The organism is Palleniella muris (genome assembly GCF_004792655.1).
GTDB classification, from domain to species: Bacteria; Bacteroidota; Bacteroidia; order Bacteroidales; family Bacteroidaceae; genus Prevotella; species Prevotella muris_A.
On the sequence record NZ_SRZC01000004.1, the window covers coordinates 1 to 115,343 of the forward strand.

92 protein-coding genes and 2 pseudogenes (1 of these 94 running past the window's edge) are annotated in these 115,343 nt (G+C 47.1%); 31 read left to right on the plus strand and 63 right to left on the minus strand.

Translation table 11 applies throughout. The features are described from left to right. Positions 1–215: 215 nt before the first annotated feature. From E5358_RS03245 to E5358_RS03255, 3 genes are all read right to left on the minus strand, one after another. Positions 216–434, minus strand: coding sequence for a hypothetical protein (locus E5358_RS03245; RefSeq protein WP_135938853.1), 219 nt, complete (start codon positions 432–434; stop codon positions 216–218). Positions 435–812: 378 nt separating this feature from the next. After that, complete coding sequence (locus tag E5358_RS03250; RefSeq protein WP_135938854.1) at positions 813–1,673, minus strand: hypothetical protein; 861 nt, start codon at positions 1,671–1,673, stop codon at positions 813–815. 210 nt (positions 1,674–1,883) lie between these two features. Continuing rightward, on the minus strand, positions 1,884–3,581 hold the full coding sequence (locus E5358_RS03255) for an AMP-binding protein (protein WP_277821144.1): 1,698 nt from the start codon (positions 3,579–3,581) through the stop codon (positions 1,884–1,886). A 485-nt stretch (positions 3,582–4,066) separates the two neighbouring features. Here E5358_RS03255 and E5358_RS03260 point away from each other — a divergent pair, with 485 nt between their 5' ends. Continuing rightward, the gene (locus E5358_RS03260) at positions 4,067–4,483 is read left to right on the plus strand and encodes a transglycosylase SLT domain-containing protein (protein ID WP_135938855.1); all 417 of its coding nucleotides are present in this window, start codon (positions 4,067–4,069) and stop codon (positions 4,481–4,483) included. Positions 4,484–4,680: 197 nt separating this feature from the next. Here the strand turns inward: E5358_RS03260 and E5358_RS03265 are convergent, their stop codons facing one another. Next, positions 4,681–5,646: a hypothetical protein gene (locus tag E5358_RS03265; protein WP_135938856.1), complete on the minus strand. Its 966-nt coding sequence runs from the start codon at positions 5,644–5,646 to the stop codon at positions 4,681–4,683. A 498-nt stretch (positions 5,647–6,144) separates the two neighbouring features. Here E5358_RS03265 and E5358_RS03270 point away from each other — a divergent pair, with 498 nt between their 5' ends. Together E5358_RS03270 and E5358_RS03275 are read left to right on the plus strand one after the other, a co-directional pair. Continuing rightward, a complete protein-coding gene (locus E5358_RS03270; RefSeq protein ID WP_135938857.1) occupies positions 6,145–6,708 on the plus strand; it encodes a LemA family protein in 564 nt (187 codons plus the stop codon). A 25-nt stretch (positions 6,709–6,733) separates the two neighbouring features. After that, entirely contained in the window at positions 6,734–7,741 is a 1,008-nt protein-coding gene (locus E5358_RS03275) for a M48 family metallopeptidase (protein WP_135938858.1), read from the plus strand. A gap of 130 nt (positions 7,742–7,871) precedes the next feature. Here the strand turns inward: E5358_RS03275 and E5358_RS15255 are convergent, their stop codons facing one another. The 4 genes and pseudogenes from E5358_RS15255 to E5358_RS03285 all read right to left on the minus strand — a co-directional run bounded on the left by E5358_RS15255 (position 7,872) and on the right by E5358_RS03285 (position 9,715). Beyond that, entirely contained in the window at positions 7,872–8,294 is a 423-nt protein-coding gene (locus tag E5358_RS15255) for a PDDEXK nuclease domain-containing protein (RefSeq protein WP_277821145.1), read from the minus strand. After that, on the minus strand, positions 8,295–8,681 hold the full coding sequence (locus E5358_RS15260; RefSeq protein WP_422121051.1) for a hypothetical protein: 387 nt from the start codon (positions 8,679–8,681) through the stop codon (positions 8,295–8,297). A gap of 30 nt (positions 8,682–8,711) precedes the next feature. Further along, positions 8,712–8,843, minus strand: a pseudogene (locus tag E5358_RS15530) (DUF1016 N-terminal domain-containing protein); the annotation flags it as partial. A gap of 404 nt (positions 8,844–9,247) precedes the next feature. Then, positions 9,248–9,715, minus strand: a complete 468-nt coding sequence (locus tag E5358_RS03285; RefSeq protein ID WP_135938859.1) for a MaoC family dehydratase — start codon at positions 9,713–9,715, stop codon at positions 9,248–9,250. 204 nt (positions 9,716–9,919) lie between these two features. Between E5358_RS03285 and ligA the strand changes: the two genes are divergently transcribed. The 3 genes from ligA to E5358_RS03300 are packed head-to-tail and all read left to right on the plus strand — an operon-like array spanning position 9,920 to position 13,097. Then, the gene (gene ligA, locus E5358_RS03290; RefSeq protein ID WP_135938860.1) at positions 9,920–12,055 is read left to right on the plus strand and encodes an NAD-dependent DNA ligase LigA; all 2,136 of its coding nucleotides are present in this window, start codon (positions 9,920–9,922) and stop codon (positions 12,053–12,055) included. A gap of 21 nt (positions 12,056–12,076) precedes the next feature. After that, positions 12,077–12,613, plus strand: a complete 537-nt coding sequence (locus E5358_RS03295; protein ID WP_135938861.1) for a metallophosphoesterase family protein — start codon at positions 12,077–12,079, stop codon at positions 12,611–12,613. 46 nt (positions 12,614–12,659) lie between these two features. Next, the gene (locus E5358_RS03300; RefSeq protein WP_135938862.1) at positions 12,660–13,097 is read left to right on the plus strand and encodes a DKNYY domain-containing protein; all 438 of its coding nucleotides are present in this window, start codon (positions 12,660–12,662) and stop codon (positions 13,095–13,097) included. A gap of 45 nt (positions 13,098–13,142) precedes the next feature. Here the strand turns inward: E5358_RS03300 and E5358_RS03305 are convergent, their stop codons facing one another. From E5358_RS03305 to E5358_RS03315, 3 genes are all read right to left on the minus strand, one after another. After that, the gene (locus E5358_RS03305; RefSeq protein WP_135938863.1) at positions 13,143–14,480 is read right to left on the minus strand and encodes an ATP-binding protein; all 1,338 of its coding nucleotides are present in this window, start codon (positions 14,478–14,480) and stop codon (positions 13,143–13,145) included. A gap of 152 nt (positions 14,481–14,632) precedes the next feature. Then, entirely contained in the window at positions 14,633–15,796 is a 1,164-nt protein-coding gene (locus tag E5358_RS03310) for a DUF4861 family protein (RefSeq protein WP_135938864.1), read from the minus strand. A gap of 38 nt (positions 15,797–15,834) precedes the next feature. Beyond that, complete coding sequence (locus E5358_RS03315) at positions 15,835–18,150, minus strand: DUF2264 domain-containing protein (RefSeq protein ID WP_135938865.1); 2,316 nt, start codon at positions 18,148–18,150, stop codon at positions 15,835–15,837. A gap of 188 nt (positions 18,151–18,338) precedes the next feature. Here E5358_RS03315 and E5358_RS03320 point away from each other — a divergent pair, with 188 nt between their 5' ends. Continuing rightward, a complete protein-coding gene (locus tag E5358_RS03320) occupies positions 18,339–19,646 on the plus strand; it encodes an alpha-l-rhamnosidase (protein ID WP_135938866.1) in 1,308 nt (435 codons plus the stop codon). 164 nt (positions 19,647–19,810) lie between these two features. Here the strand turns inward: E5358_RS03320 and E5358_RS03325 are convergent, their stop codons facing one another. Both E5358_RS03325 and E5358_RS15265 read right to left on the minus strand, forming a co-directional pair. After that, on the minus strand, positions 19,811–20,191 hold the full coding sequence (locus tag E5358_RS03325; RefSeq protein WP_135938867.1) for a DUF6946 family protein: 381 nt from the start codon (positions 20,189–20,191) through the stop codon (positions 19,811–19,813). Next, positions 20,164–20,460, minus strand: a complete 297-nt coding sequence (locus tag E5358_RS15265) for a WYL domain-containing protein (protein ID WP_277821146.1) — start codon at positions 20,458–20,460, stop codon at positions 20,164–20,166. Before E5358_RS15265 ends, E5358_RS03325 begins: the two co-directional genes overlap by 28 nt. Before the next feature lie 495 nt (positions 20,461–20,955). Here E5358_RS15265 and E5358_RS03335 point away from each other — a divergent pair, with 495 nt between their 5' ends. After that, positions 20,956–21,459 carry a hypothetical protein gene (locus tag E5358_RS03335; protein WP_135938869.1) on the plus strand — a complete coding sequence of 168 codons (504 nt, stop codon included), beginning with the start codon at positions 20,956–20,958 and terminating at the stop codon, positions 21,457–21,459. A 165-nt stretch (positions 21,460–21,624) separates the two neighbouring features. Here E5358_RS03335 and E5358_RS03340 read toward each other — a convergent pair whose 3' ends face one another. The 6 genes from E5358_RS03340 to E5358_RS03360 form a co-directional block, all read right to left on the minus strand. After that, positions 21,625–22,482, minus strand: coding sequence for an inositol monophosphatase family protein (locus E5358_RS03340; protein ID WP_338400488.1), 858 nt, complete (start codon positions 22,480–22,482; stop codon positions 21,625–21,627). 125 nt (positions 22,483–22,607) lie between these two features. Beyond that, the gene (locus E5358_RS15040) at positions 22,608–22,772 is read right to left on the minus strand and encodes a hypothetical protein (protein WP_168354567.1); all 165 of its coding nucleotides are present in this window, start codon (positions 22,770–22,772) and stop codon (positions 22,608–22,610) included. A 240-nt stretch (positions 22,773–23,012) separates the two neighbouring features. After that, positions 23,013–23,669: a hypothetical protein gene (locus tag E5358_RS03345; RefSeq protein WP_135938871.1), complete on the minus strand. Its 657-nt coding sequence runs from the start codon at positions 23,667–23,669 to the stop codon at positions 23,013–23,015. After that, a complete protein-coding gene (locus E5358_RS03350) occupies positions 23,666–24,931 on the minus strand; it encodes a Na+/H+ antiporter NhaC family protein (RefSeq protein WP_135938872.1) in 1,266 nt (421 codons plus the stop codon). The genes E5358_RS03345 and E5358_RS03350 overlap by 4 nt, the downstream gene beginning before the upstream one ends. 124 nt (positions 24,932–25,055) lie before the next feature. Next, positions 25,056–26,552: a UxaA family hydrolase gene (locus E5358_RS03355; protein ID WP_135938873.1), complete on the minus strand. Its 1,497-nt coding sequence runs from the start codon at positions 26,550–26,552 to the stop codon at positions 25,056–25,058. A gap of 124 nt (positions 26,553–26,676) precedes the next feature. Continuing rightward, a complete protein-coding gene (locus E5358_RS03360; RefSeq protein ID WP_135938874.1) occupies positions 26,677–27,741 on the minus strand; it encodes a LacI family DNA-binding transcriptional regulator in 1,065 nt (354 codons plus the stop codon). A gap of 238 nt (positions 27,742–27,979) precedes the next feature. On the opposite strand from E5358_RS03360, the gene E5358_RS03365 reads away from it, so the two are divergent. The 3 genes from E5358_RS03365 (at position 27,980) to E5358_RS03375 (ending at position 33,047) form a co-directional block, all read left to right on the plus strand. After that, positions 27,980–29,002: a sugar kinase gene (locus E5358_RS03365; protein ID WP_135938875.1), complete on the plus strand. Its 1,023-nt coding sequence runs from the start codon at positions 27,980–27,982 to the stop codon at positions 29,000–29,002. A 68-nt stretch (positions 29,003–29,070) separates the two neighbouring features. Beyond that, the gene (locus E5358_RS03370) at positions 29,071–29,730 is read left to right on the plus strand and encodes a bifunctional 4-hydroxy-2-oxoglutarate aldolase/2-dehydro-3-deoxy-phosphogluconate aldolase (protein ID WP_135938876.1); all 660 of its coding nucleotides are present in this window, start codon (positions 29,071–29,073) and stop codon (positions 29,728–29,730) included. Positions 29,731–29,822: 92 nt separating this feature from the next. Beyond that, the gene (locus tag E5358_RS03375; RefSeq protein WP_135938877.1) at positions 29,823–33,047 is read left to right on the plus strand and encodes an ATP-binding protein; all 3,225 of its coding nucleotides are present in this window, start codon (positions 29,823–29,825) and stop codon (positions 33,045–33,047) included. A 654-nt stretch (positions 33,048–33,701) separates the two neighbouring features. Here E5358_RS03375 and E5358_RS03380 read toward each other — a convergent pair. The 3 genes from E5358_RS03380 to E5358_RS03390 all read right to left on the minus strand — a co-directional run bounded on the left by E5358_RS03380 (position 33,702) and on the right by E5358_RS03390 (position 41,843). After that, the gene (locus E5358_RS03380) at positions 33,702–35,036 is read right to left on the minus strand and encodes a DEAD/DEAH box helicase (protein ID WP_135938878.1); all 1,335 of its coding nucleotides are present in this window, start codon (positions 35,034–35,036) and stop codon (positions 33,702–33,704) included. A gap of 46 nt (positions 35,037–35,082) precedes the next feature. Further along, a complete protein-coding gene (locus E5358_RS03385) occupies positions 35,083–40,002 on the minus strand; it encodes an alpha-2-macroglobulin family protein (protein WP_135938879.1) in 4,920 nt (1,639 codons plus the stop codon). A 65-nt stretch (positions 40,003–40,067) separates the two neighbouring features. Further along, positions 40,068–41,843: a M6 family metalloprotease domain-containing protein gene (locus E5358_RS03390; protein WP_135938880.1), complete on the minus strand. Its 1,776-nt coding sequence runs from the start codon at positions 41,841–41,843 to the stop codon at positions 40,068–40,070. A gap of 233 nt (positions 41,844–42,076) precedes the next feature. On the opposite strand from E5358_RS03390, the gene E5358_RS03395 reads away from it, so the two are divergent. After that, complete coding sequence (locus tag E5358_RS03395; RefSeq protein ID WP_135938881.1) at positions 42,077–42,589, plus strand: dihydrofolate reductase; 513 nt, start codon at positions 42,077–42,079, stop codon at positions 42,587–42,589. A gap of 21 nt (positions 42,590–42,610) precedes the next feature. On the opposite strand, the gene E5358_RS03400 is transcribed toward E5358_RS03395, so the two are convergent. After that, positions 42,611–44,128 (minus strand): hybrid sensor histidine kinase/response regulator transcription factor, encoded by a 1,518-nt coding sequence (locus tag E5358_RS03400; protein ID WP_135938882.1) that lies wholly within the window; start codon positions 44,126–44,128, stop codon positions 42,611–42,613. Positions 44,129–44,352: 224 nt separating this feature from the next. Between E5358_RS03400 and E5358_RS03405 the strand changes: the two genes are divergently transcribed. From E5358_RS03405 to E5358_RS03425, 5 genes are all read left to right on the plus strand, one after another. Continuing rightward, on the plus strand, positions 44,353–45,462 hold the full coding sequence (locus E5358_RS03405) for a family 43 glycosylhydrolase (RefSeq protein ID WP_135938883.1): 1,110 nt from the start codon (positions 44,353–44,355) through the stop codon (positions 45,460–45,462). A gap of 136 nt (positions 45,463–45,598) precedes the next feature. After that, positions 45,599–48,682: a sugar-binding domain-containing protein gene (locus E5358_RS03410; protein WP_135938884.1), complete on the plus strand. Its 3,084-nt coding sequence runs from the start codon at positions 45,599–45,601 to the stop codon at positions 48,680–48,682. 134 nt (positions 48,683–48,816) lie between these two features. Then, positions 48,817–50,268 carry a right-handed parallel beta-helix repeat-containing protein gene (locus E5358_RS03415; protein WP_135938885.1) on the plus strand — a complete coding sequence of 484 codons (1,452 nt, stop codon included), beginning with the start codon at positions 48,817–48,819 and terminating at the stop codon, positions 50,266–50,268. Positions 50,269–50,699: 431 nt separating this feature from the next. Then, positions 50,700–54,617, plus strand: coding sequence for a rhamnogalacturonan lyase family protein (locus E5358_RS03420; protein ID WP_135938886.1), 3,918 nt, complete (start codon positions 50,700–50,702; stop codon positions 54,615–54,617). Between the two features lie 15 nt (positions 54,618–54,632). After that, positions 54,633–55,928 carry a right-handed parallel beta-helix repeat-containing protein gene (locus tag E5358_RS03425; RefSeq protein WP_135938887.1) on the plus strand — a complete coding sequence of 432 codons (1,296 nt, stop codon included), beginning with the start codon at positions 54,633–54,635 and terminating at the stop codon, positions 55,926–55,928. Positions 55,929–56,084: 156 nt separating this feature from the next. On the opposite strand, the gene E5358_RS03430 is transcribed toward E5358_RS03425, so the two are convergent. From E5358_RS03430 to E5358_RS03475, 10 genes are all read right to left on the minus strand, one after another. After that, positions 56,085–56,444 (minus strand): BamJ family beta-barrel-assembly machinery protein, encoded by a 360-nt coding sequence (locus tag E5358_RS03430; protein WP_277821149.1) that lies wholly within the window; start codon positions 56,442–56,444, stop codon positions 56,085–56,087. Positions 56,445–56,500: 56 nt separating this feature from the next. Further along, positions 56,501–58,186 (minus strand): alpha-amylase family glycosyl hydrolase, encoded by a 1,686-nt coding sequence (locus E5358_RS03435; RefSeq protein ID WP_135938888.1) that lies wholly within the window; start codon positions 58,184–58,186, stop codon positions 56,501–56,503. Positions 58,187–58,246: 60 nt separating this feature from the next. Beyond that, on the minus strand, positions 58,247–59,143 hold the full coding sequence (gene fabD, locus E5358_RS03440; RefSeq protein ID WP_135938889.1) for an ACP S-malonyltransferase: 897 nt from the start codon (positions 59,141–59,143) through the stop codon (positions 58,247–58,249). Between the two features lie 102 nt (positions 59,144–59,245). Continuing rightward, the gene (rplI, locus tag E5358_RS03445; protein ID WP_135938890.1) at positions 59,246–59,773 is read right to left on the minus strand and encodes a 50S ribosomal protein L9; all 528 of its coding nucleotides are present in this window, start codon (positions 59,771–59,773) and stop codon (positions 59,246–59,248) included. 22 nt (positions 59,774–59,795) lie between these two features. Beyond that, the gene (gene rpsR / locus E5358_RS03450; protein WP_135938891.1) at positions 59,796–60,062 is read right to left on the minus strand and encodes a 30S ribosomal protein S18; all 267 of its coding nucleotides are present in this window, start codon (positions 60,060–60,062) and stop codon (positions 59,796–59,798) included. A gap of 2 nt (positions 60,063–60,064) precedes the next feature. Further along, positions 60,065–60,406 (minus strand): 30S ribosomal protein S6, encoded by a 342-nt coding sequence (rpsF, locus tag E5358_RS03455; protein WP_135938983.1) that lies wholly within the window; start codon positions 60,404–60,406, stop codon positions 60,065–60,067. 277 nt (positions 60,407–60,683) lie between these two features. Then, on the minus strand, positions 60,684–61,139 hold the full coding sequence (locus E5358_RS03460) for a hypothetical protein (protein ID WP_135938892.1): 456 nt from the start codon (positions 61,137–61,139) through the stop codon (positions 60,684–60,686). 38 nt (positions 61,140–61,177) lie between these two features. Then, positions 61,178–61,540, minus strand: a complete 363-nt coding sequence (locus E5358_RS03465; protein WP_135938893.1) for a hypothetical protein — start codon at positions 61,538–61,540, stop codon at positions 61,178–61,180. Between the two features lie 59 nt (positions 61,541–61,599). Further along, positions 61,600–62,109, minus strand: coding sequence for an RNA polymerase sigma factor (locus E5358_RS03470; RefSeq protein ID WP_135938894.1), 510 nt, complete (start codon positions 62,107–62,109; stop codon positions 61,600–61,602). 84 nt (positions 62,110–62,193) lie between these two features. Then, entirely contained in the window at positions 62,194–62,496 is a 303-nt protein-coding gene (locus E5358_RS03475) for a T9SS type A sorting domain-containing protein (RefSeq protein WP_135938895.1), read from the minus strand. A 694-nt stretch (positions 62,497–63,190) separates the two neighbouring features. On the opposite strand from E5358_RS03475, the gene E5358_RS15535 reads away from it, so the two are divergent. The 4 genes from E5358_RS15535 (at position 63,191) to E5358_RS03495 (ending at position 69,150) form a co-directional block, all read left to right on the plus strand. Then, positions 63,191–63,469: a DUF4992 family lipoprotein gene (locus E5358_RS15535; RefSeq protein WP_422121057.1), complete on the plus strand. Its 279-nt coding sequence runs from the start codon at positions 63,191–63,193 to the stop codon at positions 63,467–63,469. Further along, positions 63,456–64,112 carry a hypothetical protein gene (locus E5358_RS03485; protein WP_479682765.1) on the plus strand — a complete coding sequence of 219 codons (657 nt, stop codon included), beginning with the start codon at positions 63,456–63,458 and terminating at the stop codon, positions 64,110–64,112. The genes E5358_RS15535 and E5358_RS03485 overlap by 14 nt, the downstream gene beginning before the upstream one ends. A gap of 48 nt (positions 64,113–64,160) precedes the next feature. After that, positions 64,161–66,872: a SusC/RagA family TonB-linked outer membrane protein gene (locus E5358_RS03490; RefSeq protein WP_135938897.1), complete on the plus strand. Its 2,712-nt coding sequence runs from the start codon at positions 64,161–64,163 to the stop codon at positions 66,870–66,872. Between the two features lie 151 nt (positions 66,873–67,023). Beyond that, positions 67,024–69,150, plus strand: a complete 2,127-nt coding sequence (locus E5358_RS03495) for a RagB/SusD family nutrient uptake outer membrane protein (protein ID WP_277821147.1) — start codon at positions 67,024–67,026, stop codon at positions 69,148–69,150. 102 nt (positions 69,151–69,252) lie between these two features. On the opposite strand, the gene E5358_RS03500 is transcribed toward E5358_RS03495, so the two are convergent. From E5358_RS03500 to E5358_RS03515, 4 genes are all read right to left on the minus strand, one after another. Next, entirely contained in the window at positions 69,253–69,918 is a 666-nt protein-coding gene (locus E5358_RS03500; protein WP_135938898.1) for a YggS family pyridoxal phosphate-dependent enzyme, read from the minus strand. 71 nt (positions 69,919–69,989) lie between these two features. Further along, positions 69,990–70,478 carry a DUF4494 domain-containing protein gene (locus tag E5358_RS03505; protein WP_135938899.1) on the minus strand — a complete coding sequence of 163 codons (489 nt, stop codon included), beginning with the start codon at positions 70,476–70,478 and terminating at the stop codon, positions 69,990–69,992. Positions 70,479–70,637: 159 nt separating this feature from the next. Then, positions 70,638–73,169 carry a TonB-dependent receptor gene (locus E5358_RS03510; protein WP_135938900.1) on the minus strand — a complete coding sequence of 844 codons (2,532 nt, stop codon included), beginning with the start codon at positions 73,167–73,169 and terminating at the stop codon, positions 70,638–70,640. 267 nt (positions 73,170–73,436) lie between these two features. Further along, the gene (locus E5358_RS03515; protein ID WP_135938901.1) at positions 73,437–74,243 is read right to left on the minus strand and encodes a M48 family metallopeptidase; all 807 of its coding nucleotides are present in this window, start codon (positions 74,241–74,243) and stop codon (positions 73,437–73,439) included. 307 nt (positions 74,244–74,550) lie between these two features. On the opposite strand from E5358_RS03515, the gene E5358_RS03520 reads away from it, so the two are divergent. The 3 genes from E5358_RS03520 (at position 74,551) to E5358_RS03525 (ending at position 77,382) form a co-directional block, all read left to right on the plus strand. Continuing rightward, positions 74,551–75,078 (plus strand): hypothetical protein, encoded by a 528-nt coding sequence (locus E5358_RS03520; protein WP_168354568.1) that lies wholly within the window; start codon positions 74,551–74,553, stop codon positions 75,076–75,078. Between the two features lie 139 nt (positions 75,079–75,217). Then, on the plus strand, positions 75,218–75,382 hold the full coding sequence (locus E5358_RS15045) for a hypothetical protein (RefSeq protein ID WP_168354569.1): 165 nt from the start codon (positions 75,218–75,220) through the stop codon (positions 75,380–75,382). A 920-nt stretch (positions 75,383–76,302) separates the two neighbouring features. Further along, entirely contained in the window at positions 76,303–77,382 is a 1,080-nt protein-coding gene (locus tag E5358_RS03525; protein WP_422121053.1) for a family 43 glycosylhydrolase, read from the plus strand. A 569-nt stretch (positions 77,383–77,951) separates the two neighbouring features. On the opposite strand, the gene E5358_RS03530 is transcribed toward E5358_RS03525, so the two are convergent. The 5 genes from E5358_RS03530 to E5358_RS15050 all read right to left on the minus strand — a co-directional run bounded on the left by E5358_RS03530 (position 77,952) and on the right by E5358_RS15050 (position 85,332). Further along, positions 77,952–79,874, minus strand: coding sequence for a CocE/NonD family hydrolase (locus E5358_RS03530; protein WP_135938903.1), 1,923 nt, complete (start codon positions 79,872–79,874; stop codon positions 77,952–77,954). Between the two features lie 173 nt (positions 79,875–80,047). After that, positions 80,048–80,428 carry a fluoride efflux transporter CrcB gene (gene crcB / locus E5358_RS03535; protein WP_135938904.1) on the minus strand — a complete coding sequence of 127 codons (381 nt, stop codon included), beginning with the start codon at positions 80,426–80,428 and terminating at the stop codon, positions 80,048–80,050. Positions 80,429–80,851: 423 nt separating this feature from the next. After that, entirely contained in the window at positions 80,852–83,659 is a 2,808-nt protein-coding gene (uvrA, locus tag E5358_RS03540; RefSeq protein ID WP_135938905.1) for an excinuclease ABC subunit UvrA, read from the minus strand. Positions 83,660–83,726: 67 nt separating this feature from the next. Further along, on the minus strand, positions 83,727–84,872 hold the full coding sequence (gene hisB, locus E5358_RS03545) for an imidazoleglycerol-phosphate dehydratase HisB (RefSeq protein WP_135938906.1): 1,146 nt from the start codon (positions 84,870–84,872) through the stop codon (positions 83,727–83,729). Between the two features lie 295 nt (positions 84,873–85,167). Then, a complete protein-coding gene (locus E5358_RS15050) occupies positions 85,168–85,332 on the minus strand; it encodes a hypothetical protein (RefSeq protein ID WP_168354570.1) in 165 nt (54 codons plus the stop codon). A 160-nt stretch (positions 85,333–85,492) separates the two neighbouring features. On the opposite strand from E5358_RS15050, the pseudogene E5358_RS03550 reads away from it, so the two are divergent. After that, positions 85,493–85,867 (plus strand): annotated as a pseudogene (locus tag E5358_RS03550) (TolC family protein); the annotation flags it as partial. Between the two features lie 171 nt (positions 85,868–86,038). On the opposite strand, the gene dapA reads toward E5358_RS03550, so the two are convergent. From dapA to E5358_RS03575, 5 genes are all read right to left on the minus strand, one after another. Further along, positions 86,039–86,926 carry a 4-hydroxy-tetrahydrodipicolinate synthase gene (gene dapA / locus E5358_RS03555; RefSeq protein WP_135938907.1) on the minus strand — a complete coding sequence of 296 codons (888 nt, stop codon included), beginning with the start codon at positions 86,924–86,926 and terminating at the stop codon, positions 86,039–86,041. 151 nt (positions 86,927–87,077) lie between these two features. Continuing rightward, the gene (locus tag E5358_RS03560; protein WP_135938908.1) at positions 87,078–88,238 is read right to left on the minus strand and encodes a sodium ion-translocating decarboxylase subunit beta; all 1,161 of its coding nucleotides are present in this window, start codon (positions 88,236–88,238) and stop codon (positions 87,078–87,080) included. Between the two features lie 25 nt (positions 88,239–88,263). Next, positions 88,264–88,701 carry a biotin/lipoyl-containing protein gene (locus E5358_RS03565; RefSeq protein ID WP_135938909.1) on the minus strand — a complete coding sequence of 146 codons (438 nt, stop codon included), beginning with the start codon at positions 88,699–88,701 and terminating at the stop codon, positions 88,264–88,266. A gap of 41 nt (positions 88,702–88,742) precedes the next feature. Further along, positions 88,743–89,720, minus strand: coding sequence for an OadG family transporter subunit (locus E5358_RS03570; protein ID WP_135938910.1), 978 nt, complete (start codon positions 89,718–89,720; stop codon positions 88,743–88,745). A gap of 107 nt (positions 89,721–89,827) precedes the next feature. Then, positions 89,828–91,522 carry a putative transporter gene (locus E5358_RS03575; protein ID WP_135938911.1) on the minus strand — a complete coding sequence of 565 codons (1,695 nt, stop codon included), beginning with the start codon at positions 91,520–91,522 and terminating at the stop codon, positions 89,828–89,830. Between the two features lie 283 nt (positions 91,523–91,805). Here E5358_RS03575 and mazG point away from each other — a divergent pair, with 283 nt between their 5' ends. The 3 genes from mazG to E5358_RS03590 all read left to right on the plus strand — a co-directional run bounded on the left by mazG (position 91,806) and on the right by E5358_RS03590 (position 94,173). Further along, positions 91,806–92,588, plus strand: a complete 783-nt coding sequence (gene mazG / locus E5358_RS03580; RefSeq protein ID WP_135938912.1) for a nucleoside triphosphate pyrophosphohydrolase — start codon at positions 91,806–91,808, stop codon at positions 92,586–92,588. A gap of 79 nt (positions 92,589–92,667) precedes the next feature. Continuing rightward, entirely contained in the window at positions 92,668–93,252 is a 585-nt protein-coding gene (locus tag E5358_RS03585; protein WP_135938913.1) for a lipocalin-like domain-containing protein, read from the plus strand. Positions 93,253–93,255: 3 nt separating this feature from the next. After that, complete coding sequence (locus E5358_RS03590) at positions 93,256–94,173, plus strand: ribonuclease Z (protein ID WP_135938914.1); 918 nt, start codon at positions 93,256–93,258, stop codon at positions 94,171–94,173. Positions 94,174–94,479: 306 nt separating this feature from the next. On the opposite strand, the gene E5358_RS03595 is transcribed toward E5358_RS03590, so the two are convergent. Further along, entirely contained in the window at positions 94,480–94,914 is a 435-nt protein-coding gene (locus E5358_RS03595) for a hypothetical protein (RefSeq protein WP_135938915.1), read from the minus strand. Positions 94,915–95,433: 519 nt separating this feature from the next. On the opposite strand from E5358_RS03595, the gene E5358_RS03600 reads away from it, so the two are divergent. Beyond that, positions 95,434–95,811, plus strand: a complete 378-nt coding sequence (locus tag E5358_RS03600) for a CidA/LrgA family protein (RefSeq protein ID WP_135938986.1) — start codon at positions 95,434–95,436, stop codon at positions 95,809–95,811. Beyond that, positions 95,792–96,490 carry an LrgB family protein gene (locus tag E5358_RS03605; RefSeq protein WP_135938916.1) on the plus strand — a complete coding sequence of 233 codons (699 nt, stop codon included), beginning with the start codon at positions 95,792–95,794 and terminating at the stop codon, positions 96,488–96,490. The genes E5358_RS03600 and E5358_RS03605 overlap by 20 nt, the downstream gene beginning before the upstream one ends. A 151-nt stretch (positions 96,491–96,641) precedes the next feature. On the opposite strand, the gene E5358_RS03610 is transcribed toward E5358_RS03605, so the two are convergent. The 15 genes from E5358_RS03610 to E5358_RS03680 form a co-directional block, all read right to left on the minus strand. Further along, positions 96,642–98,066, minus strand: a complete 1,425-nt coding sequence (locus E5358_RS03610) for an aldo/keto reductase (RefSeq protein WP_135938917.1) — start codon at positions 98,064–98,066, stop codon at positions 96,642–96,644. 252 nt (positions 98,067–98,318) lie between these two features. Continuing rightward, positions 98,319–99,851, minus strand: coding sequence for a 4Fe-4S binding protein (locus E5358_RS03615; RefSeq protein ID WP_135938918.1), 1,533 nt, complete (start codon positions 99,849–99,851; stop codon positions 98,319–98,321). Between the two features lie 27 nt (positions 99,852–99,878). After that, entirely contained in the window at positions 99,879–100,640 is a 762-nt protein-coding gene (tatC, locus tag E5358_RS03620) for a twin-arginine translocase subunit TatC (protein WP_135938919.1), read from the minus strand. Position 100,641: 1 nt separating this feature from the next. Continuing rightward, positions 100,642–100,833, minus strand: coding sequence for a Sec-independent protein translocase subunit TatA/TatB (locus tag E5358_RS03625; protein ID WP_135938920.1), 192 nt, complete (start codon positions 100,831–100,833; stop codon positions 100,642–100,644). A 154-nt stretch (positions 100,834–100,987) separates the two neighbouring features. After that, positions 100,988–102,289: an acetylxylan esterase gene (locus tag E5358_RS03630; protein WP_135938921.1), complete on the minus strand. Its 1,302-nt coding sequence runs from the start codon at positions 102,287–102,289 to the stop codon at positions 100,988–100,990. Positions 102,290–102,329: 40 nt separating this feature from the next. Continuing rightward, entirely contained in the window at positions 102,330–103,193 is an 864-nt protein-coding gene (locus E5358_RS03635; RefSeq protein ID WP_422121058.1) for a 4-hydroxy-3-methylbut-2-enyl diphosphate reductase, read from the minus strand. A 44-nt stretch (positions 103,194–103,237) separates the two neighbouring features. After that, the gene (gene meaB, locus E5358_RS03640; RefSeq protein ID WP_135938923.1) at positions 103,238–104,335 is read right to left on the minus strand and encodes a methylmalonyl Co-A mutase-associated GTPase MeaB; all 1,098 of its coding nucleotides are present in this window, start codon (positions 104,333–104,335) and stop codon (positions 103,238–103,240) included. Between the two features lie 65 nt (positions 104,336–104,400). After that, entirely contained in the window at positions 104,401–105,462 is a 1,062-nt protein-coding gene (locus E5358_RS03645) for a DUF1573 domain-containing protein (protein ID WP_135938924.1), read from the minus strand. A gap of 54 nt (positions 105,463–105,516) precedes the next feature. Further along, positions 105,517–106,461: a ribose-phosphate pyrophosphokinase gene (locus E5358_RS03650; protein ID WP_135938925.1), complete on the minus strand. Its 945-nt coding sequence runs from the start codon at positions 106,459–106,461 to the stop codon at positions 105,517–105,519. Between the two features lie 120 nt (positions 106,462–106,581). Further along, positions 106,582–107,190 (minus strand): thiamine phosphate synthase, encoded by a 609-nt coding sequence (locus E5358_RS03655; protein ID WP_135938926.1) that lies wholly within the window; start codon positions 107,188–107,190, stop codon positions 106,582–106,584. Positions 107,191–107,354: 164 nt separating this feature from the next. Then, on the minus strand, positions 107,355–109,226 hold the full coding sequence (locus E5358_RS03660) for a YgiQ family radical SAM protein (protein WP_135938927.1): 1,872 nt from the start codon (positions 109,224–109,226) through the stop codon (positions 107,355–107,357). Then, positions 109,174–109,497, minus strand: a complete 324-nt coding sequence (locus tag E5358_RS03665; protein WP_135938928.1) for a hypothetical protein — start codon at positions 109,495–109,497, stop codon at positions 109,174–109,176. The genes E5358_RS03660 and E5358_RS03665 overlap by 53 nt, the downstream gene beginning before the upstream one ends. A gap of 465 nt (positions 109,498–109,962) precedes the next feature. After that, positions 109,963–110,205 (minus strand): hypothetical protein, encoded by a 243-nt coding sequence (locus E5358_RS03670; protein ID WP_135938929.1) that lies wholly within the window; start codon positions 110,203–110,205, stop codon positions 109,963–109,965. 159 nt (positions 110,206–110,364) lie between these two features. Then, positions 110,365–113,178 carry a golvesin C-terminal-like domain-containing protein gene (locus E5358_RS03675; RefSeq protein ID WP_135938930.1) on the minus strand — a complete coding sequence of 938 codons (2,814 nt, stop codon included), beginning with the start codon at positions 113,176–113,178 and terminating at the stop codon, positions 110,365–110,367. 130 nt (positions 113,179–113,308) lie between these two features. After that, positions 113,309–113,854, minus strand: coding sequence for a 1-acyl-sn-glycerol-3-phosphate acyltransferase (locus E5358_RS03680; RefSeq protein WP_135938931.1), 546 nt, complete (start codon positions 113,852–113,854; stop codon positions 113,309–113,311). Between the two features lie 295 nt (positions 113,855–114,149). On the opposite strand from E5358_RS03680, the gene E5358_RS03685 reads away from it, so the two are divergent. Beyond that, positions 114,150–115,343: the 5' portion of a diphosphate--fructose-6-phosphate 1-phosphotransferase gene (locus E5358_RS03685; RefSeq protein WP_135938932.1), read on the plus strand. It continues 450 nt past the right edge of the window; the window shows 1,194 of its 1,644 coding nt (coding positions 1–1,194); the start codon lies at positions 114,150–114,152; the stop codon falls past the right edge of the window.

Sequence of the window (115,343 nt, forward strand, 5' to 3'; positions counted from 1 at the left end):
TTCATAGTCATGTTTGTTAAAAAATGTCTTAAATACAATTAGTTTAAACAACTTCAATAATAAAACGGTTCTTCTGCTTTTCGTATTAGTTGTTAAATCAGAAAGGTGAATCTCGTTTTGCAGGAACAGTCTTTCTATGTTGGCGTACCGTCTCACTGTGTATAATTGCTTGATTTCTATGTATGTAGCTCCGTAATACTTTGCATGGAAATGTATTACAGTTCCCTTTTCAATTCTTCATACAAGTCCACAGGTCCCAGATGCCAGTATTTTGTGTTTTCGGTTGACAGTTTTTTGTAGAGTTTTGAATGATAAATACGGTTGATGGCATCCTTCAGACTGATGCCTTTATCTTCCACGAGCCATTCGGCAAGCCAACCTATTTTAATCGGCAAAATCAGATACAGATTATCTTGTGTTATTTTAGCGTTCATAATTTCATTTCGATTGATTCAACGAATTTAATGGCAGTTAATGACCTCTCCGTATGGAACAGATATTGATCCACAAGTTTATAGGTCTTCAATTCTTGAATGAGAGTAGGCATACTGATGATGCCTCTTTTCTTTGTTTTATGATTTGAAAACCGTACTGTAATCGTTTGATTTACCAATCCTATTGATTTACATTCTGAAAGGTAACGGTTTGCGGGGTAAAAGGTAACGATTTGTCACACAAATCGTTACCTTTTGTTGAGGTGTTAGTATGGGGCTGATTTAGAGGTTGTTATGTGTAGGTATCATGATGATTGGGAATTGCAGTGTTTCTCATGTACAAGAGCACAGCAATTGGTTTGTTAGGGATGGTGAAATTTATAAGATGATCTCCGCAATATAGTTGCGCTTCTTGCCGTCCTTGCCACGTTTGAGGAAGAGGATGAGGTGGATTTCTCGGTTCTCGGTAAGGGTGTATGCGTTGGCGAGCGAGAGTTTGCCGTAGCCTTCCTTGGTTATCTCGCCTTCGGGAGTAGGGGTGATAGGCGAGAGAAGCTCATAGGCGAAATACTCTTTTTCAGTGTTGATGTATTTGATTTTTGCTTTCATTATGCCGAAAGCACGCCGGCCGTCGTGGTGGTTCTCAGGGGATAGGGCGACAGCGGTCTTGAAATTCCCCTTTTCCGGTATGACGGGAGCGAAGCGGACATAGCTGCCTACGGCGGGAGGGGTAGGCGGGTCGATTGCCACAAAATGGCGCGAGAGAGGGTCGAAGATGTGGTAATGCTTGTGCTTCGGGTCGTAGCGGTCGACATAGCCTATTGTTTTTTGCGATATGTCGATATGTTTCTGGCGGTATTCCCTGACTGCTCTTTCTGCCCTTTCCCTGAGTGGAGCCACTGTCCTGCCGTTGGCGAGTGTGCGCCATTGCATGTCCTCCGTGCGCAGGTTTGCAGGGAATCCCCACATTTTGAGGAATGCCGGCAGGTTGAATGTCTCGTGTACGGTAGACATTTTGAGTGCTGTGCCCAACACGCACGAATGGAGTAGTGAGGGATTGGCGAGTGGGATTTTCATGTACGATGCCAGCAGTGTGCGTGCTTCTTCGGAACTCATCTCCTTATAGTAGGCGTTTAGGTATCGGTAGATGTTCCATGCGGTGTCTGCCGGGTGCTGCACCGATGTGGACATTGATGCTATAAGTTCGTCCCAAGTAGGTATCTTGTTTTCGTTTTTCATGTTAGGTGTAAGGTTTTTCTACGAGTAAGTAATCAAGATGTTCTTGCATCCGAGCAGTATTTCTCAAAGCAGAGGTCTCTCTAAGAATCCAAAGAACCCAAAGAATTTTGCCTTCTGAACACAATTATACTTATGTAGTTTGTTGTAATATGTCGGAAACAATCAGGGCGCATTCCATGCCGGAACGCGCCCTAATAGCATTAAAAAGAATCAGTTGTAGAGATACCTCTTTATTGATTTCTTAGGAGTCTTCTTGAATTCTGTCTCCATTAGTTCTATGGCGGAGAGCTTCTGGTAAGCAGGCTGTGTGGCGTTGAGCGTCTCACGGTTTTGCTCCATTATGCCTTTCAAAGCCTCATTGTCAATACCTTGCTTCTTTGCCTCGTCATAGTCAGGATAGACAAGACCCACGAGTTTCTCTCCTCGCTGCACGACAAGGCATTCGCTGACCATGCAGAGGCTTGACAGTGCATCCTCAATCTCCTCAGGATAAATGTTCTGTCCGTTGGCTCCGAGGAGCATGTTCTTTGAGCGTCCTTTGATGAAGATCTGTCCTTCGTCGTTCATGACGCCAAGGTCGCCGGTGTGATACCAGCCGTCGGTGAGTACTTCCTTTGTCGCTTCCTCGTTCTTGTAGTAGCCAAGCATGGTGTTGCATCCACGTGTGAGAATCTCGCCCGGAACGTTCTGAGGGTCGGTGGAGTCAATCATCACTTCCATGTGGTATGCCGCACGTCCGCACGAGCCTATCGCACGGTCCTGCCAATCATCGTATGATATGATTGGCGCGCACTCTGTTGCACCGTAGCCCACTGTAATAGGGAAACCGATGTCAGAGAGGAATTTCTCCACTTCCTGATTGAGAGCTGCGCCACCGACGATGATTTCGTAGAGATTTCCTCCGAAAGCCTCATAGACCTGCTCACGGATGCGTGCCTTGAGCTTTGTTCCTACGACGGGAGTCTTGAGGAGAGCTTTGACATGTGGTGCGGAAACTTTCGGCAGAACCTTCTTTTTGATGATTTTCTCTATGATGAGCGGCACGGCGATGATTATGCACGGCTTGATGTCGGCGAATGCCTGAGCCACGATGGCAGGTGAAGGCACGCGTGTCAAGTAATGGATATGGCATCCTGCCGTGAACTCATAGATAAACTCGAACGCCATGCCGTACATGTGCGCCATAGGCAGTATGGAGATAGTCTTATAGCCCGGGCTGACATATTTGCCAAGCGCATTGTTGGCAAAGTCAAGGTTTCCCCACAGTGCACGGTAAGGAATCATGACGCCTTTTGAGAATCCTGTCGTTCCGGATGTGTAGTTTATCATTGCAAGATCCTCGGAATCCGCCTCACGGAAATAAGAGACATGCTCTTTGCGGAAATATTTCGGGAATTTCTTTCCGAACAGTTCGTTGAGATGTTCTCGGGCGTAAGTCAGTTTTTCCGTGCGTGACTCCATTATGGAGAAGTCAGGAATGTTGATGATACCTGCCAGAGCCGGCATTTCCGAAGGTGTGATGCTCTTTGCCACAACGTCACCTACGAAGAGCAGTTTTGCATCAGAGTGGTTGACGATGTTGTGGATTTGCTCCGGTGTGAACTCATGCAGTATAGGCACCACAATAGCCCCATAGGTCATTGTCGCGAGGAATGCCACAGCCCAATGGCTCATGTTCCTGCCACAGATTGCCACCTTGTCGCCGGGTTTCACTCCGCTGTTTTCGAAGAGGATATGCATTTTCTCTATCTTTCTTGCCACATCCTTGTATTGGAGTGTTGCACCCTGATAGTCTGTGAGCGCATTAAGGTCCCAATGGTCTATTATGGACTTCTCTATGTATGCATTGAAACTTGGAATCTCAGCAGGGATGCTGAGTCTTTCCATGGTTGTTTTATCTAATTTCATAACTGTGTGTTTTTTGCACAAAATGCATGTTCAGTGTGCAAAATTAGCTCTTTTTCTGCATATTAGCAAGAAAAATCAATGTAAAATTGTATAATGATGCAAAATAACGTTGATTATTGCTCATTGTATTTGTTTTGTGCAGCAGAAAATTTGATGTATAATAAAAAAACAGATGTAAAACATTAGAAATCAGCGTTGAAGTTTTCACATGTTGGAAGAATGTGCTACCTTTGCCGAACGAAAAGGTGGGATGTCCGGGATTCTTCTGCCGGTCAATGACTGAAAGAAGAGGATGTCCCTCAGTATTAATTGATGCTTAGAGTTGTTAACTTCCGTACTAAACACCTTATTCTATATTATAATAGAGTGGATGAGAATTCAAGGGTAAAAGTAATATAGTCAATATACGGATGCTCATATCCCAGAGTATAACGGTTCGCGGATGGACGTGATGTCGTTTCCAAAGCATCAGAAACCGATAAATAATGAAATTCAATTTTGTAAAGAGTGTATTATTATCAGTAGTATTATTATTTACAACAGTGCCAACATCCGCCAATGAGGCATTTGACTGGGAACCGGTCATGGATGCAATCATTCATGTGGAGAGTGAAGGAAACCCAAAGGCGGTGAACGGTTTGTCTTGTGGTGCGATGCAGATTAATCCGATATTGGTGAAAGACTGCAACAAGATTCTCAAGGCACGCAACTCCAAGAAGCGTTACACCCTTAAAGACCGCTTCTCCGTGGAGAAGTCAAAGGAGATGTTCCTGCTCATACAGAGCCATTACAACAAGGACAACAACGTGGAGAAAGCCATCAGGGCATGGAACGGAGGAGTGAACTACCGAGTGAAGAGTACCAACAGGTACTACAAGAAAGTCCTCGCTGCAATGAAGTGACATGTGGGATTATTCCGGCTTCCATGATGTCTCGTGGAGGCAAGACAGAAAGCATTTGTTGACAGAAACTTGCATTCTGAAGCACAAGAAACGGTTCTTATTGAAATAAAAGATGCGCCAAATTTGCACAATGCTGCAAGTTTGGCGCGTCTTTTATTATGCAGTGACAGACAGGAAAGTTTGAGTCTAAGTGGAAATTAAAAGTAATATCTCAGTCCTGCCATGACACTTATGCGCTGAATGCCGTAGGCCTCGTTCTTATCCATGTAATAATCTGCCTCGTCCGGATTGCTGAACCTTGATGTGACAGCATTCACATTCAAACCGATGCCAAAGTGCTTGGAGATGCAGTAATCAACTCCTATGCGCCCCATCACGCCAAAGCCATTATGGATATAGTCACCGTTCTCACTGTATCGCGCATATCCAAGACCAAGTGAATACTCGAAACGCCATTTGTCAGAAGGCTTCTGCATAAAAACAAAACTTGGACCTATATAAGCCAATGTGATGTCATAATTCCCTGAATATGAGTCTCCCATATCATCAAAAGATGTCTGATAATATGCGAAATCTATGCCGAATCCTATGCCTTTCTTCCAGAAATGCTCATAGTTTATCATTCCCTCAATGCCCGATTTGCTTTTGTAAGTACGGTTAGGCGTATAAAGATTGGATGTAATCCACGAAGGTCCGAAATTCACCATAAGAACGTTTCCTGACATGTCAATGTTCGTTCGGGACTGCAACGCCTTTCTGTTGTAATCATCCACCCTTGCCTTTGTCTCTGCCACATGACCGGCGGCAGCGGTGGTGTCATCGGTTTTAAGAATTGTACCCCATAGACGGTGGCAGGTGCTCCTCATGTCCGGATACCTGTGTTCTGTGAGTTTCAGGATGTTTCCGCCCGCTTCTGCCGTCTTGCTCTTTGCGATGCCAAGCATCCTGTCCAGCCCGCAGTCAGTGGTAAATCCTCTGTCCTTCACTTGAATGGTGCCCAGTTCTTCCGCTTTGACGTTTACACTGTCATAGACTTCATACACAACCACATCCTCGGCATTGGTAGCCGGATATGTCTTTGCGATGTCTGTGACAACTTTTGGTGAGCATGATGAAAGGAGTGCAATACTCATCATCATGTAGACGCATTTTCTTATATTCATAGTTCTTTAGCAAATAAACGATGCAAAGATAATGCAAACCGAATGCAGTAGAGCTTGCTCTGAATTGCTGAGGTGCAGCTTATCTTATGCAAAGATAATGCAAACCGAATGCAGTAGAGCTTGCTCTGAATTGCTGAGGTGCAGCTTATCTTATGCAAAGGTACTAAAATTTTAATAAAATTGACAACAAAACAAAAAAATATATTGCATCCTCCCACATATTTTTTTATTTATAAAGTGCGATATGAGTCGTTGATGGTTCCGGCAGGATTCTTAGACTGTGATTATGATACACAGCAACTTTGTATTGTAAATCAAACGCTTTATCCACAATTTCTTTTGAAAATCTGTAATAAAGCATAAAAAGGCCATGTCAATTTGTCTGTTTCGGTAATTGGCGTTATTTTTGCATGTTAGATAGTGTGCGCACCTTCCAGCATGTCATATTTTAGTGTTGGGAGGGCAAAACAAACATGAACTAACAAAAAACAAGAAAATATGGTTACAACAATCGTTATTATCGCCGTCGTGGTACTGATAGTACTTTGGGTGATTTCTATCTACAACAACCTCGTGCGCTTGCGCAACAACCGTGAAAACGCTTTCGGCAACATCGATGTCCAGCTGAAACAGCGTTATGACCTCGTGCCACAGCTTGTGGCGACAGTCAAAGGCTATGCCAAGCATGAGAAGGAACTCCTTGAGGCTGTGACAGCAGCACGTTCGGCTTGCATGACAGCTGCAAGCATGAACGACAAGATTGCTGCGGACAATCTGCTCTCCAGTGCTCTTTCCGGTCTTAAGGTTTCTGTTGAGGCTTATCCAGAGTTGAAAGCTAATCAGAACTTCCTGCAGCTGCAGACAGAGTTGTCTGACATAGAGAACAAGCTCGCTGCGACACGCCGCTTCTTCAATTCTACGACACGTGAGTTGAACAATGCCGTACAGACATTCCCGGGAAATATCCTTGCCGGCATGTTCGGATTCCGGAAAGAGCCGATGTTTGAAGTGGTACCGGCAGAGCGTGCAGCAGTGGAGAAGGCACCGGAGATAAACTTTTAAGTAGAACCGCCGTACTGTAAAATATATGAAATATGTCGGGATGCATACCCAGCAGTCGAGGAACAACATGATGAGCATAATCCTTCTCATCATGTTTCCTGTCATCCTGCTTGGCATGGTGTGGGTGTTCCTTGCTCTGGTGAATTATTTTGGAGGCGGATATTACAATCAGTATGGTGAACTTGTGCACACTCTTGACGCTGATGCGGTAAATCATTATTTCCTCCGGACTCTCCCATGGGTGGTTGGTGGAGTGGGAATTTGGTTTGCCATAGCCTATTTCGGTAACACCGCCATGATTCGTTCCGCTATGGGGGCACGTCCTTTGGAGCGCCGTGAGAATCCTCGTGTGTATAACATTGTGGAGAATCTCACCATGGCTTGCGGTATGGAGATGCCGAAGGTGAATGTCATTGATGACCCTCAGCTCAATGCTTTCGCATCAGGAATAGACAGCAAGTCCTACACAGTCACGGTGACGACGGGACTTCTTGACCTGCTTGACGATGATGAGCTTGCCGGAGTGATTGGTCACGAACTGACCCATATCCGCAACCACGACACTCGCCTGCTTGTCATCAGCATTGTCTTTGTGGGCATCATCTCCACAGTCATGGGCATGGTCTACAACATGTTCTACCACATGCTGTGGTTCGGTGGTGGCAGTCGCAGCAGCCGCGATGACGAGAAAGGCAACGGACTGTCGATGATGGCAGTGATGCTGATAGGTCTTTTCTGCTGTGCGATAGCTTATTTGTTCACAATGATGACACGTTTTGCCATTTCCAGAAAGCGTGAATACATGGCAGACGCCGGTGGTGCAGAGCTTTGCGGCAATCCGCTTGCCCTCGCTTCCGCACTCAGGAAAATCTCCGGTGACCCGGGTTTGGGAGAGACCGGACGTGACGATGTGGCACAGATGTTCATAATTCGTCCTGAGATGGCTTTGTCAGGTTTCAGTTCATTCATGGGAAATTTATTCTCCACACACCCTGACACAGCGAAGAGAATAAAGATTCTGGAACAATTCTGATAAGGTATTTTGTCTTTTAAGCATAATATACGGCTTATATGTAATAGCCTGTGGTGTAATTACAATACAGACAATTATATGTAAGCCGTATGTTTTTATAAGCAGTTCTGTGAGAGAGTTTGTTTCTTAATCATTTTTTCAGTTCTTTTTCCAGAAGCCTGACTCGTTCAACAAGCTGGTTATAGGTTGGTAGTTGTTTCTTTATTTCCTCCAACTGCACATTGTTATAGGTTGCCACTCCTAAAGGGGTTGTTATGCCTTTAAACGAAAGTTGTACATCTGTATCCCTCATGTCACTGCATATCAAGATGCCTATAGTCGGGTTGTCTTCATCCGTTTTAAGCAATTCGTCAACAGCATTAACATAGAAGTTGATTTGTCCAGTGAAACCGGGTTCAAATGGTTTGACTTTGATTTCCAAAACAATATACGAACGTAGCCTTATGTGGTAGAATAGTAAATCGATGCGTCTGCTTACTCCACTGACCACTAATTCCTTTTGTCGTCCAACGAATGCGAAACCGCTTCCAAGTTCAAGGAGAAAGCGTGTCATCTATTTGCATAGCGCATCTTCCAAATCACGTTCGCAATATTCCGGTGGCAGCTGAATGAAACTAAAATCGTAATTTCCACGTGTTATTTCTTGTGCTAATTGAGCATGTGGCAGGGGAAGATGTTCCTTGTAATTAGAGATGGCTCCGCCTTTTTCAATAAATAAATTAGCCTTTAAGCAATTAACAAGCCCTTGTCGTGAAAGTGATTCCTTTACCGTTAACTTAAGGTAAAAGACCGCTTCTTCGACAGTCTTACACTTTGTTATGATTTCTACATGGTGCTTCCATGGCACATACGAGAAAAGTTTAGGAAATGCGGTTTGTGCAGAGTGTTGTATGGATTCTCCACCAGCTTGGTGGAGAAAGTCTTCGGAAATTATGCCCAATTCTCCAACAAGTTGGTGGAGTTTTTCTTCTTAGAAGAGATACCATTTCTTCATATACCATAGATTGCTTGACCCGAATCCCTTTTCATTAGGGAAAGCTGCCTGCAAATCAAGGCTGAGTTGTTCCACGATTCCTGTTCCCCATTTTTCTTCTGCCTTACGTAGTGCAAGGTCACGTCCGGTCTGTCAATTCCATAAAAGCTTTTGAGCGTTAACCTTTACGGCAGCTTTGATTTGTGCATGTCTGTAGCGCCCAATTAGTTCTGTGAGCCATTGGGCGTATTCATTATCAAGACGCACATTGTGCGAATGTGTGATATATAGTTCGCTTTCAGACATAGTGGCACATTAATTTATAGAGAAATGACGGTTGAAGAAAATAATGGTGATAGTTTTTTGATATGTTGAGGTGTTTTCTACATATCATGTATAAAAGCGAAATACTTGTAAGAGCAGTGCTGCACTCAATCTATAGTCGCTATTAAGAGCAAACTATTGAAGAGGAGTCCACTTGACCTTTTTTAGGTATTTCGCTTTTATATTGTTATAGGTTGGATATGTCCCCCTTACTTGTTAAAATAGTAAAGGAACGTCGCGATACCCTCAAGAGCAGGCTTGCGCTGGTCTTGGATTTCGATGGTGAACTTGATTTCCGCCTTGCAGACGCCACGGAGGTTCTGGATGTTGTGCAGGACTGTCTTCATGCGGATTGAACTTCCTGTGATGACAGGCATTCCGAACTTCATCTTGTCGAGACCGTAGTTCACGAGCTGTGCCACATTGTTCACCTCGATTGTGTCGTACCACAGTTTCGGGAGCAGTGACATTGTCAGATAACCATGTGCGATGGTTGACTTGAACGGACTGTCTGTCTTTGCGCGTTCCACGTCGACATGAATCCATTGGTAGTCGAGTGTCGCATCTGCGAACAGGTTGATACGGTCCTGATCGATTTGAAACCAATCGGTTGTACCTATCTCTTTGCCGAGATATTCTGCAAACTCATCGTAGGAGTTGATAATAACTTTTGCCATTCTATTATTGTTTTGTTTGTTTTTGCTTCACCTTTTTGTGCCAATGACATGAACCGATGCTTCCTGTCATATAAGCAAGTTGATTTTCAGTATGCAAAGATAACAATTTTTTCATTCTTATTGCATATATTGTTGTAAAAAAAGCGAAAAATTATCATAAAGCATTGTATTATTACGGAAAATATCCGTAACTTTGCCATTACTATGACAGAAACAGAACGCATATTACAACTACGCCGTGAGCTTCATGAGCACAACCACCGTTACTATGTGCTCAACCAGCCGACAATCTCCGACCAGGATTTCGACTTCCTTCTCCGTGAATTGCAGGACTTGGAGGCGAAGCATCCTGAGCTTTATGATGAGAACTCGCCGACGCAGAGGGTGGGTAATGACATCAATCAGCAGTTCACTCAGGTGGAGCATCGTTACCCGATGCTCTCCCTTGCCAACACGTACAGCCGTGAGGAGGTGCAGGCATGGTATGAGCAGGTGAGCAAAGGTCTTGAAGGGCAGGAGTTTGAGGTTTGCTGTGAGATGAAGTATGACGGTCTGTCAATATCGCTGACTTACGAGAATGGCAGGCTTGTGCGTGCCGTCACACGCGGTGACGGTGTACGTGGTGATGATGTGACGCAGAATGTGCGTACCATCAGGTGCATACCTTTGCAACTTTCTGAAGAGCTTTCGGCAGAGAAAATGCCTGGCGGTTATCCCGAAAATTTTGAGATTCGCGGAGAAATCCTGCTTCCTTGGGAATCGTTTCGCCGACTTAATGCCGAGCGTGAGGAGGCAGGAGAGAGGTTGTTTGCCAACCCTCGAAACGCTGCTTCGGGGACTTTGAAGTCGCAGAATTCGCGTGTTGTGGCAGAGCGTGGTCTTGATGCGTACCTTTATTATCTGCTTGGCGAGGAGTTGCCCTCCGACGGTCATTATGAGAATCTTATGCAGTGCGCGCGCTGGGGATTCAAGATGTCGGAAGGAATGAGGAAATGCAGGACGCTGCAGGAGGTCATGGACTGCATAGCCTATTGGGATGAGGAACGCAAAAACCTGCCTGTAGCTACGGATGGCGTGGTGCTTAAAGTCAATTCCCTGCGTCAGCAGCAGCATTTGGGCTATACCGCCAAAAGTCCGCGCTGGGCGATTGCCTACAAGTTTAAGGCAGAACGTGTCAGCACACCGTTGCTGGAAGTGACCTATCAGGTGGGGCGCACCGGTGCGATAACGCCTGTTGCCAATATGGCTCCGGTATGGCTGGCGGGAACGACTGTAAAGCGTGCAACGCTGAACAATGAGGATTTCATACGTTCTTTCGATTTGCACATCGGTGATTACGTGTATGTAGAGAAAGGCGGCGAGATTATCCCGAAGATTGTCGGTGTGGAAACATCACGCCGTAGTGCTGATGCTGAGCCGGTGAAGTTCGCCACCCATTGTCCTGAATGCGGCGCGGAACTTGTGCGTTATGAGGGTGAGGCTGCCCATTATTGCCCTAATGATGCCGGATGTCCTCCTCAGATAAAGGGGCGCATAGAGCATTTCATCGCGCGAAAGGCAATGAATATCATGACGCTTGGCCCGGAAACTGTCGATGATTACTACAACCGCGGGCTGATACATAACATTGCCGACCTCTATGAGCTTACTCCTCAGCAGATTACATCAGGCAATGATAACCGATTGGTGTCTGCGAAAAAGGTGGTGAAGAGCATCAGCGACAGCAAGGAAGTGCCTTTCGAGCGTGTCGTTTTCGCGCTTGGCATCCGTTTCGTTGGTGAGACAACGGCGCGCCTTCTTGCACGCCATTTCAAGGATATGGACACACTTGCCTCTGCTTCTCTTGAGGAACTGCTGGAAGTTGATGGAGTAGGCGAGGTGATAGCAGAGAGCGTCATCAGATATTTCCATGACGAAACGAACATCGAAATCCTTAACCGTCTGCGTGAATATGGCTTGCAGATGAGGCTTTCGGAGGAGCAGACGGCAGGGCAAAAGGAAACTTTCGCAGGTATGTCGGTGGTCATCAGTGGTGTTTTCACTCACCATAGCCGTGACGAGTATAAGGCGATAATCGAGCGGCATGGAGGAAAGAATGTTGGTTCCATATCGGGCAAGACATCATTTGTCCTTGCCGGCGAGAACATGGGACCGTCAAAGCTGCAGAAAGCGGAACGCCTTGGCGTGAAGATTGTCAGTGAGGACGAGTTCCTTGCCATGATTTCGGACGACAATTCTGTCGCAGAAATGACAGAGAACACCACCAAAGAAAATGAAGTCACACAGTCTTCCACTGCCAATTTTGCTGCTGCTCCGCAGGAATTGAATCTTTTTGACTGAAACTAAAAACAATGATTGGCAATGAAAAGGATAGGCATAATCAGCGATACACATTCATGGTGGGATGACAAATACTTGCAGTACTTTGAGGAGTGCGACGAAATTTGGCATGCTGGGGACATCTGTGATATGAGCATAACAGACCGTCTTGCTGCACCGTTCGGCACGGACAGTGAAGGCAACCCCAAGGTCAGGACAGTCAGGGCTGTATGCGGAAACTGCGACGGCGGTATACTTCGCCTTGCGTTTCCTGAGGTTTTGCGCTGGAAATGTGAGGGTGTTGAGGTGCTGATGAAGCATATCGGCGGCTATCCGGGCAAGTATGACCATTCCATTGCACGGCAGATATACAGCAATCCGCCACAACTTTTTATCTCAGGACATTCACATATACTGAAAGTTATGCCGGACAAGGCTCTCGGTCTGTTGCACATCAATCCCGGTGCGGCAGGCATACAGGGGTGGCATGTTGAAAGAACACTGGTGCGTCTGACCATTGACGGTGACCGGATGAAGGAACTTGATGTCGTGACTTTAGGCGACAGGGGCTGTGAGTGAATACTGCAAACGAAACATTGTGTTACAAAATATAAAACCGAATCTTATGAAAAGTCTGATTATTACATTGGTTTTGGCAATTATGTTTGGGGCAATGCCTTGCATGGCGCAGAACGATTGCGGTGGGCATGGTGAGAGAAAACATGAAAAACGACACCACCGCCCACATTATTATATAGGTGCTGATGCAGTGTTCTTTGGCGACAGGAAGGTGGAAGGTGCGTCGGTGGCAAGTTTCAAGGTGCTGAATGACGGTTATGCCAAAGACTCTTGGAGCGTCTACTTTGACGGAACGAAGATAAAGGATGCATCATGCAACAGTTTCACGGTATTGGGTCAGGGCTATGCCAAGGACACTTGGTCTGTCTATTACCATGGCAGAAAGATTGAAAGGGCAAGCAGCGACTCATTCCAATGTGATTCCCACGGTTACGCCCACGACTCTTGGAACACGTATTTCCGTGGTCGCAAGGTTGAGAAATGATAGTGAGAAAAAGGCACAAAAACAGACTTGGTAATATTCGTAGCATTACACATTATTCTTATCTCGGTCCATTGTGAATCTTTTCAGTAGGAATCCAAGAAAATATGGGAATGTGTAAAATCTTCCGTTAAAGCCAATGTTCTTGTTGCAGAGTTTTATGCCGTATCTAATGTCGCCACCTTTGTCAATCAACTTGTTAAGTGATGTTGTTGCTCCATCGTTTGCTTTCACTTCTATGGGGATAAGGCTTTGTCGGTCTCTGATGAAGAAGTCCATTTCGATTGTACTCTTCTCGTTTCGGTAGAAATAGAGACTATATCCTTGTTTGACAAGTGTTTCGGCTATAATGTTTTCGTAGACGGCTCCTTTGTAGGTATTGAAGTTCTTGTTCTCACGCAGGTCTGCTTGAGCTTCTTCATCCAACGCTGCAATGAGCATTCCTGTATCATGGTAATAAATCTTGAAATTGTTGGCAATATAGTTGTCACCCAAAGGCAGCTCCGGTGTGTCCAGGCAATAGCATATATTCACGATTCCTGCATCCGTCAGCCATTCTGTTACACCGACATATTCGCGTGAACGTGCTCCACGAGCTACTTTGGAAATCTGGAATTTCTTGTTTTCTTTTGCCAGAAACACAGGTATATGTTTGTAGACAGCTTTTATTCTGGCTTTATCCATTCCGTCGGCATATTTTGTAATGTCGTCTTCATAGTCACGCATGAGTTGGCGTTGCAGTGCAAGCACTCCGCTGAAATTTTTGTTATTTACATAAGTTGCCACAACTTCCGGCATACCTCCGACCACCATATAGTCACGAAACAGCCCTGTGAACACCTCCATTTCGGTAGAGGAGAGCGGCTGTACAGACGCCATTTTGTTGTATAGCCTGTCAATATGGTGCTCGTTGTAACCGTTTGCCCATAAAAATTCCTCGAAATCTAATGAGAACATTCGATAGTCTTCTTTGTATCCGACACTGTTGGAGTCTATCTCTTTATAGTGTATTCCCATGAGTGAACCGCTGCACACCACATCGTATCTTCCGTCCTGATGGAATGATTTGAGGGATGTTGCGCAGTTACGACAGTCCTGAATCTCATCAAAGAAAATCAGGGTCTTTCCAGGAGTCATTTCAGTAAACGGATCTTTCAATGAGATGTTCTTCAATATTGATTCCGCATCAAAGCCATCATCGAAGATTGTTTTGTACTTTGGCTGGAGCGCAAAATTTATTTCAATGATATTCTGATAGTAATCACGACCAAATTGACGTACAATAAATGTCTTTCCGACTTGTCGCGCACCATTGATAATCAGTGGTTTGTGAGCTTTGCGCTTCTTCCATTCTATAAGGTGCTGTGTAGCTTTTCTTATTAGCATAGTATAGTGTTGTCACATTTTTCCTGTGCAACAATACTGCTTTTATCACATTTTTCCAAATTTTATTGATGATGTTTGGTACTGTGTGTGATGTTCAACCTAATAAAAAAGGGATATGGTACGGAAAATATAAGGCGACTGAATACTGCTATTTATTTTATTTTTGTTTCCAATGGGACTTGCAGTTCTTCGTAAAAATCAGTGAGATACTGCTCCCAATGCTGCATGCCTCGCACTCCGCCTTTGCTCCAACCGGCACCCCAGTAGTATGTGTACGATTGTCCGGGAGCGTACGATGTGTGGTTGATGATTTGTGCAACAGCATCCCCCTGTGCAGGATTCAAGGGCGTGACAGACACGGAGTCAGGACGAGTGGGACTTACTATGCCGATGAAAATCACACCGTTGCCGTTGTCGGGATTGTCGGTAAGGTCGGCATAGGCGATGAATCGGTTGTCTTTGCCTATGGAGTAGCCCCTCTTGTTCTGCTTGTGTATGACAATACCCGTCACGAGTTCGTGGGCAGTTGACAGGTTGGAGTATGTCACTGTTGTTTTGTTCATCCACGAACCTTTGTCAAGACTGACGACACGGCTTTCCACAACGGTGTCCGTACCTATGACTTCCGGAAAGCAAGTGATGTGCGCCGTAGTGCGGAGCGGACCGTTTTCGAGGATTTCACACTTCTCATAGGCGCACGGATAAGCAATGCTGCCATTGTCCACAAGCGCATTCATGCCGGCTCCAAGTGTGCGTCCGACGGTGTAAGCGTCCATTCCCGAACCATGGTCTTTGTGGTAGCTTATGCCTTTTTGACAATGGTCATGGTATCGTTGTGCCAATACTGGATAGCCGACAGACTTTGTCCAGATGTCGTAACCGCTGACATTGCCGCCTCCATTGCGGTATGCCGGACCATAAAGACGATAGCCGCCACGGTCGTTCTCCCATGTGAAATCGTCCTGGAAGTCATATCTTATTTGGCTGACGCATACCGTGTCGAATGCTTGCGCAGTGCTTTTCTTCAGCTTGTAATGCTTTGTCTCTCCTGCACGGATGTCCGTTTCTATCAGCAGTTTGTTGTCGTAAGTCAGTTGGTAGACAACCTTCCTGCCATCATTGTCCAATATCTCAAATCCCGATGCGAACTTCTCTGGCAGAGCGGATGCGTCAATCTCTGCCACACATGCATATCGGTGGTGGGACGACGGATTGTGGACAGACAGCGTGCTGCCCGCAGAACAGCTTCCCAATGTCAGAATAGCGGCTGCGGACAGAACACTGAAAGGTGTGTAATATCGTTTTCTTGAAACCATTTTTGATATTCAATCAGTAAGGCATCTATGCCGAAATCTTAGAACAAATCGCGGACTTTTCCTCCGTCATCCCAATGATGATCCTTTGGGAAAGCCTTGCTATTCCATGCCTTTTTGCTTGTCCAATCGATCGGAGCGTCACTCCAGAAAGGATGAGTTGCAGGGAGACCGAGAGGCAGGAATGACAGTGAGGTCATGTACAATGACCCATTGTTCGTGTACCAGTCAGCAATGTTCGGCTGCCGGCCTGCGAATCCGATGGTCAGGAAGCCACCTTCGTTGAAATTCTCCTTACCATCAAACATCCTGTGCATCACCGCCGTCAATGCCGCCCGTACTTGTCCGTTAGTCAGTCCGGCAGGCAGTTTCTCATGCCATGCCATCATTGCCAACGGCTGCAGTGTCGCCATGCGGTAAGGAATGGAACGCCCGAATACCGGGAACGTGCCTTCCGGCGAAATCATACGTTCGAGTACGATTGCAAACTTCTGTGCACGCTTGAGCGCACGGTCATAGTATTTCGGATAATGTATACGTGTGCGCACCTTCGCATCTATCATTGCCTGAAGCGTTTCAAGATACATAGGGTGGAAAACATAACTGCTGTAATAGTCAAAGGCAAAAGAAGGACCGTCGGCATACCATCCGTCGCCGACATACCACTCCTCGACTTTGCGTATTGCGGAGTTTATGCGGTAGTCATCATGTGGCGCACCCGCTTTAGCAAGCAGGCTTTCAATGGTGGCGGAGAACAGCAGCCAATTGGTGTAAGGTGGGTCGACACGGCGCAATTGTGTGAATTCCTTGATGTAGCGTTGCTTTGTAGTCTCGTCAAGCGGTGTCCACAACGCATCAAATCCGCGCAGGAAACTCTCGGCAATGTATGCCGCATCGACAAGCGGTTGTCCTTCGTTGCGCCACAGGAGATAGTCCGGGCTGTCAGGGTCAACGGCATTCTTGTAGCTTGCGAGTGCCAGTTGGCGCAGCTCCTTGCGCTTTGCTCCCTCGTCAGTGTTGTCGTCCGGTAGTGCCAGCCATGGCGCAATGCCCGCCATAAGTCTGCCGAACGCCTCCATATAAGTCACCTTCTTGTCGCGTCCGTCCCATGTCGGGCTGACTTCCACAAGCATGTTCTTCTGCAATTCGCCCTTTGCCATGTTGCTGAGGACAGGGTAAGCCATTTTATAAAGCAAGTCCACCCAATACTTTCGGTCGGCGTTGCTGCCTGCTTCAAGGTAACGTGTGTACTCGCAGGCTGCAAGCAGGAACGCTCCGACACCAAAGTTTGATGTGGATTTTGCGTCAACCACCTGTCCCGGAATCGCCTTTTCGCCGATAGGTTGCACATAGCCTATTCGTCCGTCCTTCTGCAAAGCCGTGTTTTTGAGATAGTTCCAGCCTTTCAAAGCCGCTTCCTTGTATTTTGCTTCGGTAAGGTAACCATTGTTTATGCCCCACAAAAGACCGTATGTAAAGAATGCCGTGCCGGATGTTTCCGGTCCTGGTGCGTGCGCCTCATCGTACATGGAACGGCTCCAATAACCGCCCGGCTGCTGACATGCCACCACACCATTGGCAAGACGTATGTACTTGTTTTCAAAGAATTTGCGGTGCTTGTAGCCGGCCGGCAAATCCTGAAGCACTTTCGCAAGTCCTGCAAGCACCCAGCCGTCGCCACGTGCCCAAAAGTCTTTCTTGCCGTTCGCGCTCTTGTGCTTTGGGTAAACATACTTCGCATCACGATAGTAAAGCCCCTCGTCGGCGTCATACATGATGCTGTCGGAATAAAGAATGTACTCATACAGCTTTTCAAGATACTTCGGGTTGCCGGTAATCTTATGCAGCTTTGTCATGACCGGCATGACCATATACAGTCCGTCCGACCACCACCAATAGTCGTTTTTCGGTGTAGACATCTCGTACTCCATCACCTGCCGTGCGCGTCGTATGCGCCGGTCGTCGGGAAGAATGTTGTAAAGGTCGGCATAAGTCTGGAAACAAATCTGCCAATCGCCGAACAGCACATGGTTGTCCGTCTCGCCATAGTTGTACTTCCATTTCGACTTGTCGTTGCCTTTCGCACCCTTCCACTCGTTGTGCTCAGCCCATTTCAGTGAGTAGGCAAGCCATTCCTCATTGCCCGTAAGGCGGTAAGCCTCCATGTTTCCTGTGTGATATGCGGCATTATCCCAGAAAGCATTCCTTTCCGGCGTGTTGTTGCGCTGCCAATAGTTGTTGACTTTTGCAATTATAGAGCGTACTTTTGCAGCCTCTTTTGCCTGCAAAACGGTAGGGATACACAATAAAAGACACGCAAACAGTGCAGTGATGATATACTGTTTTCTTGAAATCATAGGATAGATAATAATTAGTCAGATGTGTGAAATTACCTCACAAAGTTAGGAAAAATTCTTGAAATCTGCAAGAATTGCGCACAAAAACGTGGAATAGCGGAAGTTTTTGGCATACGAGGAAATCGTTTTTCAGATATATTGTGTAAATTTGCACCTGAAGACTATGCAATCCATGTAAAACAAACCAAATGAAAATCAATATCTTTCTTATTGCCATATTTGCTTTGACAAGTGTGGCGGCATTTCCCAGAAAACATAAGAAAAAGCCGTTGAAGACCCACCTTTCGATGGTTGGGAACGGCTGGAGCGGCACTTCCGTCAATACAGCGGTGTTCCGTACGAACTCCGTGGCATCGCACGGCAACACGCAATATGTGTCCTATTACGATGCTGACGGTTTCCTTACCCTTGCCAAAAGGCGCATGGGGACGGACAAATGGACTGTGCAGCGCAGCCAATACAAGGGGAATGTCAGGGACGGACATAACGTAATCTGCATAGGCATTGACGGTGACGGCTACCTCCATGTGGCGTTTGACCACCACGGCCATCCGTTGCGCTATGCCCGCAGCATAGCTCCCGGCAGCCTTACGCTTGGTGACCGGGAACCGATGACAGGGATTGACGAGAAGAATGTGACCTATCCTGAGTTCTACACCCTTGCCGACGGTGACCTGCTCTTTGTCTATCGCTCAGGCGCTTCAGGGCGCGGCAACATGGCGATGAACCGTTATGACAGGCGGGCAAAGCGGTGGCTGAGGGTCCGGGATTCGCTGATTGACGGCGAGAACCGGCGCAGTCCGTACTGGCAGGTGTATGTTGACGGCAATGGCATCATCCATGTTTCGTGGGTGTGGCGTGAGACATGGCTTGTGGAGACAAACCATGATTTGTGCTACGCGCGGTCTGCCGACGGAGGAAAGACATGGACTCGCAGTGACGGGACGCCATATTCCCTGCCGATAACAGCCGCGAATGCGGAATACGCCTGGCGCATACCGCAAAACTCAGAGCTGATAAACCAGACTTCCATGACAGCGGATGCCGACTCACGCCCGTACATTGTGACTTATTGGCGCGACAGTGATTCCACTGTTCCGCAGTACAGGCTGGTGTGGTATGACGGCGAGAAGTGGGGCAGTCGTATCATTTCCCGGCGTACCACACCGTTCTCACTGTCCGGCGGCGGCACGAAGATGATTCCCATTTCCCGTCCGAGGATAGTTGCCGACGGCAGGAATGTCGGTGTCATCTATCGTGATGTCGAGCGTGGCAGCCGTGTCTCCTACGCCTATTCCACCACCGGATGCAACGGCGAGTGGCATACTGTTGACCTTACCGACTTTTCCGTTGGCGCATGGGAGCCGAGCCATGACACGGAGTTATGGCGCAGCAAGCAACGCCTTGACCTCTTTGTGCAGCAGACATCGCAGGGCGATGGCGAGCGCGCGGTGGACGCCGCCCCGACTCTGGTGTATGTTCTTGAGGTGCGGTAGGATAGTGTTGTAAACCAATGAGATAACATTGAATCAATCTTGTCGTATTTATATGTAAAACAAAAGGTCACAGTTCGTGTCATGAACTGTGACCTTTTGCGTTATGGAAGGTAACCTTTCGTCATGCGAAGTGTTACCTTTTGTCAGACGAGGGATTACGGTGACTATGATTTGAGTGATATTTCAATTTTCTTGATTGTCAACTCTATGTTTAGTTTGTTAATCGTACCACCATTTTCCGGTAATCCCAAACATTTGCAGAATTCAACATAATCTTTATTGTTTTCGTTTACTGCTTTTTCTTCTTTTGGGGGTATACCGTCAGTAAATACAATGACGAGAAACAATGCTTTGCTTTTTGAGTTCTTAATAGCCTCGAAAAAGGTGCCCATGGTGCTTGTCATCAGTTGATACTTTATGTCTTCTGTATCTTCATTGATTTCGCATCCAAATAATTCTTTGGCTAATGTGTCTATTCTGTACTGCTTGTTTTCTGACGCATTACATAGCTCTTTGGCTATTGATTTGCCAAATGACTCAGACACTTTTGCTTCAATGCCTGCAACAAAGTCTTCGCCAATCTTCTGTCAAGGGCAATGTTTCTGATGCTTTCTGCTTCTTTCATATATCCCAGCACATACCAACGCTGTTGGTAGGCTTTCATGGCGTAAGGTTGAATGTGATAAGTTTCTCTGTGTCCGTTGAATGGTTGATAGTCTATCATCAGTTCCTTGCTCTGCTGCATTGCCTCGATTACCGTTTGGATATACTCAGTCCCATGTGGTATGTTCTCAAAAAGAATCCTATCTTTCATATTATGTCCGGCCTCAATCATGTTTGAGAGTGTGAAAGAGTTAAGCAGCCATTGACGGGTTTTGTCAAGACGAAGGCTCTCCGGTGATGATATGTAATATTTGTATGTGGAGGTATCGCATTTTATTTCCACACCGAATAATTCAAATATAGCATCTCTGTGCACATGAAATGTTCTTAAAGCAAGAGGTTTGCCGTCGCTTAGATAGCTATCCCTCCAACGGTTGCTTATCTCTTCAAAGGTCAGTTTCCTTTGGTGTAGAAGCGTATTTAACAACCAAATATAGCGATTGAATGTTTTGCTAATCATGCACTTCTGTTTTAGGTTTTTGTGTTATTATATTGCAAAGGTAAATAAAATGATGCGCAAAAACTCTGCATAACTCATAATGATTATTAAAAGAATTATATTTTTTTGTCAGTTGCGCAGTGCTACTGCATAGCTAAGTTATAATTTTGCATTCAAAATCAATATTCAATCATAAGTAAAAATATTATGGGAACAATTAATCAACACATGTATCAACAAGAGCTTCTTGTAAGAAAGAACGCTATCGAGGCTATTGAGGCTTTGACAAAATTCGGGCTTAAACGGCTGAATGCCAATGAAATGTTCTATACCTATGCAAAAATGGAGCTAAAATATATTGACGAACTTGGCTTGGTGAATGATTTGTTGGAAATAAAGAGATTTGTTGATGGAGTCAGGTTGCGTTTTAATGTGAATGTTATCGAATCTCAAGGAGATTTCCGAAGTAGTTGTGTATGGGTAGCATTGGGTATCAGCCGTATAAGAGACATTAATGCTCTTACAATTCCTGAGAAAACTTGGGGAGAACTCTTAGAACAAAAGGTACTGTCCATGTACTATCCAAAAGATGTTATGGATGAAATCCTTGAATGGGCAAAGCATGAAGAATTTGATTTTTCCGTTCATCTTGGACAACCGATAATCAAGTTTAGCAACATCTTTGTTTTAATCAAATGTACAGACATGTAGACTGACAAGTTGTGCCGTACTAATCGCATTAGAACTTTTCAAAGATTTCATTTGTACATAAAAAATAGAGAAGGATGTTTTTTGTCCTTCTCTATTTTTTGCGATGGAGCGCTACTGTTTTTTGTGATAGTACGCTTCTTGTTTGTAGGATGTTGTGTTTGCCGATTATTTACGATAGTGCTTGTGCACAATGTCAAGCAACCGGCGGTGGTTGTCAGGAGAGTTGCCCGCAACGAGTCCGCATGGGTCAACGCAGGTGACGGCATTGCCTTCGAGGTCGGTTATTATGCCTCCAGCTTCGGTGAGGATGAGTGATGCAGCGGCATAGTCCCACGGGCTGAGGATGTATTCAAAGTACAGTTCGCAGCGTCCCATGGCGACATAGCACAGTTCGGGTGCGCAAGCACCGAAGCGTCGGAGGTCGTTAATCAGAGGGAAAGTGTCGTTGATGATTGCCGAGCATACGGCAGCGTGCTCCTTATGGTAGACCGGCAGTGCGGTGCACATCAGCGAATTGTTGAAAGAACGCTGTGAGACATTGATGCGTCTGGCAGGTTTCACGGTTGTTTTTGTCTCGCAATCAATCATTTCGAGATATGCCCCTTTGCCTTTTTCGGCAAAGAAGAGTTCGCCTGTGATAGGGATGTAGACCATGCCGAGCTGCATTTCCGAGCCTTTGCGCAGTCCGACGCAGATGGCTGATTGTGCTATTCCGCGGCTGTAGTTTGCCGTGCCGTCGATAGGGTCGATAATCCATGTGCACTCATGTGACATGTCATTCATGTCCTTCTCTTCGCACAAAAAGCCGCTTTCGGGAAGAATGGCAGCGAGATGCTTGCAGAGGAAGTCCTGAACGGCGACATCTGACGAGGTGACAATGTTTGCCATGCCGTCTTTTTCTTCTATTTCAAAAGCATCTGTTGCCATGAGGCGCGATGCTTCAAGTACGATTTCTTTTACTTTTTCTATCATGTGTTGTTGTGTTATGTAGGTTTGATGTTTCTTTCTTCCGGTACTTTTCACAGGCTATGGGCAAAGTGTATGCCAATACAAGATTGTGATAGTCTCTGCTGCCAGGGAAACAAAAAGACCGCCGACTCTGAGAGCCGGCGGTCATTTCTGTCGTACTGTTCGTATTAAGTTGATGATTACTCAGCAACTGTTGTGTCAGCAGCAACTGTGTCAACTGCAACTGTATCAACAGCAACTGTGTCAACAGTGTCAGTAGCCTCAGCCTGAGTTGTCTTGTTACCGTTGCATGATGCAAAAGAGATAGCTGCCATAGCTACGAACATAAATACCAATTTCTTCATTTCTTTTTAAGCTTTTAAATCTGTAAAACAATCAATTGTTATTAAAACGATGCAAAGGTACATACTTTTTTGAATCCTGCAAAGTTTTTTTATGTTTTTTTTTGGAGGTTATATGTAACTTTTTTGCAAAGTGTTGATTATCAATGGGTCTATGAAAGTTAAAATTATGTTAATCTTAATGTGTGTATAAGTCTTCGGCAGATTTATGGTATTTTTCCTGCTGTAAAGTGGTGTTGTTTCTTATTCTTCGATGTTGTCAAGTGCGTTTTTTGTAATTTGGCTCCAATAGCCGACAGCACCGAGAGGGGAATAGCGTAGCAATGATTTTGTCTTTCCTACAAAACCATTCTTTGTCTTGCATTGCAGCTGATTGCAGAGGAGTGCCTTTGTGTTTTTGTATTTCTTGTGCATGAACGGCAGTTCGTCTGCATCGAAATGGAAGATGTCAATCAGCAGTGACCCTATGAGTGACGTCATGCGGCGTATATGGAGCTTGTTTATCCAGTTGTCAAGTTTCACAAAGTCCACACGGTCTCCTTTTTGGCGGAGGTATTGCCCTACGAGGATTATGCCCGGAATGGAGAATCCCTGTCTCTCGATATGGTCTATATTATATATAATAAGGTTGAGGAACTCCAAGGTCTCTGTCGATGTGTCTATCATGTGAGGTTCCTCAGCCCATATCGCTTCCCTTTTCTTTTCTTGGAATTTGTTCACAAAGTGGTAACGTTCTGCGCATGAGTAAGGCTCAATCTCTTCTTCTGCTTTTTTCATGAGCATTTCTGCCTGCTGCCATTTCCATTGGGACATGGGGATTGTCTCTTCATCCGAGTTGAACGCAGTGCGGCGCATGAGGATGAAGATGTTGTCGAAAATGATTTCTTTGGTTTTGTTCATTTGCTTGTAAACCGATATGGACGACCTGTGATTATAGCCATTACGGCGCATATTCCGAGGGCGTAGGGGTAGAACAGATATGGGATTATCTCTATAGGGGCTATTGCGGAGAGGCCTCCTGCCATGAGCAACTGTGCTCCATAGGGTATGATGCCCTGTGCAAAGCATGAAAATGTGTCAAGTAGTGATGCCGAGCGGCGTGGGTCGATGCCAAACTTTTCTGCTATTTGCTTGGCTATAGGTCCAACGGTGATTATAGCCACGGTGTTGTTTGCGGTGCAGAAATTGACAACAGTGACAAGGGCAGCTATCGCTGCCTCTCCTCCACGGCGGCTGTCAATGTGGCGTGTTATGAGATTTATGATAAGGTTTATGCCACCGTTCTCGCGGACTATCTCAAGCATTCCGCCGGCGAGCATGGTGACGATGATGAGTTCGGACATGCCGAGAATACCGGTGTTCATTGACTGCATCCAGCCGAAGACGTCAAATGCTCCGCTCATGATGCCTATCACTCCTGTAAGGGCGGTGCCGATGGTAAGGACTACCAGCACGTTTAGCCCTACGGCAGCAAGGACAAGGACAAAGAGGTAAGGCAGGACTTTAAGGAAATCGACTTCATGGATTCCGGCAGGAGCGCTTGTGTTGTGTCCAAGGATTATGTACAGTATGAATATGCTTATTGCGGCAGGAGCGACTATGAGAAGATTCGCACGAAACTTGTCGCTCATTTTGCAGCCTTGTGTCTGTGTGGCTACAACGGTTGTGTCGGAGATGAATGAGAGGTTGTCGCCGAAGAACGCCCCGCCAACGACTACGGCTGTCATCATGGCGATGCTTGTCCCTGTTGATGCAGCGAGCCCTGAGGCTATGGGGACAAGTGCCACGATGGTGCCGACACTTGTGCCGACGGATATGGAAATGAAGCATGCGGCAAGGAATATTCCTGCCATGAGCATGTCCGGTGGAAGATAGGCGAGTGCAAGGTTTACGGTATTGTCAATGCTTCCCATCTCTTTTGCTGAAGAGGCGAATGCTCCGGCAAGGATGAAGATGAGTATCATGAGAAGCATGTTCTCAGAACTCGCCCCATGGGAGAACACCTTTATTCTCTCTTTCAGCGGTTTGCCTTTCAGTGTGGCTATGGCTACTATGGCAGAAGCCAGAAAAGCCACTGTTATGGGTACTTTGTAGAAATCGCCCATAACGATGGATATGACCAGATACAGTGTTATGAATGTGAGGAGGGGGAGTAATGCCATGTGCTTTCAACTTCCAACTTTTACCGTTATTATGAAAGTGAACAAAATCAGTTTCCTTGTTGTTGCACAACTGGTATCGCTGATTTTGTTCACTATGCTGTATGGCGAGATAGTCGCCTTATGATTACAATGTCACGCCGTTCTTGAAGATAGAAATCTCACGGTAGCCGTTGATTTCGTTGCGTGCCGGTTCGCCGGAAGCGACAGCGAGCACCTTGTCAATGAACTCATTGCGGACTGTGAGCATATCCTTGCCCTCGATAAGCTGACCGGCGTTGAAGTCTATCCAGTTTGACTTGCGGCTTGCAAGGGTAGGGTTGGTAGCGACTTTCATTGTTGGCACGAATGTTCCGAACGGTGTTCCGCGTCCTGTCGTGAAGAGCACGATGTGGCATCCTGCACTTGCCAGAGCGGTGGAAGCCACGAGGTCGTTGCCTGGAGCAGAGAGGAGGTTGAGACCGTTGACCTGCAGACGGTCGCCATAGCCGAGGACTCCGCTGACAGGAGCACGTCCGCACTTCTGTGTGCAGCCGAGAGCTTTGTCCTCAAGTGTTGAGATGCCGCCCTTCTTGTTGCCCGGTGAAGGGTTCTCTCCTACAGGCTCACCATGGGAAAGGAAATACTCTTTGAAGTCGTTGACGAGTTTCACTGTGTCCTCGAAAAGTTCCTTTGTCTCGCAACGGTTCATGAGGATTGTCTCAGCACCGAACATTTCTGGAACTTCTGTGAGGATTGATGTACCACCCTGTGCCACAAGCCAGTCAGAAAGTTCTCCTACAAGAGGGTTGGCTGTGATGCCGGAGAAACCGTCAGAGCCGCCGCATTTCAAGCCGATGCGCAGCTTTGATACAGGCACATCTTCACGCTTGTCCTCTTTGGCAATCTTGTAAAGGTCACGCAGAATCTCCATTCCTGCTTCAACCTCATCACCGTCAACATCCTGTGTGACAAGTAGCTTTATGCGGTCTTTGTCGTAGTCGCCGAGCATTTCCATGAAATCCTTTGGCTGGTTGTTCTCGCAGCCGAGGGAAAGTACGAGCACAGCACCTGCATTTGGATGAAGAACGAGGTCACGGAGCACTTTTCTTGTGTTCTCATGGTCGTCAGACAACTGTGAGCAGCCATAGTTATGGTGCCATGTGTAGACAGCGTCGATGCCCTCACACTTAGTCTCTTCGCGAAGTTTCTCTGCAAGTTTCTCTGCAATGCCGTTTACACAGCCTACGGTAGGTACAATCCACACCTCATTACGCACACCTACATCACCGTTCTTGCGTACATATCCTTTGAATGTGCGGTTCTCGCAAGGAATGTTCAGTTTCTCGTCTACTGGATTGTATGTGTACTCAAGTTTTCCGGAAAGGTTTGTTTTCAGGTTGTCCTCGTTGACCCATTCGCCTGCTTTGAGAGCTGTCATGGCATGTCCGATAGGATAACCGTACTTTATGATGTTCTCGCCCTCTGCCTTGTCCTCGATAAGGACTTTATGTCCTGCAGGAGTATCCTGAAGAAGGATGATGGACTTTCCGTCAACTTCAATCTGTGTGCCTTTTGCAATAGGCTGGAGGCAGACAACTACGGAGTCGGCAGGATTGATTTTTAAAAATGCTTGCTGCTTCATAATTTGTTTAGATTTATTGTTTGTAAGATTTTGATATAATAGTTTCTGTCATGCAGTTAATGGATTCATAAGTGCCTGCTGATAAAGCATTTCACCAAATGCAGCCCACTTTTGTGTGATGGTGTTAAATTTGCTTATGCTGGTAGAAATCGACATTCTCTTTCGTGAGAAGCTCTATGGGCATATAGTTCACAGGGTTCACCTCCTGTTTCAGTATGATGGCACGGAACAGTGCATCCACACAGTTGTACCCCTGCATGTATCCATGTTGTGCTATTAGGAATGAGATGCTGCCCTGGCGGATGCATTCCGCGTTCTTTTTAATCATGTCATACCCCATTATCTGTACATTCCTGCGGTTTGTACGCTGAATGAATTCCGCAACGATGTATGCCTTTGAGGTGAAAGTGATGCAATGGTGTATCTGCGGATGGTTCTCAAAGAACTCTTCAAGCAGTTCGTTGTGCGTCTTCGCATCTTTCTCCAGTAGCAGGTCAAGCTCTATTACCTTTATTTCAGGGTGATGCTCATTGATATAGTGGCGGAATCCGACTTCACGGTTATACTGCTGCTTTGATGCGATATTTCCGTTCCTTGTCTGTTTCATCAGCATTATCTCTTTTTCGTTTCCGGCAACAAGCATCATCATCTTGGCAGCAAACTGCCCTGAGCAGAATGGGTCTTGACCATAGAATGCCAAAGGCTTCAGGTCAGGAAGATATGAGTCAAGGAATATGAAAGGTATGTCGAGTTCGTGGAGCTTGTCTGTGAACGTGCGTGTGTATTCGAGTGATGCCGGTACAACAATCACGCCATCTGGCTTTTCCGTCATACATTGCAGGCATGTGTCATGGAACGAGTCTGCACAGAAACGGTCGTAGCGGATTGTACGGACATTTATCTTGAAGTCCCGATGAGTCTCTACGGCATGCATGGCTCCTTCCTCAACTTCAGTCCAATAGTCTTCGGATTCTTTCTTTGGCAACAGCTGGTAAAATGTGCAATGACGGTTGGTTGCCATTGCTGAAGCGTAGGCGTTTGGCTGGTAGTTTATGGTTTCCAATACATTCTTTACCTTTTCTAAGGCAGATTTCGACACGTTGGGGCGATTGTGCAGCACTCTGTCAACTGTTCCCACCGAGACCCCGGCACGTTTTGCTATATCCTTTATTGTTACCTTTTGACTCATTGATTGAAGATATTGTTCTGGAATTCTTTGCAAAAATAGTAATAAAATTTGAATTGTGCGAACACACAGTCCATAAAAATATTAAAAAAAGTCATTTTTTTCATTATTTTCTTCTTTTATTAGCAAAATTATGTGTAGTTTTGTAGATGATTTTAATCAAGTGTATGGATTGAGAGATATAATTTATAACAAATATAATCTATAACATTATAAACATAACTTAAATCAAAACAAAACTATGGCAAAAGTGGTGACACTCGGCGAGATTATGCTTCGCCTTAGTCCTAATGGACAGGATCGTTTCATTCAGACAGACATTTTCCGCATCATCCCCGGTGGTGGCGAGGCAAATGTGGCAGTAAGCTGTGCCAACTATGGTCACGATGCTTATCTTGTGACAAAGCTCCCTGCTCATGAAATCGGTCAGATTGCTGTCAACTCTCTTCGCCGTTACGGTGTGAACACAGAGTTCATTGCACGTGGCGGTGACCGCGTAGGTCTTTACTATTGCGAGACAGGTGCTTCAATGCGTCCTTCAAAGGTCATTTATGACCGTGCAAACTCTGCCATCGCAGAGGCAAATCCTGAGGATTTCGATTTCGATGCAATCATGGAAGGTGCAGACTGGTTCCACTGGTCAGGCATCACTCCGGCTATCTCCGACAAGGCTGCCGAGCTGACAAAGCTTGCTTGTGAGGCTGCCAAGCGTCACGGTGTGACAGTGTCTGTTGACCTTAACTTCCGCAAGAAGCTCTGGACATCAGAGAAGGCTATCTCTATCATGCGCCCTCTCATGCAGTACGTTGATGTCTGCATCGGCAATGAGGAAGATGCAGAGCTCTGCCTCGGCTTCAAGCCTGACGCAGACGTTGAGGGTGGCGAGACAAATGCTGCCGGCTACGAGGGCATCTTCAAGCAGATGAAGGAAGAGTTCGGCTTCAAGTATGTCGTATCTACTCTCCGCGAGTCTTACTCTGCAACATTCAACGGCTGGAAGGCTCTCATCTATGACGGTAAGGAGTTCTATCAGTCAAAGCGTTACGAAATCAACCCAATCATCGACCGCGTAGGTGGTGGCGACTCATTCTCCGGTGGTCTTATCCACGGTCTTCTCACTAAGGAGACACAGGGCGAGGCTCTTGAGTTCGCTGTTGCTGCTTCTGCTCTCAAGCACACTATCAACGGTGACTACAACCTCGTCAATGCTTCTGAGGTAGAGGCTCTTGCTGGTGGTAACGCTAACGGTCGCGTACAGCGCTAATTGGTTGACAATTTAGGAATTATTTACTACTATTACTAAGGACAAATAAAAAAATAGTAAATAAAGTAATGGCAAAGTTCGATAAGTTTCAGGTGATGGCGAAAATCGCTGCAGCACCTATGGTTCCTGTTTTCTATAACAAGGATGTTGAGGTTTGTAAGAATGTAATAAAGGCTTGCTACGAAGGTGGCGTACGCGCTTTCGAGTTCACTAACCGTGGCGACTTCGCTCACGAGGTGTTCGGTGAGCTCTCTAAGTGGGCTAACACAGAGTGCCCTGAGCTCGCTCTCGGTATCGGTTCTGTTGTTGACGCTCCTACAGCAGCTCTTTACCTCCAGCTTGGTGCAAACTTCGTTGTAGGTCCGCTCTTCAACCCTGACGTTGCTGTTGTCTGCAACCGCCGTTGCGTGACATACTGTCCGGGATGCCTCACACCATCTGAAATCGGCAAGGCTCAGGAAGTGGGATGCGACTTCACAAAGGTGTTCCCGGGCGACGTTGTGGGCACAAACCTCATCAAAGGCCTTATGGCTCCAATGCCTTGGTCAAAGATTATGGTCACAGGCGGTGTTGCTCCTGAGAAGGAGAACCTTGAGAAGTGGTTTGCAGCAGGTGTGTTCTGCGTAGGCATGGGCTCCAAGCTCTTCCCTAAGGACAAGGTTGCAGCAGGCGACTGGCAGTACATCACTGACAAGTGCAAAGAGGCTCTCAGCTACTGCAAGAAGTAAGAACCCTATACACGGCTGTTCACAGACAGGAGAATATCCAAGGACGCATTACAGTGTGTTTCCATGGACAGCCGATAATTGAGGAAAATAAGTTGTCATTTATAAGCAACATAACAGGCAGACTTTCTATCATCATAACGATGATGGGGAGTCTGCTTTCTTTTTACTCCTGTTCGGATAATGACCAAGTGGCACTGCGTCTGAACAGGATAGCCTACTCACAGCACTACCGTTCGCTTGAAAAAACAAAACTGTATGCTGACAGTGTCCTGACGCTTCCTGCTGCATCCGCAGACCAAAGGGCTGAGGCTTTGAACAATCTGGCTTTTCATCATATAGGCAAGATGCAGTATGCTGTCGCAGACTCTCTTTTGAGAAAAGTGCATCAGACGACGGACAACAGCATAGAACTTCTCATTGCCTCTGTCCAGCAGATGCGCATCTGCCAGCGTTGCTCTGCCAATAAGGACTACTACCAGTACCGCCAGAATGCGTTGCAGCACTTGAAGCGCATAAAAACAGAGCAGCCGGCACTGTCGGAACATGAGCAGGAAAGGCTGTTGTACGGCGAGAGTGAGCTGTATCTTGTCTCCTCTGTCTATGACTATTATGTCGGAAACACAGACGCTGCAGTGGCGTCGCACCTGAAGGTTGACAGTCTTGTCGGGCTGCGCCGTGATACGGCACAGTACGTCGCTTTTCTCTACAATATAGGTTCCGGCGGCATACTCCGCCATGGAACAAAGGAAAACATTGCCCACCAAGAGCTGGAATGCCTGATGCTTTGCTACATCATCTCTCGTGAGAACGGCTACATTTATTGGTGTGCCAATGTCTTGCAGGCACTGAGTGAGCAAATGATGGATAACCCGAACATGGAAATGCCTGACGAACGCTTGGCACGAAGGTACATGGGCATTGACAGCATACAAGGCTCTTTCGTGCCGGGAACCCTTGCCGACAAGGCTCTGCGGCTGTTCAAGGACTATGGTGATGTCTACCAACAGGCGGCTGCATGGCGTACCTTGTCACGCTGCTATATCCGTATCGGTGACTATCCCGGTGCCGTCTACTCTCTGCAGCAGGCGGTGAAAGGTGATTCCGCAATAGCCCAGGCTCCTGCTCTCATGGCATCAATCCACGAACAGTTCTCGATAGCTTTCTCGGCAATGGACATGAAGCCGGAGAGCGACCGGCACCGCAACACATATCTTGACCTTTACGAGAACACGCGCCAGGACAAGCAGTTGGAGGCGCGTGCCGAGCAGCTTGGCAGCCAAGTGCAATGGCTCAACATACTTATATATATAATAATATGTGTCGTTGCCGCGCTTTTGTTCCTCCTTCTCTATCTCGTCATGCGCCGCATACGCATGACACGTGCCGGAAAGCCTTTGGCAAAAATGTCGTCAATGCAAGAGGAAAGCCGGCTGGGGATAGCGGATCTTGAAGAGAAATTGGAGGAGTGTGAGGAGCAATGTGCCATGACAGAGCATGAACTCTCCGTACTTCAGGAGACTTATGCAGAGCATCGCGCCAAGATGCACCTGATAAACTCGATGACACCACTCATAGACCGGATGCTGCACGAGACATCATCGCTTTGCGGAAAGGCAGAGTCGGAGGAGGTGCGTGAGGGGCGCAGGCAATACATAGTGGAGCTTGTGGAGCAGATAAACAGCCGGAATGATTTCCTTACAACATGGATAAAACTGAGACAGGGCGAACTGTCCCTCCACATAGAGTCATTCCCTTTGCAGCCATTGTTTGACATCATACGCAAGAATGCCGCAAGCTACACGCATCGAGGCATAAGGCTTGAAGTGGAAGACACTGCCGAGACGGTGAAGGCGGACAGGAGCCTTACACTCTTTATGCTCAACACGTTGTGTGACAATGCGAGGAAATTCGCAGCGCGCGATGGTTATGTAAAGGTCTATGCGCGCAGGGAAGGAAATGGCAGCATGGTGGAAATCTCTGTCGAGGACAATGGTTGTGGCATGACGGAACGGCAGACAGAGCGTATCTTTGATGTGAAACCGATTGCGGACGAGGTGACACGTGGCATGAACACTGCCGGCATGTCCCATGGATTCGGACTTATCAACTGTAAGGGAATCATTGAAAAGTACAAGAAGACCAATGCGCTTTTTGCCGACTGCATGACAGGTGTGGAGAGTGAAGAGGGCAGAGGCTCGCGCTTTTTCTTCCGTTTGCCTGTGGGCGTGAAGCGTCTTTCCATGGCGGTTATGGCATTTGCCTTGTCCTTCAGTGCCGGTGCACAGGACTATGTATCCCTTGCCGACAGCGTCTATGAGTGCAATGTGAAAGGCAGATACTCCGAAGCACTTGGCTTTGCGAAACGTTGCATAGAGGAAATCAACGAGGATTATGTTGCCGGAGGCGGACAGCGCAACGACACACTGATGTTCTTTGACCGTGAGATGGCGTCTTCCGCAGACATGCGCTGGCTGAATGACTCCGTTCCCTTTGACTATCAGCTGCTGATGTCCTTGCGCAATGAGATTGCTGTGTCTGCTCTTGCCCTGCATGAATGGGACATCTATGCGTACAACAACATTATTTACACGCAGATGTACAAGGAATATTATGCCGACACCACGCTTGCCGACTACTGCCGGCGCATGCAGGTCACAGAGACAAACCGCAATGTGGCGATAGTCCTTCTTGTCCTTCTGCTCTTCCTTTTCCTGCCTGTCTACTATTTTGCGTACTACAAATATGTCATCAAGGATGTCCGTTCTGCCATGGATGCCATGCGCAGGGAAAGGAGAAAGCGTGAGAAACAGCTTGCCGAATTGCGTGAACGCAATGACAGAATGGCTTTTGAGCGTGACAGACTGCATGTCCTTGACAATGTGATGGCTAACTCCTTTTCTGCCATAAAGCATGAAACAATGTACTATCCTTCACGTATCCGCCAACTGCTTCTTGATGCGGACGCTGACCGGTCGTATTGCGAACTGGATGAGGTGACACGCTATTATCGTGCGGTTTACGGCATATTGGCGCAGCAGGCTATGGCAAACAGCCGTCAGAAACTTCCGCCTGCCATCCTCATGGATATTCTTCTGCGGAATCTTGCCCGGCTGAGTGGGCAGCGTAAGGCGGACATTTTGCCGGACGAAAGCGATGGGCAGTACATTATCTACCGTATAGATATCACGCGCCATGACGAGGCACGCATAAGAATCTGCACGCAGATAGTCCGTGACCTTGGTGAGATGTTCACGCTCCACAGGTGTGGCACGACATTGGAAGGTTCTGCATTTCAGGTTGTTGCTCCAAAGATGTGAAAATCATTGGTGTATGCGATTCTCGCATTGGTCAGACCGATAAATGAATTGTAAATTATTGGTGTCCGAATGAAAAATAATGACAAGCAGCAAAGCTCTTATATATCCCCATCTTATGAGGTTTTTCTTCAAAAAGGGGATTGTCTTGTAAACCGCGTCAGCGGTTCTCTGCACAGGAATATCCGTACATTACGTACACAATCAGAGATGTATTCTGCGTTTTACCTGATAACACCAATAATCCAATTTAGTTGTTTAAAAAATTGGTTGTGCTCCACACATTATCGTAATTTCGTCGAACTCACGTTAAATAGGGTGTTGATATGCGAGTCCTCGCAAATGAAACTCATTTCAAAGTTAGTGATTTCTTATTAAGTAAGACACCAACAGTTGTTTTGCTAATATGTAAACAAATGGGTTGTTGTAGTTTGCATATTGTTATCAAAATCGCAGTTTTGCAAAACTAATAAAACAAGAAATGTTAAAATAGTATAGATACAATGAAAGGTAACACTTTGCATGGCAAAGTGTTACCTTTCACTAAGTCAAGCGTTACCTTTCATCATGCAAAAGGTAACCGTTCAATGTGTCATTTAATACCGTGTGTTTGTTACACCTGCAAGGGATTCCCGTTTTCAGGTGTCCGACGACTGATCAGCTTTGAGGTTTCTCCTTTTTGCTTTTGTTGACAGGCTTGCGATGCGGACGGTTTTGCTTCTTTTTAGGGGCACCCTCCTTGTTTTGTTTTGCCTTGTTTGTCTTTGGGCGTTGTGAAGGTCGGGCGTTGCGTTTTCCTCCCTGATGTTGGCGTGATAAGTCTTTCTTTGCGGTTTTGTACTCAGGACCGTTTTCGAGACCGTCAGGCATAGGGAGCTTTGTGACCTCGCGTTCAAGGAATTTCTCTATCATCTGGAAATAATAGATGTCATTCTCGCTGACGAGAGTGATGGCGCGTCCGTCCCTCTGTGCACGTGCCGTGCGTCCTATGCGGTGGACATAATCCTCAGCATCATGCGGCACATCGTAGTTGATTACCATAAGGATGTCATCGATATCGATACCCCTTGATACGATGTCCGTGGCGACAAGCACATCAATCTGTCCTGCCTTGAAGCGGAACATGATGTCGTCGCGCTCCGCCTGTGTAAGGTCGGAGTGCATCGCCCCACAGTTGATTTTCATTCGTGTGAGCTTGGTGGCAATGTCCTTGACCTTCGTCTTTTTGCCGGAGAAGATGATTACGCGCTGCAAGTCGCCTTGACGGAATATGCTTTCTATGATGCGCAGCTTCTGCGGCTCGTAGCAGACGTAAGCCGCCTGTTGGATTTTCTCGGCAGGCTTTGACACTGCAATCTTCACTTCCACAGGGTTTTTGAGGATTGTTTTTGCAAGTTCCTCGATTTTCTCCGGCATGGTTGCCGAGAACATTATTGTCTGGCATGTCGGCGGAAGCTCCTTTGCTATCTTCATGATGTCCTCGGAGAATCCCATGTCAAGCATGCGGTCGGCCTCGTCGAGGATGAAGAATGAGCAGCGTGAGAGGTCGAGATTTCCAATCTGCAGGTGTGAGATAAGGCGTCCCGGTGTGGCAATGACAAGGCCTGCACCTTCCTTCATGGCTTTCACTTCCTGGTCGAATCGGTTGCCGTCATTGCCGCCATAGACAGGGATTGAGGATATTCCGTCAAGGTAGTAGCCGAATCCCTGCATCGCTTGGTCAATCTGCTGTGCAAGTTCTCTGGTCGGCGACATGATGACGCAGTTGATTGCATCGCTTGGAAAGTCGTCAGGGTAGTCGTCAATGAGCGAGAGCACCGGCAGGAGGTAAGCCGCTGTCTTACCTGTTCCCGTCTGTGCGATGCCGAGGACATCCTCGCCGTTGAGTATGTGTGGTATGGTCTTTTCCTGTATTGGGGTGCATTCCTCGAACTTCATGTCGTAGAGTGCATCAAGGATATTGTACGAGAGGTCTAATTCTTCAAATTTCATTAAATGTTTTTTCTTGTTTTGTTGTTTTTAAATTGCTGTGTTCTTTTTATTTTACCGTCCCACCTTTGGTTTCCACAACCGCAGGGGCTTCTACGGCGGAGAACTCCGGTGCATAGGCGCAAGATACGGTGCAAGTGCCCTGACGGTATCTTCCTTCGCGGTCGACAAAGTACTCTGTCTCGATTATGTGTGTGCCTTTTGCCATCGAGTCGAAGTAATAGTTTGTCATGTTGTCCTTTGTCTCGCGGTAGTATCCGCTCCATGAGCCGCGTGCTGTGCCATCGGTCTTTGCTGATTGGTAGCCACTGAGCTGCTGAACCGGTTCAAGACATGCCGCACGGTTGTCGGTTACCTTCACGAAATCATAGTCACGGTCGGCGTTGACAGTGATGCGCACAATGACTTTGTCTCCCACAGCAGGGTTCTTGTCACCGACAATCTCGCGTTTGACAGAGAAGCATGTGCCACGTGTCTTTACGGATGAGAGTGGCGCACGCTGTGTGACGAGCAGTCCGCCCCATGCCGTGCCTTTGGAATCCTTGGATGCAGAGAAGGCAGTCTGTCCCGGTTGGATGTCAATGATGTCACCGTCTTTCACCTCTTTTCCACCGATAGTCAGCTTATAGGCTATGTCGCGGTTCATCTCGATGTCATTGTTGCCGCTCATGAATGCCCATACCGCATCGGCAGTGTTTGCAGAATTGTCCCATTGCTGGGTGCGCTTCTCGTGCAAGAGCCACTGCTGCATCTCCTCAACGGTCTGCTTGTCCTCAGGGCAAACGATGCGGAGAGCCTCTATGGCAGCCACCTCGGTAGGAATCTTGTAGTTGCGCCAGGAGTAGTGAGCCTTGCGAGTGTCGTAGTAGCGTCCTGCCTCCGGCGTGTAGACAGAGTACTGGCGCATGCTCTCGATGAACTCCTTCGCTTTGGCGCGCTTGCCGTAGCGTGAGAGAATCACCGCACTCTGAGCCTTACCATAGATAGTGAATTCGGCAGGAATTTTCTCCAACAGGTTGACAAGATACTTGATGTCCGCTTCCGCTTTGCTGCCGAAAGTCTTGCCATTGTCCTTCTGCAAGGCGCAGATGTAAAGGATTTCTGTCGCAAGCTCAGAAGGATGGACTCCCTTTGCAGACTTGAATTTCTTCAGTCTTTCCACCTCTTTGCCGAGACGCTCAAAGAGATAAGGCATCGCTTTCTCCAGCATCTTGTCTGTCTCCGCTGTCGCAATGTATTTTGAACGCAGGCGAGCAAAGTATTTGGCTATGCTTGCCGTAATGTAAGGAGAACCGCACATGCCTTTCCACCATGACCATGAGCCGTCAGAAAGCTGCATTTCGGCAAGCTCTTTTGTCACAGAAGTGAGGAGAGAGTCAGGCGTTTGGGCAGGATACATCGTGCCGACATACACCGCAGTGGCGAGTGACAGTGCATCCTTGTGTGCAGGACGGGTGATGTGAGGGATAGCGTCAAGGACAACACGCTCAGCGTTTGCCGTGTAGCGCACAGTCATCTTGCGGTCGGTGCTGCCGTTGATGAGCAAGTCCTTGATGTTTGTTGTGAAGACGCTGTCACCACGTTGCATGAACGCAATGGTGGAGATAGTCTCCTCAACGGCAGGGAGCACAGGGATGAACTGCTGCTCACCGTCGCTGGAACCGTCAGCATCGGCAGCCACAATGCGATAGACAAGCACACTGTCATTGCGCGTTACGGCTGGAGCATCAAGGCTTACAGCCTCCGAGCCTTTTGCCTTGACAGTGACAACAGTCTTCTTTTCCCAAAGGACTGTCTCTGCATCGGCTGCGAGGAGTTGCATTGTGACATTCGCATTGATGTCCTTGTCGGTGGTGTTGCTTACGGTTGCCATGAACACCGGTTGGTCGGCGTTCTTCTTTTCGCCTTCGCGGAGGAAGCGAGGGATGTTAGGCTTGACGATGATTGCCTTCTGTGCGACGCACGTTGTGTCAATAAACGCATGGCGCATCTTGTCATCATGGACGAATCCCATGAACCTCCACGTCGTCATTGTCTCAGGCATGCGGAACGACATGGTGAGGTTTCCGTCCTTGTCAGCTACGAGTGACGGTGTGAAATAGGCTGTCTCGCCAAGGTCAGTGCGCACGAGCGTTGAAAGATTCTCTGCGTCTTTGACCTCGCCTAATTCTTCTGTGGTATCATATCCGCTGTCTTCGGCACTGCTTTCCGTGACATTAAATGTCCCGACAGCCTTTGGATCGGCAGAGTCATAGGCATTGCGTGCCGCTTGTTTTGCAGCGGCCATCATCAGCGGGCGTGCACCACGGATGCGTATTCCGCCGGCTGCGTTTGGCATTAATGCCATTTCTTCCTCAGCATAGTAGAGCAATTCCGGTTTGAAAGAGCCGTAATTGATATAATTTTCTGTCAGACTCTTGTAGGTTGCAGACTTGCTGCACCACAGTGATGTTGTGTTGTGTGCAGACCAGTTGTTATAAAGGCTGAAAGAGTTTCTTATGACATCAATGCCCCAAGAGTGCTTTGCCACAAGGTCAAGGCTCTTGTCGAAGACAGTGGCAATCAGCGAGGCAGAGCCGGCAGGAGTGTTTTTGTCCTTTCCGCCTGTTATGCGCAAGCTCCATGTCTCCATAGCTCCTGGCTGTGTCCTGTCGCGAAATGTTGTCCAAGTTGGTGTGAGTTTGAGGTCAGGCTGCGGACGTTTGATGCTTTGTGTGTAAGTATAGGTCTTGCCGTCCCTTATTGCCACGCATTTTATTATAAGGTTTTCGCCGTATTCCTTTTTGTAGGTGAATGCCTTCTTGTAAGCCCCTTTCACTGTGAAGCGGTCGTGTAGGAGGCATTTTTTGTCAGCAAACAGTGAATAATAGACATGCAACGGCTCGGTGGAAGCACTGTCACTGACGGTGAAAACGACATTTCCTTTATGTGGAAATTCTTCGCTGCTCACGTTGAATTTTACGAGTTCTTCTTTATCACTGCCATTGTTGGGAGCGTAGAGAGGCACAATCTTGCCGTTTTTGGCAACACTTGCGCGCACACTTGTCCTTGCTTCGCGTGACTCTCCGTCCTTGGAAGTGACCTTTGCGGTGATGTCATAGACATAAGTTCCCCAGCCTTCCTCCGGCAGAGAGATGTTAAGAGGGATGACAATCTTGCCATTGCTGTCGGTTACGGTTTTCACATTGTTAGCCACAATGCGCTGTCTGCCCCAACGATAGAAGCCTGTACGGCGCTGTATCGTGTATTCCACATCGGCATTGGCTACCGGCATTTGCGTGAAAGTCTTGGCCTCAAAAGCCACACTGATGCTGTCGCCGTGACGGTAGGTGCTGTCAGGGTTGGCATAAAGTGACTTGTCGTCAACGGCATTAACCTCGAATGTCGGTCGTTTGTACTCTTCCACAAAGACTGTCGCAGAGGAGTGGACACTGTTGTTCGTCTTTGCAAAGATGGTAAAATGCCCGTTTTTCTCAACAGATTTTGGCAAGGCGAACTCAAAGCCGGCATTGCCATGCGCGTCGGTTATGACAGAGTCGGTGTAGATTTCTTTGTGGTCAGTGTCATTGATAGTGATGTTAACTTGCTTTCCTGCAATGACATGAACAGAGTCGGTGTTATAAGCATTATGTGCCACAATGCTGCCTTTGATGGTCTGTCCCGGTCGGTAGACAGCTCTGTCGGTGAAGACGGTGAGAATGTCTTTATCCTCTTTGTGGGTATAGTAGCTGAAATAATTATGGTAATTCTTTTTCCGGAACGCTTTGTCGGTAGTGGTGTAGGCATAAATTCTGTTCGGTTGGAAATCAGTTTTGCACACAACTTCTCCTTTTGCGTCCGTCACCAAAGAGAGTGTTTTCTCTGTTTTGCTGTTTCTTTCCTTAGTGATGACAATGGAACATGACGGGATAGCCTTGCCCGTTGTTGTCGAAACGGCGACAAATCGCTGCTTTTCTTGGTCAATGGGAAGGGAAAGTACGGTTATGTCGGAGTTGTATAATACATCATAAGTGGTAAGTTTGCCGGAAGAGACTTTTACAAGATACACGCCGATATGTAGTTGCGGACGGTCAAGAGTGTCATTGGCAACCTCCCATGGTTTGTGGGAAGAGTAGTCGCGTGATATGGTGCGAGCGGATGAACCACTTGCAAGTTTAAGGATTTTCGGCAAATCCTCCTTGCGGTTGGTGCTTAGAGAGAGCTTTCCGTCGCAGTTCATTGGCAGGAACTCGATGGTGAGTTTGCCAATGTTGCGTACGTTTTGGAGTGTGAGTTTCTCGCCAAGTTTCATTCCGAACTGCGGATTTGTCAAGTCAGCAAGCCGGTTTTTGAAGAAATTGACGTATTTGTTGCCGGCATATTCCGCAATCTTTTTCTGAAGATAGTCATAGCGCGACTTGTTGGAAATGTCGTCATCACGTAGCATAGTGGCATAGTAAGCCTGCTCGAGGAGTGCCACTTCCTCGACATTCTTGTATTTTGCGATGCCGTCTTTCAGCAGTTTGCGCCTTGTCGACAGTGAGAAATCGTCCTCGAAAGTGTTGATGTTCTGCACCTGGAAATACAGTTCCGCACATGCGGCAGAATGGTTTCCGATGCTGTCATAGTAATGCTTCAGGAACTCATAACGGCCCGCCTGATGCCCGATTATGCTCAGGAGGTCATAGTTCCACAGCTTGTCGTCCTCGCCCTTGTTGATTATTTGGTTCCATGGCGTGGACTTCTCTTTTGCCAAAAGGTCAGGATTGCTGAGTGCTTTGTCGTAATCTTTCCTTATTGTATTATAGACAGCAGCGAGGACTGGGTCGTCCTCTGACAGCTTTTCTATCTTTTTCAGTTGTTCCTGCGCATCCTGATACATGTCTTTCTTGACAGCTTCACAGTACTTTCTCCATATATAATCATAGTTTCCCGCTGACGCTGTGATGGTAAGGAATACAGAAAAAAGTATGGTTGTAATCTTCTTCATCGTTCAAAGTTTTGGGGTTGTGATGGCTTGTTTGTGTCGGGCGACAGTGTGGGCTGTTGCGGACTTTATTTCATCCTTTGCCCTGCAATGTTGTAGTTGCCTATTGTCAGTTGTCCGTTCTTTATAATCTTTTTTGGAGAAACCCTCTTGTTTGTTGTGGTGTTGATGTCACTTATACCGTCAGAAACGCCGCCCATGAATCGGAAACTGATGCTGCCGTCGGTGTTTTCCCTGATGTCAGTGATAGGGAACTTTGCCACCATATCATCTCCGGTATAGTTTTTGTATGCCTCAACCGCTGTGATGCCTTTGCTGCCGGGATAAGGGTCGCCCTTCAGCTCGTCAGTGAACATATCCTTTGTGGCAACTTGCGGTCTGCCTTCGTACCAAATTGTCTCATCGATAGAGTATGAGCCGAAGAGGAAACCGTCGGCAGGGATGAGAGTGAGGTTAGGCTTTCGGTATGTGTTGTTTGGTGACATGCCCTTTGTGCTGATGTCATTGACATGCGTGATGAGCAGGCCTGTGTTCCTCTGTGTGCCTTGAAAACTGTTCCAGTTGTCTTTACCGAAATTCTCGATGACATAGTATTCGTTTCTGTTTTCCGGGTTTGTGATGCGGTAAGCCTTGCCTTTGCCGTCCTCATTGTCAAGCGGATAGATGGTTATGTCTGCCGGTTTGTCAAGCTCTTCGAGTGTGAGCCAGCCCATAATGTCCCTTTCCCATGCCGCATACTGCACAGGCCAGAAGCCGTTGAAGAGGTTTTCTCCACCGTCCATCAAGTCCCAATCCTCCGGACCGCAGTTGTTCCAGTCGACCAAACCGTGTTCATCCTTTGGGGCACTTCCCAATGTGCGGTAGAGGTCAGGCAGTCCGAGACCGTGGCTCATCTCATGGCAGAGCACGCCGATGCCTGCTCTCAACGCCGTCCCTTTGTTTGCAGCTGCCGTTATGGCAAGCTCGTTTGAGAGACCGATGACCGAGATTCGCTTGCCGTCATTGCTGTAACTGCTTCTGTAAAAGCATTGTGGCCAAATGTCTGTGTCATCCCCACTGAGGTTTGCCCCTGCTCCGGCATAGAGGATATAGACCATATCCACCTTTCCGTCGTTGTTGGAATCGTATTTGGTGAAGTCTATATCGTTGTCGGCAAGTGCAAGAGCTTCCTTGATAATTGTGCTTGTCCTGCCGGAGTTGTACCCGTAGTAATCGTGTGGATGTGCGACGGTGTAGACTCCGTATAAGTCGAATTCAGGTGTGAAATTCCCAAAACTTGCATCAGAGAAGTATTGTGCCACGGAGCTATGTCCCTTGAATCGGTCGGCAGGAGTAAATTCCACGCGTTCCGTGCCGTTGAAATAATCTTCCCATACGCTTCTCTCGTTGAATGTGAACTTCACGTCTGTGTACTCAACCATTATGACCGGGATGCGTATCTTGCCGCTGTGCGGGCAGAAATCGCTGCTTGGGTAGCCTGCGATGGCTTTGCGTCTTGCCTGTGAAGCCTCAGCTCCTTTTGCGAAAAAGAGGTTCTTGTCCTGTGCTTTTGCCAATTGCAGTTCCTGTCCTTTCCTGCTGTCGAGGTTGTGTGCAAGCACTCCCGTGTTTTTCAATGAGCCGTCAGTGCAGATTTCTGCAATATAGAACGCCTTGTCTTGCTGCATGATGACAACTTCGTCCATTGTCTGATGCCATGAGAAATGCTCGTCACCGAGAAGGCGCACCATGAGAGTAGTGCCGTCAGGCTGCTTTACGGCTTTTGGTGTTCCTGATGATTTTGCTGCATGGATACAAGTGGCAGCGGCAAGTATAAATAAGGATAACAGAATGATTCGTCGCATAATGATTGTTTTTTAGTATGTGAATAAATAGTTATATTGTTGTGTATTAATTCACAAAGGTACGAATAATCCATGAAATAATCCATAATATTTAAACTTTTTTATTCGTTAGTTAGCGAAATTATGTTTACCTTTGCAAAAAATAAGTTGTAAATATATGGTATTCTTGTGGTATGATGTAGAGGAATACCATGTTTGGAATTTAGAATCACTCTAACTTTTTGAATAACAATATGAGAATAAACATCATTGCCGCTGTGGCAGAGAACCGTGCTATCGGATATGGCAACAAGCTGATTTATTGGTTGCCTGATGACCTTAAAAGGTTTAAGCAACTGACAACAGGACACACAATCATTATGGGCAGGAAGACTTTCGAGTCGCTGCCGAAAGGTGCTTTGCCTAACCGTAGGAACGTTGTGCTCAGCAGAGGGGCATTTGAAGGAGAATCACAGTCTGATGCGTTGCTCAACCAATTTCCGGGATGTGATGTCTACCCCTCGTTGGATGTCGCATTGAAGAATTGTTCGGAGGATGAAGATGTGTATATCATCGGAGGCGCGTCGGTCTATGAACAGGCGTTGCCCATTGCCGACCGCCTTTGTCTGACAGAAGTTTTTGACACTCCGGAAAAGGCGGATGCCTTCTTCCCTGAATATTCCGGATGGAGGGAAGTGTGGAGCGAGAATCACGAGATTGACGAGAAGCACAAGCAGCGTTTCCGCTTTGTGGATTATGAACGATAAATGTTTAGGTCTTTATTCATACTAAGCCACACCGCCTTTTCTGAACTCCGATGGTGATAATCCTGTGATTTTCTTGAATGTGGCATTGAATGATTGTGGCGATGGCATACCGACTTTGTTGCCTATTTCTCCGATGGACATGTCTGTCTCACGTAGCAGATGCTTGGCTTGGCTTATGCGCTTGCTGCGGATAAGTTCGGCAGGAGAAAGACCTGTCAGTGTGCGTACTTTGGTATTCAATGCACTACGGCTTACCTTCAGGATTTCCGTCAGAGTGTCAACATTGAGGGTTGTGTCGTCGATGTGTGCATCTATAGCCTGATTGAGTTGGCTGAGGAAGCGTGCCTGACGGTTGTCACTGATGACGCGTTCTGTCTGTACTGACGGTGGCTGCACAAGAGAGGAAGATGATTTGACAAGGTTCACGCAATGCGCCCTGAGTTGTTCGGCATTGAAAGGCTTCGTCATAAACACATTTATGCCTGTCAGCAAGGCTTTTGTCTTCAAGTCATCATCGATTTTTCCGGTCAGAATGATTATTGGGACGTGTGGATTATGCACTCCTTGGCGTATATGTTTTGCCATGGCAAGTCCGCTCATTTTAGGCATTGTCATGTCCGTGATGACGAGGTCGTATGATTCACTTTCCATTTTCCGAAGAGCCTCGCTTGCATTGCTGGCGATGTCCGTGTAGAAAAGTTCGTTTATCTCTTGCTGCACAAGCAGTGCCACGTCGTTGTCATCCTCCACGATGAGAATGCGTTGAGAGTTCAGAGGTTGAGCCCTCATGGCTTTGTACAAGGATGTGTTGTTTCTTTCTGCTGAACTTGTTTGAATTTGTATGGCAGACGCTTGAAGTCTTTCACTCTGTGAGTAAGCGTCTTCATTGGCAGGGATTGTCAATGTAAAGACACTTCCACCGCCATTGCGTTCGCAGTAGCTGATGCTTCCATGGTGTGCCTCAATGAGTGATGCCGTAAGGTTAAGACCGATGCCGATGCTGTCAGAGGATATTTTTCCGGTGACATAACGGTCGAACAAATGCTTCTGTTTCTCTTTGGAAATGCCGCAACCGCTGTCCTCCACAATGATTGCCACTGTAGAGTCTTGTTCGTTTTGCTTTACCTTCATTGTCACAATCCCTCCCGACGGCGTATATTTAAAGGCGTTGGAAAGCAGATTGTAGACAGCTTTGTCGATATAGTCGTGGTCGACGGGGACATGGAAATGCCTGCTTTGTGGCAGGAATTCCGCTGTTATCTTCCGCTGTTCTGCCACTTCATGGAAGGTAAGGAAAATGTTTTTCAGAAACTGCGGGAGGTCAGTAGGCTGCACTGCCACGGATAGTTTGCCTGCCTGCATCTTCCTGAACAGCAAGAGCTGGTCGGTAAGACGCCGCATCCTCTTGACACTCTGCGCCATGTTGCTGATTGGCTCGTGGAACTTTGCCGGTGGTACTCCTGCAGAGAGGATGCGGTCGATGGCAGCCTGAATTATGGTCAGCGGCATCCTGTTGGGAAGAGAGTTCGTTTCGCTCACAACATACGACACAATGTGATTGTCCGCCCGAGCCAAGACCCATGCCGACAGAATAGAAAGAAATATAAAGGTTAACCGCTTCACTGCTCAAAGATAACAATAAAAATTCGAATAATAACCAAAACAATAAGATATTGTTCAAAATAATAACAGATTTCTTTGCCGGGAGAGGTAATTTTGCAACCGAAACCATTCAAAACTACTAAATAATTTTTACACGACACATGAAACTTAATCTAATGTCCCTTGCACTTTTTTGCAGTGCATTCCTGATTCCCAACATATCCGTTGCACAGACGCAGGTGAAGCCACGCACAATCAATCTTGGCATCAGCGGTCCCGATATGGAGACGATAGGCGGTCCGAGTAAGAATTTCATCAAGTATAACATCGTGCCCAATGCACAGCGTGGCTCGGCGGTGCGTACCGGACTGATTCCGGACATAAAGCCTCTGTTCAATGCACAGATACGCGACACACAGATTTGTATAGGTGGTGATGGATGCTATTACCTGACAGGTTCCACCGGTGCCGACATCTGGAATTTCAATGATGGCGTGGAGTTGTGGGTGAGTGACGATTTGAAGAAATGGGACTATATGGGACTTGTGTTCTCGATAGAGAAAGACGGCACTTGGGAGAAAGAATGGAAATTTCATCATCATCCGGTGCGTGCTCTTTGGGCACCTGAGATTCATTATGTCAAAGGCAATTATTTCATCACTCTCAGTATGCCGCCGGGAGGACGCGGTCTTCTCAAAAGCTCCACAGGTTGTCCCGAAGGACCTTATGTTAATGCCCTTGGTGGGGACAATTATTGGCCTACTGACATTGACGGTTCACTGTTTGAGGATGAGGATGGCACAGTCTATTATCTCTATGGAGGTGGCAACATCGTCCGTATGAAGGACGACATGAGTGGTTTTGCCGAAGAACCGGTAAAGCCTGTTCTTCTCAGTCCTGACACCATAGCTTCACATCACGCCCCAAGTTGCAGCAAGCGCCGCAACTGTTCTGACATTGGTCATGAAGGAACGTATATGTTCAAGCGCAACGGTCTCTACTATCTCACAGCAGCCGACCAGTACGAGGGACGTTACAGCAGTATGGTGGCCATTTCCGAGAATATCTATGGACCGTACAGAATGCGCCATGAGGCTGTCCCATGTGGCGGTGGCACGGGCTATTTTAAGGACAAGAACGGTCAGTGGTGGTGCAGCTTCTTCGGTAATGACAGCCAAGCCCCTTTCCGCGAGATGCCTGCCATTGTGCCTGTCGGATTCCGTGAGGACGGTACTATACATGTTGTATTTGAGACATCTTTTAATAAATAAGACTATATGGCATTCATCGTTATTTCCCTTAACAAGTGTTGCGGTCAGGATTAGACAACTTCATTATGATATGGAAAAACATGTAATTTTGTGGCAGAAATACCATAACGCATAAAAATTAAATATCAAAATCAATATGAAAAGAACAACTATCACTTTTTTCCTCCTGCTACTATCATTAGCGACAATGCAGGCCGGCGGACGTCACAAGTATAACTTCAATTCACGATGGAAATTGAAGCAGATAGACAATAATGCCGTCAAGGCTCCAAATCATGATGATGCGGACTGGAAGAATGTTACCCTTCCTTACGCATGGAACCAGGAAGAGGCTTTCAGCCGTACATGTGACTCTCTGTCAACAGGTATCGTCTGGTACAGAAAGCATTTCGAACTGACCGAAGATCAGGTGAAGGACAAGAAGCTCATCCTTGAGTTTGAAGGTGCGCGAATGCTTGCTGAGGTATATCTTAATGACAGATATGTAGGCAGAAGTGAGAATGGAGTGATGGCTTTCGGCATCGACATCTCGCAATATGCAAAGGCCGGCAAGAACGTAATCGCCGTGAAGACAAACAACGACTGGCAGTATCGTGAACGCTCAAAAGGCAGCGACGGCAAAGAAAGGAATGCAAAGTTCCAATGGCATGACCATAATTTCTATGCCAATTACGGTGGTCTGCCAAAGGGCGTCACACTCCATGTTATGGATAAGGTCTATCAGACCCTTCCGCTTTATAGAAATCTTGGGACGACAGGCATTTATATCTATGCGAAAGATTTCAACATAAAGAAACGTACAGCTACCATTCATGCAGAGTCAGAGATAAAGAACGAGACCAATGCCGACAAGGCTTTCACCTACGAGGTAAGGGTGAAGGACATTGACGGAAAGACAGTGAAGTCATTCAATGGCGGCAAGTTTATTGTCAAAGCCGGTGAGAAAATTATGGCAAAGGCTGAGGCTAAAGTTGCCGGACTGCATTTCTGGAGTCTTGGCTATGGCTATTTATATAATGTGGAAACCATCCTTAAGGATGAGAAAGGAAATGTGTTTGACAAAGTGACGACACGCACCGGCTTCAGAAAGACAGAGTTTAAGAACGGCATGGTCTATCTTAACGACCGTGTGATAATGATGAAAGGTTTCGCTCCACGCTCCACAAACGAGTGGCCTGCACTTGGACAGTCGACACCGGCATGGATGTCTGACTATTCCAACAAGATGGTTGTTGACGGCAATGGCAAGTTCTTCCGATGGATGCACGTTACTCCTGCAAAAAAAGATGTCGAGTCATGCGATCGTGTTGGCTTGATACAAGTGTTGCCATTCGGAGATGCTGAAAAAGACCGAGAAGGAAAGCAATGGGAACAACGCTGTGAGTTGGCACGCGATGCAATAATCTATAACCGCAACAGCCCATCAATATTATTCTATGAAGGTGGAAATTCAAGAATTACACCTCAACACCAAGCCGATCTGAACAGAATTCGCGATATGTATGACCCTATGGGCGGTCGCGCATCAGGATGCCGTGAGCAGCTTGATGTGGCAGAAGCTGAATGGGGTGGAGAAATGTTATACATAAACAAAAGTGCAGGCAAGCCAATGTTTCAGACAGAATACTGCCGTGATGAAGGGCTGCGTGTGAACTGGGATAACTATTCATGGCCATACCATCAAAATGGAGAAGGATTGCCTTACAGGAATGCTTCGCCAAAGGATTGGAATCATAATATGGATGATTTGACCGTCGAATGGGTACGCCGTTGGTACGAATATTGGTTAGAACGTCCCGGTCAGGGCACTCGAGTCAACAGTGGCGGCGCAAAAATCATCTTCTCTGAGAGTAATACCCACGCGCGTGGTGCAGTCAGCTACCGCACATCAGGCGTAGTTGATGCTATGCGAATACCTAAAGATGGCTATTTCGCTCACAAAGTCATGTGGGACGGATGGGTTGACAATGAGAAACCATCTACTTTTATTGTAGGCCATTGGAACTATGAACAACAGGACGCAACAGAGACTCTTGGCAACAAAGGAGGAGAAAAAGTTGTGAAACCTGTCTATGTTGTTTCGTCTGATGAAAACATAGAACTGTATGTCAATGGAAAGAAGCAACCGGTTCCTGAACGTAAATACAACTATCTGTATGTGTTCAACAATGTTACTTTCGAACCCGGAGTCATCGAAGCCAAGGGCAGCAAGTCTTCTTATAAGATTGAAACAGCGGGTAAACCAGCTGCTATCCGTCTTACAAAAATAGAAAATCCGGCAGGCTTCGTGGCTGACGGACATGATGTTGCGATGCTGCAATACGAAGTCGTAGACGCTGAAGGTCGTCGCTGTCCTGTGGATCATCGTGAGTTTACGTTCAATGTCGAAGGCGAAGGCGAGTATCTCGGAGGCGCAGCGGCAGGCGGACGCAATGGCTACACTCGTGGAATAAAGGACAATCATGCAGACGATGACGACCACAAGAGCGATGATCCTGCTTATCATAACTGGGTGGGAGAGAATACCCTTCCTATCGAATGTGGCATAGGCAGAATCATGGTGCGCTCAACAACGAAGGCCGGTGACATCAAGGTCTTGGTTAAGGCAGAAGGACTTGATGATGCGACAGCGACATTCATTACAAAGGCGATTGACGAAAAAGGCGGTCTCTCTGAATATTTCCAGAACGAACTGCTACCGCTGAACCTTAGCATGGGGGAGACTCCTTCCACTCCTTCTTACAAGGACATCTATCGTGCAGTGAAGATTGTTGGTGCTAATGCCGGTGCAAATGCTGGTTCTGCAGCAAACTCTTATGACGATAATGAAAAGACAGAATGGAGCAATGATGGTCAGCAGGATACCGGTTGGATTACATTCAAATTAGCAAAGAAGGCTGTCATTGACAATCTCTCGCTGAAGATGTTCGGCTGGAAGAGCCGTTCTTATCCTTTGGAAATCTATGTCGGCAACGAACTTGCATGGAGCGGAAAGACTGCCCAAAGCCTCGGATATATCCGCATAAACCTTGACAAGAAGATTTCCGGCGACCAAGTGACCATCAAACTTAAAGGTGCTGCAGCAACTCACGACATCTTCACAATGAAAGAACTTGCAGGTGGCAATGCTAACGAGATGGATGCCAAGGCAAACAAGAAAAGCAAGAACTCACTGAGCATTGTGGAAGTAGAAATCTTGGAGCGCACAGGCAAGCAGTAAAGCTGTTATTGGCATGATTTTATGGTCATGTATGTCAAGATAGCAATGTATAATATATAAATGTATAATATATAATAGTGTCTGCTCATTTGGTTATAATGTTGCTTGATGCTATAAAATAAAACCTTTACACAATGAACAAGAGAATTTTTGCTGCCATGATGTTTCTGCTTGCCGTCAATGTGGCAGGTGCCAAGAAATGGTACATGGCAACCAATGGAAGCGACAGTAACAATGGCGACATTGATTCACCATTTGCCACACTGCCGTATGCGCAGAAAAAGATGAGCGCGGGCGATACACTGATGATACGTGGCGGAAAGTACAAAATCACGGAATACACAAATGTTCAGGAGAACATATATGCCGTGATTTTCGACATCACCAAGAGTGGCAAGTCGAAAGACAAGCCAACGTGCTTCTTCGGTTATCCTGGCGAACGACCGGAGTTTGATTTGTCTGCCGTAAAGCCTGAAGGCTACCGTGTGTCAGGCTTTTATGTCCATGCCAACTATGTGCATCTCAGAAACTTTGATGTTACGGGCATACAAGTGACCATAAAGGAACACACACAGAGTGAGAATGTCTCCGTGCGCCGTGGCAATCACGACATCACGATAGAGCATCTTGCACTGCATGACGGTATGGGCATCGGCGTTTACATCACCAAGGGAAGCAATGTGCTGGTACTGAACTGCGACGCATACAACAACTACGACTCTGTGTCGGAAGGTGGAAAGGGTGGAAACAGCGATGGTTTCGGATCACATTGTGATGACCGATTTACGGGCAATGTGTTCCGCGGATGTCGTGCATGGTGCAATAGTGATGACGGCTTTGACCTGATTAGTCAGCGCACGCCTGTCGTGATAGACCATTGTTGGGCGTTGTACAGCGGATACAGGACTTTCGCCACTTCCACTCCGGGTGACGGCAATGGCTTTAAGGCTGGAGGTTACGGCAAAAAGGCGCAGTCGGCAGCGTTCGACGCACCACGCCATGTAATCAAGAACTGCATAGCGTACAACAACAAGTCAAACGGTTTTTATGCCAATCATCATCTCGGAGGTAACGACTGGATGAATAACACGGCATATCAGAACAAGTACGAATACAGTATGGTCAACCAAGTTACGTGGGATGTGGGTGAGGATGTTGACGGCTATGACCACATGTTGGTGAACAATATTGCCGTGAAAGGCAAGAAAGGGCTTTACACTGCGATAGACAAAAGCCGTTGCACGCTTGTGAACAACACTTTCCTGCCACAGAACATGACTGTTAATCTTTCTGATTTTGAGAACTCTACGGACTATAAACAGCTTATTGCACCGCGAAATCCTGACGGCAGTCTGCCCGAGATTACTTTCTTGAAACTGAAAGCGACGAGCAAGCTCTATGCCTTGCAAATGGGCTGTCAGTTTGATTATGAGGACACGGGGCATGGCACAAGCATAGAGAATGTTGCTGTCTCCAAACGTCCGTCAGACAATGCGTACTATAATCTGCAAGGACAGAAAATCATGCATCCAAAGCCCGGAACTATTTACATCTACGGTGGAAAGAAGGTATATATAAAGAAATAAGTGGTTATCAATGTAACGAAAGGTAACCTTTTGCCATGTAAACTGTAACCGTTTGCCATGCAAAAGGTTACCTTTCGTTGTGTAAATCGTTATCTTTTGTTTTGTGTTCATTATCAAGGGTTTATGAGGCTTGTGTGCCTTTGCAGAAATCACCACTATGGAAGGACCGGATAAAGGGGTGTCTGCTGGCTTTTAACAAGGACGAATGCCATGGGCTGTACATGCTTCTTATGACGGTTAAAACCAAATGACAGCAATCAGAAACTTATGTTTAGCAATGACATTAGTAGAATAATGTTTGAATTATTAATAAAATGTTCAAAATAATAACAGATATTGTATTAAAAATTATAACTTTGTAGTCATATTGATTGAAGGGCGATTACTGTGCTAAAACGGATTTTTTTTTGCAAACCTGACTATTTATAAATATGAAACGACTGACAAAATTGTGTGCATCGGTAGCCATAGCCTTGTTTATGCTGCCGACATTCGCATCGGCACAGCGTATCCAGCAACCGTTGGGGCGTGGTGTTGTTGCTGTTTATGGCAGGAGCAATGGCTCTGCCGGAGTTGAGATTACTTGGCGCCGACTGGCTCAGGAACCGGAGAATGCGAGGTATAATGTTTATGTGTCGCAGAGCGAGACAGGAGAATATACGCTGCTGAATGCCGAACCGCTGACGAACACCAACTATGCGACAACATTAAGTAAAGTGCCTTACGGCAGTTATGTGGCGGTGAGTCTTGTTGCCGATGGCAATGAAAGTGCGAAGTCAAAGCCTTTCTTGTTTAAGAATAATGGTCTCCGCAATATCTATATGGAGATTAGTTATGACAAATCACCGTTGGACAAGACGAAATACACCACGAAGTTTGTGTGGCCCTGCGACTTGAATGGTGACGGAGAGTATGACTATGTCGTTGACCGTTGCCCTGTCGATGGCTCACGTAATTACTTTGTGGAGGGTTATCTCGCCGATGGAACTTTCCTTTGGAATGTCGACCTCGGTGTGAACGAGAAGCCTTGTGACGGTCAGAATGACAACATGTGTGCTTATGACATTGACTGTGACGGATATGGCGAACTGATTGTGCAGACTTCCGACGGCACTCGCTTTTGGGACTCAAAGACTGGAACTTGGGGAAAATATCTTTTTGGCAAGGACACTGCCGATTCTGACGGTGACGGCATAATAGACTATGACACGCAAAACACCAAGAATCCTCCGCGATATATGACCGTGGTCGACGGCATGACGGGTGCGGAGAAGGCAAGTGTGGAGTTTATGTACGATGATGCCTACAACCGCACGAACAAAGCATCGCTGATGGGAGAGCAGTACAACAAGCATGAGGCGCATGTGGGTATAGCGTATCTTGACGGAGTGCATCCTGCCATAGTCGGCGAATGGATGTCGCGCCGTGCGAGTGACAAGGTTCACATGTACCGCAACTGTGCATTCCGGTATGTTAATGGTGAATGGAAGCAACTATTCATGGAGAACATCGGCGGTGCTGAGTTTCACATGATTCGTATCTTTGATGCTGACGGCGACGGACGGGACGAGATGTCAAGCGGTGCATACGTCATGGACCACGACGGCACAACATTATATAATACAGGTATCTCTCACGGCGACCGCCACCGCACCAGTGACATCGACCCTGAGCGTCCGGGACTGGAAACTTTCTCTATACAGCAGAATGCTCCGGACATGCTCGGCATGATTCTCTACGATGCAGGCACCGGTGAACCGATAAAGAAATGGTACATGCCGGCAGTTGGCGATGTGGGGCGCGGTGACTGTCTTGACCTTGACCCTGACCACATTGGTTGGGAGATGTTCTCCACAATGGATGACTACCAGATGTATGACGCCAAGGGCAACAAGATAGAAGGCAAGAAAGGCTATTTTCCGACCGAAGGAATATGGTGGGACGGAGAACTTGACCGTGAGAATGTCAATTCTCCTGACGGTGGTGGCTACAACGCAATGATTGTCGATTACAAGAATGGCAGACTCATCGAAATGGCTAAAGAGTCAAACTGGACGATAAAGACCAGCAATGCAAAGCGTGGCAAGTATTGGGGCGACATCATCGGTGACTGGCGCGAGGAACTTGTCCTCATCCGTGAACGCGACGGTGTCTGCGAAGGAATCGTGGGTTTTACGACAGACTATAAGACTGACATCGACAACATCTATTGCTTGCAGCAAGACCCGCATTATCGTGGCGACTGCACTACGCGTGGCTACTATCAGTCTCCCAATCCTGGATTTTATCTCGGCTACGACATGCCGCGTCCACAGCTTCCGCCGTGCATGACAAGTGATGACGAGACTGATGTGTTCGGTATTGCCGACGGCAATGCTACCGTCACTCCGCGCAATGGTGTGAAGAAGGTTTATGCCATGCCGGTCAAAGGCCAGACATTGACATTTGACAGTAGGTCATCTGCTCAGGACGGAAACAGTACAGAGATTTGGAAAGGTCAGCAGGGTACACTTGTGATGGCACAGCCTCATTCCGGAGAAGTCTATATCACAGAAGGAACAGTCCGCGGAACATCATTCCTCGGTAATGTCAACCTACGTGCATGCGGCACTTTGGCAGGCGCATCGTTTGTCGATAACGTGATTATTGAAGGCGCACTCAACTATGAGGGCTGCCGACTGATGCCTGAGGAGGTAATGACCATCGGTAAGAAAGTTGTCGTACAGGAAAAGAAGAAACTCTACATCGAACTGATGCCGGGCAAAGACCGCATGGTACTTAAAGCTGGCGTTGATTTGAAAGGAACCATTGTTTTCAATCTTCCCGACGACCTGCCGGAAGGTAATTACGCCTTGGTTGAAGGATGCGATAACATTGACCTGAAGAAGGTGGAAGTGAACGGACTGAAAGGCAAGTCGTACACCTTCAAGTTGGTTGTTGGAGAAGGAGAGAATGCTCCTGCAATCCTTACTCTCATAGTTGAGGGACAGCGTGGTGCTGCCGATGGTGTGCTGTGGACAGGTGCCGAAAGCGCAGTGTGGGATTATCAGACAAAGAATTTCTCACTCAATGGACAGCCTACGGCATTCGTGGAAGGCGACAAGGTTGTTTTTGATGACAGTGCTGAGAAGACAACCATAACAATCAACGAAATGATGCCTGCCGATGCCGTATTCAAGAACAACAAGAGTTATACACTTAACGGAGTAGGAGGCATTTCGGGCAGAATCATACTTGAGTCAGGCAAACTGACCGTCAAGGAGTTGAACTATAACTTTGAAATAGGTAAGGCTACTCTCGCTGTGAACAACACCAACGCTTCATGCGAGAACCCTATCCTCCTTACCGATGCTGCAACGATTTCCATTGCTTCCGGCACAACATCGCTCAAAGGCAAAATCACCGGTGAAGGCTCGCTGCTCAAAACAGGTGCAGGACAGCTTAACATCACTTACGCCGGTGCAAATGCTTGGACAGAGACAATACTGCAAGCAGGAACGCTCGCAATGGGAACGTGGAACACAACCTTCGGCAAGTCAACATCACCAATCCATGTGACGGGGAACGCAGCCATCACTGTGTTTAACAATAACTCGACAAGCCAGATGCCACAGTTCCAGAACCCAGTGACAATCGACAAGGGCAAAACGCTCACTTTCCATGCTGGACAGCGTTGTGCGATAAAAGGCAAACTTCTTGGTGAGGGAACATACAAGATTGATTTCCCGTATGTGCGTGGTGATGTTTACACAAACTGCTCTCAATTCGAAGGCACTTACCATGTCACAACGACCAACTGCCGCTTTGTTCAGGCGATGGATCTCTCAAAAGCCACACTCAGAATAGACAAGGATGCAGAAGTGGTTAGTGTGAAAGCCGGTTCGGGTACAGCACAGAGCCTTACGCACAAAGTTGGCAATCTGACCGGCGAAGGCACTCTTGGCAACGGTACATGGAATGTCAGTGGAATAACTTACTCAACCGGTTCGACAATAATCACCGGCACACTGAAACTTAACAGTCCGCTTATTGACGTGACAGCACTGACCAGAGGCACTGTGCCAGACAATGCTGAGTTCAAGATTCTGACTATCAATGGCACTGCAAGCATTACCGGCACACCGACATTCTTCCCTGCCACACCGAAAGACGGCTGGGAGTGGGACACATCGACCCTCACCACTGATGGAGTGTTGCGCATGAAGCTGTCCACGGCAATAGATGCTGTTGAAAATGACAATGCAGCAGAGTCAAGTGTCTACACCGTCACCGGTGTTAAACTTCCGTCAAAGACCTCTGTCCCGAAAGGCAAAATCATGATAATGAACGGCAAGAAAATTCTTAAATGATAATATTATAATAATATGAACAGAAAACATATTATTGCCATTCTGCTCTTGCTGATGGTTAACGTGACAAATGCAAAGAAATGGTACATGGCAACTGACGGAAGCGACAGTAACAGTGGCGATATCAGTTCGCCATTTGCCACGCTTCCATACGCACAGCAAAAGATGAGTGCGGGTGATACGCTGATGATACGTGGCGGAAAGTACAGAATCACGGACTACACGAATGTGCAGGAGAAATTCTATGCGGTTGTTTTTGACATAACCAAGAGTGGAAAGTCGAAAGACAAGCCCACGTGCTTCTTCGGCTATCCGGGCGAGCGACCGGAGTTTGACCTCTCGGCGGTAAAGCCTGAAGGCTGTCGTGTGTCAGGGTTTTACATCAATGCCGACTATGTGCATCTCAGGAATTTCGATGTTACCGGCATACAAGTGACAATCAAGACGCATACGCAGAGCGAGAATATCTCCGTACGCCGTGGCAACCATGACATTACGATAGAGAATCTTGCTTTGCATGACGGTATGGGCATAGGCGTCTACATCAACAAGGGAAGCAATGTGCTTGTGTTGAATTGTGATGCATACAACAACTATGACTCTGTGTCGGAAGACGGAATGGGCGGCAACAGTGACGGATTCGGTTCGCATTGCGGTGCTAATTATACAGGGATTGTCTTCCGTGGGTGCCGTGCATGGTGCAACAGTGATGATGGCTTCGACTTGATAAAGCAGCATATACCGGTTGTTATAGACCACTGCTGGGCATTGTTCAGCGGATATAAAGACTTTGACACTCTTACGCCGGGTGACGGTAACGGTTTTAAGGCCGGAGGTTATGGCAAAAGACCTCAGGCGACAGCTTTCAAAGCACCACGCCATACCATCAAAAACTGCATAGCATACGGCAACAAGTCGAACGGCATTTATGCCAATCATCATCTCGGAGGCAACGACTGGAAGAACAATACCGCCTATCTGAACAGATATGACTACTGTATGGTCAACCAAGTGACCTGGAATGTTGGCGAGGATGTTGACGGCTATGACCATCTGTTGGTGAACAACATTGCCGTGAAGGGAAGGCAAGGGCTTTACAATGCGATAGACAAAAGCCGTTGCATACTGGTGAACAACACTTTCCTGCCTAAGAACATGCCTGTGAATCTTTCTGACTTCGAGAACTCCACAGACTACAAGCAGCTGATAGCACCGAGAAATGCTGATGGCAGTCTGCCCGAGATTACTTTCCTGAAACTGAAAAAGTCGAGCAAGATGTATGCCTTGAAAATGGGCTATCAGTTTGATTGAGATGCTGTTGGTATGTCTTATGATAAACAAACAAGTATCCTAAGCATCAGTATTAGGTAATATAAAAGCGACAGAGTCGTCAAATATGGAGTGCACCATAGCTGACGGCTCTGTCGCTTTGTGTATGTTTGTCATGTTGAAACCGCGTTCTGCGTTCTATGCAACGCCTAAGAGCTCTATCTCAAAAATGAGAGTGGAGCCTCCGGGAATGCCCGGCTGGGAGAATTTCCCGTAGCCCATCTCCGCAGGGATATAGACTTCCCATTTGTCACCGATGTGCATCTGCTGCAAGGCGATTATCCAACCTTCGATAAGGTCGCAGAGACGGCATGCGAGAGGTACACCGCCACGGCTGCTGTCGAATTGCTTCCCGTCAATGGTTCTGCCTGTATAATGCACTGTGACAATGCTTCTTACGGAAGGACTGTTGCCGGAAGGTGTGCCATTGGACAGCACCTTGTAGAAGATTCCTTTAGGAAGCGGAAGGACTCCTTCTTCCTTTGATTTTGCGATAATCTAGTCCTTGTTTGCTTGTATGTAAGCTCTGTTTGCCATTTTTGTGTGGGTTGGGCTTAGAAAACAATTTTCAGTATGACACCACTATTGGCAGGGACTGTGAATTTCGCGCTTTTGTCTTCGGAAAGATTCAGTGAGATGTCTTTCTTGGAAAGGAGCTCTTTTGCCTTGTATTTGCCGCGTTTTGCACGAAGATAGTCAAGTGCGGTGGCAGGGATATGGAGTTCCACTGTTTCATTGCTGTCAGAGAAATTCGCAGTGATAAGCAGCATCTCTTTGCCATTGCCACGCATGAATGCATATTGCTTGTGCAGATGCGGGTTGACATACATGAGGTCAAAGAACTGTCCGTCAGAAACAGAGGTTTCGGAATTGGCGATGTTGAGCACCTGAGAGTGGATTTTCTCCAATGCTTTTTCCTCCTTGCTCAGTTCCTTACGTGAGTAATAGCCTTTGCGCAATGTGTCAACACACCAATAGTCGAATATTGTTGTGCGACCATCGCATCCGGAGAAGCCTTCCGCATCCATACCTTTCTCTCCAAACTCTTCTCCAGCATAGAGCATGAAAGGGTTGTTGCGGAGTAGGGCGGAGACGATAAGCGCCGGGATGCCTTTCTCTGCAGAGCCTGCAAAGAAATCTGATGCAATGCGCTGCTCGTCATGGTTTTCAAGGAAATAGAGCATCTTGTCCTTGATGTCCTCTGTTGCCTGCCATTGGCGTGTTATCTCCTGTGCAGAGCATTGTCCGCAGGTTACGGCACGGACTGTGTCGTACATGCCTACCTTGTCATAGAGGTAATCGAATCCGGCATGGATGTAATTGCGGTATTGGTTAGGGTCATAGACCTCGCCAATGAAATTTATCCACGGATATGCCTCACGAACTTCATTGGTGGCATAGTGCCAGAACGCAGCCGGCACCATCTCTGCCATGTCGCATCGGAAGCCGTCGATGCCTTTTGAAGCCCAGAACATCAGAATCTGTGTCATCTTGAACCATGTGTCAGGCACATTTCCTTCTTCGTCACAGAAATGCTCGGAGCGTCCTCCTGCGTCACAATAGTCTATGCCATAATTGAGTTTGACAGTCTCATACCAGTCGTTCTTTCCCGGTTGTGCAGAGAATACGTCATTGCCTGTTGCTTTTGCAGGCTGCTCTGTGTATGGCTCTATTGTGTTGCCGTCACTGTCATGGGATGTGTCAAAACCCGGATTGAAGTCTTGTCCCCAGCAATAGTAGAAATTGTTCTTGACAGAGAAATGCCAGTCCTTGTTGTCATCTGCGCCAAGATCCTTCACGCCTTCCTGACAGCAGATGGAGTGATATTCACGTGCAACATGGTTAGGGACAAAGTCCATGATGACTTTCAAACCCGCTTTATGAGCGCGTGCTATAAGTTGCTCATACTCATACATGCGTTTTGTGACATCTGTAGCCATGTCAGGGTCAACGTCGTAATAGTCCATTATGGCGTATGGTGAGCCCGCCTTTCCCTTTATTATTGCAGGGTGGTTCTTTGGGATGCCGTACTGTGTGTAGTCTGTGGCGGAGCCATGTCGTATGACTCCGGTGAACCACACGTGGGTGCAGCCAAGTTTCTTGATACGTCGGAGTACGGTGAGGTCGATGTCATTGAACTTGCCGACGCCGTTCTCCGCTATAGATGCGTTCACCCGCCTGTTGACATTCTTGTTGCCAAACAAGCGGGTGAACATCTGATATATTATGATTTTTTCCATTTATACAATTAATGGTGAATGCTGATATTAAGTAACCGCTGATTGATTTCCAACAGTTACTTATGCAATACCGGAGATTGTCAAGGCATCATTGCCTTTCGCAATTTTTGCAATCATTCCCTGAAGAGCCTTGCCCGGACCACACTCCACGAAATCCGTTGCGCCATCAGCAATCATCTGCTGCACCTCATAAGTCCATTTTACAGGAGCAGTGAGCTGTGCGATAAGGTTCTCCTTGATTTCAACAGGGTTAGTGTGTGCCTTTGCGTCAACATTCTGGTAAACAGGAACTTTCGGTGTCTGGAACTCAGTTGCTTCGATAGCAGCCTGAAGCTCGTCTTTCGCAGGCTGCATGAGAGGAGAGTGGAAAGCTCCGCCCACAGGAAGAGGAAGGGCGCGCTTTGCACCGGCTGCTTTCAGTTGCTCGCAAGCCTCTGCAATAGCCTCTTTGTTTCCTGAGATTACAAGCTGACCGGGGTTGTTGTAGTTGGCAGGGACAACGATGTTGCCCTCCTTTGAAATTCCTGCACAGATTTCTTCAATCTTGGCATCTTCAAGTCCGATGATTGCCGCCATTGTTGAAGGTGCGGCCTCGCATGCCTTCTGCATAGCCATGGCACGCTTGGAGACGAGTTTTAATCCATCTTCAAAAGACAGTGCGCCTGCTGCGACAAGAGCAGAGAACTCTCCAAGAGAGTGGCCTGCAACCATTTCTGCATCAAACTGGTCGCCGAGGCATATTGCTGAGATTACGGAATGGAGAAAGACAGCCGGCTGTGTCACCTTTGTCTGCTTCAGCTCCTCTGCTGTTCCTTCAAACATCACCTTTGTGATTTCAAAACCGAGGATTTCATTAGCCTTATCGAAAAGTTCTTTTGCCTTAGGATTATTGTCATACAGTTCCTTGCCCATTCCTGAGAACTGGGCACCTTGACCTGGGAATACGAATGCTTTCATATTTATAATGGTATGATGATTATTGATATTTACAAAAAAAGTCCCAAACAGACAGGCTGTAAGGAACTTTTTATATAGGATTTTGCTTTTAATGCAAAAGGATTACTCTGCAACTTCCTCTGCAGGAGTTTCTGTAGCCTCAGCCTCAGTCTCAGCAACAGGAGCCTCTTCCTTTACAGGGGCAACCTCGCCCTCAGCGATGACTGTCACAGGAATCTCAACTTTGACTTCCTTGTGGAAAACAAGTGTTGCAGCATATTCGCCAACGAACTTGATGTCCTTCATGATGACACGCTTGCGGTCAATCTCAAGACCCTGCTTAGCGAGTTCAGCAGCTACAGTGGCAGCAGTAACAGAGCCATAGAGAGCACCTGTTGTAGAAACTTTGCCTTCTACTGTTACAGAAGCACCGTTGAATTTCGCTGCCTCTTCCTCTGCCTTTGAGAGAATAGCAGCGAGTTTGTGAGCCTGCTGCTTGAGGTTCTCAGCGAGAACTTTCTTTGCTGAAGGAGAAGCAATGATAGCTTTGCCTTGTGGGATGAGGTAGTTACGACCGTAACCTGACTTCACTTCCACGATATCGTTCTTGTATCCAAGACCGATAACATCTTCTTTCAGAATGATTTCCATTATTGTAGTCCTCCAGTTTTTATTACTTCATCATATCTGTTACATAAGGAAGGAGTGCAATCTGACGGCAACGCTTGATAGCTGTAGCCACACGACGCTGGTACTTTAAAGATGTACCTGTGATACGGCGTGGGAGAATCTTGCCCTGCTCGTTCAGGAACTTCTTGAGGAACTCCGGGTCCTTATAGTCGATATACTTGATACCGCTCTTCTTGAAACGGCAATACTTCTTTTTCTTAACGTCGATTGTAGGGGCGGTAAGATATCTGATTTCTGACTGCTCTGCCATGGTTATGCCTCCTTGTTTGAAAGTTTGTTACGACGCTTCTCAGCATACTGTGCTGCATACTTGTCAAGTTTGACAGTCATAAAGCGGATTACTTTTTCATCACGGCGATAGCCTGTCTCGAGAGTAGCGATTACCTCAGGCTCAGCCTTGAACTCAACGAGGTTGTAGAAACCTGTAGACTTCTTGTCGATAGCGTAAGCCATCTTCTTGAGTCCCCAGTTCTCCTCGTTCACGATCTCTGCTCCGTTGTTCTTGAGCAGTGTTGTGAATTTTGCAACTGTCTCCTTTGCCTGTTCGTCAGACAAAACGGGAGTAAGAATGAAGACAGTCTCGTACTGATTCATCATAATAGATTGAATGTTTATTAATTAATTATATGTATAGATAATGTGTTCATTGGTATGCATGGCATGCCTTGTTTACACAAATCGGCTGCAAAGTTAATAAAAATCATACAGATATGCAGCATATCTTGGTGTAGTATGCCAGCTAATTATTCTTTTTTAACTATTTATGGGCGTTAAAAGGCTTTTTCTTAGAAAATCTTGCGATGTAGGCTTTCCCAAGAAAAACTTTTCTCATCCTTACTGCTGTTTGGAAGATGTCCTGATAGTATTGGGCTTATTTGTCCTGTCTTTTTGGTTTTTGGGGGTTCTTGCGTTCCCTGTTCATCTGCCTGAACTTTATTTTGTCAAATTTGTCAGACTGATGTAATGCTTCCATGACTTTTGTAGCAGGCAAATCCTTGAGCATGCGCAAATGGTATTTCTGCTGCAGCTGCTTTCTTTGGATGTCAAGTTTGTCGCCTTCTATGATAGCCTTGCGACATTCGCTTTCGGTTGTCGGGCGATGTCTTTTCTGTTTGTGGCTTTGTTTGAAGAGTTCGCGCTCTTTTGCGCGCATCTCGTCATATATGACAAAGAATTTCTTCGCCTCTTCTTGCGTCAGCTTTGCCTCACGGGTGACAAATTGGCGGTGTTCCTTTCTGTACGACTCTTTGTCGAATTTCTGGCAATTAGCCATGGCTGTTGCCATTGTCAAAGAGAGTAACAGTATAAGATGAATGAATCTGTTCATGTATGGTTGCTTTTTGAAATGTATGTTTAGAGTGGTGTTTACTCTGTCAGCATGTCGTGGATGTCCTGGCTGTCAAACATTACATAGTCGGCAGCCTCGTCAACAGTGTAAGCATATTGCTCTGCAGATTTCCCAATCTCAGCCTCTGCCAGATGCTTGTCGTACTGTGAATCCTTGTGCATTGTCACAGCGACAACGACAATAAGCAGCGAGGCTGCGATGGAAGCAGCATAATATGGGAGACGAGACTTCGTTTTTGACACTGCGATAGGTCGCTTTGTGACTTGCAATGGCTCTCCACTCTGCTCCGGAATCTTTGCCATTATTGACGAAGACAGATTCTCAAAGTATCCTTCTGGGACTTTGAAATGCTCCTTTATGTTAATACCCTTGTCGTTCATAATGTACATGTTTTGACAGTTTTTCTTTTAAGGATAAGATGACAAAAGCTGAAAAAGGTTTAATCGTACTGTTCGAAAAATGCTGAGATTTTCTTTACTGCAATGTGATAGCTGGCTTTAAGTGCTCCCTCCGACTTGCCGAGAATCTCGCTTATCTCTGAATATTTCTTGTTTTCAAAATATTTAAGCTGGAACACAAGTTTCTGCATGTGCGGCAGTTCTCCTATTGCTTGCTGTAGCCTTGCGGCAGTCTCGTCACCGTCAAAATATTCGTCAGCCATGAGCCTTGATGCTATGGAGCATTCTTCGCTGCCCTCATCTGAGAGTGAATAAAACTGTTTCTTTTTTCTCAGAAACTCAAGTGCTTCATTGATTGCAATCCTATACAGCCATGAAGAAAGGCTTGACCTTCCTTCAAATTGTGGCAGTCCGTTCCAGGCTTTTATGAATGTGTTTTGAAGAACGTCGTTGGCGTCATCATGGTTTAGGACCATACGACGAATTTGCCAATACAGTTTTTCACCGTATTGGCCAACTATCTGCTCGAATTCTTTTCTTGATTGTTCCATCTGTCAAGGTGAAACTTCTCGCCACAAGCAGGGATACACATTTCGGTTCCCTGCCGGAAATGCAAAACAAAAGTTTTTTGCGGTTTATTTTATGGAGATTTTTCTGACTGTCTTTCCTACCTTTATTATATAGCAACCTTTAGGGAGGTTGAGATCATAGTGGCGGTCATGTCCGTCGACAACAAAACTTTTCACGCGTACACCTGCCACATTATACACATACAGCATCTGTCCGTTGGCATTGGCAACATGAATAGTTGACTCGTTCGTTACGGAGACAACCGGTTGCTGTTCCTGCTCGATGATTTCCACATTAGCCATTGCGCACTCAGGCACAACGACAGACATGGTTAAAGCGAAGAGAATGGAGTATATGTATTTCATCATAAGCTGCTTGTTTTAATGTCATGCAAAAATAATAATAAATCCCAAGAAGAGCAAGATTTTGTCATTTTATTCCTGTTGTGTTGTGTTTTTTTAACATAGCGCCGCGCGGTGAGTGCCTGTTCAGCGGAAGCGAAGCACCGCAAGATGGTGCATTTTTGTGTGCAATGTATGCTGTGCTGTATGTTGTGTAACGAAAGCTTAATGACAGTGCTACTGTCCAGCCGACAGAGTGGATTCTTGGGGAAAATGAATGGTAACGAATCGCATTGCAAATCGTTATGGTTTGCCATACAAAACGTTACCATTCGTATTGTGATTCGTTACTATTCGTTTCGCTGACTTTCCTTGTCTGTGGCTTAGCGGTTTGGAGGCAAAAAATAAAATCACAACATAAAACGGGTATCTGCCGAACTTTACGTCTCACAAAATAGTTGTTTTTTTATAAAATATTGGGATTTTTTGCAAAATAATATCTGCTGTAAAGAAAATTTATATAACTTTGTGACCAGTGAACATAGCGGATACGGTTTGCAATTCTTTGTATATTCGCACTATAAAGTCGAACAATTATTGCTGATCTCCAAATTCTCAGGCGGCTAACCTCGCCTAACTCATATCAGACTAACGAACAGAATTAATTAACAGATTAACCAATCAATTAACTAACCAATTTCAAAACAATTACTATGTTCAAATTGAATTTCTTCAAAGAAAAACATGGCTTGTTGTCTGCATTTTTAGTGGGGTAATTTGCCTGTCCCTCTGCGCCTGCGCTGACTGCTACGAATCGCCAAGTGGTTTCGATGTAGGGGTGAGCAACGCACAGTTGGAAAACCCTAACGCAGACAGTATTTCTTTTATCGTTGATGCCTCTGTCACCAGCGCCACCATCAAATGGCCGTTGGTGAACGGTGCTGTGGGCTATGTGGTGACGGGTGAAGGACCTGCCCTCTGCCATCGTGTACGACAATGAGACGAAATGCGCATGGTGGTATCTCACAATAACCAACTGCATTATCCAACAGAACAACAAGGCAGGCAAACCTTTTATTAATTTTGAGAAGGCAGGTGTGGCAATCAAGCATATCTCGTTCTCGAACAGCACTTTCTACAATATCGTCGATGCCGGCTCGTATTGGATACGTTACAGCAACCGCACGAGCAACCAGACCGTCAGAGTTTGGGGCGACAAGGACGCTACATTCAAGACAGCCACCACTGATGTGGTGAACTGTACCTTCAGCAAACAGTTCTCAAAGGGTAAGATGGCCAACAACAACCATGGGGACAACAATATATTGACTTTCTCACGCAATATATTTTATGATTGCGCAATGGTGAGCAAATGGATTTGCTCTGATCAGGGAAATCCGACAAAATATTTCAGTTTTAATTTCTGGCACGCCATAACAAGTCTGGACAAGAAGGATCCGACACAGAAGGACAAGGACGGAAACCAGTTCGCGCTTGACCTTAATACAGACCGGGTGTTTGAAGGGAATATCCTCCAAAGCCTTGACTTGTCGCAGCCTAACGGTGGCGTGAATTTCAGGCCTGTAGACATAATGGTACGAAGCAATATGGCCGGTGACATGCGGTGGTTGTCGGATAAATAAGCCACCGAGACTGAGAATATATTGTAAAACATAATCAATTAGAGAAAAATGAAAAAACGGCATATAATATTGTCGCTTTGCCTGTGCTTGTTCCCTATGGCGCAGTGCCAGCAGGCAAAGGCGCAACAGACAACACATCAGCAAGGAACCACTGTCACTGTCACGGGAACTGTGCTTGATGAGGCAGGCGAAAGCATTATAGGAGCAACTGTCCATGTTGTAGGCAATCCGAAAATAAATACAGTCACAGACTTTGAGGGAAAGTTTAAATTGAACGTTGCGGCCAAGAGTAAAATAAGGATATCCTACCTTGGTTGCACGCCTGTGACTCTGTCAAAGTTTGAGCCCAACATGAAGATAACCATGAAGGAGGATGAGAACCTGCTGGATGCGGTTGTGGTTGTTGGATACGGCGCGCTGAAGCAGAAGAATGTGACAGGCTCAATAGAGGTGATTAATCCGGAGGAGCTTCACGACCTTAATGTGTCGAGCCTGTCGGAGGCTCTTGTGGGCCTGTCTCCGTCAATCCATGTCAGTATGCCCGGCACAGGACGCCCGGGTGAGCAGGCAAGCGTCACCATCCGTCAGGCACGTGATGCCGTTGCCCTTGTCCCTACGGGCACTGACGCCGGCGGACAGCCTATCGGCGGTGACAACAATGCTGCTCCGCTGTATGTCATCGACGAGTTTGTCAGCACAGAGGATGATTTCAACAACCTTGACATTGACGAGGTTGAGAGCATAGCCATTCTGAAGGATGCTTCGGCGGCTGTTTATGGGGCTTATGGTGCCTATGGTGTGATTCTTGTCAAGACAAAGCGCGGGCAGATAGGCACACCTAAGATTTCCTACACAGGACAGTTCGGTTTTCAGGATGCCGTGCGCCATGCCGACATGCTCAACGGACAGCAATACGGCTATATCTACAATGCTGCCCGCCGTGCAAAGGCGGTGCAGGACAATTCGTCTGTCGACATGTTGCAGGATTATTTCCAGGCTGACGAGCTTGCGGCGATGCGCAATACAAACTACAATCTGCTTGACGAGTACTGGAAATCAGCGCTTACGCAGAAGCATGGCATAAACGTGAGTGGCGGTAACGAAAAAGTGACATATTTTGGCGGTGTCACGTACCAGACACAAGATGGAAATATCGGCAAATTGGATTATGACCGCTGGAACTACCGTGCCGGACTCAATGCGAAGGTGGCAAAGTTTTTCACAGCCAACCTTTCGGTGTCCGGTGATGCGCTGTCAAAGAACACTCATCTTGGAAAGAGTGAGGAGGATTATGAATACATGATGAAGAATCCTTCGTATGTGCCTGATGAAATAAACGGATATCCTATTTATCATTCGGGAATGAAAAATAATCCTGCCTATGAGAACTTCTATAACTATAAGAGTCTTAACCGCAGTCGCAATAATCGTGAGCAGAGGGATAACAGTATGACTATCCAAGCTTCTCTGGAGCACGATTTCAGCTGGTTTAAGCCGTTGAAGGGACTGCGCGCCAAGTTGACATATTCGAAAAATGTGAACAACTCGAAGCGCAACGACATCAAAATGGAGAACGTTGTGTATAGGATGATAAATCGCGGAGGTTCGGGAAAACACTTGTATATTACTGACCCAGCGGCAATTATTGACAACGACCCATTGGTGGATTACGACGAGGTGACGCTCGAAAGATTCCCGTATGTGGCATTTGAGAATTTCCAGAAGCGAACGCTCAACGAAGGCTCAAAATCATATCTAAGCCGTACGATGTCAACCAGCAACAGCTATCAGCTTAACTTCATGCTCATGTACATGAGGGATTTTGGGAAGCACCATGTCAGCGGCACATTTTCGATAGAGCGTGGCGAAAGTGAGAGCGAGGATGTTGAGGCTAAGGGCACACATCCGCTGTCATTTACTGATGGACAGTCGAATTCCCTTTCCGATGATTCTGAAAAGGCTGTGCAATGGGGACGTCAGGAGGGTGGCAGCCTTGCATATATTGGTCGTATCAACTATGCTTATGCGGACAAATATCTTTTCGAGTTCCTTATCCGCTCGCAGGCAAGTACAAAGTTCTCTCCAAAGAATTACTGGGGAGCGTTCCCGAGTGTTTCTGCAGGATGGGTAATGTCCGAGGAGCCTTGGTTCAACAAGGAGAAACTGAAAATTGACTATCTTAAGTTCAGAGCCTCGTTAGGTATTATGGGACGCGACAATGTTGAAGCATGGCGGTGGCTGCAGCTCTATTCGTACAATGAGTATGGCAGTGCGATATTCGGAACCAATCCGTCACTCATCGCAAGCCGTTCCTTCCAACTTCCTGAGAAGTCGGGCACGAATCCTGACCTGCATTGGGACAAGAACATAAAGACAAACTTTGGTGTGGATATGCGTTTCCTTGACAACCGTCTGTCGCTTACTTTTGATGCATATTATGACTGGGCTCGTGAAATGTTTGATTATCCGAGTGCTACGGTGCTCCCTGGTACAGTGGGAATCTATGCGGCACCGGAGAATTTCGGACGTATGGACATGTGGGGTGCAGAAATTCAGATTGGCTGGAGGCAACGCTTCAACAAAGACTTGGTCATGAACTTCAAATTAGGAACGGGGTATGATGACAACAAGGTGCTTGAGACCAGTTGGGCAAAAGATCCATACTTTACCGACAAGGTATATGGCCAGCGTGTTGACCGTAGACTGTGGGGACTGTCCTGCATTGGCATGTTCCGCACTTATCAGCAGATAGAAGAATAATAATATAATAAAAGGTATGCGCTCCTTGCTGATAGTGGGATGCGCAATAAGCCTAAGTGCATGCAGTGATGATTTCCTGGCTGAGAAGCAACCTTATGGCAATTTTGGTCCGGATCTCGTGTATGGAGACTGAGCGTCAGTGAAATTACGTTTGAACTACATTTATCAGAAATCGTTGCCATACGCAAAAGGAGCGAACAATACTACAGATAACTTCTATCCTGATCTTTGGCCTGTAGGAATGAAGGATGCCTTGTCGGGTAATACTGATGAATTCACTGGATATGGCGAATACAATGACCCGTCAAAAACATGGGACAATACCACTGTGCATAAATATTTCTTTTACGGAATCAATGAGAGTCCATGGAAGAAAATACGCGAATGTAATGACGTGATACAACGTTGCAACGAAAGTGCCACACTTACACAACAGCAGAAAGAGTGGTGTGAGGGACAGGCGCGCTTCTTTCGCGCATCGCGCTATTTCAGGCTGTTCAAGCGCTACGGTGGCGTGCCAATCGTGAAGGAGTTGCAAAGCACTGTTGACGGTGACCGAGACAAACTTGCCGTACCACGCAATTCCACCGAGGATACATACAAGTTCATTATCGATGACTTGGTTACAGCCGGCAACTATTTGCCTGCACGTTGGGAAGAGGAAGCCAATGATTGGGGGCGTATTACAGCAGGAGCTTGTTATGCCTTGGCAGGATATGTGGCTAATTATTATGCCAGCCCGGTGTTTAACCGTAAGAACGAGACTGAACGTTGGGAAGAGGCATACCGGTTGAACCTTAAGGCTGTAGAGATGCTCCAAAACGGCAATTTTGGATTGGCATACGAAGAAGATCCCGGTGTGAATGCGTCAAACTGGGCAAAGATTTGGTGCACTATCACTGGCTCCACTGCCGGAGGAGGACTTTCTGAAGATGTGTTTATAGCAAATTGCAATAATACAGCGGATAGTGAGGGAAACAATCGATTCAATGCGTGGGAACAGAGTATACGCCCTGCAAATGCAAATGGTGGTGGTGGAATTACACCTTCGGCTGAGATGGTTGACCTGTTTCCTATGGCAGACGGCAAACGTCCGAAAGAGGCAGGTGAGTATGTCTACGACAAGACTGCATTCTTCTTGAATCGTGATCCGCGTTTCTATCGTACATTCGCATTCCCCGGTGTAGAGTGGAGATATACAGGAAATTTATCGCAAGAGAAACTTGACCAATGCCCTTATCTTGACGGAAATACATACAAGCTCATGAATTTTGCATGGTACAGCAGCATTGATGAGGTCAACGACAGTCAACGTGCAGGATACTTTTCAGATAAGTTGGGCAATTCGGGGCGTACTGTATATGTGCGCAAGAAGTCGCAGGATTCCGGACTTGGTGAAAATGCTCTCTATGTATTTGAGGAGGATGGCGGATTCAAGCGAAATGCACAGTCTGTGGTTGTCATATGCTATGCGGAGGTATTGCTCAACCTTGCCGAGGCTGCCTGTGGAGCTGGGCATGGTCAAGATGCGTTTGATGCTTTGCTGAAAGTGCGCCAGAGAGTTTATGGCAAGAATGCCGGTGATTGCGGACTTGACCGTTCTATTATTGGTGATAAGGCCAGAATGTTTGAAGCTATTCTATATGAGCGCCAGATTGAGTTGGCATACGAGGGCAAGCGCTTTGATGACTGTCATCGTTGGATGTTGTTTGACGGAGGAGTGACACAGGGAGAGATTCAGGCTGATTGGGTTCCTTCAGGATGGGGTGGCAACACATGTGCCTATTTGGGTGTGACACCGCTCAATGAGGTGGTGCGCCATCAACTGGAGCTGCATTTCGACCCTACAATATTTACAGGCGAAAAGACTAACGACTTGGATCCGTTTGAAACTCTTGGCATCAAACGCCCTACGGCTCTCACGCTGCGGGAGAACATGACTGCAAAGATTGATGAGCAGACCGGTGAAATGGTATATGCCGATGCACGGGTTGGTGAGCTTGCAAAATTCTATGGCGCATATTTGGTGCGCAAAGATATTGAAACTATGGTGAGCACTGCGGAAATGGGAATAAACCCTATATGGGACAATATAATGTATCTTATGGGACTTGCTGCAAGTGATCAGGAAAACAATCCTGGAGTAGTGCAGACAGTTGGATGGCAGAGCCGCTTTGGAGGTATGGGAATTTTCGATCCGCTGAGCAAGTCTCCGAAGGTTGGTATTGAAGATGAGGAAAACACCTCTTCCGAATCATCAGAGGTGCTGAAAAAATAATCAAAATGTTTCGTTGAAAGTGAAAGGGTGTGTCTGGATCGATTCATAGCACACCCTTTCACTTATTTTGAATTATTGTGTGTATGTTTCCACAAAAAAATGTCAGTATTGCCGCTCACCGAAAATATACGTTCCAATGCGCACCATGGTGGAACGGCACTGCATGGCAATCTTGAAATCCGAGGACATTCCCCATGAACGCTCGCTGAAATTCTCATCATCGGCGAAATAATCGTTCTTGACTTCGTCAAAGAACTCTGCTGCTGTGTTGAACTCGGCTCGTATCTGTGCTTCGTCATTGGTGTTGGAAGCCATCATCATCAGTCCGCAGATTTGCACATGCTCCATGCTGCGCCATTCGCCGTCGGCAAGGAACTGTCGGCAGTCCTCTATGGAGAATCCGTATTTTGATGCTTCCTGCGCGATGTGGAGCTCAAGCAGGACCTTTATCACGCGGTTGTTCTTGGCAGCCTGCTTCTCAATCTCTCTCAGCAGTTTGGCAGAGTCGCATGCCTCCACCATGTCGATGTACGGCGCAATATACTTGACCTTATTGGTCTGAAGATGTCCTATAAAGTGCCACTCGATGTCTTTCGGCAGTATTTCATGTTTCCGTCTGATTTCCTGTTCGTGGCTTTCGCCGAACACACGCTGTCCCTCCTCGTAGCAGGCAAGTATCGCCTCTGCGGGGTGGTATTTGCTTACAGCTACAAGCCGGCAGCCCGGTGTGAGGCTGTCAAGGACGTTATGCAATCTATCCTTTATCATCAGAACTTGTTGGAAATTATGAACTGTCGGTTGTCCCACGATGATTCCAGCGTGAGACAACCGCATTATGTTTATTGTTCGTACTCAGGTTTGTCGTCCACTTCCTGCTTTTTTGCAGCGTTGTGCTCGAAGATGTCCATGATAGAAGTGTCCTGAATGGCTGCGAAGATGTAGTCAATGGCTGTTCCTCCCATTACATCCTCAACATATTTCACAGCCTGCTGAAGTGTGTGAGCCTGTACAAGGTAAGTCACAGGAGAAAGCTTCTCTTTCTGTGTCTTCTCATCGATAGTGATGAACTTCAGCTTTACCTTGAAGAATTTGTCGTCAGTGTCTGCGTCAGAGAACATGATTTCTCCGTATCCTGCCTGTGATATGCCTGTCACTTTGAAATCTCCGCTGATGTAGCTTGACATTTCTTCTATGATAGATGCTTCTGCCTCTGTAAATGAAAGTGCGTCAACGACATAGAGTTCTGTCACCATCTTCTGCTGGCCGTTCTCCATCATCTTCTCGTAACGTATCTTGGTTTCAAACCAGTTCGCTGTTCTTGATCTCATTTTCTTGTCTTTTTATAATGTATGTATTCGTTTATATATGTTTTGAGAGCTTATGCTCTTTTGCATAGTTTCTGCAAAATTACGCATAAGCCCTCAAAATACAAAGGTTTCCGTATGATTTTTTCAATTATTTAGCAGAGCGCAGTCTGCTTCCAAAGCTTAATCCTCGCCGCCTCCGCCGTATGAGCCGGTGGCATCGTCATCATTATCCTGACGATGGTCCATTCCCGGTTTCTTCTTGGCATTGTTGTGGCCGAAAGACCATGTGACGGTGAGATTGAACTTGCGAGCGTGTCTCCAGTTCTCGCTGTATTGCTGGAATGTGTCGCTTTCGGTGACACTCTTCCTGCGGCGTGAGTCAAGCAAGTCGCGGCAGTTCAGCGCAACGGTGAGCTTCTTGTCCATGAAACTCTTGCGTATGCCGAGGTCTATGCCGTAGCCCGGTTTTCTGTAACCTTGCGTGATGACTCTGCGTGAGCGGTAGTTGCCCTTCACCTGCACAGAGAAGTCCCATGGCAGGATTACGCTTGCCTGTATTCTCGCGTTCCATGAGAAACGGCTGTCACTTTCTCCCGTAACGTGTACAGTCTTGCCCATGAGCGGGTCAAGGAGCTCATAGTCAAATCCGTCAAGCTTGTAGTAGAATGCGCTTGCGGTGGTCGTGAGGTCGAGGATGCGGAAGAACTTGTTTTTAAGGGTCAGTTCAAGTCCGGAATTTACACTCTCGCTGAGGTTCATGCTTGTTGAGAATGTGCGGTTGTCGCCGTCAATCATGTATCTCACGCGCTGTATCACGTCCGTTGTCGGGCGGTAGTATGCCGAGATGAGGAACGAATGGTTGGTGAATGTCTTCAGATAGTTCAGCTGGAACGAGTTGCTGTACTCAGGTGTGAGTTCCGGATTACCGAAAGAGACACTTGTAGCGGAACGAGTATCCATGAATGAGTTGAGCTCTCCTCCCCACGGGCGGCGCAGACGGCGTGTCACGTTAAGCTGCAGCTGGTCGTTCTCCGTGAACTGGTAGGAGAGGAAGAGGCTTGGGAACAGTTTGAAGAAATCCTTGTTGTAAGCCGGATTCTTCTCCTTTCCGAGGAACTCCTGACCGTAGTCGTAGCTCTCTGTGTGCACTTTCCAATATTCGCCTCGCAGACCTGCCATAACGCCGAACTTGCCGAACTTCATCGTTGCTGTGGCATAAAGCGAGTGGGTGTCCATATTGTACTTGAACCTGTTGTAGAAAGCCTCGTCGATGACAGCGTCCGTACCGTCGTAATTGTCTGAGCTCCAAGACTCTTGCGGTGTGTTCTCGCGGCTGAACATTGCGTTGTAGCCCGCCTGAAGCATGAACTTTTCAGAGATAGGGTTCTCATAGTCAAGCTTCACGTCGGTATGGTTTGAGCGGACAAACATCGGGCGATACTGATAGCTTTCCTTGTCATCGTCGCCATTGTCATAGACTGTTCGGTCCTGATACCAGTTGTCATTGTCAGCGTCCCATGAGCCACGGCTTATGTTGAAGTCAAGATAATGCCTGTCGGTGAAATTATGACGGTAGCCGAACTCATAATGGAGCATGTCCATTTTTCCCCTTCCTGTTGTCTGGCGGGTAAGGATATGAGTCTGTACAGGCGCAAGTTTGTTTGCTCCTGTGTATGTACCATAATAATAAGGTGTGTTGGAACTGCTGTTGTTGCCTCCGTGCATAAGCATTCCGCCGATGGTGAAATCATCCTTCGCAGTGGCGTGGAATGTTACTCCGGCACGTGTGAAGAGGTTGTTTCCGCGACGGTTGGAGATTGTGCGTGAATTCTGGTACGATGCCAAAGCCCCATTATTGAAGATGTCCTGCTCAGAGACAGAGCCACTCTCGTCCTCATGGTGGCGGTAGCCGATGCTTGCGTAAGCGTCAATCCACTTTGAGTTCATGTTTATGTTGACACTCGTGTTGGCACCGCCTGCTGTGTTTCCACCCGCCTGCACCGAGCCATAGTAGCCTGCTTTGCGGTCGCGCTTAAGGATGATGTTGATGATTCCCGAGCTTCCTTCCGCCGAGAACTTCGCCGAAGGGTTGTCGATGACCTCGATACGGTCGATGCTTTCAGCAGGAATCTGCTGAAGTATCGTGCCACGGTTGTCGGAAGTCAGTCCGCTGCTCTTGCCGTTAATCCACACCTCCACACTTGTACTGCCACGAAGAGAGATGTTTCCGTCCTGGTCAACCTCCACGGAAGGGATGTTCTCCAATGCCTCGGACGCACTCGCACCGACATTGGCAAGGTCGTTGGAGACATCGTATGACTTGCGGTCCACCTCCAGTTTGACGGCAGACTTCTGTCCTACGACCGTCACTTCTCCAATCTGGTGGGCATCCTCAAAGAAGAGAATCTTGCCCATATAGACTATCGGCTTCTCCTTCTTGATAGTCACAGACTTTGTCACTGTCTTGTAACCGACGAATGAAATCTGCACGTCATACGTTCCAAACTGCAGTCCTGAGAGTTCAAAACGTCCTTCCATGTCCGTCAGACCGCCTTTGACAACAGCAGTCTGCCCCGGTTTCGTTATCTTGATGTTTACATACGACAGGGCTTCTCCTGACGAATCCTCTACTACGGTACCTTTTACCGTTCCTTGCGCAGCCATCACAATGGCGCATAGACATAAAAAAATAAGTGTTGTAAATCGTTGCATACTTTGTTAGATGCTTTCTGACATTAAAAGTTTATTTTCCGGAGTGCAAAATTACTAAAAATCTCTGAAAAAATGTCAGTGGAACAGGATATTTTCATGGAATCATGTGCTTTTTCACAGTCATACAGATACAGCCTGTGTGTGGTTGTATCCGGACAATAGTGATGAAAATGAAAGAATGGGTAAGCTATAAAATTTGGCAGTGTCGTAAGCATAACGACACTGCCAAATTTTGTTTTCTTTATTGAAATGATTCCTGAGAAATTCTTATTTCTTTGTGTTCTCAGGCTTTGCGATGCCTTCTGATGTGGCACGCTCTTCCATGCGCTTGATACGCATTTCAAGGTCAGGGTGAGTGGAGAACAGCTGGTTGATTTTGCTGTCTTTCTTTGCTCCTGCTTCCTCCTGCATCTGCTTCAGACGGCGGAAAGAGTAAGCCATTGACCAAGGATTCTTGCCGGCTTTCTTAAGGAACTCATAGCCATAGTCATCGGCAGCCTTCTCCTGCTTCTGTGAATATGTGGAGTTGACAAGAGCCTCGCCAAGCGAACCAAGCTGTGATTCTGTGAGGGCTGCTGCCGTGCCGTTGCTTGAGGAGATGCCGTCCTTGAGTGCGGAGGTGAGCAATGCTGTGCGGAATCCCTTCTTTGAGTCGCGGTGTGCAACATGACCTACCTCGTGGCCGATAACTCCGAGGAGCTCTTCGTCGGTCATGATGTCCATGAGTGATGAGAACACGCGGACACTGCCGTCGGCACATGCGAAGGCATTGACATCGATGACATAGTAGACCTTGAAGTTAAGAGGTATGCCGTCAGCATCCTTCAGACCTTCGGTGAGCTTGTTCAGACGGATGGTGTAAGGGTCGTTGGCGTCACACACCTTGTTGTGAGTGTCCATCCAGTCGATGTACTCCTTGACATAAGCAGCCATCTGTGCGTCAGAGAGTGTGGCAGCCTGAGCAACCTTTGCTGCACCGCCGATGGCTTTCTTAAGGTTGAATTGCGCCATTGCCGGCGTTGCAAGCGCTGTGCAGAATACTGCCATGGCGCATTTCATTACAAGTTTCTTCATTTTTATTCCTTAATTTTATTCAGGTTTATAAAGTGTGATGCAAAGATAATGCAAACCGAGTGCAAATTCAATGCAAACCGAGTGCAGTTGAGCTTGCTCTGAATTGCCGAGGTGCCGCTTATCTTCTGCAAAGGTAATGTTTTTTCTTTGATTATGGTATTAAATCAGGGAATTATTTTAATTTGTGTATAAAAATAACGGTAATCATGGGGTGACATTAAATAAGTGTATAGATTTTTCAGTGGATTATGGATTTTTTTGTAATTTTGTAAAGGATTTGGATAAACTGCTTATTATGAAGAAAAACATGATTTACGTATTTCGTGCCACGGTGATGTGCATCGTTTTGTTCTTGGGCGTTTTAGGGTATGTTTATTATGAGAAGACGCTGGTGGAGTGGTGGACACCGGTGGTTTTTGCTCTTTTTGTCACAGTGGCGACACTCCCGTTGCTTGGTCGTCATTGGTCATGGCTTGTCGGTAAGGACAAGACTTTTGGTTTCCTGTGCCACATATTTGTAATGGACTGTATGGCTTATTTCTCATTCTTAGGAGGGAATTGGTTTCTTGCCGATGAGAGCACTGTGCATAAGGAGGAGGTGACGGTAGAGGAGAAAAAGCATAATGAGCGCACCACAGGTCATAGGGTGGGACGGCGTTATTACCGTTCCGGTCGGAAGTCGCACAGTTACTATCTGACGGTGCGCCTTGCGGACGGAAGCCTGAAAGAAATGCCGGTGACACTGAAGCGCTACAACCGTGTGCGCACAGGAAGTACCATTACTATAAGTCTGCAGGAAGGTGCCTTTGGATTCATGGTGATAAAGGGGAAATAGAGGCTATGTAAAGCAAGTTGGGTGATACTTATGTACCTTGGGTCGTGCAAATTTACGTATAATATGCACTTTTTTTTGGTGCATATCTGTTGCTTTTGATGCAAATACAGGAACAATTATAGTCAAACAAAATTGATTTGTGAAACCACTCATGCCTTATTGTCAACATCTCTGTGCAAAGTGTGGCGGAGCCACAACCCTTACGGGAAACGTCCCCGATAAGCCAAACGAGCAGAGCGAAACTTGTTTCAGCTATGCCGTGGCGAGGGGAGGTAGAGCGAAGCTCAACCACCTCCGGCTTTAGCGATGGGGACTGTAAAGCAACTCAAACGCTGTGTGGTGGAACCACACTCCTTCATGCCGGACACACAGACGGCACGCTCCTCAACAATCCACTTTCATACGCTTGTGCGAAGATGAACCATAAAAGAGTGTGGCACTGCCACACGTTATGTATGGACTATTCCCTACCTGCAGGGCTGAAGCCCGCAGTTACCGTAAGGGTTGTGGCTCCGCCACACTTTGCATGGCAGCGTTTACTGTAGAACATGGAAATTATACAAAAACGCAATCATTGGGTAATAGGAAAACCATGAGCAATGCACTTGCATATTTTCGCAAATGTATTCTGTCTTACTGCAAGAGTTCCGGCAAGAAAAAATGGTAAAAAATGCGTAATGGTTGTATGGAAATGCCAAACTTTTGTCTATCGCCCATAATATTGCCATGATGATGCGCGAGTCAGTTGTTGGAGCAGGTTATGGACCGATTCCAATGACCTTGCCTATTGCAAGTTTGAACGAAATGTATCTTGTTGAACATCAAAGACTAATAGAGGGCGTGATAAAAGGTAACGATTCACCATGCAAATCGTTACCTTTGACCCGGTCAAGCGTTACCTTTTACATGGTGAATCGTTACCTTTCGTAATATACAAAGTTACTTGCATTTTTGGAATAGTGGTTTTGCAAACTTTGTTTTACAAAAAAGATGAGAGATACAACAGTTACAGTAAAACGTAATTATTTTGCGATTATTTCAGAAAAAATTATTACCTTTGCAAAATACGTTTACAATCATCTCTCAGGGAATTTCCGCATAAGGATGCCTCCTTTTAATGATTGTCAATCATATACAAGACTATATTATAATAAATAAAAGACCATAACTATTCTTGATAAGTCTTGTTGTTTCAGTATTCTCTGAATGGCAATAAACTTTTCAATGAGTAAATTCCGCATGAAGATGAATATATCACATATACTTTTGGGAGCAGCTATGTTGATTGCTGCTCCTATGGCAAACGAGGGAAGCCATGCCAAGGCACAAGACAAGAATGGCAGTCAACCTGTCATCTTGGAAACCCCTGCCGTTCATGACCCTGTAATGGCTTACGAGGGTGGCAAGTATTATCTCTTTTGCACAGGTCATGGAATTACACAGATGACTTCCAATGACCTCAATCACTGGACAATAGATAAGGGTGGTGTGCTTAAGGATAAGGATATTCCGGCTTGGACACACGACAGTGTGCCCGGATTTGAGAACCATATATGGGCACCTGATGTCATCAACTATCGTGGCAAATGGTATCTGGCTTATTCTTGCTCTACCTTTGGCAAGAACACTTCTGCCATCGGTTTGCTTAGCAACACTTCGCTTGCAGATAAGGACGGTTGGAAAGATGAGGGATGCATCATCGCCTCAAAGGGAAAACGTGACAACTGGAATGCCATTGATCCAAACTTCATCATCGACAAGAAAGGTAATCCTTGGATGACATGGGGCTCCTTTTGGGACGGCATACAAATGATACAGCTTGACAAGAAGACGCTGCATGTGAAGAAAGGTGCGAAGCCACTGACTATTGCCCGCCGCCATGCTGCGGGAGGAACATCGGCAGAGCCTAACCCCACATCAAAGTATGCGGGTGTCAACGCTGTAGAGGCACCTTTCATCATGAAGCATGGCGATTATTACTATCTCTTCGTTAGCTGGGACTATTGTTGCCGGGGCATCAAAAGCAATTATCGGGTAGTCGTAGGCAGAAGCAAGAATGTCTGCGGTCCTTATCTTGACAAGGAGGGCAAGGACATGCGTGAAGGTGGTGGCAATCTGATACTCGAAGGTGACAAGAATGAATATGAGGCGTTGGGGCACTGTGCGGCATATCATCAGCCTGAACTTTCTGCCGACCTGTTCATCTGTCATGGCTATAGTGTGGAAAAAAGCGGGATGCCTATCCTTGTGAAGAAACGCATCAACTGGACAGCTGATGGCTGGTTGACACTGACTCCATGGTAAGAATGATGTTGCTTGATTATATTGGCTAAATAACGTGAGTTCGATGAATTTGTAACTATCCTGCAGAATGATAAAAATGCTATCAAAGTACCGTGAAACGGTGACTCTATTCCTAACCGCCTATGGAGCGTAGCGACATGGGCGGCAACCTCTGTGCATTATCCTGCACCGTAAAACGGTGCCTCATGGTATAAACACACCATAATAATTCGTCAGTGTGAGGCACCGTCTTACGGTGCTGTCCGGAATCCTGTATTACCCTGCATGCAGCAAGCTGCATACAGGGTTAACGAAGAGCCACCATTTCACGGTGTGTTTGTAAATGAGGTATTTAGACTTGCTGATTTGCTATCCGATTTTTGTTGGCTTAAAATTCTTGTGATGATCCACACATAATTGTGATTTCGTCGAACTCACGTTAAGTAAGAAACAAGTTGTTCCGTTTGGTTTTACTCCAATCGGTCATTAGGTTTGTAAACCTTGGCACGGAGTCCTGATTACAATTACCGGCACCGGGAAGATGGGCATTTGGCTTATCTTCCCGGTGCCGGTAATTTACGTGCAAAGCATCACTTCTTTATAGGCAAACAAACACTTGAGGTGTTGAATATTTTGATTTGTGAAGATTGGAAGTCTGAATCATCACAATGATAGATATCACAGAATTTCTGCGGATTGCGGTCAGCCAATGGAAACCATGATGACTGCACTTGAATCATCAGACGGTGACCGGATTTGAAAGTGTGGCAAAGACTTGGAAGCCTATACTTTACCGTGGTTTTCTCTCCTGGGACGAAAGGCACTGGCTCGGCAAAACTCTCGCGATACTTGCCACGCATAATGTCTCCACGCACAAGCATCTGGTATCCGCTCATGGGATATTCATTACTGTGATGTGGAGACAGGTTATCATCTTGCTTATATGCGAAATCCTCTGGAAATACGTCTATAACTTTGACCACGAAATCGGCATCTGTAGTAGAAATGCTTACTTCAAGATTTACCTCAACTTCCCCTTCAAGAACAAGTTCCGAGGTGAGTGGCTCTGTCTGATAAACCAAAACATCCGGACGCTGAGAAGCAAAACGCTGGTCGTCGAGCATATATGTTGTTGTGCGTCTCTTGCTTGGTGTCATCTGATAAGGGACCGGTTTATTCGGGTCAGAAATATAAGTCTTGAAGTCTTGTACCAAAGGTTTTTCGGTAACAAGTTCTCCATTGGCAGCAAGGTAATAAGGTGTAGTCTCTGCTTTATTGTTCCAGCCGTCAGGATAATGCTTCCACCGGCAAGTTCCTGTGTCGTAGACCTTGGCTCCCGGAGCAGGCTTATTTCCTTTCCCCTCAAGATAATATGCAAAGAAAGGATACTCGATATTCTTATGATACCAATCAGAAGTCATATTTGAAGCGAAACGTACATTGCCGAAATATTCGCGTGCACTACTGGTCCAACCGCCGTGTGCCCACGGTCCTTCCACAAGATAAAGTTCTGTTGCCGGTGACTGTTCGCGGATAGCCTCGTAGGTACGGAAGGCGCCATAGCAACACACCGCATCAAACAATCCTCCGACAACCATCACGGCAGGCTTTACGTCGTGGCAATGTAGAGAGACATTATGCGACTCCCAGTATTCGTCAAGATTAGGGTGGTTCATCACCTCGTTCCAACTTGCAATACTGTCGCCGTAAGAGGCACTGAAATTCTTCACCGCACCCATGCGGAGATAATCCGTATAGACATCATTCTTCACCAATGTTTCAGTTGTTCTGATTTTACTACCGTCAAACCCTTTTTGGTGTGCCTGCTTGGTCATCGCCTTCTCAAACCAGAACAGGAAGTTGTACATGTCCATAATGAAGAAAGCACCATTATGATGTACATCGTCACCTCGGAACCAGTCCGTTACAGGAGCCTGAGGCGAAACGGCCTTGATGGCAGGATGTCCGCTGAGGGCAGCCATGGTGGCATAGAAACCAGGATAGCTCATGCCATAAACACCGATGCGGCCATTGTTATTGGTGTTCTTGACGAGCCATTCCGCTGTGTCGTAAGTGTCGCTGGCCTCGTCGGTGTCAATCTTCTTGCCTTTCTTTTTCTTCAGGGACTTGTTCTCTATGAATGGACGGATATTCTCATATTCGCCATCGCTCATGTTCTTGCCACGGACATCCTGAAAGACAAGGATATAGCCATTTTCAACATAAGTCTTTGCGGAATTCCAGATATCGGCGAAATTGTCTTCGCCATAGGGACTTGCGCTGTAGCAAGTGCGCTGCATAAGTATAGGATGCTTGACCGATTTGTCATTTGGTTCATAAATAGCAGTAAACAAATTAATACCATCACGCATCTTAATCATGACTTCACGCTTAGTATAATTAGCCTTAACCCATTCTGCATTAATATGCTCAGGTTGCTCTCCTGATTTTGCCTGACCAAAGGTCGCTATGACAAACAAACCAAATAATAAAAAAAGAAATAACCTCTTCATAGCATACAATTGTAAATGATCCAATGTAATAAAACGTATTGCGTTGCTTTGGTAGATAGCAGACGTGGATTAATTCATAGTTATGTTCGTTAAAAAGTGTCTCAAAGGTAATTAGTTGAAACAACTTCACAGACTAACTTATTAGTTGTACAGCCTTATTGCACAACTAATCTTTATTTCACCGCAAACGGCAGCAATGCGGCAATGAGTCCGAGGATGATGCTCAGGGCTACGTAGAGGAAATAGGTGCCGGCATATCCTTCGCGGAGCAGCATCAGACCTTCGTAGGAGAAGGTGGAGAAGGTGGTGAAACCGCCACAGAGTCCGGTGGTGAGCAGGAGGCGCATTTCATTGCTTAGTCCCCATTGCTCTGAATATTTGTAGAAGAGGGAGATGAGGAAGCAACCTATGACATTGACAATTAGTGTCGACCATGGCATCACTGTCCCTGCAAATCGCGGATGCAGGGAGATGTGTTGCCATAAAACCGAGGCTGTGAAGCGCAGGACAGAGCCTGTGCCACCGCCAATGAATACAAAAAGGAGTTCTTTCATATTGTTTTTACATTGTCGGCAGAGTGTGTTGTGCCTTGTTTCTTGCTTTTTTATATTGTTGTCTGATAAAAAATAGTGACAAGTAGCACATCTTGTATATTACCACCTTATGAGTGATTTCTTCAAAAGGGATTTGTCTTGAGGAACCGCGTTAGCGGTGACAAGAATGCCGTGGGTAGCACCCACGGATTGTAATACAAGCATCAACCAACGACCGATTTATCGGTCGAATAAATGTTAAGGTGGAAGGCGTATTCGACCGATAAATCGGTCGTGCACAGAGCTTTACCGTATACCGTGGGTACGACCCACGGCTACTTTCTTGTCACCGCTGACGCGGTTTCAAGTACAAATACATCTTTACATTTGTGTGCGCGCAGTCATAGAACCATTGTATTTTGCCGACCACCAATTACCATTTCGTCATAGTTTGTCCTTCAGGAATTGTCCTGTAAGGCTCTTCGTGCAAGCTGCAATTTCCTCCGGTGTGCCGGTGCAGACTATGTTTCCGCCCTTGTGCCCGCCTTCCGGTCCGAGGTCAATGATGTGGTCGGCACATTTGATGACATCGAGGTTATGCTCGATGATAAGTACCGAATGCCCGCGTTTGATGAGTGCGTCAAAGGCCGCAAGCAAGCGTTTTATGTCATGGAAATGGAGACCTGTGGTCGGTTCGTCGAAGATGAAGAGCGTCGGTTCCTGCTTCTCCTGCCCGATGAAATAACCGAGTTTGACACGTTGGTTCTCGCCTCCTGACAGTGTGGATGAACTCTGTCCGAGCTTTATATAGCCGAGTCCGACATCTTGCAGTGGCTTCAGGCGGTTGACTATTGTTTTGGCAAGGGTGTTTTCGGAGAAGAATTCTATGGCTTGGTTTATGGTCATTTCCAGAATGTCATAGATGTTCTTGTCCTTGTATCTTACCTCAAGGATGTCATGCTTGAACCGTTTGCCGTGGCATGCCTCGCACTCCAGTTCGAGGTCGGCCATGAATTGCATCTCAACGGTGATAGTGCCCGCTCCCTTACATTCCTCGCAACGTCCGCCTTCAGCATTGAAGGAGAAATGCTGCGGTGTGAATCCCATCTGTTTTGACAACGGCATGTCAGCCATCCATTGGCGGATGGCATCGTAGGCTTTGACGTATGTCGCCGGATTGGAGCGCGTTGACTTGCCGATAGGGTTCTGGTCGACAAACTCAATATGCTTTATGGCTTTCAGATCGCCTTCCAGTCCTCCGTATTCTCCGGGCGCATCGCAGACTTCTCCAAGATGCCTCTTCATGGCAGGGTATAGTATGCCCTTTATCAGAGATGACTTCCCGGAGCCGGATACACCTGTGATGACTGTCATGCAGTTCAACGGTATGCTGACATCCGTGCCTTTAAGATTGTTCATCAAAGGGCTTTTGATGGTGATTTTACGGTTCCATTGGCGGCGGCTTGCCGGGGTGGAGATGGTCTCGGTGTGTGTGAGATACTCTACAGTATGGCTTTTTGAATATTTGCTTATGTCCTTGTCACTCAGTTGTGCTATCTCTTCCATATCGCCTTCAAAGACAACCTCACCGCCATGTCTTCCTGCATCCGGACCGATGTCGATGAGATAGTCGGCGGCACGCATGATTTCCTCGTCATGTTCGACTACAATGACGGTGTTGCCTATTGCCTGCAATTGGCGCAAGACCTTGATAAGCCTGTCTGTATCACGGGGATGAAGACCTATGGACGGTTCATCGAGAATGTAAAGTGAGCCTACAAGGGAAGAGCCAAGATTGGTACAGAGATTGATTCTTTGGCTTTCTCCACCTGACAATGTGTTGGACGGACGGTTGAGAGTGAGATAACCCAAACCGACATCCATGAGGAATTGCAGGCGTGAGTTTATTTCTGGCAGCAGTCGTTTGGCGATAGCTTGCTTGTGTTCGTTTAGCTTTATGTTGTGGAACCATTCCTGCAGCTCGCTGATAGGCATTTCAATGAGTTGCTGGATTGTCTTTCCGCAGACTTTGACGTATCTGGCTTCCTTTTTCAATCGTGTTCCTCGGCATTCAGGACAGACGGTCTTGCCACGGTAGCGTGCGAGCATCACGCGGTACTGAATCTTGTATTGGTTTTCTTTGAGCATACGGAAGAATTCGTCAATAGAGACTTTCTCGTGTATGTCTATTCCCTCTTCTGACGGCAGGCCGTGCCAAAGCCAGTCCTTAAGTTCTTGTGAAAGAGAAAAATATGGCTCAAAAATAGGGAAATTGTCTTTTTCCGCGCGGCGGCAGAACTCTTCTTTCCAAACCTTCATCTTCTCACCATGCCAGCATTGTACGCAACCGTCATAGACAGAGAGTGAGGGATTCGGTATGACGAGTCTTTCATCAATGCCCACAACTTTGCCGAAACCTTCACAGGCAGGGCAGGCTCCTATAGGTGAGTTGAATGCAAAAAGGTTGGCAGAAGGTTCTTCGAATGTTATGCCGTCAGCTTCGAATTTTGTGGAGAACTCATGTTCAATCATTGCCGGCATGAATATCAAGCGACACATTCCACGTCCTTCATAGAAAGCAGTTTCGGCAGAATCATATAGTCGGGATATTGTCTCCTTGCCATTGTCCACACTCATTCTGTCAATGAGGATGTGGGCTTCATTGGCTTTGAGAGTGCTGATTTTATCGCCAAGTTCATCAATGCGCAGTATTTCGCCTTGGTAATACAAGCGTGCATATCCGGCTTGCACAGACATTTCCAGTTGGCGTTCAAGGGTTCTTCCTTCTGGCACATGGAGTGGGGCGGTGATAATGAATTTTGTCCCTTTCTGATAGGAGAGCATGCACTCGACAAGGTCTTCTACGGAATGCTTCTTGACTTCTTGTCCGGAAACAGGCGAGAAAGTATTGCCGATGCGTGCGAAGAGCAGTCGCATATACTCGTAGATTTCTGTGGTTGTGCCTACTGTGGAGCGTGGGTTGCGTGAGATGACTTTCTGCTCTATGGCGATTGCCGGTGGCAGTCCCTTGATGTAATCACACTCGGGTTTAGGCATTCTGCCCAGAAACTGTCTGGCATAGCTTGACAGAGACTCGACATAACGTCGCTGCCCCTCGGCATACAGTGTGTCGAAGGCAAGGGATGATTTGCCGGAGCCTGACACTCCGGCAATTACGATGAATTTGTCTCTTGGGATATTTATGGAAATATCCTTGAGGTTATTGACCTTTGCGTGTGAGATTTCTATCATGGAAAGGCTGTTTCTATTTTGTTTTAAATAGTGATGTGCAGAAGGTATGGCGGAAGTTTTTCTGCGATTAGAGCATCCCTTTTGTTGAAGGAAGCTCATATTTGTAGATGTCGCGTTTCACTGCCATCTTCAGTGCGCGTGCAAAAGCTTTGAAGATACCTTCTATTTTGTGATGTTCATTCTGACCTTCTGCCTTGATATTGAGGTTCATTTTTGCAGCATCGGAAAGGGATTTGAAGAAATGGAGGAACATCTCGGTAGGCATTTCTCCGATTTTCTCGCGAGTGAACTCCGCATTCCATACCAGCCATGGTCTGCCACCGAAGTCCAATGCAACAGAGCACAGGCTGTCATCCATAGGCAGACAGTAGCCGTAGCGTTCTATGCCGCGTTTGTTGCCAAGGGCTTCCGCGAGGCATTCGCCTATGACGATGGCAGTGTCTTCTATCGTATGGTGTTCGTCAACCTCAAGATCTCCTTCCGTGTGGATGGTAAGGTCTATCATTCCGTGCTTGCCAATCTGCTCCAGCATGTGGTCAAAGAATCCGAGACCGGTATGGATATCACAGATTCCGTTTCCGTCAAGATTCATTTTGACGTAGATGTCAGTCTCCTTTGTGGTGCGTTTGATTTCCGCGATACGCTCTCCGGCAAAGAGGATTTCTGTGATTTTGTCCCATGTCATGTCGTCCCCAAGGATGAGGGCTTTGCACCCGATATTCTCGGCAAGCTGTCGATCTGTCTCGCGGTCTCCGATGACATAGCTGTTTTTTAGGTCATATTTTGGCTCCTTGTTTCTTGTGCCAGCAGAATCAATTGTACCGTTCTCTGATAGGAGGGTATGATATTGAGGATTAAGATTTGAGTCTTTGATGTATTCCGTGAGCATGCCCGTGCCAGGTTTGCGACACGGATGGTTGTCTTCCGGGAAATGGCGGTCAATGAGTATGTTGTCGAACACCACACCCTCTCCTTCAAGTGTTTGAAGGATGAAATTATGAACAGGCCAGAATGTTTCCTCCGGGAATGAGTCTGTTCCAAGGCCGTCTTGATTGCTGACCATGACAAACTCAAAGTCAAGGTGTTGGCGTATAAAACTAAGATTTCTAAAAACACCTTTGACAAATCTCAGTTTGTCAAAGGCGTCTATCTGTTCGTCGGCAGGCTCATGGATGAGTGTGCCGTCACGGTCTATAAAAAGGACTCTTTTCATATCGCTTTTCGTAACTTTCATTATTTCAATGTGTTAACCTATTCTGAAAGTGTGATGAGTAACAAAGTGGTAACAAAATTAGCATCATTACGCTTTCTTTGTGGGTTTGTAGTGCAAAGGTAGTGTTTTTCCACGAAAACACCAAACAAAGGGAATATAAATGCAGTGTGAAGCGTGTTTTTTGTTCACGTGTCGGTGTGTCTGTATATGAAAAGTGGTGACCGCAATATGCAGCCACCACCCAGCTGTGTGCTTACGTATTTAATTTATGTTTGAATTTGGCATTATTCTGTTTCTATATCAACTTTCTCACAGAAGTGTACGTATTGACATTTTCCAATGTGCTGTTTAAGATGCTTCCGATTTCTTGATAGTAGATATTGACCACTACATTTGGTTTGCCTATCAAACCATTGATGAGGTCTTTGATGGTCTCCTTATCATGTACTGCTATTTCCAATGTTTTCATATGCCTTCTGAATCCTCAACAGCTTTGCCGTAATGTCGCTCTACATTGGAGACGCCTAACGCATCGACCGCCTTAAGTGCCTCTCTGCTTCTTTCTTCCAACATTTCATACGCGAGTTCGGGGACTTTCTTATCCAGAACTCGCGTAGAATATGTATAGCAATTTGCCGGCAGACGCCGATACCACCACTCTGGCCTCCCTGTCGTGGCGGGAGATGTTTACCGCCCCGAAACTCCAGTCCTTGATTGGAACGGGGCTTGAACGGAACACAAACTTCAATGTGGCACGGCTACGGGTGGAAGCGGCAGAAGCCGCATTGCTGACGGCCAAACTATCCTATCTACCACCACTTGGACTGAATGCCGAAGGTAATGTCGTCAGGCAAGATGGAGCAACGGCAAAGACATATAATGTAGGAGCGTCAGCAAGCTGGGAACTGGACATCTTCGGCAAACTTGCAGCTGCAAAGCATGGTGCCGCTGCCGCCTTGCAAGGAAGCCGTGATTACCGGCAAGCCGTACAGACATAGCTTGTCGCCACGATTGCAGATAGTTACTAGTAACAAAAATACCACAATAATCATCAAAACAAAAGAAAATGAATACAATAGTGAAATCACTAAAGTATTCATTTTCTTTCTTTTAGTTATCTTTTGCTTTACCTTGATATAAAAGGGACTCTTTTCATTGATGTGTTATTAAAATTTCAGGTCTTTGAGTATTTGGGACATCTTCTGTACGGTCTGCACACGTGTAGGGACAAGTGGCAGGCGCAGAACGTTGTTGATGAATCCCATTTCGTGAAGTAAAGCCTTTACTCCGGCAGGGTTGCCGTCTACAAAGAGGAGTGAGTATAGGTCTGTAAACTTATGGTGTATCTTTGCAGCAGCTTCAAACTCTCCGCGTTTTTCCAGGCGAATCATTCTTGAAAACTCCTTAGGAAGAGCATTGCCAATGACAGAAATCACACCTTCCGCACCACATGCTATCATTGGGAAAGTCAAGGAATCATCACCGGAAAGTACGGCAAAGCCATCAGGTTTGTTCTTCAGAATCTCATCTACCTGCTCAAGATTGCCGCTTGCTTCTTTTATTGCCACAATGTTTTCACATGCCTTTGCAAGTCGTACTGTTGTTTCTGCCTGCATGTTCACACCTGTGCGTCCCGGCACATTATATAATATAATGGGGAGCTTTGTCGCATTAGCGATGGCTTTGAAATGTTGGAAAAGGCCTTCTTGTGATGGCTTGTTGTAGTAAGGGCAAACACTAAGTATTCCGTCAATGCCTTTGAAATCTCCAGTTTGCAGTTCTTCAACGATAGCTGCAGTATTGTTGCCTCCGCAACCAATGACAACAGGGATGCGTCCGTTGACAAGATTTACAATGAAATGCTGCACATCAAGGCGTTCTTGTTTTGTCAGACAAGGTGTCTCTCCTGTTGTGGCAAGGATGCAGAGGAAATCTGCACCATTATTCATTTGGTAGTCCACAAGTCTTTTCAGTGCATCGAAATCAATGTTGCCTGTCTCTGTAAATGGTGTAATCAAGGCTATGCCAAGACCACGGAATATATTGTGCTTCATAAGTTGCTGGACAAAATCAGTTAATATATTATTACATTGGCAGGTATGTCTGTCATAGTTTACCTGCTTGGTGAATGTTTGTTTTCTTTATTTCATGATGCAAGCTCTATATACTTTTTCTTTATAGGGCTTTGGGAGAATCATGTGATAGTTATGACAAGAAGCCAAGCAATGCACCTGCTGCAACAGCTGAGCCTATCACACCCGCAACGTTTGGACCCATAGCGTGCATGAGGAGGAAGTTCTTGCGGTCATATTCAAGTCCAAGGTTGTTGGAGATGCGCGCTGACATAGGAACCGCCGATACGCCTGCGTTGCCGATAAGTGGATTCAGCTTCTTGTGTTCAGGAAGGAACAAGTTCATGAACTTAACGAAGAGCACACCTGAGCATGTAGCAACAACGAAAGCGCAAGCACCAAGCACGAATATGAAAATAGTGTTCACTGTGAGGAACTCACTGGCTTGTGTTGAGCAACCTACAGTAAGACCGAGCAGCATCACAATGATGTCATTGAGTGATGAGCCTGCTGTCTTTGCAAGGCGTGTTGTCTTGCCTGACTCTTTCAACAGGTTTCCAAAGAACAACATTCCAAGAAGAGGCATGCCTGAAGGCACTATGAATGTTGTGATGAGCAGTCCGATGATAGGGAACAGTATTCTTTCTGTTTGTGATACTTCACGTCCCGCCTTCATTTTGATGACACGCTCTTTCTTTGTTGTCAGGAGGCGCATCAAAGGTGGCTGTATTACAGGAACAAGAGCCATGTAAGAGTAAGCACAGACTGCAATTGCTCCCATAAGGTTAGGACACAGTTTTGAACTTAGGAATATAGCAGTAGGACCGTCAGCACCACCGATAATGGCGATACCTGCAGCCTGGTTTGGTTCAAAGCCGAGAGCAAGTGCTGTCATGTATGCGCCAAAGATTCCGAATTGTGCTGCTGCACCGATAAGCACGAGCTTAGGATTGGCTATAAGTGCAGTGAAATCAGTCATGGCGCCTATGCCAAGGAATACCAATGGAGGATACCATCCCTGTCTAACACCCTGATAAAAGATGTTCAGTACAGAGTTGTCCTCATAAAGACCAATCTCAAGTCCGGCATCAGCTTTGAAAGGGATATTTCCCAAAATGATACCAAGTCCTATAGGTACGAGCAACAGTGGCTCAAAATCTTTCTTTATGGCAAGCCAGATACAGACAGCTCCGACAGCTATCATAATCAGGTTTCCTATTTCTGCGTTGGCAAAGCCTGTGTATGTAAGGAAATCGAAGAAATTGCCTTTAAGGAAATTCAGAAATGTTTCCATGATTCTTTTTCTTAACGGTTAGCCATTATCCAATAGTTACGAGTGGAGCACCTTCCATAACAGTATCGCCCACTTTTACAATGACTGCTGTAACTTGCCCATCATATTCAGCCTCTATGTTATTCTGCATCTTCATGGCCTCAAGGATAAGGACTGTATCACCTTGTTTCACAGTGTCTCCGACTTGAACCTTTATCTCGTTGATTGTTCCGGGCAGTGGAGCGAGGACATGCTGGCCTGCACCGGCAGGCATTGCCGGTTTTGGCTGTGGAGCTGCTGCCGGAGTTGTGGCTTTAGGCGCAGCTTGCACTTGTTGGATTGGGCGTGTGGTAGGTTTAAGCGCACGCTTCAATTCCACTTCAAATTCTACTCCGTTAACAGTGACTTTTGCCACTTTGTCTTGAACTTCGAGGATGTCTACTTCGTATTCGGTACCCTCAACTGTATATTGGTATGTAGCCATAATATATTGTTTTCTGATTGTATTTTTTTGTTTGAACCTTTTTATTTCTTTATTTCATTATTGAATTTTGGAGCATTCCATGTTGTGCTCTTTGGCTTGATGGATATGATGCCGGACTCAACATCATGGACATCATCCTCATACTGTTTGATGGCCATTGCAATGACTGCTATATACACTTTTTTGTCAATGCCTTTGAGCTTCAGGCCGTCTTTCATCAGTTTTCCTGTCGTATCAAGAACCTCAGCACCGATTTTTGCAGTCGTGGTGATAGTACTTGTCACAGGCTTGAGAGGGTATGCATTTGCAATTTTCTTTGTCGTATTGATATGATCCATGATAAGACCAAGCACACGGAAAAATACGAACAGCAGTGCAAGACATGAGAAAACAGTACCCATGGCAAGTATTGTTATAGCAAATCCGTGTGGGTCTTCTGCCTTTGTGCGTGCTATTTTGTTGTTGATATTCGGTGTGTTGGCAATACCCGGTGTGACATTCTTCGAACCACGCACTACCCAATTCGCGCTGCCGTCTTTCTCACGTGCATAAGATTGGTTGACCGATAGTGCCGGGACTGTGACAGAGTCGATAAGCTCCACACCGTTGCCGTCATAAAGTGCTACCCAAACAGGTTCTCCTTCCGTAATCTTTGCTGTAATATGTCGTGAGCCATCTTTGGGATTTCCATTGCAGTACAGGATGAAATGCTGGTTGCCTGACAACAATGTGCTCTCGTCTCCGTTAGGAATTAATGACATGAGTGCCTGACGTTGCGGTGCACTGAGGTCTTCGTTCAGCACCGATTTGTCTGTTGTGATGTACATCCCACGGATGTTGACAGTTGTGAATGATGCGTTGCACAACTCTATCCACGCCTTATGATTCCCGAACTCGTCTACGATGCTGGACTCATTGTCTGTCATCACCTCGTTTATTCTGATATTCTTCGCGCCTTGGGCAAAGAGATCCGGTGATATGCATGCAAGTATGGCAAGCAGTAATCCGATTTTTTTCATTAGTTTATTTGCGTTTTTTTGTTCTTATCTGTTAGTTTTCAAAGTTACGGTCTGTATGACTTTTGGAAGTGCAATAGTTTGGTTCTTACGTTATTTATCTGTCTGCATTATCCACAGCATAGGATTATTATCAGTTGTGCTGTGAAAATGCGCAGGAACATAGTCAGAGGATAAACTGTGGAATAACCTATGGCAGGAGCTTCTTTTGAACATACAGAGTTCGCATAAGCGAGTGCCGGTGGGTCAGTATATGAACCAGCTATCATACCCATTATGGTGAAATAGTTCAGTTGGTATTTCATACGCGCTATTGTTCCTATAATCAATATAGGTATTACGGTGATCAGGAATCCCGACAGGACATACAAGAGACCGTCACCTGCAACAACAGTGTTCACGAAATTCGCTCCGGCTTTTATTCCCACACTTGATAGGAAAAGTACGAGTCCGACCTCGCGCAGCATAAGGTTTGCCGATGTGGTGGTGTAGGTTACCAAATGGAACTTATGGCCGAACCGTCCGATAAGGATTGCTATGATGAGCGGACCACCTGCTATACCCAATTTCAGTGGCACAGGAATGTTTGGAATGGCAAATGGGATGCTTCCAAAGAGTATTCCAACCATTATGCCGATAAATATCGTTGCTATGTTAGGGTGGTCAAGACGCTTTATGGAGTTTCCGAGGATAGTGCTGACACGTTCCACATGCGTCTTCTCTCCGACAACCATCACCCTGTCGCCTACTTGGAGTGCAAGGTTGCTTGAAGCAAAAAGATCCATGCCCTGTCGTGTCACACGGGTCACATTCACGCCATAGACACTTGAGAAATGCATCTTTGCCAATGTCTTGCCGTTGATTTCCGGCTTTGTGACAAGGATGCGCTTACTTATCATCTGCTTCTTCTCCTCCTGCTCCTTGAACTCTAATACTTCTGTTCGTTCTCCTACAAAAGCAATGATGGCTTCTGCATCGGCTTCCGCGCAGACACAGTAAATCTTGTCTCCAAATTCAAGTGTGGTGTCGCGCTTCGGGATTATAAGTTCGCTGCCACGGAGTATGCGTGAGAATACGAAATCGCGCTTCATGAAATCATGGATTTCAAGGATAGTGCGTCCGCATATATATGAATTACGCACAAGAAGGTGCATGAGGTGTGGCTTCTTTGCAGCGTTTCCCTCGTCCTGCATCTCCAATGCCTCTTCTTCTTTGTCGAGCCTTGTACGTGTAATGAAGCGTATGGCAATTGTTGCACCAATGATGCCGACAACGCCGAGAGGATACGCACAAGCATAACCGTTTGCTATTGGAGGCGCAGCTCCTTCATCAAACACAGAAGACAGCGCCTCGTTTGCGGCACCAAGTCCCGGAGTGTTTGTCACTGCACCATAAAGTGTGCCTATGAGCATAGGCAGGTCGTTAGGGTCATTCGTGTCAAAGAATGCATAATAGCAACCGAACATCACAGCGATGTTCAGGAAGATTATGCTTGTTGCCATTAGGTTCATCTTTACTCCTCCCTCTCTGAAACTTTCAAAAAAGCCCGGTCCCACCTGCAAACCAATCATGAACACAAAAAGAATGAGACCGAAATCCTGCACGAATGTCAGGATAGGAGTAGGGGCTGTGAATCCGAAATGCCCAGCAGCAATGCCGGCAAACAACACAAATGTCACTCCGAGAGCGATTCCTCCGAATTTGATTTTCCCAAGATAAACACCAACAGCGATGACTAATGCGTAAAGCAATGCTATATGCGCAACAGACTCAGTGCTGGTGAATAAGTTTATTAGCCAATCCATATGATATTTACATAATTTCGCTACAAAATTACTCATTATTTTGGTAAGAAAAGAATTTTTTTGTACTTATTTTTTGTTAGTGTGCAAGTTTTTGGAATTTTATGTGTACTTTTGTATCGTGCTTACTGACACACCGTGTGCGGAAGGGGTACATATCGTATTACCGGCAACGGTAAATGCCATTTGTTGCTTTATTGGAAAAGTGGTTGGGTGAGAAGTATGGCACACATGAAAACTGTCAGTGGTTAACGTATAGAAATAACAATAATATATAAATTAAGATATGCATACACGTGAGGAAAAACTTGAGGCGTTCGGAAGGTTGCTTGATGTGCAGGAAACCCTTCGGGAAAAATGCCCATGGGACAGGAAGCAGACCAACGAATCATTGCGCCCTCATACCATAGAGGAGGCTTATGAGCTTTGCGACGCTTTGATGAACGATGACAAGAAAGAGATTGTAAAGGAACTTGGCGATGTGATGGAACACATTGTCTTTTATAGCATGCTTGGCAGTGAGAAGGGGGATTTCGACATTGCCGATGTCTGCAACAAGGAGGCTGACAAGCTGATTTTTCGCCATCCCCACATTTATGGCGGACAGCAGGCGGAGACAAGTGACGATGTCAGCAAGTTGTGGGAGCGTGTCAAGCAGAAGGAAAACGGTGGAAACAAGACCGTCCTTTCGGGTGTTCCGGCTTCTCTGCCTTCACTGATAAAGGCTTACCGCATACAGGACAAGGCACGCAATGTCGGTTTCGATTGGGAGGAGCGTGAGCAAGTCTGGGACAAGGTCTATGAGGAAATAGGAGAATTGAAGGCGGAATTGGAGTCTGGCGATAATGAAAAGGCACTCAATGAGTTGGGGGACTTCATCTTCGCTGTCGTCAATGCTGCGCGACTTTATCACCTTAATCCGGACACTGCCCTTGAGAAGACAAACCGGAAATTCACGCACCGTTTCAATTACGTGGAGGCGAAGGCGAAGGAGGCAGGCAAGGAACTGAAGGACATGACACTTGAAGAAATGGATGAACTTTGGGAAGAGGCAAAGGCATCGGAATAAACGACTTTGCCATACTTGTCGCTTCACGCATGGATTTGGCGTTATTGGACATTATTAATATTACAACATCTTTATAATCATGAAAAAACTGACATATCTGTTTGTGGCACTGCTGGTTTCCGGTCTTTTGACAACAGCATGCAATGATAAAAAGACAAGTTCGTCGGAGGCTGCTGCTGACAGCGTTTGTGTGGAAGAGCAGGACACTACTGTTTATGGAGTCTGCGGTGAGGGTACGACGATGCACAACCTTGAATTGGTAACCAATGACGGCGACACGCTGAATCTGCTGCTCGATACAGAAGAATCAGAAGGAGAAACCGTGAAGGGAGGCTTGCTCAGCGGAGACAAACTGGCTGTCATTGTTACAGAACTGGACGGTGAGAAAAGTGCTTCCGTTGTTTTGAACCTTACCACTCTTGAAGGCAAATGGACTGGTCTTGACCGTAATTTTGAGATAGTTGACGGAGGAGAAGTACTTTCAACAATGCAGAGTGAGGCAAACCCATATACAGCGTGGAAAATACATAACGGCCGCCTTCTTATGGGGCGCGACTCTTTTGATGTCGTGACGCTTGGCGCGGACTCATTGGAATTGGAGAGCAGCAAAGGGATTTTTGTTTATAAGCGGCAGAAAAAAGTCATGCCAAAACAGAAGAAATAAGCCTTGGAACCTTTTAAGATACATATTTTAGGCTGCGGTTCGGCGACACCGACACTGCAGCATTTCCCCTCTTCACAGATAGTGGAGGTCAGGGGAAAGATGTTCATGGTCGATTGTGCCGAGGGCACTCAGTTGCAGCTGAGGAAGACGCGTGTGGCATTCACAAAAATACAGGCAGTCTTCATCTCCCACATGCATGGTGACCATTGTTTCGGACTGATAGGAATGGTCTCCACTTTCGGGCTTCTTGGCAGGACTGCACCGCTGCACATCTATGCTCCTGCCGCCATGGAAGAGTATCTGATGATGCAGAAAAGGCTTTTCTGCAATGACTTGGGCTATGACCTTGTCTTCCACGCTGTTGACACTAAAAAGCATCAGGTGATATACGAAGACCGGAGCCTTACCGTTGAATCCATACCGTTATGCCACCGTGTGCCATGCTCCGGCTTTCTTTTCCGCGAGAAACCGGGATTACCGCACATACGGCGTGACATGATTGACTTCTACAAAATCCCTGTCTCGCAGATTAATAACATAAAAGCCGGTGCGGATTGGACTACGGAGGACGGCTCCGTAATAGAGAATGCACGCCTTGTCACTCCTTCCGACAAGCCGCGGTCGTATGCTTATTGCTCTGATACAAAGTATCTTCCGGCACTCAGCAAGATAGTTTCCGATGCAGATGTCCTCTACCATGAGGCGACGTATTCCGAGGATATGATTGAGAATGCTGAGAAATACTGCCATTCCACCGCCCGCCAGGCTGCTATGGTTGCCCGTGATGCGAATGTCGGCAGACTGTTCTTGGGACATTACAGTGCGCGTTATGAGCGTGAGGAGTCGGCATTGCTGGAAGAGGCGCGGAAGGTTTTTGAAAACTCACATCTGACAAATGAACTGCAGGTGATAACTGTATAGAAGCGGTAGCTCAGAAGTTCCTTCTCTCACCACATATTTTATAAGTGGTGCATCAGCACCATCAGGAAATCCGGTGCAAAGATACAGCATTAAACAAGCGATTCCAAATTTTATGAGGGTATAAATGGGGGGTATGTCGCATAACCATGGCAGTTTGATGTATCTGCTCAGGAGGCACTGAAACGCCTCCGTGCGATGAAGCGAGGTCAGAACCACAACGCAATGGGGTGGTATGCGTATGTAGAAACAGCAACGTCACCGAAATTAACTGATAATTACTTTCGGTGACGTTAATTTATAGAGATACTATATGTCATCAAATATACTATGAATATTACTTTTGTGCAAATAGATACATTTCCAGCCTGTTGCCGATTCCCAAAAATTCTCGAAATCGATTTTCGACCAATCGATTTTTTCACCTTCTGAATTAAAGGTAGAGCATGCTAAACACGAGGAATAGTAGTCGTACACATAATATACATCCTCTCCTTTCCAGTTGCCTTTAATTGCTGCCACCTCTCTCATATCGTCAAGTGATCCCAGACCGTCGATAAATTCCGAAAGCCATACGGGAAGGTCTCCGTTTGCAATCTCATGTTGAGAGGTATTGGCAATGACCTTACGGACTATTTTTACCGGATCGAAAACCGTATTTTCCGTTCTTTCTTCGGCAGAGCATCCTGCTAATACGAGACTCAGAAGAAGCAAGATAGTTTTTGCAAATAAATTGATTTTCATAGACTGATTGCTTTTAATTAATAATGCGAATCAGCTTGCCAACTGCTGATTCGCATTTGTAACTATTCCGGCAACAATCTTTTTCCTGACTTCGTCACTCAAAAAAAATCAAAATGATTTGCACTGATCCATAAGAAACACAATGTTTGCAATATACGAATGTATATTCCTGATAATCAAGTTTATAATTGAATTGTTGCGTATTTGCCTGTTGAGGTCAAATCTGGACATGACAAAAGGTTACCTTTTACCGTGCGAAAGGTTATGCTTTATGATGCCGATGGTAACCTTTCACAACACGAAAGGTCACCATCGGTTTTTCAGTGTGTAGCAGTGGTGGGGTGGCATAGTCTGTTTTTGTGGTATATTCGGCCTTGCAGTGTTAAATGTTTTTACAAATTGTGTTGTATGGCAGAAAATCATTACCTTTGCAGACTGTTTGTTGCGTTGCCTGCAATCCTTGGGGTGGCAGACGCCCATACAGACATTATTTCAGGAACAAAATATAGATTATTAGTGATGATTACACAATGTGCGGTACTGTTTGCCTTCCTTGCTGTTGGCGAACTCATTGTATGGACAACCGGAGTGCCGGTTCCATCTTCCATTATCGGTATGCTGCTGTTAGCTGCTGCTTTGCGTCTGAGGATTGTGAAGCTGCGCCATGTTGAGGGCGTTGCGGATTTTTTGGTTCGCAATCTTGGTTTCTTTTTCGTTCCGGCAGGTGTCGGTGTGATGCGCTGCATGGGCATTATCCGTGACCAGTGGCTGCCTATCGTTGGTGCTACCGTGGTCAGCACGTTTGTCATTATTGCCGTCACAGGCTGGGTGCATCAGCTTGTGCGCCGCTATTTCTCACACATATCCATTCATGGTCATGGAGTTTCTTCAAAATAAATATTTCCTTTTGGCACTGACTTTCGCCGCATTCATCGGAGCACAGTGGATAAGGAGGCGCACAGGGGTGGCATTGCTCAACCCGATTCTTGTCTCCATCATAGTCATCGTTTTGTTCTTGTTGCTTACGGGTATAGACTATGACTGCTATGCAGAGGGCGGTTCGTACATTGATTTTTGGCTGAAGCCTGCTGTTGTCGCGCTCGGTGTGCCGCTCTATCGTCAGCTGGAATCCATTCGCAAGCAGCTGCTGCCGCTGTTGCTGGCAGAGCTGGCAGGTTGTGTGGCAGGTCTTGTGTCTGTGGTTTTGGTGGCTCGCGTGCTGCAGGCGACACCGGAAGTTGTCCTTTCCCTCGCTCCGAAGGCTGTCACTACACCGATTGCCATGGAGGTTTCGCAGACCATTGGCGGCATACCGGCATTGACAGCTGCCGTTGTTGTGTGCACAGGAATCTTTGGAAGTATGGCAGGATTCTCCATGGTGCGCATGAACCGTATCAAGAGCCCTATTGCCGGAGGGCTGTCAATAGGCACTGCTTCCCATGCTGTTGGCACTGCTGCCGCTTTTGAGCGCAGGGGAATGCGCTATGGGGCGTACTCTTCTTTGGGACTGACACTTAACGGTTTGCTGACAGCATTGCTTTCTCCGTTTATCCTTCCGTTGCTTGGCTATTGCTGAAAAACTGTATTTGTGATAAATAAATTGCTCGAAGAAAACAAAGAACCAAAAGAAATTGCTTCGCTATAAATGCGTCACCCGCTGTATGAAGCTATTCTTTTGATTCTTTGTTTTCTTCGAGCAATACTTATATGGAGTATGAATCCACCTGTCATAGTTTGTCGGAATAGCGGCGCACTTCCTCTGTAAACCGGTCTATGCGTCGCATTTCGGCAGGGATGTTGATGCGCTGCGGGCAATGCTCGTTGCACTCCTTGCAGCCAACGCAATGGTCTGCCTGGCGGAGTTTCGGCACGCTGCGGTCGTAACCGATGAGGTAGGCACGGCGGTGCTTGGCATATTCCGGGTCTTTCTCGCCACGGTTTGGCATAATGCCGTCATTGATGCACTTGTTGAAATGGCTGAAAATCGCCGGGATGTTCAGACCGTAAGGGCACGGCATGCAGTAGTTGCATTCGTTGCATGGTATGGTTTTGAGGTTGTAAATCTCGTCAGCAATGGACATAAGCAGCTTGTCCTCCTCTTTGCTGATAGGCTCAAGTGGTGAATATGTCGCGACATTCTCCTTGAGATGCTCCATGTAAGTCATGCCACTGAGCACAGTGAGCACCCCTTCCGGTGTGCCGGCATAGCGGAAAGCCCAGCTTGCGACGCTGTCTTCCGGGCGTCTTTGCTTGAGTTTCTTTGCTATGTATGTCGGGATGTTTGCAAGTCTGCCTCCGAGAAGCGGCTCCATGATGACGGCAGGGATGTTGCGTTTCTTCAGCTCTTCATAGAGATAGGATGCATCGGTGTTGCGTGGGTTTATCTCATCGGCATAGCTCCAGTCGAGATAGTTCAGCTCTATCTGCACGAAATCCCAGTGGTACTTGCCCTCGTCGTGCCATTTCAGGAGCATATCGTAGATTTTCACGTCGCCATGGTAGGAGAATCCGAGATTGCGGATGCGTCCTTTTTTCTTCTGTTCCACCAGCCAATCGAGTATGCCGTTGTCCATATAACGGCTATTGAATGTGGCAAGCGAGTCGTCGCCTCCACCGATTGCATGAAGCAGGAGATAGTCAATATAGTCCGTCTGAAGGTTTTTCAGTGAGTCTTCAAACATCTTTATGGAAGCCTCGCGGGGCCATGTCTCAGGGGAAAAATTGGACAACTTCGTGGCAATGAAGTATTTATCGCGCTTGTGTCGCTTCAGTGCGATGCCGGTAGCAGCTTCGGAACGTCCCTGGCAATAGACAGGTGATGTGTCGAAATAATTGATACCGTGTTCGAGAGCGTAGTCTATCTGACGGTTGACCATCTCCTGGTCAATGTCTGCATCGCTGTTGTCCTTGAGTTTTGCGCCGTCGACGAGTGGCAGGCGCATCATGCCATAGCCAAGGATTGAGACCTTGTCCCCATTGTTTGGGTTAGTCCTCATTGTCATTTCTCCGCGTGGCACCATGCTCTTGTCTGACGTTTTTGCCTCTGTTGCGCTGTCGTTCTTGCCCTTGCAGGCAGCCAGCAGTGATGATGAGGCTATTGCCGTGCCGGAGAATATCTTTAAGAAATCACGTCGGTTTATGGTTTTCTTCATTTTGAAGTATGTTTTTGATTGTTTTTAATCCTGCTCAGCAGATAAAGGATTTTTGTTGGCAAACCGCTAACGCGGTTCTGAAGCACAGTTGCATATTGTTTTGTGAAAGGTGGAGTTTCCGTCTTTTCACCGCTAATGCGGTTCCGAAGCATAGGGGAATCTTGTCTGATGAAAGATAAAGCTACCGTACTGCCAACGCTAATGCGGTTCTATCTTTGTATTTGGTTTTCTTTCTGCTGAATTTGTTCACGTTTATATTTCCCTATGTACCTCGTGTCCTTCGACATAGATAGCAGACAGAGGTCGTACAGGACAGAGGTTCTCGCAAGCGCCGCATCCGATGCAGACAGCCGTGTTGACAGCAGGGATTTTCAGCGTGTTCTTGTCGTCAGGGTCATCCTCCGGGTTGAGCGGCACCATTGTTATCGCCCCTGTCGGACAGTGGCGTGCGCAGTTTCCGCAGTCTACGCCTTCGCTGACAGGCAGGCAGTTCTTGCGAATCCATACGGCATGACCTATCTGTATGGAGGATTTCAGGTCTTTTCCAATCTTTGTTATTGCGCCGGTAGGGCAGAGGTCACTGCATCGTGTGCATTCCGGACGGCAGTAACCGCGCTCGTAGCTCATGGTCGGCTGCATCAGTGTGGACAGGTTTGTAGAAGGGCGGAGCACACCGTTCGGGCATGCCGAGATGCACAGTTGGCAGGATGTGCAGTGCTGTGCCATGTGTTGCGCCGAGAGAGAGCCGGGAGGTGATAGCGGTGTCTCACGTTTCGGAGCCTCTTTGTCCTCTATCTCTGCCAGTCCGCCGTCGAGCTTTGCCTGTGCCGATGCTGTCGCCGCCGCTGTCGTTGCCATGGCGGAAGCGAGGAGGAATGAGCGTCTTGAGGTGTCCACAGTTTCTTTTTCCTTGCTCTTTTTGTTAGTGTCAGGCTGTCCTGCGGTGCCTGCTGCCTTTGTCTTTTGTGCAGCTTTATGTCCGAAAGTCAGTGCGTCATGCTTGCATTTGTCTATGCAGTCGCCGCATGTAACGCATCGGCTGTAGTCTATTTCATGGTTCTTGAAATCAATGCATGCCGCTTTGCAGTTGCGTGCGCACAGTCCGCAGTTTACGCATTTGTCACTGTTGAAATGCACTTTCATGTATGAATGTCGTGCAAACAGGCTCAGTATTGTTCCCACAGGGCATATTGTGTTGCAGTAAGTTCTGCCTCCGCGTGCTGCCAAGACTATTATAATAAGGAGTGTTGCCACTGCAATTCCGACAGTGACAGTGCTGCGCATCCACACTTCCGTAGAGTAGAAAGCGTAGCTGTCATAGTGTTCGGCTGCCATGGCAAGGAGGTTATTGCCCCATTGCCATACGGGAAGGAGCAGGGAAGCTGCCATTCTGCCATAGCTGCTGTAAGGGGCGAGGAGGGAGACGATGATGTTAATGCCTGCTAAGGCGGACGCAATGAAGACGATCAGCATGGCATAGCGCAGGATTTTCTTCTCCGGTGAGTAGCTGAAGCGGTTGCGCTTCATTTTGCTTCTGCCTTTGGAGATGATGTCCTGAAGGATGCCAAGCGGGCATATCACGGAGCAGTAGATGCGTCCGAACACCAATGTCAGGGCTATTATTCCGATGACAACGCCGATGTTCAGTGCGTAGAATGCCGGCCAGAACTGTATTTTCGCCATCCAGCCGAGCCACGAATGGAGCGTTCCTGTAAAGTCAAGGAACAGCAGTGTGATGCCAATGAACATCACGGTGGCAAGTGTTATTCTTGTTTTTCTAAGCATAAAAGTTTATGTTTCGGGTTTCTTTGTTTATGATTTTGTCATGCTTACGATGAAAATGCTTGCTTCATAGAGCAGACATATCGGCAGACTGACGATCGTTAGGGTGAAGATGTCGGAAGTAGGGGTTATGGCTGCCGCCACAATCAGTATTGCCACAATGGCATGGCGTCGGAAATGGCGCATCCATTCCGGACGCAGCAGTCCCATTACGGCAAGCACCCAGCACACCACAGGTAGTTCGAACATGATGCCAAAAGTCAGTGTCATCATCATGAATGTGTCGATGTAGGAGCTGACAGTGAGCATGTTGTCAATGTCGGTGCTGACCTGGTATGTCCCGAGAAACCTTACTGTGAGTGGGAAAATCAGGAAATAGTTGACCGCCATGCCTATGATGAACATGACATAGCCTGACAACACAGCCTTTACAGATGCTTTGCGCTCGTTGGCATAGAGTGCCGGCGAGATGAAGCGGAACAACACATATATTATATAAGGTGACGCTACGGCTATTCCGGCGATAGCTGCCACTTTCAGGTGTATCATGAATTGCTCTGTCAGTCCTGTGTTTATGAGATGCAGGGTGAAAGGTTCTGCACCGAGAAGTCTGTAAGTGAGGAAGTCCCCATGTGACGGTGCGAGTACAATTCCGAACAGTTGGTCTTTCATGAAGAAAGCCATGACACCGCTTATCGTTACCGCTGCGACAATCTTTATCAGGCATGACCGCAGTGCATCAAGATGTTCCCAAAACGATAGGTTGTCAGCGGGAAGGTCTTGCTTGCTCATTTCATTTCCCACTGTTTGCCTTTGTCTCTGCGTCTTCTTTTTTGCCGGGTTGCGGTTCCTCTATTCCGTTCACGCCGTCTTTGAAGCTGCGCACTCCTTTTCCGAGTCCGCGCATCATCTCCGGAATCTTCTTACCACCGAAAAACAGCAGTATCACGATGCAAATGAGTATGATTTCTTGTGTTCCAATCATGATGTTAAGTTTCTTTGGGTTTATGTTTCGTTTGTCAGAATATGTTGCAAATTTACAAAAAAATACCCATATCACCAAATAAATCAGCAATATGGGTAATTATTACCGTTATTATGTTAATGGCATTTGCTATGTTTTTGTTTTTGTAAGTGGCTTATTTCAGATGTCTCTGTATCCATTTCATGTGTCCGTATTCTGTGGCATCCGATGTCCAATGCTCATTGACAGGAGTGATGAGTGCCTCTTTCTCGCATTTTAGCACATTATATACGGCGTATGATGTGGTAGGAGGGCAGGTGTTATCGTTATACCCCCATGTCATATAAGTAGGGCAAGTGATGTGGCGAGCAAAGTTCACGACATCGTAATATGCCATGACTTTTATCTTTTCCGGTGTCAACATTCCTTTTGCTTTTTTGAAATGCGGATAACCACCGGTGCGTCCCTCTTCCGCATATCCTGCCATATCGGAGAGGGCAGGGTGGTTTGCCACACACTGTGTCACACGGTTGTCGATGCCCGCTGCCACCATTGCCAGTGCACCTCCTTGGCTTCCGCCCTGGAAAGCGACATTCTTGCCGTCCCATTCAGGCAGGGATGTCATGAAGTCTGTTGCACGGATGAGTGCGAGATAGACATGGCGCATGTAGTAATTGTCGCGGTTGTCGAGTCCGTTGTCAAGGTAATTGTTGCCGTCAGTCTGGAAAGCGGACTGTATTTCCCTGAAGGTCTTCTCCGGAGTTCGTGGGTCTATGCCATGGATTTCCATTTCAAGGCGTAGGAAACCGTTCTCTGCATAGTATTTGTGGCGTAGTGGTTCCTTGATTGTCTTTATACCGGCTCCCGGAGGGCAGATGCATATCGGGTGGTTGCCTTGTTTCATGTTGCGTGGATATGTCAGGTAGGCATAAACGCTGTGCTTGTTGTCGACCTTGAGTTTTATGAGGTCACAAAGGATTTTGTCTGTGCAATATTCCTCTGCACGCTCACGAGTATAGGAGAGAGTTTGTTTGAGTGACTTTTTCTGTGCATCCCAAAATGACACGAAATCAGAAGGCTCTTTTGTGTAAGGTGTGATTTTGTTGACAGAGAACCCCACCTTTATATGGTGTACATAAGTCGTTCCGTCAATGTTGACGGCAAGGTTAAGGTCGCGGAATCCCGGTATCTTGCGTGAGCCGATGTTAATGTTGCAGCGTCCGTTCTTCAGAGTTGCCGTGCCTTGCTTGTCAGTTTGGAGCATGTCATTGGACAGTTTCCAGCTGATTTGCCCGTCACGTGGTATGCCATATTTATAGAACTGCACTTCTATTGTGGCGTTCTCTCCACATTCATACAGCCAGTCTGCATGGTTGGGCACTGTCACCCAAAGGTAGTCAGAGCGGTAAGGATAGTTTTCTGCGGCAATGTTTAATGTGCACGCTATCAACAGGAGTGCAAGGATAAGTTTTCTCATTGTGTTATAAATAGTTTCGGTTAGTGTTGGATATTGTGTCTTATGCTCTTTTCTTTATCTCTTCCGCACACTGCTCCATAAGCCATTTCGGTGTGCTTGTCGCACCGCAGACGCCTACGGAAGATACATTTTCAAGCCATTTGTCCTGTATCTCGTCAGGACCTTCGATGAGGAATGTGTTCGGATTCACTTTCAGGCATTCGTTGTAGAGAACCTTTCCATTGCTGCTTTTCCTGCCGGATACGAAGAGCACAAGCCCGTGTTTCTTGGCAAATTCGCGTATGTTGTCCATACGGTTTGCCACCTGCCGGCAGATTGTGTCAAAACTTTTGAATGTGCATCCGTTTGCTATATGCTGCCGGCAGTATTCGATTATGCGTCGGTATTCCTCAAGTGATTTCGTCGTTTGTGAGTATAGGAAAATGTCGCGGTTAAAGTCTATGGCAGAATCCTGCAACTGCTCGTAATGCTCTATGACGATAGCCTTGCCGTCGGTCTGCCCGACAAGCCCGAGAACCTCGGCATGTCCGTTCTTTCCGAAGATGACAATCTGGGCGTTTGGGTTCTCTTCATGCTGCCGGCGTATGCGCCTTTGCAGGGCAAGCACCACGGGGCAGGTGGCGTCGATTATCTCCACATTGTTCTTTTCTGCAATGCTGTAGGTGCGTGGCGGTTCGCCATGTGCACGGAGCAGCACCCGGGCGTTATGCAGTTCTTGCAGTTCGTCATGCCCTATGGTTACCAGTCCCTTCTCCCGCAGCCTGTCGCATTCCGTGCCATTATGCACAATGTCGCCCAGGCAGTAGAGCTTTGTGCCCTCTGCCAGTTTCTCTTCGGCTTTCCGGATGGCAGTTGTCACACCGAAGCAGAAGCCGCTTCCGTTGTCAATCTCTATGTTCATGATTTGTTGGTAAAGTGCAAAATCTCGGGCAAATGGTGGACTGGATGTTATTTCAAAGAGTTGAAATATGTGTCAAGCAAGTCGTGTGCAGCTGTGAACGATGTCTTTTTCTGTGTCAGCACGGCATCCTCCGCAAGCTGTTTCAGTGCTTTTATCTCAGGATTCTGGTAGAAGGAGCGGCGGAGATACTCGTCGATTGTCTCGTACATCCAATAGCGTGCCTGCTTTGCACGGCGGTAGTCGAAATAACCGTTGTTCTTGACAAAGTCAATATATTCGAACACCATGTCCCACACTTCCTTTACTCCATTGCCGTAGAAGCCGCTGTAGCAGAGCACTTGCGGTGTCCATCCTGACTCCGGCTGTGGGAAGAAATGGAGGGCGTTCCTGTAGTTTGTGGCAGCCATGTGGCAACGGTCGACATTGTCACCGTCACATTTGTTGATAGCAATGCCGTCAGCCATTTCCATGATGCCACGCTTTATGCCCTGGAGCTCGTCACCTGTTCCGGTCACTTGGAGCAGTAGGAAGAAGTCCACCATGGAGTGGCAGGCTGTCTCGCTCTGTCCTACGCCAACGGTTTCGATGAAGATTGTGTTGAAGCCGGCTGCCTCACACAGCACAATAGTCTCGCGTGTCTTGCGTGCCACACCGCCAAGAGAGCCTGCCGAAGGGCTTGGACGGATGAAAGCGTCCTCACGTTGTGTGAGTTTCTCCATGCGTGTCTTGTCGCCGAGGATAGAGCCTTGGGAGCGTTCCGATGACGGGTCAATGGCAAGGACGGCAAGTTTCCCGCCACGTGTGTCAAGGATGTGGCAGCCGAAGTTGTCTATTGATGTTGATTTTCCTGCTCCCGGAACACCGCTTATGCCGATGCGCACCGACTTGCCGCTATAGGGCAGGCAGCGTTCGATTACTTGTTGCGCCTTCTCCTGGTGGTCAGGAGCCTGGCTTTCAACAAGTGTCACGGCTTGTGACAGCATCGTTATGTTTCCGGCCAATATGCCATTGACAAGTTCTTCTACGGTATGTTCGTGGCGCTTGAATCGTCCCTTTTTGAGATAAGGGTTGACAGATTGCGGTTTTATTATGCCGGAATTGACTTGAAGTCCTGCATATTCGCTTGCGTTTTCTGGGTGTTCCATAATATTATAATTAAGGTGTAAGTTTCTGTTCTCTTCTTCTGCTTCTTGGCAGAAGACACGATTCTTTATTCCTGAACTTCAATGATAACCTTCGGCTGTTGTGGGTCATTGGTAATCATGAGTATGCGCGGACGCTGCTTAAGCTGCTTTACTGTATTATTGTTAACAGTGATTTTCAGCTTTGCACTCTCTCCCGGAGCTATCTTTGACTTGCTCAGTGATACATTCATTCCTGCTGTGAACATCTGCAGGGCACTTATGACAAGTTCCTGCTTGCCAATGTTTTTCAGTGTGATGTCAGTCTTCAGCTTCTCCGGTTTGCCATGCATTTCGCTTTTCTTTATGACAGTCTTCGACAGTTCGAGTTGCGGAGCGTTGGCGATTATAGCTTGATCCTTTGTCGGGAAAGCAGGGGTGAGTATGGCTGAGACTTGCAACTCTTTGTCCGCAGAGATTTTGTCACCAGGCTTCTTGCCGAGATAAAGGGATGTTTGTGTAAGTCCCATATCCCTCAGTTGTGACGACAGGAGCATGAAAGTGATTTCTCCGGCTTGGTTAGGGCGGAGTCTTGTCGGCGATACGTTCGCTTCAAGATAGTCTGGAAGATGCATTACGACAGGTTCGATGGTGCTTCCTGTCGTGTTGCGTATGTGCATTGTCTGTGTCGGTTGAGAGCCTTTGCTCACATCGTCAAACTCGATTTCGTTGAGGTCTGTGCTTATGCCGCCGAGCGTGTAGGGGTAGGAGCCGCTGAAATCCTGCACTTCATCCACCACAACACCTTTTACTGTAAGTACGAGAGGCATCCTCTGACCTTCTTCATAAATCCATATCTCTTTCTGGAAATGTCCCAATTGCTTGGCATCGTATGTAGCGTCTACAACAAGTTCCTTGCCGCCGGCAACCTTTGTTTGTGAAGCAATGGCGGTCGCACATCCACATGATGTCTCCACTTTTTTTATGGAGACCTGCTTTGATGACTTGTTTTTCAGCACGAATTTTGTGGTGACAGGGGTTCGGAACAAGACCTGTCCGCAATCGTATGTTGGGGTTGCGGTACTAAGTTTCTGTGCCATCACTTGTGTGACGGCACAGAATGCTATGAGATATAGGATGATATGTTTCAATGTATCAAAGAATTTTGGTGTTTCTTGCCGGTGTGTCCCGTTATAACGACGCCTTTAGTTCTGTATGATGTACTGGTCGGAAATGCTCTCCTTGTCAACGATACGGCGTATTGTCTCTGCAAACATGTCAGCGACAGACAGCTGCTTGACTTTCGCACAGCGCTTTGTGTAAGGGATGGAGTCCGTGAATACGATTTCCTCCAAAGCACTGTTCTGTACGCGTTCGCTTGCCGGACCTGACATGACACAGTGGCTTGCAGTGGCGCGCACACTGTTTGCGCCTGCTTCCATCATGATGTTTGCTGCTGTGGTTATTGTACCTGCTGTGTCCACCATGTCGTCAACGATTACGACGTCTTTGCCTTTCACTTCACCAATAACCTGCATTGACTCGATGACATTGGCACGTGCACGGGATTTGTTGCAAAGGACGAGCGGGCAGTTAAGGTATTTCGCATAAGTCTTTGCACGCTTTGCGCCGCCGACATCAGGGGAAGCGATTACAAGGTTCTCAAGATTCAGTGACTTTATGTAAGGCAGGATAACCGCCGAACCGTAGAGGTGATCCACAGGACAGTTGAAGAATCCCTGAATCTGGTCAGCATGAAGGTCCATTGTCACGATACGGTCAATGCCTGCCACTGTGAGCAGGTCGGCAACGAGCTTTGCGCCGATAGAGACGCGCGGTTTGTCCTTGCGGTCCTGACGAGCCCAGCCGAAATAAGGAATCACGGCATTTATTGTCTTTGCCGATGCACGTTTTGCAGCGTCAATCATCAGAAGCAGCTCCATAAGGTTGTCGGATGAAGGGAATGTGCTTTGTACAAGGAATACGTCGCGGCCACGGATAGACTCTTCATAGCTTACTGCAAATTCTCCGTCGGAGAAAGTCGTGATAACCAAGTTGCCGAGCGGACAACCGAGACTCTGACAAATCTTCTCTGCAAGGTATCTGGTTGCTGTACCAGAGAATACCATAAAGTTTTTTGAATCAGACATTTTGATTGTATAGTCGTTATGAAATGTTAGCGTATTGTGTGTAAGTTTTGTTTCTGTATGTTGCCTTTTGTCCTTTGTTTCTTCTTTCCGGCGAGTTTGTTTCGCTTTGTCGGGAAGACCTTATCTTGCCAATTTGCGCAGACGTTGGAAATGCTGTATGACATCGTTGTAGTCCACTTGGCTATGGACATCGAACCGGTTCCAGATGTCACTGCACAATACTACACCGCCAAACCCGGCGTCATGTGCCCAGCGGATGTTGTCAGCATTCATGCCACCGAAGGCATATACGTGCTTGTCGATGAGTCCCTGCCGGCTTGCCTCATGGATTTTTGATTCGGAAAAGCCTGATTCGGAGCTGCCGTTTTGCTGTCTGTCAAAGATGTCATGCAGGAAAACATACTGTGATTTCTTCTTTGTATCTTTCAGTTTTGAGAGGTCGGTGCAGCTTCTGCTCACCTTTCCGCGGTAGCCTTGCGGCACATCAGCGTCAGGGTCATCAAGATGTATTCCTGCAAGGTCAAACTCCTGCTTCATGTAGAAGTGCTCGTGTATGACAATGTTGCTGTGGTAATCTTCCGGTATGAGAGTCAGGAGACGCTCGAAATATAGCGGTGATGAGCCCGGCTTGTAGAGATGCAGTGAATCGAGTCCTTCATCGAAAAGGGCTGTGATGATTCTGTCCTCCTCGATGAAGAATTGCGGTTGTGTTATTATGACGAGTTTCATCTGTCTATATAATTTTCTGCAAAGGTAAAGAAAAAACGGCAAACATCCAATAAACCATTATTAAAGTTTATTAATGTTTGCCGTTTTCTGCCACGTTCCTTTCCATGTTGGAAATCCTGCTTATTTCATTGTGCCACAGGAATTGTGCTGTTTTGTGGTTATTCCTAACGTTTGCCGTGCCTTTTCGGCTTGAAAGGGCGTGCCGGTGCTGTCCCTTTGTACAGTGCTGCGATGAGATCCGGGCGTCCCATGTTACGCAGAGCCTGCTCGATGTTGCGTCGTTCCTCGGGCTTGTACCAGAAGAAGAACTGCCGTTGCTGCAACTTTTCTTTCTGCGATTTGGCAGAGTAGACTGGCTCGAGAGTGTACGGGTCGTAGCCGGTGTACCATGTCTCGGTCGCTATGGTCAGTGGGGTGGGAGTGAAATCCTGCACCTGTTCCAGTTGGAAATCCAAGCCTTTTGTTATCACGGCAAGCTCTGCCATGTCCTCGGCGTGACATCCCGGGTGGGAAGAGATAAAATAAGGGATAATCTGCTGGCGCAGTCCCTCCTCCCGACAGATGCGGTCGAAGATGTGCTTGAAGTCGCGGAACTGTTGGAACGATGGTTTTCTCATCAACCGCAGCACCTTGTCGGAAGTGTGTTCCGGTGCAACTTTCAGGCGGCCTGACACATGATTCGTGATTAGTTCGCGTGTGTACAGCCGTGCAGCCTCGTTGGTTTTCTCGTCTTTTGACCGGTGCAGCAGCAAGTCGTAGCGCACTCCGGAGCCGATGAAGCTCTTCTTTACTCCCGGCAAAGCATCGACCGCATGGTAAATGTCAAGCAGTTTCGTGTGGTCAGTGTCAAGGTTCGGGCACACATTCGGGTGGATGCACGAAGGCCGTTTGCATGCTTCGCATGCTTTTGGGTTTTTGCCTGCCATGCCATACATGTTTGCCGACGGACCTCCGAGGTCAGACAAATAGCCTTTGAAGTCGGGATGCTCCATGACTTTCTTCACCTCACGCAGTATGTTCTCCTTGGAACGGCATGTGATGAACTTGCCCTGATGTGCGGAGATGGTGCAGAAAGCACAGCCTCCGAAGCATCCACGATGGATGTTCACGGAGAGTTTTATCATCTCATAAGCAGGGATGCGCTTGCCTTTGTACTTAGGATGCGGCATTCGCGTGTACGGCAAGTCGTGCGAGTGGTCAAGTTCCTCTGTCGTCATGGTAGGGTAAGGCGGATTGACCACGACAAACTTCCCGTCCACCTCCTGCAGAATGCGCTGTGCATGGATACGGTTGGATTCTTCCTCAATATGCCTTATGTTCTCTGCCTGTGCGCGTTTGTTTTTCAGGCACTCCTCGTGAGAGTGCAGCATGATGTCATCCTCTTTGATTCCGCCGGGGATTTCCTCTTTCCTGCATAACACAACCGTCTGCGGAAGGTCTTTGATTTCGCTGACAGGAGTGCCGTTGGCGACACGGTTTGCCAGTTCTGTGCTGACACGCTCTCCCATTCCGTAGGTTACCATGTCGGCATCGGAGTCGCATAAGATGCACTTCTGCAGACGGTCCTGCCAATAGTCATAGTGCGTGACGCGTCGCAGTGAAGCCTCTATGCCACCGAGAATGACCGGCGTGTCAGGATAAAGCTGCTTCAGAATCTTGGTATAGACGATGGTAGGGTACTCAGGTCGGCAGTCGTGCCGTCCGTCCGGAGAGTAGGCATCCTCACTTCTCAGACGGCGGTTTGCGGTGTATTTGTTGACCATGGAGTCCATGCAACCTGGCGAAATGGCAAAGAAAAGGCGAGGCTTCCCCAGTTTCTTGAAGTCACGGAAATCGCCATGCCAGTCCGGTTGCGGCACAATGGCTACACGATAGCCCTCCGCCTCCCATGTCCTGCCTATCACGGCAGCACCGAAAGACGGGTGGTCAACATACGCATCGCCGGAGAAGATGATTATGTCGACATAATCCCAGCCGCGCAGTTCAAGCTCCTTCTTGGTCGTTGGTAGAAAGTCCGTCAGCATCATGTTCTGCATACAGCTTGATAAGGTTGTCCAGTCCGATTGCTTTCATGTTAGGATTGTAGATGACATCAAAGCAAAGGTCCATAAGATTCTTGTCCGAAGTCCCCTCATGTTCAAGGAGTGCGCGTATGTTCAGGCGCAGTTTGCCGAGCACTGTCTCGTCGACGATGCCGTTACTGTCTATGAGGTTGCGGAAAAGGCTGTACTTTTTCAGTGTCGCAAGGTGCTCCTCTGTGATTTCAATGGTGCGTGTACCTTTGGCGTTTGCTATGATTTGCATAATGTGATGATTGTTTACTGTTGGTTATGTTTCTTCGTTGTTTTATTATAAGTTGGGGCGTTAGGTTGGGTAATTCTATTCAATGTGAGTTCGATGATTTTGAAACTCTACTGTAGAATGATAAAAATCTCAATCACAGCACCGTGAAACGGTGACTCTATTCCTAACCGCCTATGGAGCGAAGCGACATGGGCGGTAACCTCGGAGCATCAATCTGCACCGTAAGACGGTGCTTCATATTAAGGTTCCTTGCAGAGAATATACGCTGTGAGGAACCGTCTTACGGTGCTGTGAGAGAGTTTCTTGTTACCCCCGCATGTTCGGCTACGCCTCCATACGGGGGTAACGAAGAGCCACCGTTTCACGGTGTGCTTGGAAATGGGGTATTTAGAATTGCTAAATAGCATCCGATTTTTGTTGGCTTAAGATTTTTGTGATGCTCTTCACATCATTGTAATTTCGTCGAACTCATGTTATTTGCTTATAGTCCACACCATCATCATGCAGTACCCCACATAATTTCTCGATGCAAGCCAAACGCTTTTCTGCCGCGCTTTTTTCAACTTCCGGTTCTTGGGAATCAATATTGAGCACAAGCCTTAATAATTTGTTGGCATAAGCCTCAATAGATTGCTGCTCACTCATTGCGCGGGCACTAAGTGCGCTCATGACATTGTTGTCAAGGCGAATAGTTTGGTGTTTTGTAATCATAGTGTCCTATTTTGTGATTTTCAATTGCAAAATTAATACATTAAATCGTGAATTCCAAACAATTGCGGATGTTTTTTTGCTTGCCTGACAGACATGAACCATGTGGTGTGAATACTCGTTTTTTTGAGTGTAACTCCATGATTAAGCAGATGTAGCCCATCATTCTTTCTTCCCTCGTCTGAGGAAAGCCAGTATCTTTTTCATCAAAAGATTCCTGCTTGCGGCATCCTTCACGCATTCAAACGGGAAGCCGAGTGCAAAGACCCGGTACGTGTCGCCCTCATAAGCCACTGAAGCCTGAGAGCCGGAAGCGTAGGCAAGGTGCTTGTGGTCAGACAAGGAGTCGGTGGAAAACAGGATGTCCGATGCCACGGAGGCATAATGCTTGTCGTTCACGTGCCTGAAGACGGACATTTGCATGCCGTTCCCTGACACGATGTCCATGGGCTCGTTCTTGCGGAAAGGCAGTGAATCGCAGTCCGTTCCGCCATACATTATGTGTAGATTGTCGGCAAGCCATGCCTGCTCTTCCTCTTCCTGCATGTCCGAGGCGATATAGCTTCCGCTGAGGAACAGCCCTCCTCCTCGCTCGATGAATGCTTCGATGCCTTCACGCATTTGCGGGGTGAACGTCTTGTAAGTCAGGAGCGAATAACCGTCATCCTTCTCGTTACCAAAGAGAATGTCAAGGACGCTCACACCGGTGATGTCCGTCTGCTGTGAGAAACAATCTGAAGAAAGGCTCACAACGTTATACTTTCCTGCGTTCCTGACGGCTTCCGCATGGGCAAAAGCGTAGTTGAAGTCATTGCCGGCAGTGAAGCGTCCGAGCAGGTCATTGTCTGTGAAGCCCAGTCCTGTGCCTTTTCCTGCCTGCGTTTTGTCGAAGACCTGCTGATGGCCTATCCATGCCGGAGTCTTTCCGAATGACAGTCCGACATCCGCATCGAGGTCAAATCCGCAGATGCTGTCAGTCTCCACTACAGCCGGTGACGACAATCGGTGGAAGGCATTGACAATCATCACTGTCTCTTTCGCCTCAGGAGAATAAAGCGCGACAAGCTCTTCCGTCGGGAAACTTTCACCTCCTCTGTTGGCGGCAGTGAGGCGGAAGCGGTAGAGAGTGTTCGGCGACAGGCGGATTTTGTGCTCTGTTCCTTTTATTATATTGCCGTTGTCGTAGCCACTGTTGTTGGTCCTTGTGTACAACACGTAGGAATCCGGAATGGCAGACGGTTCGAGGGAGTCGGTTTGCGCACTCCACCTTAATGTCAGTTCGCCACCTTTCAGCGTGGCGGCAGAGAAATTCTGCGGAGTGAGCGGCTGCACGGCAGCCTGCCTTCCGTCCCTTTCGCAAAGCCAGCGCAGTATGGTTTTGTAGATAGCACGTGAAAGAACAAACTTGAAGTTCGGGTCATGGCCGCATTTCAGGTCAGGGAAATTCTCGTGGGACATGGTCTCGAGTATCGCCGACGGCTGTGCCGGCAGGCGCGTCTCGCTGTAATTCCTGTCCCAAACCTCACGCACCACCCATTTCCCGAATGCCTTGTTAAGGTCTTTCGACACACTTTTCAGGAGTTCTGTCGCAAAGTCTTTCGACACGAAGCGTGGTCTTCCGTCCGCTGTCTCCTTATTGTTGAAGTCCGTTGTGCATATCGTCAGACTCCCATAGTGCGTCGTGAAATCGCGCAGCCAGCCGGCATCGCTGTGTATGGCAAGCTGCAAGTCGAGAGGGACATGCCCGAGATGAGTGTCTCCGCGCTGAAGGTTGATTTGCTGCAACGGTGTCCCGTTGACGCTGTCGAGTATGGCTGTTGCGGTCGAGTCTATGATAGCTTCGGACAGGCTGTCAGGGTATGCCGTGCCGAAACTGTCGATGTTCGCCTTCGTTATGCTGTCAACGTACAGCCGTACAGCATTCTCGGCAAGCGTGAGAGAATCGATGTCAAACACCGGATGCAGCGAGTCCGGCTGCTCCGTCGGGTTTGTCCGCGAACCGTACGACAGCCAGTTGGAGGCCAGCGAGCGGCAGTTGATGTCCTCGCTGTAATCGTTTTTTCCGGTTTTGGTCATGTACATCGCCTTTGGCACTCCTGCAAACTGTGTGTAGTAGCGTGCTGCCTCCAAGGCACGCGGCAGTCCCGAAGTCTTGCCGCCACGCCGGTGGTCGCCCATTCCGCCGCCGAAGCGCACGGCATCGGTGGTCACAACGCCTTTGTGCGCACTGTGGTTTGTCACGCAGACATAATTGTTTGTCGGAGCATTGGCCTCAAATTCAAAAGTGCCGAGGTACACCCATGTCGAACTGCCCATTTGTTGGTTGACACGGAACGTTGTGGCTGTCCCCTGGTGGCATACTATATATTCGGCATCGTCTATCGATTCCTCCACTGTCTGGTAGCTGACATAGACGGCATATTCTCCCTTTTCGCGAATCTTCGGGAAATAGAAAGCGCGCGAAATGTCCGTCCTGTTCCCTGTGCTTGTCCTTGCCATTCTTGCCGTCCCTGTTGCGAAAGGGCGGTCGCCGTCCTTGTAGCACATTCCCGTGGCGGCGAATCCCGGCAGCGGTGATGTCGTCCAGCCTGCCGCTTCCGCACTTTCTGAGTATCCTGATTGTGGTCTGTCGTTGTCGACGATGACCATGTTCGTCTGCCAGTCCCTCTCTCTCGGCACGAAAATGTTCGCTCCGGCGTTTTCAAGCATAGGGATGAGGTAGGGATAGACTATGGATTGCGTGAAGACATCCTCGCATGTGCCGTAGAGCTGTGCCCTTTGCCATTCCCACCTGTCCCTGCTGATGTTGTAGTACCTGCCGTGGCTTGGCCACACAGACAAATGCTTGCCTGCCAGACCGTTCTCGATTGTCGTCGCTTTGGATACGTTCCTGACCCAGGGCTGTTGGGCGTTGACGGGTAGTAATATATTGATTAACAGTATAGTTAGTGTTATCTTTCTAAGCATTTCTGTCATAATGTCGCAAGTGCCTTCTTCCTCGGTGGTGTGAAAGGTTACGTTTTATGTTGTAAAAGGTAACCTTTCGCATGGTAAAAGGTAACCCTTTGTTGGGTAAAAGGTAACCTTCTGCAAAGCCGAGGAAAACCTATATTATGAAGTTCTCTGGATGCTTGCCTTCAAAGGCAGTGTAATAGAGCTTTATCTCCTCCATGTCCTTGTCGATGTCGCCTGACGGGATGAGGGTCTTAGTGCATGTTATCACCCTTTTCCCGTAGTCCATGCCATAGAGTAGTATCGGCATTTTGGCTTTCAGCGCGATATAGTAGAAGCCCTTTTTCCATTCCTTTGTCGCGCTCCTTGTCCCTTCGGGAGTCACACAGAGCTTGAAACTCTCCTTGCTTTTCGCCGTTTCGGCGAGAGTGTCGGTCATCGACGTGCTCTTCTGCCTGTAGACAGGGATGCCGCCCATGCTCCTGAACAAGATGCCGAGAGGCCAGAAGAACCACTCCTTTTTCATGAGGAAATTCGTGTGCATCCCTTCCGCCATGGCAAAAAGCTGCCCTATGATGAAGTCCCAGTTGCTTGTGTGCGGTGCGAGGCAGATTATGTATTTGTCCGGATGCTCTTGGGTTATGTCCTTCTTCCACCCCATAAGCCTGTAGAGAATCCATTGGCAAAGTCTTTTCATGATGTTACGTTTTATGCAAGTGCAAATCAGGGTTCAAAGTTATAAAAAATCTCTCAGATAGCCTAATTTGCAAATAAAAAAGTTTTATTTTGGATTTTTTTTTGCTGTTTGTTCGGTTTTTTACCAAGAATTTGTTATCTTTGCAGGAAGAAAGTACGTATTGCGCCGGAACGCTGAGTGATGTTTTTGGCGGATTGTTTTGCGCGCCAGGTGCCGGAGAAATCCTTTGCCGCTTGCTGCGTACAATACAGTTGTGATAAAGATTTCATACGATAACATAAAACAAACAACAAGAACTATGGAAAAAAGTGCATTGCAGATTGCTCGTGCCGCTTACCAGCCAAAGCTCCCTCTCGCTTTGCGTGGCGCACTGAATGCTGTAGAAGGTGAGCCGACACAGTCGGTTGCCGACCAGGAGGAAGTAGAGAAACTTTTCCCTAACACTTACGGAATGCCATATCTTCGCTTTGAGCCGGTTGACGGTGAGATGAAGACACAGCAGATGAACGTGGGCGTTATCCTTTCCGGTGGTCAGGCTCCCGGCGGTCATAATGTCATCTCAGGTCTCTTCGACGGTATCAAGAAGCTGAATCCGGCAAACAAGCTCTACGGTTTCATCCTTGGTCCAAGCGGACTTGTGGAGCACAACTATATGGAGCTGACAGCCGAAATCGTTGACGAGTACCGCAACACCGGTGGCTTCGATATCATTGGCTCCGGTCGTACAAAGCTCGAGAAGAAAGACCAGTTTGACAAGGGTCTTGAAATCCTTAAGGCACTTGACATCAAGGCACTCGTAATCATCGGCGGTGACGACTCCAACACTAACGCTTGTGTGCTCGCCGAATACTACAAGGCCATCGATGCAGGTGTGCAGGTGATTGGCTGCCCTAAGACTATCGACGGCGACTTGAAGAACTCTGAGATTGAGACTTCATTCGGTTTCGATACAGCTACCAAGGTCTACTCTGAGGTTATCGGCAACATCATGCGCGACTGTAACTCTGCCAAGAAGTATTGGCACTTTGTCAAGCTCATGGGACGCTCCGCTTCTCACGTTACACTTGAGTGCGCTCTTCAGACACATCCGAACATCACCCTCATCGGTGAGGAGGTTGAGGCTAAGAACCAGACTCTTGACGACGTTGTGACATACATCGCCGATGCAGTGGCTGACCGTGCCACACGCGGCATGAACTATGGCGTGGTGCTTGTACCGGAAGGTCTTATCGAGTTTATCCCTGCCATCAAGAAACTGATTGCAGAACTTAACGATATGCTTGCTGCAAACCAGGCAGACTTCGACCTCGTTGCCGACGATAACAAGATCAGCTACGTGCTGAAGCACCTCTCTGACGAGAACGCTGCAATCTTCAAGAGCCTCCCTCTCTCTGTTTCACGCCAGCTCGCCCTTGAGCGCGACCCACACGGAAACGTGCAGGTATCACTCATCGAGACAGAGCAGTTGCTCGCAGAGATGGTTGGCAAGAAG

Excerpts from the sequence above, each read along its gene's own strand:
- E5358_RS15040 (WP_168354567.1), bottom strand. The coding sequence starts at position 22,772 with ATGAAGAAATTGGTATTTATGTTCGTAGCTATGGCAGCTATCTCTTTT.
- E5358_RS03530 (WP_135938903.1), bottom strand. The coding sequence starts at position 79,874 with ATGAAGAGGTTATTTCTTTTTTTATTATTTGGTTTGTTTGTCATAGCG.
- E5358_RS03350 (WP_135938872.1), bottom strand. The coding sequence starts at position 24,931 with ATGGCATTACTCCCCCTCCTCACATTCATAACACTGTATCTGGTCATA.
- E5358_RS03355 (WP_135938873.1), bottom strand. The coding sequence starts at position 26,552 with ATGAAGCAGCAAGCATTTTTAAAAATCAATCCTGCCGACTCCGTAGTT.
- E5358_RS03500 (WP_135938898.1), bottom strand. The coding sequence starts at position 69,918 with ATGATAAAGGATAGATTGCATAACGTCCTTGACAGCCTCACACCGGGC.
- E5358_RS03600 (WP_135938986.1), top strand. The coding sequence starts at position 95,434 with ATGATTACACAATGTGCGGTACTGTTTGCCTTCCTTGCTGTTGGCGAA.
- E5358_RS03255 (WP_277821144.1), bottom strand. The coding sequence starts at position 3,581 with ATGAAATTAGATAAAACAACCATGGAAAGACTCAGCATCCCTGCTGAG.
- E5358_RS03315 (WP_135938865.1), bottom strand. The coding sequence starts at position 18,150 with ATGATTTCAAGAAAACAGTATATCATCACTGCACTGTTTGCGTGTCTT.
- E5358_RS03585 (WP_135938913.1), top strand. The coding sequence starts at position 92,668 with ATGAAAAAACTGACATATCTGTTTGTGGCACTGCTGGTTTCCGGTCTT.
- E5358_RS03270 (WP_135938857.1), top strand. The coding sequence starts at position 6,145 with ATGGTTACAACAATCGTTATTATCGCCGTCGTGGTACTGATAGTACTT.
- E5358_RS03660 (WP_135938927.1), bottom strand. The coding sequence starts at position 109,226 with ATGCAGAACATGATGCTGACGGACTTTCTACCAACGACCAAGAAGGAG.
- E5358_RS03610 (WP_135938917.1), bottom strand. The coding sequence starts at position 98,066 with ATGAAGAAAACCATAAACCGACGTGATTTCTTAAAGATATTCTCCGGC.
- E5358_RS03615 (WP_135938918.1), bottom strand. The coding sequence starts at position 99,851 with ATGCTTAGAAAAACAAGAATAACACTTGCCACCGTGATGTTCATTGGC.
- E5358_RS03505 (WP_135938899.1), bottom strand. The coding sequence starts at position 70,478 with ATGAGATCAAGAACAGCGAACTGGTTTGAAACCAAGATACGTTACGAG.
- E5358_RS03285 (WP_135938859.1), bottom strand. The coding sequence starts at position 9,715 with ATGGCAAAAGTTATTATCAACTCCTACGATGAGTTTGCAGAATATCTC.
- E5358_RS03510 (WP_135938900.1), bottom strand. The coding sequence starts at position 73,169 with ATGCAACGATTTACAACACTTATTTTTTTATGTCTATGCGCCATTGTG.
- E5358_RS03465 (WP_135938893.1), bottom strand. The coding sequence starts at position 61,540 with ATGAACGACAAGGGTATTAACATAAAGGAGCATTTCAAAGTCCCAGAA.
- E5358_RS03320 (WP_135938866.1), top strand. The coding sequence starts at position 18,339 with ATGAAAATCAATATCTTTCTTATTGCCATATTTGCTTTGACAAGTGTG.
- E5358_RS03575 (WP_135938911.1), bottom strand. The coding sequence starts at position 91,522 with ATGGATTGGCTAATAAACTTATTCACCAGCACTGAGTCTGTTGCGCAT.
- tatC (WP_135938919.1), bottom strand. The coding sequence starts at position 100,640 with ATGAGCAAGCAAGACCTTCCCGCTGACAACCTATCGTTTTGGGAACAT.
- E5358_RS15265 (WP_277821146.1), bottom strand. The coding sequence starts at position 20,460 with ATGAAAGATAGGATTCTTTTTGAGAACATACCACATGGGACTGAGTAT.
- E5358_RS03265 (WP_135938856.1), bottom strand. The coding sequence starts at position 5,646 with ATGAATATAAGAAAATGCGTCTACATGATGATGAGTATTGCACTCCTT.
- E5358_RS03305 (WP_135938863.1), bottom strand. The coding sequence starts at position 14,480 with ATGCTAATAAGAAAAGCTACACAGCACCTTATAGAATGGAAGAAGCGC.
- E5358_RS03565 (WP_135938909.1), bottom strand. The coding sequence starts at position 88,701 with ATGGCTACATACCAATATACAGTTGAGGGTACCGAATACGAAGTAGAC.
- hisB (WP_135938906.1), bottom strand. The coding sequence starts at position 84,872 with ATGAAAAGAGTCCTTTTTATAGACCGTGACGGCACACTCATCCATGAG.
- E5358_RS03425 (WP_135938887.1), top strand. The coding sequence starts at position 54,633 with ATGAACAGAAAACATATTATTGCCATTCTGCTCTTGCTGATGGTTAAC.
- E5358_RS03670 (WP_135938929.1), bottom strand. The coding sequence starts at position 110,205 with ATGATTACAAAACACCAAACTATTCGCCTTGACAACAATGTCATGAGC.
- E5358_RS03365 (WP_135938875.1), top strand. The coding sequence starts at position 27,980 with ATGGCAAAAGTGGTGACACTCGGCGAGATTATGCTTCGCCTTAGTCCT.
- E5358_RS03410 (WP_135938884.1), top strand. The coding sequence starts at position 45,599 with ATGAAAAGAACAACTATCACTTTTTTCCTCCTGCTACTATCATTAGCG.
- E5358_RS03295 (WP_135938861.1), top strand. The coding sequence starts at position 12,077 with ATGAAAAGGATAGGCATAATCAGCGATACACATTCATGGTGGGATGAC.
- E5358_RS03335 (WP_135938869.1), top strand. The coding sequence starts at position 20,956 with ATGGGAACAATTAATCAACACATGTATCAACAAGAGCTTCTTGTAAGA.
- E5358_RS03570 (WP_135938910.1), bottom strand. The coding sequence starts at position 89,720 with ATGAAAAAAATCGGATTACTGCTTGCCATACTTGCATGCATATCACCG.
- E5358_RS03250 (WP_135938854.1), bottom strand. The coding sequence starts at position 1,673 with ATGAAAAACGAAAACAAGATACCTACTTGGGACGAACTTATAGCATCA.
- E5358_RS03630 (WP_135938921.1), bottom strand. The coding sequence starts at position 102,289 with ATGAGAAAACTTATCCTTGCACTCCTGTTGATAGCGTGCACATTAAAC.
- E5358_RS03460 (WP_135938892.1), bottom strand. The coding sequence starts at position 61,139 with ATGAACAGATTCATTCATCTTATACTGTTACTCTCTTTGACAATGGCA.
- E5358_RS03275 (WP_135938858.1), top strand. The coding sequence starts at position 6,734 with ATGAAATATGTCGGGATGCATACCCAGCAGTCGAGGAACAACATGATG.
- E5358_RS03380 (WP_135938878.1), bottom strand. The coding sequence starts at position 35,036 with ATGAAATTTGAAGAATTAGACCTCTCGTACAATATCCTTGATGCACTC.
- E5358_RS15255 (WP_277821145.1), bottom strand. The coding sequence starts at position 8,294 with ATGACACGCTTTCTCCTTGAACTTGGAAGCGGTTTCGCATTCGTTGGA.
- dapA (WP_135938907.1), bottom strand. The coding sequence starts at position 86,926 with ATGAAGCACAATATATTCCGTGGTCTTGGCATAGCCTTGATTACACCA.
- mazG (WP_135938912.1), top strand. The coding sequence starts at position 91,806 with ATGCATACACGTGAGGAAAAACTTGAGGCGTTCGGAAGGTTGCTTGAT.
- E5358_RS03515 (WP_135938901.1), bottom strand. The coding sequence starts at position 74,243 with ATGAAGAAACTTGTAATGAAATGCGCCATGGCAGTATTCTGCACAGCG.
- E5358_RS03470 (WP_135938894.1), bottom strand. The coding sequence starts at position 62,109 with ATGGAACAATCAAGAAAAGAATTCGAGCAGATAGTTGGCCAATACGGT.
- E5358_RS03360 (WP_135938874.1), bottom strand. The coding sequence starts at position 27,741 with ATGAGTCAAAAGGTAACAATAAAGGATATAGCAAAACGTGCCGGGGTC.
- E5358_RS03385 (WP_135938879.1), bottom strand. The coding sequence starts at position 40,002 with ATGAAGAAGATTACAACCATACTTTTTTCTGTATTCCTTACCATCACA.
- E5358_RS03390 (WP_135938880.1), bottom strand. The coding sequence starts at position 41,843 with ATGCGACGAATCATTCTGTTATCCTTATTTATACTTGCCGCTGCCACT.
- meaB (WP_135938923.1), bottom strand. The coding sequence starts at position 104,335 with ATGGAACACCCAGAAAACGCAAGCGAATATGCAGGACTTCAAGTCAAT.
- E5358_RS03395 (WP_135938881.1), top strand. The coding sequence starts at position 42,077 with ATGAGAATAAACATCATTGCCGCTGTGGCAGAGAACCGTGCTATCGGA.
- E5358_RS03420 (WP_135938886.1), top strand. The coding sequence starts at position 50,700 with ATGAAACGACTGACAAAATTGTGTGCATCGGTAGCCATAGCCTTGTTT.
- rplI (WP_135938890.1), bottom strand. The coding sequence starts at position 59,773 with ATGGAAATCATTCTGAAAGAAGATGTTATCGGTCTTGGATACAAGAAC.
- E5358_RS03405 (WP_135938883.1), top strand. The coding sequence starts at position 44,353 with ATGAAACTTAATCTAATGTCCCTTGCACTTTTTTGCAGTGCATTCCTG.
- E5358_RS03650 (WP_135938925.1), bottom strand. The coding sequence starts at position 106,461 with ATGTCTGATTCAAAAAACTTTATGGTATTCTCTGGTACAGCAACCAGA.
- E5358_RS03490 (WP_135938897.1), top strand. The coding sequence starts at position 64,161 with ATGAAAAAACGGCATATAATATTGTCGCTTTGCCTGTGCTTGTTCCCT.
- E5358_RS03370 (WP_135938876.1), top strand. The coding sequence starts at position 29,071 with ATGGCAAAGTTCGATAAGTTTCAGGTGATGGCGAAAATCGCTGCAGCA.
- fabD (WP_135938889.1), bottom strand. The coding sequence starts at position 59,143 with ATGAAAGCATTCGTATTCCCAGGTCAAGGTGCCCAGTTCTCAGGAATG.
- E5358_RS03475 (WP_135938895.1), bottom strand. The coding sequence starts at position 62,496 with ATGATGAAATACATATACTCCATTCTCTTCGCTTTAACCATGTCTGTC.
- ligA (WP_135938860.1), top strand. The coding sequence starts at position 9,920 with ATGACAGAAACAGAACGCATATTACAACTACGCCGTGAGCTTCATGAG.
- E5358_RS03675 (WP_135938930.1), bottom strand. The coding sequence starts at position 113,178 with ATGACAGAAATGCTTAGAAAGATAACACTAACTATACTGTTAATCAAT.
- crcB (WP_135938904.1), bottom strand. The coding sequence starts at position 80,428 with ATGAAAGAACTCCTTTTTGTATTCATTGGCGGTGGCACAGGCTCTGTC.
- E5358_RS03260 (WP_135938855.1), top strand. The coding sequence starts at position 4,067 with ATGAAATTCAATTTTGTAAAGAGTGTATTATTATCAGTAGTATTATTA.
- E5358_RS03520 (WP_168354568.1), top strand. The coding sequence starts at position 74,551 with ATGATTTACGTATTTCGTGCCACGGTGATGTGCATCGTTTTGTTCTTG.
- E5358_RS03560 (WP_135938908.1), bottom strand. The coding sequence starts at position 88,238 with ATGGAAACATTTCTGAATTTCCTTAAAGGCAATTTCTTCGATTTCCTT.
- E5358_RS03310 (WP_135938864.1), bottom strand. The coding sequence starts at position 15,796 with ATGGTTTCAAGAAAACGATATTACACACCTTTCAGTGTTCTGTCCGCA.
- E5358_RS03345 (WP_135938871.1), bottom strand. The coding sequence starts at position 23,669 with ATGAACAAAACCAAAGAAATCATTTTCGACAACATCTTCATCCTCATG.
- uvrA (WP_135938905.1), bottom strand. The coding sequence starts at position 83,659 with ATGATAGAAATCTCACACGCAAAGGTCAATAACCTCAAGGATATTTCC.
- E5358_RS03525 (WP_422121053.1), top strand. The coding sequence starts at position 76,303 with ATGAGTAAATTCCGCATGAAGATGAATATATCACATATACTTTTGGGA.
- E5358_RS03595 (WP_135938915.1), bottom strand. The coding sequence starts at position 94,914 with ATGAAAATCAATTTATTTGCAAAAACTATCTTGCTTCTTCTGAGTCTC.
- E5358_RS03245 (WP_135938853.1), bottom strand. The coding sequence starts at position 434 with ATGAACGCTAAAATAACACAAGATAATCTGTATCTGATTTTGCCGATT.
- E5358_RS03625 (WP_135938920.1), bottom strand. The coding sequence starts at position 100,833 with ATGATTGGAACACAAGAAATCATACTCATTTGCATCGTGATACTGCTG.
- rpsF (WP_135938983.1), bottom strand. The coding sequence starts at position 60,406 with ATGAATCAGTACGAGACTGTCTTCATTCTTACTCCCGTTTTGTCTGAC.
- rpsR (WP_135938891.1), bottom strand. The coding sequence starts at position 60,062 with ATGGCAGAGCAGTCAGAAATCAGATATCTTACCGCCCCTACAATCGAC.
- E5358_RS03415 (WP_135938885.1), top strand. The coding sequence starts at position 48,817 with ATGAACAAGAGAATTTTTGCTGCCATGATGTTTCTGCTTGCCGTCAAT.
- E5358_RS03300 (WP_135938862.1), top strand. The coding sequence starts at position 12,660 with ATGAAAAGTCTGATTATTACATTGGTTTTGGCAATTATGTTTGGGGCA.
- E5358_RS03435 (WP_135938888.1), bottom strand. The coding sequence starts at position 58,186 with ATGGAAAAAATCATAATATATCAGATGTTCACCCGCTTGTTTGGCAAC.
- E5358_RS03605 (WP_135938916.1), top strand. The coding sequence starts at position 95,792 with ATGGAGTTTCTTCAAAATAAATATTTCCTTTTGGCACTGACTTTCGCC.
- E5358_RS03655 (WP_135938926.1), bottom strand. The coding sequence starts at position 107,190 with ATGAAACTCGTCATAATAACACAACCGCAATTCTTCATCGAGGAGGAC.